We start from the raw sequence: 98631 nt of genomic DNA, 5'->3' as shown, positions 1-98631 counted from the left end.
CAGCAAACCGGCATTTCCAACGCTTTCCAGGCTTCGATGAACTGAAGCGACCCGCCTTCGAAACCTACTTAACTCATTGAATTTCAAGGAGTTTTCCGTTTCGACTGCGCCGGAAGTGGGGCGAATTATAGAGACTCAGAATCTGCCGTCAACCCCTTATTTCAACTTTACTCAGATTTCAGCGTAATCCGTGCAAAAGCTTTCTTGCCCGCCTGACAAACGTGCGTCGCACCCAGTACGTATATAAAGGAACGATCAACCACCTCGCCATCTACACGCACACCACCGGAAGCCAGCAGATCACGAGCAGCCGCCGAGTTTTTCACCAGACCCGCCTTATTAAGAACAGCAGCAATCGGCATATCCTCAACCGCAGTCAACTCGACCTCTGGCAGATCATCCGGCAGCTCGCCATCCTTCATACGGTTACCCGCACCACGGTGAGCATTGACTGCAGCCTCTTCACCATGGAAGCGCGCAACAATCTCTTCAGCCAGCTTGATCTTGATATCACGCGGATTAGCACCCGCTTCAACATCGGCGCGGAAAGCGTTTATCTCATCCATCGAACGGAAGCTGAGCAATTCGAAGTAGCGCCACATCAACGCATCGGGAATCGAAACCAGCTTGCTGTACATGACACCCGGTGCTTCCTGGATACCGACGTAGTTGCCCAGCGACTTGGACATCTTCTTCACGCCATCCAGACCTTCAAGCAATGGCATCGTCAGAATGCACTGCGCTTCCTGCCCATAACCACGCTGCAGCTCACGCCCCATCAGCAGGTTGAACTTCTGATCGGTACCACCCAGCTCAACGTCAGCGCGCAATGCTACAGAGTCATAACCCTGAACCAGCGGATAGAGGAATTCATGAATGGCGATCGGCTGGTTGGTGGTGTAGCGCTTGTCAAAGTCATCACGCTCGAGCATACGAGCGACGGTGTATTGCGAAGTCAGACGAATAAAGTCCGCAGGCCCCATCTGATCCATCCAGGTGGAGTTGAACGCGACTTCGGTTTTCGCCGGATCAAGAATCTTGAACACCTGAGTCTTGTAGGTCTCGGCGTTTTCCAGAACCTGCTCACGGGTCAACGGAGGACGCGTGGCGCTCTTGCCGCTCGGGTCACCAATCATCCCGGTGAAATCACCAATAAGGAAGATCACCTGATGCCCCAATTCCTGGAACTGGCGCAGCTTATTAATAAGCACAGTGTGACCAAGGTGCAGATCAGGCGCAGTTGGATCGAAGCCGGCCTTGATTCGCAGCGGCTGGCCACGCTTGAGCTTTTCGATAAGCTCGGACTCGACCAACAGTTCTTCCGCACCACGTTTAATCAGCGCTAGCTGCTCTTCAACCGACTTCATAACAGACCCGCAAGGCTCAGATTCAAAGGGAACCAACCATACAAGATCGCGCACCAAATACAAGTTTTGCCCGGCGCACGGACGTCAATCCACAGACAGGGCGTCCGTAGACTTGCTTCAGAGATGATTTGGTTATATTTTATACAGTTATTTCATCTTCATCATGTCATTCATCTTTTCCAATTCATCTTTTTCAAAGTCAAATTACTTATGACCACTGAACCGTCTAAAGCGCCACCGCTTTACCCGAAGACCCACCTGCTCGCCGCAAGTGGGATCGCCGCCCTTCTCAGTCTGGCGCTCCTGGTGTTTCCATCCAGTGATGTCGAAGCCAAAAAGACAACGCTGAGCCTTGAACTGGAAAGTCCTGCTGAACAACTGACACAAGATCAAGACGCTGCCGACGCAGTCCAAGCCACAAATGAGTCCGTAGCTTCCCCTTTCGCTCAGATCGAAAACAGCGCCGAAGAGACGCAGGAAACGGCTCAGGCCGCACCTGCGCCTACGCCGGCCGTCGAAGAAAAGAAGGCTCCAAATCACAGGGAAGTGCTCGTTTCCAAGGGCGATACGCTTTCTACACTGTTCGAGAAAGTCGGCCTTCCGGCCGCGACCGTTCATGAAGTGCTGGCCAGCGATAAACAAGCCAAGCAATTCAGTCAGCTCAAACATGGCCAGAAACTCGAATTCGAATTGAATCCACAGGGCCAACTGACCAACCTGCACACCAAGGTCAGCGACGTTGAAACCATCACCCTGACCAAGAACGACAAGGGTTATGTATTCAACCGCGTTACTGCCAAATCGACTGTCCGCACTGCTTATGTACACGGCGTGATCAACAGCTCGCTGTCGCAGTCCGCCGCCCGCGCAGGTCTGTCCCACAGCCTGACCATGGACATGGCCAGTGTCTTTGGTTACGACGTCGATTTCGCCCAGGATATCCGCCAGGGCGATGAGTTCGATGTGATCTATGAACAGAAAGTGGTCAACGGCAAAGCTGTTGGCAACGGTCCGATCCTGTCCGCCCGCTTCACCAACCGCGGCAAGACTTACACTGCGGTGCGTTACACCAACAAACAGGGCAACAGCAGCTACTACACGGCCGACGGCAACAGCATGCGCAAGGCGTTCATCCGCACACCGGTAGATTTCGCCCGCATCAGCTCGAAATTTTCCATGGGTCGCAAACACCCGATCCTCAACAAGATCCGCGCTCACAAAGGCGTTGACTACGCCGCGCCGCGCGGTACACCAATCAAGGCTGCCGGTGACGGCAAAGTGCTGCTGGCCGGCCGTCGCGGCGGTTACGGCAACACCGTGATCATCCAGCATGGAAACACGTACCGTACGCTGTATGGCCACATGCAGGGTTTCGCCAAGGGCGTGAAGACCGGCGGGACTGTCAAACAAGGCCAGGTGATCGGTTACATCGGCACCACTGGCCTGTCCACCGGTCCGCATCTGCACTATGAGTTCCAGGTCAACGGTGTTCACGTCGATCCATTGGGCCAGAAACTGCCGATGGCCGACCCGATCGCCAAATCCGAACGCGCTCGCTTCCTGGCGCAGAGCCAGCCATTGATGGCTCGCATGGACCAGGAAAAGGCCACCATGCTGGCTTCGAGCAAACGTTAAGTCATGGCTCTGTATATCGGCGTGATGTCCGGCACCAGTCTCGACGGGCTGGACATCGCCCTGATCGAGCAATCCTCGGCGATCAACCTGGTCGCCACACACTACATACCCATGCCTGACACCCTGCGCGCCGAGCTGCTTGGCTTGTGCGCCAGCGGCCCTGACGAAATCGCCCGCTCGGCAATTGCCCAGCAAAACTGGGTGAAGCTCGCCGCGCAAGGAATCCGTACTCTCCTTGAAAAGCAAGAGCTCAAGCCTGAAGCCATTCGCGCGATCGGCAGCCACGGCCAGACCATTCGCCACGAACCTGCACGCGGCTTCACTGTGCAGATCGGCAACCCTGCCCTGCTGACCGAGCTGACCGGCATCACCGTCGTCAGCGACTTCCGTAGCCGCGATGTAGCCGCCGGCGGCCAAGGCGCTCCGCTGGTTCCTGCCTTTCATGAAGCGTTGTTCGAAGAGCGTACCGGTAACCGCGCAGTCCTGAATGTCGGCGGTTTCAGCAATCTCAGTCTGATCGAGCCGAACAAGCCTGTAGCCGGTTTCGACTGTGGGCCGGGGAATGTGCTGATGGATGCCTGGATTCATCAGCAACGGGGTGAGAACTACGACCGCAACGGGCAGTGGGCAGCCAGCGGCAAGGTTGAACCGACCCTGCTGAAAGCCTTGCTCAGCGATCCGTTTTTCGTGACCCAAGGCCCCAAGAGTACCGGTCGTGAGGTCTTCAACTTGCCCTGGCTGGAGCAGCATCTTTCGCGCCTGCCAGCGTTTCCGGCGGAGAACGTACAAGCAACGCTGCTGGAGCTCACCGCACGGACAATCGTCGACTCACTGCAAAGCGCTCAATCCGATACTCGGGAATTGCTGGTCTGCGGTGGCGGTGCTCACAACGCCACACTGATGAATCGCCTGGCCGGGCTGCTACCGAACGCCAAGGTCGCCAGCACGTCGACCCACGGCGTCGATCCGGACTGGGTCGAGGCCATGGCCTTCGCCTGGCTGGCCCATTGCTGTCTGGAAGGGGTCGCCGGCAATCGCCCGAGCGTTACCGGCGCCAAAGGCCTTCGCGTACTCGGCGCCATCTACCCCAACTGACAAAACCCAGACAACAAAACGCCGCAGAACCGTGAGGTTCTGCGGCGTTTTGTTGTGTACGGTGAAGCGCGATCAGATCGAGAACGAGGAGCCGCAACCACAAGTAGTGGTGGCATTCGGGTTCTTGATCACGAAACGCGAACCTTCCAGACCTTCCTGGTAATCCACCTCGGCACCCGCCAGGTACTGGAAGCTCATCGGATCGACTACCAGACTGACGCCTTCGCGCTCGACAATGGTATCGTCCTCGGCCACATCTTCATCGAAGGTGAAGCCGTACTGAAACCCTGAACAACCGCCGCCCGTAACGAATACGCGCAGCTTCAAGCGATCATTCCCCTCTTCATCGACCAGGCTCTTCACCTTGTGCGCGGCACCTTGAGTGAATTGCAAAGCCGTGGGGGTGAAGGATTCGACGCTCATGCTGACTATCTCCCGGCGTTACGCCGCCATAATGCGTGATGACGCGCATTATCCGCTTGTCCTAGAAAATCGGTCAACTATTGTTACGGTATATCAATAAACCTGATCAACCGATCAGAATGCAAAAAGGCCCGTCAAACGGGCCTTTTTACCGAGCAAGAACAGCTGTTACGGCAGCATGCCCGCGTGGGACAGACCCAGACGCTCATCCAGCCCGAACAGGATGTTCATGTTCTGCACTGCCTGACCCGACGCACCCTTGACCAGATTGTCGATCACGGAAAGCACCACCACCAGATCGCCATCCTGCGGACGATGAACCGCGATACGGCAGACGTTCGCACCACGCACACTGCGCGTTTCCGGGTGGCTACCAGCCGGCATCACGTCGACGAACGGCTCATTGGCGTAACGCTTTTCGAACAACGCCTGCAGATCCACCGAGCGATCCACCACGGTCGCGTAGAGCGTGGAGTGAATGCCACGGATCATCGGAGTCAGGTGCGGCACAAAGGTCAGACCGACATCCTTGCCTGCGGCACGACGCAGTCCCTGGCGAATTTCCGGCAGGTGGCGGTGACCTTTCACCGCATAAGCCTTCATGCTTTCCGACGTCTCGGAGTACAGCGAGCCTACGGCAGCACCACGACCGGCACCGCTGACACCGGACTTGCAGTCGGCGATCAGGTGCGAAGCGTCGGCAATGCCCGCCTCAAGCAACGGCAGGAAACCCAGCTGCGTCGCGGTCGGATAGCAACCCGGCACCGCGATCAGACGTGCTTTCCTGATCTGCTCACGATTGACTTCCGGCAAGCCGTAAACCGCTTCGTCCAGCAGCTCCGGCGCGCCGTGCGGCTGACCGTACCACTTGGCCCATTCATCAGCGTCCTGCAGACGGAAGTCTGCCGACAGGTCGATGACCTTGGTGCCGGCCGCCAGCAACTCGCCGGCCAGTGCATGGGCAACGCCGTGCGGAGTGGCGAAGAACACCACGTCGCAAGCGCCCAGGGTCTTGATGTCCGGCACGCTGAATGCCAGACCGTCATAGTGACCGCGCAGGTTCGGGTACATATCAGCCACGGCCAGACCGGCCTCGGATCGGGAAGTGATTACCACCACTTCTGCCTGCGGATGCTGTGCCAACAGACGCAGCAATTCGACACCGGTGTAACCCGTGCCGCCGACGATACCGACCTTGACCATAAACCTGCCCTCAACGAACCCACTGGAAAGCCGTCGATAATAGGGGCCGCGCGCCCCTGCGACAACCGCCAAGGTGACGTGCGGACGCTCAAGCCTCTACTATCCGGCCTACCGTGAATTGGGGAATAACCAAAAATGCTCTATCTATGGATCAAAGCGCTTCATATCGTCAGCATCGTGTGCTGGTTTGCCGGCCTCTTCTATCTTCCGCGACTGTTCGTTTATCACGCGCAAAGTGAAGACACGATCAGCAAGGAACGCTTCAGCATCATGGAGCGCAAGCTGTATCGCGGCATCATGGGCCCGGCGATGATCGCCGCGCTGATCTTCGGCGGCTGGCTGATCTACCTGAACCCGGGCATCTTCAGCAGCGGTGGCTGGATCCACGCCAAACTGACCTTGGTCGTGCTGTTGATTGGTTACCACCACATGTGCGGCGCGCAGGTAAAACGTTTTGCCCGTGGCGAGAACACCCGCAGCCATGTCTTTTATCGCTGGTTCAATGAAGTGCCGGTTCTGATATTGCTGGCTATCGTAATTCTGGTCGTGGTCAAGCCGTTCTAACTTCAACAAATACAACTTTCCGGGGTACTTCCGATGTCGCTGCCCGCTCTGCTCGAACAACGTCTGCGTCTGCCTGTGGTGGCAGCGCCGATGTTCCTGATCTCCAATCCTGAACTGGTGCTGGCTTGTTGCCGCAACGGCGTGGTTGGCAGCTTCCCGGCGCTGAACCAACGCGAAAGCAGCGGGTTCAAGGCCTGGCTGGAGCAGATCGAAGCGGGACTGGCGACACTGGAGAACCCGGCGCCTTATGCCGTGAATCTGATTGTTCACAAGAGCAATCCACGCCTGGAGGCGGATCTGAACATCTGCGTCGAGCACAAGGTACCTATCGTCATCACCAGCCTCGGCGCGGTGAAGGAAGTGGTAGACGCCGTGCACAGTTACGGCGGCCTGGTCTTCCATGACGTGACGACCCGCCGCCACGCCGAGAAAGCTGCCGAGGCCGGTGCGGATGGTTTGATCGCCGTCGCAGCCGGCGCCGGTGGGCACGCCGGCACCTGGAGCCCGTTCTCGCTGATCGCCGAGATCCGCGAGTTCTTCGACAAGACCCTGTTGCTTGCAGGATGTTTGAACCATGGGCATGAGATTCTCGCCGCACAACTGCTCGGCGCGGATCTGGCCTACCTCGGCACGCGATTTATCGGCACCACTGAAAGTCATGCGCCTGACGCCTACAAGGAGATGCTGCTGACTGCCAAAGCAGCCGACATCATTCATACTCCTGCCGTGTCCGGTGTTCCGGCCAGTTTCATGCGCCAAAGCCTGGAGGCCGCCGGTTTCGACATGGCAGCCCTGCAAGGCAAGGGTGAAGTCAATTTCGGCGACAAGCTCAAGCCGATCAACGACGAAGCCAAAGCCTGGAAAACCGTGTGGTCGGCGGGCCAGGGCGTAGGGCAGATCGATGATCTGCCTAGCGTGGATCAACTGGTGTCGCGTCTCGATGCTGAATACCGCCAGGCCCTGGAGCACGCAGCGCAACTGCCGAAACGCTGGCCGCGCTGAATGAAACCCGGCCGGTCGCTGCCTGACCGGCCTCACACTGACTGCCCCCTTCAATTTATCTCGCGACAAGGATGCCTCGGCCATGAGCGAACCCCGTTACAAGATCGTTTTCGACGGCGCGCTCCAGCCTGGCGTCGACATCACCACGGCCAAGCTCAACCTGGCCAATCTGTTCAAAAGCGATGTCGCCGCCATCGAGCGCCTGTTCAATGGCCGCACCGTCGCGCTCAAGCGTGATCTTTCGCATAGCGATGCGCAGACTTATCTGCAAGCGCTGAGCAAGACCGGGATCGATGCCCGGATCGAAGCGGAAACGCCCATCGAACTGAATCTGTCGGATGTCCACGAGCAAAGCGCTGCCGTCGCGGAGCCTGATTCGCCTTATGCGCCCCCTCGCGCCGCCGTCGGCGAAAACCTGCCGGCATTTGCGCCGCTGAAGCCGTTCGGTGCTGAAGGCAGGATCGGCCGCTTGCGTTATCTGGCATGGTCGATGGTGTTGAGCCTGGTAACCCTGCCAATCGTCAGCGTGTTCGCGCTAATCGGCCTGGGCCTGGTCAGCGCCGACTCGACGACCGGCCTGATCATCGGCGGTCTCCTCGCCTTCTTCCTGTTTCTGGCCTTCGCGATCATTGGCATCCTGTTCAGCATTCAGCGCTTGCACGATATCGGCTGGTCGGGATGGCTGTGGCTGCTGACCCTGGTTCCATTCGTGGGCAGTTTCTTCCCGCTGGTGATCATGGTCGTGCCGGGCAATACCGGCGCCAACCGCTATGGCCCGCCGCCGCCGCCGAACAGCACGGCAGTCAAAGTGCTGTGTTCGCTGTGGATCGTGTTTATCGGGTTGTTCTTTGTGGGTGGCATGCTGGGCGGGATCACTGCCATCCAGCAGGAATATGAAAGCAGCCTTGAAAGCAGCTACGAGAGCGGTTCGGTGAACACCGATGAAATCGATGTCGAAGTCGAGCCCGCCGCGAATTCGGCAGACGATGCAGCCGAAGCCGCCCTCGCCCCTGTAGACTCTGCGAAAAAATGAACAACGCTCCCCGCCGTGACACCTGCGTCCACGGCGCGGCGCTGTTGCGATGGAGATTTGCATGACCCGTTACGCTCTGATCACCGGCGCCTCCAGCGGCATCGGCCTGGCCATGGCCGAAGCCCTGGCGCGCCGTGGCCGCAGCCTGATTCTGGTGGCCCGACAGCGTGATCAGCTGGAAAGCATCGCGATTGAACTGACTCAACGCTTCGGCGTGGAAGTGCTGTTCCGCGCCTGTGATCTCGGTGAGCCGCTGCGCCTGTCCGGTTTTCTGCTGGAGCTCGAAGAAGGCGACCGGCAGATCGATCTATTGGTCAACTGTGCCGGCATCGGTACTTGCGGCCCGTTCCTTGCCCAGGACTGGATGACCGAACAGGACCTGATCGAAGTGAACATCCTCGCCCTTACCCGCCTCTGCCATGCCATCGGCAACAGCATGGCGTTGCAGGGCGGCGGGCAGATTCTCAATGTCGCGTCGGTGGCGGCTTTCAACCCCGGGCCGTGGATGAGCACCTACTACGCCAGCAAGGCGTATGTCCTGCACTTCTCGGAAGCACTTCGAGTGGAACTGAAGAAATGCGCGGTCAAGGTGTCGGTTCTCTGCCCCGGCCCGACTCGCACCGCGTTCTTCAGCACGGCACAACTGAACAACGACAAGCTCAACGCCAGCAAATTGCTGATGAGTCCCGAGGAAGTCGCGCTGTATACCGTGCGCGCCCTGGAGAAAAACCGCGCGATCATCATTCCCGGACGCCGAAACCGCTGGTTCGCCTTTCTGCCACGGCTCGGTTCGCGCTGGCTCAATCGCACGATTGTCGGCATGGTCAACAAGGCTTACTGCCCGCGCTGAAGGGCCGGCAGGCAAATGACTGGGCGCGGTGTGCCCTCGTGGGTACACTCAGGCCAGCTTAAACAACGGAGAAAACAGCTGTGGATACTCTGTTCACCAAGATCATCAACCGGGAAATCCCGGCGAAGATCATCTACGAGGACGACCAGATTCTGGCGTTCCACGACATCGCCCCACAGGCACCGGTGCATTTTCTGGTGATCCCGAAGAAACCGGTGCGCACCCTCAACGACCTGACCGAAGACGACAAGGCACTGGCCGGGCACATCCTGTTTACCGCTCAGCGTCTGGCGCTGGAGCTGGGTTGCGAGGAAGGCTTCCGGGTGGTGATGAACTGCAATGAAATGGGCGGGCAGACTGTCTACCACATTCACATGCACGTACTCGGTCAACGCCAGATGAACTGGCCTCCGGGCTGATTGAACCCAAAGATCGGTGGGAGCGCCCTGCTCCCACGTGACCCAGCGCAAACCTTCCCCGGCCGATTCAGTTAAACTGGCCGCCGAGATTCCTCCCGGAGGTCAGCATGACTACCCAACGTCACTACTCGCCCATTGATCGTCTTCTGCTGCAAGCCGATGCCGCGATGCGTACCTTGCTGCCATTCAGCGGCCAGCCGTACCGTCCGTCGCCGGCAATCGTGCAGCCCGATGTGCAGATGAGCGATGAAGACACCCGCCACGTCGCCGGCCTGATGCGCATCAACCACACCGGTGAAGTCTGCGCCCAGGCGCTGTATCAGGGCCAGGCCCTGACCGCCAAGTTGCCGCAGGTGCGCGAGGCCATGGAGCATGCGGCTGAAGAAGAGATCGATCATCTGGTCTGGTGCGAACAGCGCATTCACCAGTTGGGCAGCCACACCAGCGTGCTCAATCCGCTGTTCTATGGCATGTCGTTCGGCATCGGCGCAGTCGCCGGGTTGATCAGCGACAAGGTCAGCCTCGGATTTGTCGCCGCCACCGAGCATCAAGTCTGCAAACATCTGAGCGAGCATCTTGAGCAACTGCCGGCCGAGGACGAAAAATCCCGGGCGATTCTGGAGCAGATGCGTATAGATGAAGAACATCATGCGGAGAGTGCACTGGAGGCCGGTGGTTTCCGTTTCCCGGCGCCGGTGAAGTTCGGCATGAGCCTGCTGGCCAAAGTGATGACCAAGAGCACTTACCGGATCTGAAAAACGCCCACAAAAAAGGCGACTGCCGCAAAGCAGTCGCCTTTTTTTGTGCCCGGATTTCTTAGCTCGGCATATTGCGCGCGTAGAAGATTTCCAGCATTTCGTGTTTCACACGCTCGGTCACCTGAACGCGTTGCTCGGAAGACAGGTTGCTGGTGGCATCGCCGAACAGGTAGTTGTCCAGTTCGAAGTTCTTCAGCAGCATTTTGGTGTGGAACAGGTTTTCCTGATACACGTTCACGTCGGTCATCTGGTACGCGTCGCGGGTGTCTTCGGAGAGGTAGTTCTGGATCGAGTTGATCTCGTGGTCGATGAAATGCTTGTTGCCTTCAACGTCACGGGTGAAGCCGCGCACACGGTAATCCACGGTCACGATGTCCGAATCGAACTGGTGAATGAGGAAATTGAGTGCTTTGAGCGGTGAAATGACACCACAGGTCGACACGTCGATGTCCACACGGAAAGTCGCGATACCGGCGTCCGGATGGATTTCAGGGTAGGTGTGCACCGTGATGTGGCTCTTGTCGAGGTGGGCCAGGATGATTTCGGGCAACGGGCCCGGGGACTCTTCGATCTGGCTTTCGGTCGGGGTCACCGGCTCTTCCGAGATCAGAATCGTGACGCTGGCACCCTGAGGCTCATAGTTCTGACTCGCAATGTTCAGAATGTTGGCACCAATGATTTCGACAACTTCCGTGAGGATCTGCGTCAGGCGTTCGGCGTTGTACTCTTGATTGATGTACTCGACGTAAGCCTGCTGGTCTTGCGGGGTTTCCGCGTAGCAGATGTCATAGATGTTGAAGCTCAAGGTCTTTGTCAGGTTATTGAACCCGTGGAGCTTGAGTTTGCTTTTCACCGTTAAAAACTCTCTATGTATGCGGCACGGCCGCGTGATCAAGCATGCCCGTCAAGTGCGAACAACGCACCTGCGTAGGACGGTTAACACCTCTTCGCGATGGCGATTTTGGTTATCTGTTCAGGCGGATGACCCGTCGGTTGACTGATCACTGCCCTGAAAAAAGTGGCGCATTATGCAGACGTCAGCGGGGGATCGCCAGAGTCTGCACTGCTTTTATGATAGTTGAGTGTCGGCTCAGCCGAGTTCGACGATTTCGTAGTCGTGGGTGATCGCTACACCGGCCGCGCCGAGCATGATCGAGGCCGAGCAATACTTCTCGGCAGACAGTTCGATAGCGCGCTTGACCTGGGCTTCTTTCAGACCACGCCCCTTGACCACAAAGTGCATGTGGATCTTGGTGAACACTTTCGGATCTTCGGTCGCGCGCTCGGCTTCCAGAAAGGCCTCGCAGCTTTCAACGGCCTGACGGGACTTCTTCAGAATGCTGACCACGTCGAAATTACTGCAACCGCCGACACCCAGCAGGAGCATTTCCATCGGGCGGACACCCAGGTTACGACCACCGGCGTCCGGCGGACCGTCCATGACCACGACATGACCGCTGCCGGATTCGCCGAGGAACATGGCTTCGCCAGCCCATTGGATGCGTGCCTTCATCGCCAAGACTCCACTGTAGAAAAAAGGGTCGCCAGCTTAGCACAGGGCCCTGCCCGGACAGCGAGCAGGTTCCTAGGACAAATGCACCTTTGACGTAGGTGATTTCTCGAAATTTCGACGAAGTGTCTGGTAAGCTGGCGCCAATTCGCTGGCGCCCTAGCCAGACTGTGGAGCGACCGCCTCAGCGCCTCATATAAAAACCAAATATAACCGTGCAGTCTTTTCGGGATACAACCATGGTTGGTATTACCCCCACACCCAAAATCAAGAACCTCGACAAGTTGCTGATGCATTGCCAGCGCCGACGTCATGCGGCCAAGAGCAACATCATCTGCGCCGGGGATCGCTCCGACACGCTGTACTTCATCATCCGCGGCTCGGTCACGATCCTGATCGAGGATGACGACGGCCGCGAGATGATCATCGCGTACCTGAACGCCGGGGACTTCTTCGGTGAGCTGGGCCTGTTCGAAGAAGCCGGCCAGGAACAACAGCGCAGCGCCTGGGTGCGGGCCAAGGTTGAATGCGAAGTCGCGGAAATCAGCTACGCCAAGTTCCGCGAACTGTCGCAACAGGATCCAGACATTCTTTACGTCCTCAGCGGACAAATCGCACAACGCCTGCGTAATACCACGCGCAAGGTCGGCGACCTGGCGTTCTTCGACGTCACCGGCCGTGTCGCTCGCTGTTTGCTCGAGCTGTGCAAACAACCGGACGCCATGACCCACCCCGACGGCATGCAGATCAAGGTGACCCGTCAGGAAATCGGCCGGATTGTCGGTTGCTCGCGAGAGATGGTCGGTCGCGTGCTCAAGGATCTTGAGGAGCGCAACCTGGTGGATGTGAAAGGCAAGACCATGGTGGTCTTCGGCACTCGCTGAGTTCCAAAGCTCAGCCGGCGTAGATCTGCGCCAGCATCAAACGAAAGAGTTCATCGAGACGTGCCAAGGCATGGGGCGCGGGGAATTTTTCATGCAGAGCGATGTGGCTGGCGGCACGAACCCGATGCTCCAGACCACACGCTTCGTTGAAGCGGTTGACCGCCGCGACCATCGACTCACGCTCGTCATCCACCAGCATCGCACCGTGAACCAACCCCACCGGACGCTGACCGCCCTGACTCTGACGCCAGCGCTGGGCGGTGCCGACCATCTTGCGACCGTCGAGATTGACGTTGAAGCGCCCATCGCAGAACGCCCCGTCGATTTCACCCAACGACGAAGTGCCACCCAACTCATCCAGCAACTCGCAGATCGGGTCGCACAACCGCCGATAACCCGTTTCGATGCGGTTCAGATCGCCTTCGCTGCGAGGCGGCGCATAGACCAGTGCAATGTTGATGGTGGAAGCCGATTGCGGAACAGGTTCGCCGCCGGTTTCACGCAACAGCACCGGCCAACCGGCAGCAGCGGAGACTTCGCAGGCGTGATCGAATCCGGGCAAGCGATTCAAACGGCGCGGCATGACCAAAGCACGGTCGCTGGGTTGCCAAAAAAGCAGACCAGATTCGGCATCACCAGCGCAGACCGAGGCCAGAAGATCCTGTTCGGCTTGCAGGCCGGCTTCGATGGTCAGGGAGGTGGGGATCATAAGGTTTCCATAGGACGCTGAGTCTGAGGTGAATCTTATGCCGCCTTCGCGGGCAAGCCCGCTCCATCAAGGGCCGGGCGCCTGCGAAGACTCGATCAGTCGAGGGTCGAACCGCTCACCGGGACGCCGCGCTCCGGGAAGAACAGACGCTGCAGTTCGATGCCCGGGCTTTCGGCGCGCATGAACGCTTCGCCGACCAGGAACGCGTAAACATCGCTGATTTCCATCAGTTCGACATCGGCACGATTGAGGATCCCGCTCTCGGTGACCACCAGCCGATCGCGCGGAATGCGTGGCAGCAGGTCGAGGGTGGTTTCCAGACTGACATCAAAGGTGTGCAGATTGCGGTTGTTGACCCCGACCAGTGGCGTGTCGAGGGTTTTCAACGCGCGCTCCAGCTCGTCGCCGTCGTGCACTTCCACCAACACGTCGAGGCCGACGTCTTTGGCGACTGACGCCAGTTCAGCCATTTTCACGTCATCCAGCGCAGCGACGATCAACAGCACGCAATCGGCGCCAAGGGCACGGGCTTCGACGATCTGATACGGATCGATCATGAAGTCCTTGCGGATCACCGGCAGCGAGCACGCGGCGCGGGCCTGTTGCAGGTAAACATCGGCGCCCTGGAAGTAGTCGATATCGGTCAGCACCGACAGGCAGGTCGCCCCGCCCTTCTCGTAACTTTTGGCGATGTCGGCGGGAACGAAGTCCTCGCGGATCACGCCCTTGCTCGGCGATGCCTTCTTGATTTCGGCAATCACTGCCGGTTGTTTCTTCTTGGCCTGCGCCAGCAATGCCTGGGCAAAACCACGGGGTGCATCGGCCGCCTTGGCCAGACTTTCCAGCTCGCTCAGGCTCACACGGGCGCTACGCTCGGCGACTTCCTGAACCTTGCGGGCCAGAATGTTTTCCAGAACCGTCGGTACACTCATCCCTCATTCTCCACTTTGAATACCGCGGTAAAGGCACCCAACTCCTCGAGTTTTTCCCGAGCAAGACCGGTGTGCAGAGCGTCGTGGGCCAGAGCCACGCCCTCTTTCAGACTTGTCGCCAGATCGGCTGCATACAGCGCCGCACCGGCATTGAGCACGATCATTTCGGCAGCCTTCTGACCGTTCTCGGTCTTGCGCTTGCCCAGTGCATCGCGGATCAGCGCCAGCGAGGCTTCCGGGCCTTCGACCGACAGACCGTGCAGGCTCTGGCTCTTCATGCCCAGATCTTCCGGTTCGACCCAATATTCGGTGATTTGATCGTCCTTCAACTCGGCAACAAAGGTGGGTGCCGCCAGACTGAATTCGTCCAGACCATCCTTCGAATGCACCACCAGCACGTGTTTACTGCCAAGACGCTGCAAGACTTCAGCCAACGGCCGGCACAGCGCAGGCGTGAACACGCCCACCACCTGATGTTTCACACCGGCCGGATTCGTAAGCGGGCCGAGCATGTTGAACAAGGTACGCAGGCCGAGATCGCGACGCGGGCCGGCAGCGTACTTCATGGCTTTGTGGTGAGTCTGGGCAAACATGAAACCGATGCCGACGTTGTCGATACAGCGCGCCACCTGAACCGGGGTCAGGTTGAGGTAGATGCCGGCGGCCTCCAGCAGATCGGCGCTGCCGCTCTTGCCCGACACTGCACGGTTACCGTGTTTGGCCACGGTGCAACCCGCCGCGGCGACCACAAAGGACGATGCGGTCGACACGTTGAAAATGTTCGCGCCGTCACCGCCGGTGCCGACCACGTCGACCACGCGGTCGAGAGTCTGGAGTTCGACCTTGTCCGCCAGCTCGCGCATCACCGACACAGCGCCGACGATTTCGTCGATGCTTTCGCTCTTCATGCGCATGGCCATCATGAACGCGCCGATCTGCGCGTCCGTGCATTGGCCGGTCATGATTTCGCGCATCACGTCGCGCATTTCCTCGGTGCTGAGGTCGAGGTGATCGACGATACGGCTCAGGGCTGTCTTGATATTCATGGAAAGTCCTTAGCGCGTGCCGCCAGTTTGTTTGAGGAAGTTGGCGAACAGTTCATGGCCCTGTTCGGTGAGGATCGATTCCGGGTGGAACTGTACGCCCTCGATGTTCAGGGTTTTGTGACGCAGGCCCATGATTTCGTCGACCGAGCCGTCATCGTGCTGAGTCCACGCGGTCAGCTCCAGGCAATCGGGCAACGTTTCGTGTTTGACGATCAGGGAATGATAGCGGGTGACGGTCAGCGGGCGGTTCAGACCGGCAAACACGCCCTTGTCCTCGTGAAATACCGGGCTAGTCTTACCGTGCATCACCTGTCGGGCGCGGACGACATCCCCGCCAAAGGCCTGGCCGATGGACTGGTGGCCGAGGCAGACGCCCAGGATCGGCAGTTTGCCGGCAAAGTGCTTGATGGCTTCGATGGAAATGCCGGCTTCGGTCGGCGTACACGGGCCTGGGGACACAACGATCCGCTCAGGGTTGAGCGCTTCGATTTCGGCGATGGTCAATTCGTCGTTGCGCACCACTTTGACCTCGGCTCCCAGCTCGCCGAGGTATTGCACAACGTTGTAAGTAAAGGAGTCGTAGTTGTCGATCATCAGCAACATGGCGTTTCGAACCTCTTGAATTCTGACTTGAAAACAGCCTTCGGATGACTTGCCAGAGCGCTGCACACTGGCGGACGCGCAGGTCGCATCGGCACAGCGGCATTTCAAAGGGGCAAGGAAGGCAAAGCGATACAGATCCGGCGGGGCCGGCAGAAAAGATTCAGGCGCGCCAACGCCAGCGGGCGTGTGCCTTGATGACTTGATCCAGAAGTTTGCTGGTGATCAACACGGGGAAGGTCTCGTTCATACGTTTCGGCACAGTAACTTAGCTGGGCGGAGCGTGCAATATGGCCGGGGCCGCGGGGGATAAAACAATGGGAGGGTTGACGACCGATGGCCAAACGCCGGAAGTTTTTGGTACTGTCGTTTCGTTCACTACAACAATAAATAAACGGACTGCTCATGATCAAACAGACATTGTTTGTACCGCTCGCCGGATGCCTGCTCGCGATGGCTTGCGCCCAGGCAAACGCCTCACCCAATCCTTATTCGAATTTCGTGGTTTTCGGCGACAGCCTCAGCGACGCGGGAACCTTCACCGACAGCGGCGGCCCCGCCGGATCGGGCAAACGCTTCACCAACCGCACGGGGCCGAACTATCAGGACGGCAGCGGTGAGTTCTATTCGCTCAACGCCACCCAATTGCTCGGCGGCCGCCTCGGCTTCACACCGGACCAGACCGCCGCCTCGTCGTCTACCGTACGTCCCGACCAAGGCTTGCCGGATGGCAATAACTGGGCCGTGGGCGGCTACCGCACCGACCAGATTCTCGACTCGATCACCAGCCAGTCCGCCACTGGCGAACGCACCCGCGCCGGTTACCTGCCGTCGAACGGCTTCCGTGCCGACCCGAATGCCCTGTATTACCTGACCGGGGGCGGCAACGACTTCCTTCAGGGTCGCGTCACCAGTCTTCCTCAGGCGAATGCCGCCGCCGATCGACTGGTCGACAGCGTACGCACACTGCAAGGTGCCGGCGCCCGTTACATCATGGTCTGGCTATTGCCGGACATCGGCCTGACACCGGCCATCAACGGCTCGCCGCTGCAAGCCTTCACCTCGCAACTCAGCGCCCAGTTCAATATCGAACTGGTCAGCCAGTTGCAGAGCGTCAACGCCAACGTCATTCCGCTGAACGTTCCGGTTCTGCTCAAAGAGGCATTCGCCAATCCGGCGCAGTTCGGCCTGGCCACTGACCAGAACCTGGTCGGCACCTGCTTCAGCGGCAGCGGCTGTACCGAGAACGCCCGATACGGGATCAACAGCGCCACCCCGGACCCGACCAAGCTGATCTACAACGACGCCGTCCACCCGACCGAGGCCGGGCAGCGCCTGATTGCCGATTACGCTTATTCGCTGCTGGCCGCGCCATGGGAAGCAACCCTGTTACCGCAAATGGCTCAAGGCACCTTGCGCTCGCATCAGGACGAATTGCGTAACCAGTGGCTGGCGGATTGGGAAAACTGGCAGGCCGTTGGCCAATGGCGGGCGATTGTCGCCGGTGGCGGCCAGCATCAGGATTTCGATAGCCAGCGCAGCGGCGCCAGCGCCGACGGCAACGGTTACAACCTGAACATCGGCGGCAGCTACCGTCTCAACGACGCGTGGCGCGTGGGCGTGGCGGCGGGTTTCTACAACCAGAAACTCGAGGCCGGCGACAATGATTCGGACTACAAGCTGAACACTTATCTGGGCACCGCGTTCGCCCAGTATCAGCAGAACCGCTGGTGGGGTGATGCCGCAGTGACCGCCGGGCATCTGGATTACGACAGCCTCAAACGCAAATTCCAGCTGGGGGTCAACGAGCGCGGCGAGAAAGGCGATACCGACGGTTATGTTCTGGCCTTCAGCGGACGCGTGGGTTACGACATTGCGCTGCAAGCGAGCAGCCCATGGCATCTGTCGCCGTTCGTCAGTGCCGACTTTGCCAAGGTTGAAGTCGATGGATATTCGGAAAACGGCGCCGACTCCACCGCACTGACGTTCGATGACCAGTCGCGCATTTCCCGGCGTCTCGGCCTCGGGATCCAGGGCAAGTATCAGATCACCTCGCAGACCCAGGTGTTCGGCGAATTCGCCCATGAGCGCGAGTACAACGACGACACCCAGAATGTGACGATGAACCTCAACAGCCTGCCGAACAACCGCTACACCCTGGCCGGCTACGCCCCTCAAACCAACCTGAACCGCCTGAACCTGGGCGTGAGCCACAACCTCACCAAGGACCTGGCATTGCGCGCCAGCTACGACATTCGCAAGGATGACGACTTCACCCAGCAAGGGATCAACGTCGGCGTAGCGCTCGACTTCTGATTCGCAGGCCACAAAAAAACGCGGCGCCCTCACAGGCGCCGCGTTTTTTTGTGGCTGAATCATCAATCACTCAGTCCGGGGTTTGCTCGGCCAGCGCAACAGCGCGGAACATTGCCCGGCGCTTGTTGATGGTTTCTTCCCATTCCAGCGCCGGCACCGAGTCGGCGACGATACCGCCACCGGCCTGCACGTGCAGTTCGCCGTTCTTGATCACGGCGGTACGGATCGCAATCGCAGTGTCCATGTTGCCGTTCCAGGCGAAGTAGCCGACCGCACCGCCATACACACCACGCTTGACCGGCTCCAGCTCGTCGATGATTTCCATCGCGCGGATCTTCGGTGCGCCGGACAAGGTACCCGCCGGCAGGATCGCCCGCAGCGCGTCCATCGCCGTCAGCCCGGTTTTCAACTGACCGGTCACGTTGGACACGATGTGCATCACGTTGGAATAACGCTCGATGACCATCTTCTCGGTGAGCTTCACCGAACCGATTTCCGAAACGCGACCGGTGTCGTTGCGTCCGAGGTCGATCAGCATCAGGTGCTCGGCAATCTCCTTGTCGTCCGACAGCAGGTCTTCTTCCAGCGCCGCGTCCGCCTCTTCGGTAGCCCCGCGAGGACGGGTGCCGGCAATCGGGCGTACGGTGATCAGGTTGTCTTCGACCCGCACCAGCACTTCCGGCGAACTGCCGACGACATGGAAATCGCCGAAGTTGAAGAAGTACATGTATGGGGTCGGGTTGAAGCAACGCAGCGCGCGGTACAGATCGATGGGTGCCGCCTTGAAGTCGATCGACATGCGCTGGGACGGCACGACCTGCATGCAGTCACCGGCGAGGATGTATTCCTTGATGGTGTCGACGGCTTTTTCGTAGTCGTCCTGAGTGAAACTGGAGCGGAACACCGGCTCGGCGGCCTGCTGCTTGCTGAAGTCCAGGCCACGGCGCGGGGTGATCGGCTGACGCAGTTTTTCCAGCAGTTGCTGCAATTGCGCCTGGCCCTGCTCGTAGGCATCGGCCAGCGCCGGATCGGCCAGCACGATCGCGTGCATCTTGCCGGCGAGGTTGTCGAACACCACCACCGCATCGGAAACCATCAGCAGGATGTCCGGCACGCCCAGCGGATCCGGGTTCGGGCATTTGCCGAGGCGCTTCTCTACATAGCGCACACAGTCGTAACCGAAGTAACCCACAAGGCCACCGTTGAAACGCGGCAGACCGGCGATGGTCGGCACGTTGTAGCGGGCCTTGAAGGTTTCAACGAAAGCCAACGGGTCTTCGACGTCGTGGCTTTCGGTCTCGACGCCATCGACGGTGATGCTGACGTGATGATCGTGAACCCGCAGCACGGTGCGGCACGGCAGGCCGATGATCGAGTAACGGCCCCATTTCTCGCCGCCCTGCACCGATTCGAGCAGGTAGGAGTTGGGCTGGTCGGCCAGTTTCAGGTAGATCGACAGCGGCGTGTCGAAGTCGGCCAGGGTTTCACAGGCCAGCGGGATGCGGTTGTAGCCGTCAGCGGCCAGACGCAGGAATTCTTCGCGAATCATAGGGTGCCTCGTGGTGTGAGGTGCAAATCAGTCAGGTGTGCAAACGCGCCGGCAGGCCGGCCAGGAACAAGTCAGGCGCGCCAACGCCAGCGGGCCAGGGCCTTGATGACTTTCATCCAGAGTTTGCGGGTGACCACCACGATGGCGTTTCCAGAAGGGGATTGAGAAGCGTCGGGCAACGTTATCTCAGCGGCCGTATCCAGGCAACCGGGAATTAGCTTGCGCAGATCGTCGATCACCAGCGCCGGGGATTCCTCGGCGATCGGCCGGCCATGGTTGTAGCCGTAACTCAGCGCAACACATTTGACCCCCGCCGCTTTCGCCGCCAGCACGTCGCTGCGCGAATCGCCGACGAACAGCGATTGCGAGGCCGGAATGCCGGACATCTTCATGACAAAGAACAGCGCTGCCGGGTCAGGCTTTTTCTGCGGCAGCGTATCGCCGCCGATGATCCACTTGAAGTAGCGGCCGATCTTCATCTGATCCAGCAGCGGCGCGACGAAGCGCTCCGGCTTGTTGGTGATCAGCGCCATGGCCACGCCCTGCTTGTGCAGCCATTTCAGGGTGTCGCGCACGCCGGGATAGACCACGGTCAGTTCATGGCTGGCGCCGTAGGCTTCCATGAATACCTCCAGCGCATGCTCGGCTTCGACGTCATCCACGGCGGAATGATCGATGCCGCCGGCCAAGGCGCGGCGCACCAGCACCGGCGCGCCGTTGCCGACCCACTCGCGCACCGACTCGATACCGGCAGGCTTGCGCCCGAGGGAGAGCAGCATGTTATCCACCGCCGCCGCCAGGTCGGGTACCGAATCGATCAGCGTGCCATCCAGATCGAACATCACCAACCGCGGCAGTTGCCCCGGGAACAGCTGCTCAAAACCGCTCATGGGCGAGCCAGCGCCAGTTCGGAACGCATCTTGTCGATGACTTCCTGATAGTTCGGCGCATTGAAGATCGCCGAGCCGGCCACAAAGGTGTCGGCGCCAGCGGCAGCGATTTCACGGATATTGTTGACGTTGACGCCGCCGTCGATTTCCAGGCGGATGTCACGGCCCGAGGCATCGATGATCGCGCGCGCTTCGCGCAGCTTGTCGAGGGTGCCCGGAATGAATTTCTGCCCGCCGAAGCCCGGGTTGACGCTCATCAACAGGACCATGTCGACTTTGTCGATCACGTACTTGAGCACGTCCAGCGGGGTCGCCGGGTTGAACACCAGGCCGGACTTGCAGCCGCCCTCACGGATCAGTTGCAGCGAACGATCGACGTGCAGCGTGGCTTCCGGGTGGAAGGTGATGTAAGTGGCGCCGGCTTCGATGAAGTCGCCGACGATGCGATCCACCGGGCTGACCATCAGGTGCGCGTCGATCGGCGCGGTAATGCCGTACTTGCGCAGTGCGGCGCAGACCATCGGGCCGATGGTCAGGTTCGGCACGTAGTGGTTGTCCATGACATCGAAGTGGACGAAGTCGGCACCGGCGGCCAGAACGTTGTCCACTTCCTCGCCGAGGCGGGCGAAGTCGGCGGAGAGAATCGACGGAGCAATAACGAAGGGCTGCATGACGCACCTTTTCTGAGCTAAATCACGATGGCGCGCATTGTATACCTCAAGTTTCCGCGCGCGCACCGTGACCGCGATGATTGGGTTGTGCCATGACCGGCGGCCGGGCGGTTCTCAGTACGCCGCCCGGTAGATCTTCTCGATGTCGGCGGCGCTGAGCTTGCGCGGGTTGTTGCGCATCAGGCGCTCGATCCCCGCGGCCTCTACGGCCATGGCCGGGATCGCCTCTTCGGGCACGCCGAAACTGCGCAGACCCAGCGGAATTTCTACCGCCGCGCACAGTTCGGTCATCGCCGCGACGGCGCTGTCGGCCGCTTCATTGAGACTCAGATGAGCGGTCTTTACCCCCATCGCTTCGGCAATATCCTGCATCCGTTCGACGCAGGCCATCTTGTTCCAGGTCATCACATACGGCAGCAACAGCGCATTACTGACGCCGTGGGCAATGTTGAAGCGCCCGCCCAGCGGATACGCCAGCGCATGCACCGCGCCGACCCCGGCATTGCCGAACGCCATGCCGGCCATCAGGCTGGCGGTGGCCATGTCTTCCCGGGCCTGCAGGTTGGACGGATTGGCGTAGGCCTTGGGCAAGGATCGGGCGATCAACCTGATGGCGCCGATGGCCAGCGAATCGGTAATCGGCGAGGCATTCAGCGACAGATAGGACTCGATGGCATGCACCAGCGCATCGACGCCACTGGCGGCGGTGACACTGCGCGGACAGGTCAGGGTCATTTGCGGACTGACCAGCGCCACGTCCGGCAACAGGTAGTCGCTGACAATGCCCTTCTTCAACTGAGCGACCTTGTCCGAAAGAATCGCTACGTTGGTCACCTCAGAACCTGTGCCGGCCGTGGTCGGGATGGCGATCAGCGGCGGGCCCTTGCGCGGCACCTGATCGACGCCGAACAGATCCTCCAGCGCACCGTGATAACCGGCATACGCCGCGACACTCTTGGCGATGTCGATGGCACTGCCGCCGCCGAGACCGATCAGCCCGTCATGCCCGCCTTCGCGATAGACGCGCATGCAATCCTCGACGATGGCGATTTCCGGATCCGGCAGCACCCGGTCGAAGATTTCGTACTCGCGCTCGCCGATCTGCGCCAGCGCCAGCTCCACCGTGCCGGATTTCACCAGCGCGGCATCGGTGACGATCAGCGGGTTGTCGATGTCCAGCCGCGCGAGCTCGGCCGCCAGCTGCTCGATGGCCCCGGCACCGGTGATCAGTTTGTGAGCGATCTTGAACGAGGAAAGACTCATCGTGCGCAGCCTCTTATAGATGTGGGAGCTGAGCACAAGCGTAGCTGGGGAATCGGGGTTGTCTGTCATTCAGCGCATGAATGACCAGAGCAGCACTTGTGGGAGCGAGCTTGCTCGCGAAGGCGGCGCCACATGCGCAATCTGTATCGCCTGACACATCGCTTTCGCGAGCAAGCTCGCTCCTACAGGTTTTGGTAGCGGACTCTTAGACTTGAGCAGTACGCAATTTCTCACTCCGCCCACGCAACCACTCCAGCGTCAGCAGCAGAATCACCGAGAAGGCGATCAGCAACGTAGCAGCGGCGGCGATGGTCGGGCTCAGGTTCTCGCGAATCCCGCTGAACATCTGCCGAGGCAACGTCGCCTGCTCGGGACCTGCGAGAAACAGCGTCACCACCACTTCATCGAACGAGGTCGCAAAGGCAAACAGCGCCCCGGAAATCACCCCCGGCGCAATCAGCGGCAAGGTCACCCGACGGAATGTCACCAGCGGCGAGGCTCCGAGACTGGCCGCCGCCCGCACCAGATTGTGGTTGAAGCCCTGCAAGGTCGCCGACACCGTGATGATCACGAACGGCACACCGAGCACCGCGTGCACCACGATCAGCGAGAAGAAACTGTTGCCCAGCCCCAGCGGCGCGAAGAACAGGTAACTGGCCACACCGATGATCACCACCGGCACCACCATCGGCGAAATCACCAGCGCCATCACCAACGGCTTGCCGGGGAAGTCGCCACGGGTCAGGCCGATCGCCGCCAGCGTGCCGAACACCATTGCCAGCACGGTCGCGGCCGGAGCCACGATGATGCTGTTCTTCAGCGAGCGCATCCATTCCGCCGAGGCGAAGAAGTCCTGATACCACTGCAGCGAAAAGCCCTGCAGCGGATACACCAGAAAACTGCCCGAGTTGAACGACAGCGGCACGATCACCAGCACCGGCAGGATCAGGAACAACAGGATCAAGCCGCAGAGGATCCGCAAGCTGTAGAACCACACCCGCTCGACGGGCGACATATAAGGACTCAGCATTTCAAATTCCCCTTAGCTCAGGCGCAGGCGACTGGCGCCCACCAGCCAGCTGTAGATCAGATAAAGCACCACGGTCGCCAGCAGCAACAGCCCGCCGAGCGCGGTGGCCATGCCCCAGTTGATGCTGGTGTTGGTGTAGAACGCAACGAAGTAGCTGACCATCTGATCGTTCGGGCTGCCCAGCAGCGCCGGGGTGATGTAGTAGCCGATGGCGAGGATGAACACCAGCAGGCAACCGGCGCCGACACCGGCGTAGGTCTGCGGGAAGTAGACCCGCCAGAAGCTGGCGAACGGATGACAGCCGAGAGAAATCGCGGCACGCATGTAGGTCGGCGAGATGCCTTTCATCACGCTGTAGATCGGCAAGATCATGAACGGCAGCAGGATGTGCACCATCGAGATGTAGACCCCGGTGCGGTTGAACACCAGTTCCAGCGGTTTATCGATGATGCCCATTGCCATCAGCGCGCTGTTGATCAAACCGCCGGATTGCAGCAACACGATCCACGCGGCGACTCGTACCAGGATCGAGGTCCAGAACGGCAGCAGCACCAGAATCATCAGCAGGTTGCTCTGACGCGACGGCAGGTTGGCCAGCAAGTAGGCCAGCGGATAGGCCAGCACCAGGCAGATCACGGTGATGATCAGGCCCATCCAGAACGTCCGGGCGAAGATATCGAGGTAGATCGCCTGATCCGGGGTCGCCGGGGCAATTTCACCGAGGTCGTCGATGCGATGATCCACCGCCGCCAGCAGATAGAACGGGGTGATGCTGCTGGTGTTGCGCTTCACCGCTTGCCAGTAGGCCGGATCGCCCCAACGCTCGTCGAGGCCTTCCAGCGCTTCTTTATAAGAGGCCGGTTCGCTGGCAAATGGCAGCGAGCGGGCAGTTTTGGTCAGCAGGCTGCGATAGCCGGCCAACTCCATGTTCAGGCGCTTGGACAGATCGCCCAGGGTCTGGTTTTTGCGCGCTTCGGCGAGGTCTTCGCTGGCGGCTTTGTAGACCGGTTCTGCGGGCAGGCCTCGGCCGTCCCACGCAGCAATCGCGGTCACGGTGCGCGGCATGCCGCCGACCACTTCCGGGTTGCCGACGCTTTTATAGAGCAGCGCCACGATCGGCACCAGGAACACCAGCAACAGAAACAGCACCAGCGGCGCGATCAGCGCCTGGGCCTTCCAGCGGTTGACCCGCTCGGCGTGCTTGAGCCGCTGCTTCAAGGTGGGGCTGTTGCCCTCGTTCAGGGGAACGGCGATGGCCATGACGTACTCCGCAAATCTTTGATCGTTACAGAGGCGGTAAACCGTCTCTGTTGTGTTGGAACACCGCAACCTGACTGATCGTTCCCACGCTCTGCGTGGGAATGCCGCCCGGGAGGCTCCGCGTCCCTGTGACGCAGAGCGTCACTGGATGCGTTCCCACGCAGAGCGTGGGAACGATCACAGGAGGGCGAGCCCTCTGGTTACTTCGCAGCCCAGGAATTGAAGCGCTGCTCCAGTTGCTCGCCGTTGTCAGCCCAGAAGCTGACGTCGATCTGCACCTGGTTGGCGATGTTTTCCGGGGTGGTCGGCATGTCTTTCAGGATCGCCTTGTCCAGCAACGGCACGGCCTGGGAGTTGGCCGGTCCGTAGGCGATGTTTTCCGAGTAGGTCTTCTGCTGTTGCGGCTGCACCGAGAACGCGATGAACTTCTTCGCCGCTTCGGCGCGCTTGGCGTCCAGACCTTTCGGGATGGCCCAGGCGTCAAAGTCGTAGATACCGCCGTTCCATACCACTTTCAGGTTGGATTCTTTCTGCACGGCGGCGATACGACCGTTGTAGGCCGAGCTCATGACCACGTCACCGGAGGCGAGGTACTGCGGCGGCTGGGCGCCGGCTTCCCACCACTGAATGTTCGGTTTCAGCTCGTCGAGCTTCTTGAACGCGCGATCCTGACCGCCCTTGCTGGCCAGTTCCTTGTACACGTCTTTGGGCGCAACGCCGTCGGCCATCAGTGCAAATTCGAGGGTGTATTTGGCGCCTTTGCGCAGGCCGCGCTTGCCCGGGAATTTTTTGGTGTCCCAGAAATCCGCCCAGCTGGTCGGTGCGGTTTTCAGCTTGTCGGCGTTATAGGCCAGCACGGTCGACCACACGAAGAAGCCCACGCCGCACGGCTGGATCGCGCCTTTGACGTAGTCTTCGGATTTGCCGAACAGCGCAGGATCCAGTTGTTCGAACATGTCTTCGTCGCAACCACGGGACAGCTCCGGCGATTCAACCTCTACCAGATCCCAGGACACGCTCTTGGTGTCGACCATGGCTTTGACCTTGGCCATCTCACCGTTGTACTCGCCGGCGACGATCTTGCCGTTGCCCGCCGCTTCCCACGGTGCGTAGAAGGCTTTGACTTGCGCCGCCTTGTTCGCCCCGCCAAACGACACCACGGTCAGATCCGGCCCAGCGGCCATTGCGCTTGCCGCACCCATCAGGCCCAGGGTCAGGGCTGTGAACTTCAGGGATCTCAACATTTATTGTTCTCTCCACGTGCAGGGTTGGTGTTGGTATTGCCGGGGCGCTTAATGCGCCTCTAGAAGAGGATCAAGCGCGCGAACGTGCTCGACCTGCCAGCCAAGCGGAACCACGTCACCGACCGCGAGCGCAGGATCGAGCTCGGCAATCGGTTGTTTCACGAAGAAGTCGGTCTTGCCGCAGACTTCCAGGCGCACCCGGACGTGGTCGCCCAGATAGATGAATTCGGCCACCCGCCCGGAGAAGCGGTTGACGCATTGGTCGCTCGAACCGTTGAGGCTGACGCGCTCCGGACGAATCGACAGGGTGACCGGTTCGCCGGTCTGGCCGATGTTGACCGCCAGTGCCTCGACCTTTTCCCCACGCCCCAGCTCGACCACGCAGCGCTCGCCGTTCTGGCTGAGCAGGCGACCGTTGAGGCGGTTGTTCTCGCCGATGAAGTTGGCGACGAAAGTGTTTTTCGGTTCTTCGTAGAGGGTGCGCGGCGGAGCGATCTGCTGGATCTCGCCCTGGTGGAACACGGCAACGCGGTCGGACATGGTCAGGGCTTCGCCCTGGTCGTGGGTCACGTAGACCACGGTCACGCCGAGGCGCTGGTGCAGGTGTTTGATTTCCATCTGCATGTGCTCACGCAGTTGTTTGTCGAGAGCCCCCAGGGGTTCGTCCATCAGCACCAGTTGCGGCTCGAACACCAGCGCGCGGGCCAGCGCCACACGCTGTTGCTGACCGCCGGACAGTTGCGCCGGGTAACGCGATGCGAAGGCATCGAGCTGGACCATGCTCAGGACTTTCTTGACCTTGTCGCTGACGTCGCTCTTGTTCAGGCCACGCACGGTCAGCGGGAACGCCAGGTTCTCGGCGACGGTCATGTGCGGAAACAGCGCGTAGTTCTGGAACACCATGCCAATGTCGCGCTTGTGCGGCGGCACGTTGTTGATCGCGCGCCCGGCCAGGAGAATTTCACCGGCGGTCGGTGTTTCGAAACCGGCGAGCATCATCAGGCTGGTGGTCTTGCCGGAGCCGGACGGCCCGAGCAGGGTGAGGAATTCGCCCTTGCGGATGTCCAGGTTGAGGTCTTTGACGATCAGGTTCTCGCCGTCGTAGCTCTTCTGCACTCCACGAAAGCTGACCAGCACATCGCTGGCCCCTGCGTTTGATTCGACCTGGCTCATACCCACACCTTTGTTATTGATGACTGCTGTGGGATTAAGCCTAGTGGCTGCTCACAGTCACGCAAATCGGGGCGCAGGAGAGAATCGCCTCAGCCGGATGGAAGGCCGGGGGTAGGGATTGCCCTACAAGGATGGCGTTAATGGATAAAGCAGTGACGAGCGCGGAGCTGCAAGCTTCAATAACAAGCAAAAGCGCGTGTCGCTAACAGATATGCCCAATATCGCAGGATCGATGAAGAAACTTGTGGGAGCAATCTCGCTCCCACAGTGGATAGAGGTGTGGTTCAGAGCAGCTTGTGTTCCATCGCGTACTTCACCAGCTCGGCGAGGGAGGTGATATTGAGTTTCTGCATCAGCCGCGCCTTGTGGGTGCTGATGGTCTTGCTGCTCAGGGCCAGTTGCTGGGCGATGTCGTTGACGTTGGCGCCTTGCGCCAGACGTTCGAACACCGAGAACTCGCGCTCGGACAGCAATGAGTGCAGTGGTCGCGCATCGGTCAGGCCGACTTCAAACACCATGCGGTCGGCCAGTTCGGGATCAATGTAGCGCCCACCCGCCGCGACCTTGCGGATCGCCGTCAGCAGCAGCGCCGGATCGCTGTCCTTGGTCGCATACCCGGCGGCACCGACCTTCAGCGCCCGGGCGGCCATCTGCGCTTCGTCGTGCATCGACAGCACCAGAATCGCCGGCGGACTGTTCAGTGCGCGGATCCGTGGAATCGCTTCGAGCCCGTTGACGCCGGGCATCGAGATATCCAGCAACACCACTTCGCAGGGCACATTGCGCAGGGTTTCCAGCAACTGCTCGCCATTGCTCGCCTCCCCCACCACCTGCAGATCCTTGGCCAGGCCGATCAATTGCTTGATGCCTTCGCGAACGATGGTGTGGTCTTCGGCTACCAGTACACGGATCACTTACTTCTCCTCATCCAGTGGCACCCGCACGCTCAGTGTGGTGCCCTCGCCCGGCTCGCTGTCGAGTGACAACTGTCCGCCCATGATCAACACCCGCTCGCGCATGCCCACCAGTCCAAAGGACGTCGGCCTGCCGGCAGCGGCGACAAATCCTACGCCATCATCGCTGACCGTCAGACACAATTCGTCGCCTTCCTGGGTCAGCGTCAGCTCCACAGTATGCGCCTGGGCATGGCGCATGACGTTGGTCAGCGCCTCCTGAAGAATGCGGAACAGACCGATGGCCTTGGCGTCGCTGAGCGGCGGCAGATTGTCCGGCACCTGCACCAGACAGGGAATGTGCGTGCGCGCCTCGAACCGCCGCGCCTGCCACTCGATCGCCGAAGCGATCCCGGCATCGAGGATCGGCGGGCGCAATGCCGTCGCCACATCCCGCACCAGCTGGAACAACTGGGCGATCAGGCGCTTCATGCTGTTCAGCCGTTCGTTCAGACCCGGGTCGAGTTGCGCGTAGGCCAGTTCGCACATCGACGTCTCCAGTTTCAGCACCGTCAGCATCTGTCCCAGCTCATCGTGAACCTCGCGGGCAATCCGCGCCTTTTCTTCTTCCCGCACGCTTTCCAGATGCGCCGACAACTCGCGCAGTTGCTCGCGGGAGGCCGCCAGCTCCAGTTCGATGCGTTTGCTTTCGGTGATGTCCCAGACGATGCCGTCCCAGACATAGGACCCGCCCTCAAGCTGGCGGGTGATCGCCTTGATTTCGGCCCAGCGCTGCTCGCCCTGGCGCGTAAGGATCCGGCCCTGCCACGACCAGTCGCTGTCGGTGTCCAGCGCCTGGTCCTGGGTCTGGTGATAACCGGCCCGGTCATCCGGATGCACCAGACTGCGCAGGCCCATGTCGCGATGGGCGATGGCGGCCGGCGCATAACCGACCAGACTTTCGCTGCCCTCGCTGATGTAGGCAAAGTCGATCTGCCCGGTCACCGGTGCTCGCTCGAGACGAAATACCAGCCCCGGCACGTTGGCCGCGATACCTTGCAGCCGCGCCTCGCTTTCCTGCAACGCAGCCAGGGCACGACGACGCTCGGTGACATCGGTGAGGTAAACCACCAGGTACTCGCCATCGCGAAAACGCAGGAAGCTCAGCGACACGTCGGCCGGCAGCACACTGCCATCGGCCCGAACACAATTGGTTTCAAAACTCAGCGGCCCCTCTTCGCTGGCCCGGGCGCGCTTCCACAGGTTGAGCCAGCGATCCATGTGCAGGCCCGGTTCGAAGTCGATCAACGGCCGGTCGATGATGGCGCCCTGTGGATAACCGAGCATGTTTTCTGCCGCTCGATTGGCGTAACGCACATGGCTGTCCCAGTTGACCCAGAGAATGCCGACGGTGCTCTGATCGATGGAAAACTGGGTCAGGCGCAGGGCTTCTTCGCTGGCGGCGCGCAGGGCAATGTCTTCCCGCGCATCGAGCAGGCGTTGCTCAAGACTGCGTTGCTGGCGGCGTTGCCAGAACACGATGGCCATGCAACTGAGCAACAGCACCGCGAACAACAGACTCAGGTTCTGCCAAAAGCCCGGCGACTCGGAAAGCCTTGGATACTTGGGTTGCAGCCATTGCGCATGCAGGCGCTCCAGATCCTTGGCCGGGATGGCACGCAGGGCGCTTTCGACGATTCCGGCCAGCTCTGGCCAGTCGCGGCGGGTGCCGATGCGCAGCAACTGCGGCAAACCGATGTCTCCGACTACCACCAGCCCGGCAAACTCCGGTTCCGCCGACAGCCGCCCGAGTTGCGCCTCATCGACCACCGCGTAGGACGCCTGCTGAGTCAGCAGCAGTTGCAGCGCCTGGCGCTCCATCGGTACGCCTTGCAGATTCAGGTGCGGATAATTGCCGCGCAGGTAATCGGCGGTGACGCCGGGCATGCGCACGGCGACGCGGGTCTGGCTGTCGAGTTTTTCCAGCTCCACCGTCGCGCTACCCTTCTGGTCGCTGACCACCAATTGCGGCACACGCATGTACGGGTCGGAAAACTGCCACAGACGCAGCCCGCCCGGAGTCTGGGTCAGGCCCGGGGCGATGTCGATTTCGCCGTCCCGGGCAGCGGCCTCCAGTTGTGCCAGATCCTGAAAATTGCGCCAGCTCAGCTCGATATTCAGCGCCTTGGCCAACGCTTTCATCACTTCAACGTTGGCCCCTGACAGCCGCTGCAAGCGCCGGTCGTATTGCGCGTATGGCGCCTGCAACACCAGGCCGACGCGCAATTCGTTGTGCTGTGCGAGCCACTGTTGCTCACTCGCCGACAACCGCGCGAGGTGACTCGGTGGCGCAGGCGCCGCCCAACCCATCAAGGGAAACGCCAGACAGCCGATAACCCACAGGCAGCAAAAACGCATCATTGAAGTCTCATACACTGACAAATTCTGACCAACCCATTAGGCTGCCGGGATAACTTCTGGCCTGGAATAACCGATGCCCCCTGTCTATCGCCTGGCAATGCCAGCATTGTGCCTGTCGCTGATCCTGCCTTGCGCGTTTTCCGTCGAAGCTGCAGATCCGACGCCCACTCCCGCCGCAGAAAAAGCCGCCGAAGAAAAACCGGTCGAACGCCAGCCACTGCTTGAGCGTAGTCAGGAAGAAGCCGCGGCACTCGAGCGCATGGTTCCGGCCCAGGAACAACAGCAACTGCAAGCCGGCAGCGACACCTTCCTCGCCCTGTGGAAACCGGCCAACACCGCCGAACCCAAAGGCGCGGTGATCCTCGTTCCCGGTGCCGGCGAAACCGCTGACTGGCCCCAGGCGATCGGCCCGTTGCGCCGCAAGCTGCCGGATGTCGAGTGGAGCAGCCTGAGTATCACCCTGCCCGATCTGCAAAGCGATACCATCGCACCGCGCGTAGCCGAAGCCCCCGCCGCACCGAAAACCGCCGATCCGGGCAGCAAGGATTCGACCACCGCCGAGCCGATTGAACAAGCCGCCGGCGGCGAAGCCGATGTGGCCGACAAGGTCGTTGCTGAATCCACCGAGGAACAGTCCAAGGCCGACGCCGAGCGAATCTTCGCTCGCATTGACGCCGCACTGGCCTACGCCGAGCAACAGAGCGCGCGCAGCATCGTCGTCCTCGGTCATGGCACCGGCGCTTATTGGGCCGCACGTTACTTGAGTGAGCGCCAGACCTCACAGGTCGAGAAGCTGGTGCTGGTGGCCGCGCAGACCCCGGTCAAGGCCAAACCGGAACTGGTGGAACTGACACCGACCCTGAAGCTGCCGACAGCGGATATTTTCTACATGGACAAACCGCTGGACCGCAACGCGGCACTGGAGCGCATGCAGGCGAGCAAGCGGCTGAAGACGTCTGCGTTCAGTCAGATCGCGCTCAAGGCCTTGCCGGACAACAAGGCTGAGCAGGAACAATTGTTCCGCCGAGTGCGTGGCTGGTTGAATCCGCAGAGCCCTGACTAAAAGCCCCGACTATCAAAACGCAGACAAAAAAAATCGCAGCCCAACGCTGCGATTTTTTTCGCCTAGCGAAAATCCCGCCGTTCGCGAATCAACCTGTAGGCATTGTGCAATTCGCGGGTCCTCTCGGTGGCCTCGCGCACCTGCGCCGGCGTGGCGCCGGTCCCGGCCACCTTGTCCGGGTGATGCCGGCTGAGCAAGCGTCGGTAGGCACGCTTGATCTGCGCCGGTTCGCTGGTGGCCGATACGCCGAGCAGGCGCATCGCCTCCTGATAACTCACCGCGGCGCTGACGATCGGACGCTTGTGCGGCTCATAATCCGCCGCCAACGCCTGGATCTGGTGCGTCGTCCAGCCCAGCCACTTGCCCCACTGCGCCAGCAATTCACGCTCGCTGACACCGGCCCGGCCATCAGCCCAGACCATTCGCCAGCAGGCGCGCAACACGCCTTCAGCCGCATGGGGTTGAGCGCTTAACCGACGCAGATAACCGCGCAGATTGTCGTTGCCGGACTTGCCGCGATTGAACGCGGCAATCGCCCGGCGCTGTGCCGGCTCGCTCATTTCCAGCGAGCGCATCTCCTGACGCGCCTGCTGGATGTGACCGTCCGTGACCCGCCCGTCGCTCTTGGCCAGACGCCCGAGCAACACGAACAACAGTTCGTCGTTGCGCAGCATCGGCCGACCGCCGAGTTTTTCCCGCAAATGCCCCCAGCTCTGCAAATGAAGGCGCCGATCCAGCGCCTGCCCCAACAAAGCACCCAGCATGGCCCCCGGAATGCTGGCGATAGCAAAACCCGCTCCGGCTCCAATCAGAGTCCCTGGCCACAACATATCAGCGACTCGCTTCTATCAAGGCTTCAGCTTCGGCCAGACGCTGGTGCGTTCCGACATCAACCCAGTGACCTTTCAGCCGCTCGCCGGTCACCTGCCCGCCCGCCATGGCTTTACGCAGCAGCGGCGCCAGTTTGAAGGCACCGTCGCTGCAACCGTCGAACAACTGCGGATGCAATACAGCGATGCCGCTGTAGGTCAGGGTTGCCGCATCGGCCTGGCCATCACTCACCTGGCCGTCGGTCAGGGTGAAGTCGCCTGTCGGGTGATGGTCCGGGTTGTCTACCAGCACCAGATGCGCCAGGCCGGTGATCGGCTGATGCAGCACGCTGAAGTCGTAATCGGTCCAGATGTCACCGTTGACCACCAGGAACGCGTCATCGCCCAACAGCGGCAAGGCACGGAAAATGCCGCCGCCGGTTTCCAGTGGCTCGCCCTCCGGCGAGTACTGGATCGACACGCCGAATCGCGAGCCATCGCCCAAGTGATCTTCGATCTGCTGTCCGAGCCAGGCATGGTTGATCACGATTTCATTGAAACCGGCCGCGGCCAGGGCTCGCAGGTGATATTCAATCAGCGGCACGCCCCCGGCTCGCACCAGCGGCTTGGGAGTGGTCAGGGTCAGCGGGCGCATGCGCTCGCCTTTGCCTGCCGCCAGAATCATTGCCTTCATGCCGTCACTCCACCACGCAGGCTGGCGAGCAGTGCCTGCAGATCCGCCAGCTCGGGACGGCGCGCGATGACCGCTTCTATATAAGAGAAGAAACGCGGCACATCACCCAGGTAACGCGGCTTGCCGTCGCGATGGCAGATGCGGGCGAAGATGCCGATGACTTTCAGATGGCGCTGCACGCCCATCAGATCGCTGGCGCGCAGGAACTCTTCGAAGTCCGGCTGCACCGGGATGTTCAGCGCCGACGCCTGCTGCCAGTAGCTTTCCAGCCAGCCGCGCACACGTTCTTCCGGCCAGCTGAGGAATGCGTCCTTGAACAGGCAAGTCACGTCGTAGGTCACCGGACCATACACGGCGTCCTGGAAATCCAGCACGCCGGGATTCGGTTCGCTGAGCATCAGGTTCCGCGGCATGTAGTCGCGGTGCACCAGCACTTTCGGCTGGGCCAGGGCGCTGTCGATCAGCAGCTCGCTGACCTTTTGCCACTGCTGCTGTTGGGTGGCATCGAACTCGACGCCCAGCTCGCGCTTCACGTACCACTCGGGGAACAGCTCCAGCTCGCGGCGCAACAACGCGACGTCATAGCTCGGCAGCGGCGCAACCATCGGCAACTGCTGAAAAGCCAGCAGCGCTTGCAAGGCATCGCTGAATAATGCGTCGGCATTTTCACTGTCGATCACGTCCAGATAGGTCTTGTTGCCCAGGTCATTGAGCAAAAGAAACCCGCGTTCGAGGTCTTCGGCATAAATTTTCGGCACGTTGATGCCGGATTTCGCCAGCAAAAAGGCGATATCCACGAACGGTTTGCAGTTTTCCTGCGGCGGCGGTGCGTCCATCACGACGAAGCTGCGACCCGCGCCTTCCCAGCGGAAATAGCGGCGGAAACTCGCGTCGCTGCTGGCCGCGGTCAATGTGGCCGGGGGTACGGCTCCCCAGCCCTGATCTGCGAAAAGGATTGCCAACTGTTCATCGAGCCAAACTTTCAGGTGTTGCAAGCGTACATCTTGATCAGGCATTGCAAGGGTCTCCGACGGCGCTAGCCGTCAAGCGGGTCATGCTTTATTATCCAGCATCTTTTTCAGACCATCGAGAGGCGTGCGGCCCACACCGCGGGCAGATGGCACGCAGGAAGCCCGGACTAATAAGATGGCATTGAAATCCCCCGCGTTTCGTAAAAAATTTCCGTTGTTGGTAACCGGCAGTCTGCTGGCTATGCAACCTCTGGCCAGTTCATTCGTTGTTGCCGCCGAGCAGTATGACTGCGCCGTCTCGGCAACGGGTGGCTGGGCCTGCTCGCCGAAGACGCCGGCCGCTGCCTTGCCGCCGCGTCCCGTGCATGACGGCAGTGCCGTCAGCGCCGCCGGCGAAGCACCGGCCGAGAGCGGTTCCACCGCCGAGTCCGGGCCCAAGCCGGTACTGGTTACCGAGTCCAAGGGCCGTGGCCTGAAATCCCGTAGCGAAGACTACAGTCACCTCGACTGGGTTCCGCGCGAGAAGCTCACCGCCGCCCAATTGGCCGAGACCGGTCCTTACTGCTCTGGTTCCTATATCGAACCGATTCGTCCTGGCATGAATGACAAGACGAATAAAAGTGACGCGCCGACCTTCATCGGTGCCAAGGCGTCGCGTTATCAGCAGGATTCGCAGGTCGCGAGTCTGGCCGGTGACGTGGTCATGCGTCAGGGCAGCATGCAGGTCGAAGCCGACGAGGCCAACCTGTATCAGGCCGAGAGCCGTGGCGAACTGGCCGGCAACGTGCGCATTCGCGACAACGGCGCGCTGATCGTCGGCGACCACGCCGACGTGCAGCTCGACACCGGTGAAGCCAAGGTCGACAACGCCGAATACGTGATGCACAAGTCGCGCATCCGCGGTAACGCGCTGTACGCCAAGCGTGCCGAAAACGCGATCATCCGTCTGAAGGACGGCACGTACACCACGTGCGAACCGAACAGCAACGCCTGGCAGCTCAAGGGCAACAACATCACCCTGAACCCTGCCACCGGCTTCGGTACCGCGACCAACGTGACGCTGCGGGTCAAGGACATTCCGGTTCTGTACACGCCGTACATCTACTTCCCGATCGACGACCGTCGTCAGTCGGGTTTCCTGCCGCCGACCATCGGCTCCGGCAGCGATACTGGCTTCATGCTGGTGACCCCGTACTACTTCAACCTGGCACCGAACTACGATGCCACGTTGTATCCACGCTACATGGCTAAACGCGGTCTGTTGATGGAGGGCGAATTCCGCTACCTCACCAAGTCCAGCGAAGGGCAGTTCGGTGCGGCGTTCCTCAACGACGAGGAAACCGAGCGCAGCAAACAGACCGACTACCAGAAGAATCGCTACATGTACAACTGGCAACACAAGGGTGGTCTCGACTCCCGCGTGTTCACTCAGGTGGACTACACCAAGATCAGCGATCCGTACTACTTCCAGGATCTGCAGACCGATCAGATCGGTGTGAAGAGCGCCGACTTCGTGAACCAGCAGGGCTCGGTTACCTATCGTGGCGACAGCTACACCGCCCGCTTGAACGCCCAGGCGTACCAGCTGGCGACCGTCTCGAACATCACACCGTATGACCGTCTGCCGCAGATTACCTTCAATGGTCAGCTGCCGTATCACCCGGAAGGTCTGAACTTCGATTACGAGACCGAGGTCGTTCGGTTTGATCGCGATCTGAAAACCGGCAGATTCCTTGACGAAACCGGCGGGCCGATCAATGCCGACGGCACCATTGGTACGCCGCGCCTCGATACCAACGTATTCGGTCTAGCACGCGCTAACGGCGACCGTCTGAACCTGAAACCAGGCGTCAGCCTGCCGATGAACTGGACCTATGGTTTCCTGAAGCCGTCGCTCAAGTACCAATACACGCAATACCAACTGGATCTTGATGGCCAGGGTAAGCGTGACATTGCCTCGCAAACTGCCGAGCAAAACAAACTCAACGGCACGTTCGACAGCAACCAGAACCGCGGCGTACCGATCGCCAGCGTCGACAGCGGCCTGTACTTCGACCGCAACACGTCCTACTTTGGCAAGAACTACCGCCAGACCCTGGAACCGCGCCTGTTCTACCTCTATGTGCCGAAGGTGGACCAGGAGGATATTCCGGTATTCGATACCAGTGAATACACCTTCAACTACGCCTCGCTGTTCCGCGACAACCGCTTCTCCGGCTCCGACCGCGTCGGCGACGAGAACAAGCTGTCGCTGGGTGTGACCAGCCGCTGGATCGAAGACGACGGTTTCGAGCGTCAACGCGTCAGCATCGGTCAGGCTTATTACTTCAAGGATCGTGAAGTACAACTGCCGGGCATCGCGTTCAAGGATCGCAAAGACGCCCAGTCCGACGTATCGCCTTACGCCCTGGAATACGAATACCGCTGGAACCGCGACTGGCGCACCACGGCCGATTACAACTGGGATCCGGACAGCCGCAGCCCTCGTTCGGGTAGCGCGATGTTCCACTACCAGCCTGAAGACAACCCGAACAAGGTGGTCAACGTCGGCTATCGCTATCGCAACGACCAGGTCCGTTACGACCAGAACACCGGTAAATGGTCGGTGGGTGGTGGTGACTACGGCACTCCGGGCCAGCCTGGCTACGTGAAGGACTACTACAAGATCCAGCAGCATGATTTCTCGGTCATCTGGCCGATCGTTCCGCAGTGGAGCGCGATCAGCCGCTGGCAGTACGACTACAACCGCAATCGCACGCTGGAAGCCTTCGGTGGTTTCGAATATGACAACTGCTGCTGGAAACTGCGCCTGATCAACCGTTACTGGGTCAGCTATGACGAGTTCAGTCAGAACGCCCCGGAAAACGAAAAAGGCGACCACGGCGTCTTCCTCCAAATTGTTCTGAAGGGACTCGGCGGCCTCACTGGCGCCAAGGTAGAGAGCTTCCTCGACAAAGGCATCCAAGGTTATCGTCAACGTGAAGACCAAGCTTTCTGATTGTCTGCGCCCGCTGATGCTGGGCGCGCTGTTCCTGGGTACCGCGGCCAACGCCGCGGTACAGCCCATCGACAAAGTGGTGGCCATCGTCGACAACGACGTGGTCATGCAGAGCCAGCTGGACCAGCGTGTCCACGAAGTTCAGCAAACCATCGCCAAGCGTGGCGGCGGCTTGCCGCCTCCGGGCGTACTGGATCAGCAGGTGCTCGAGCGCCTGATTATCGAAAATCTGCAACTGCAGATCGGCGAACGTTCCGGTATTCGCATCACCGATGAAGAGCTGAACCAGGCAGTCGGCACCATTGCCCAGCGCAACAACATGACCCCGGAGCAGTTCCGCGTCGCGCTGTCCCGTGATGGCCTGTCCTATGAGGATGCTCGCGAGCAGATCCGCCGCGAAATGGTCATTAGCCGTGTGCGTCAGCGCCGCGTGGCCGAGCGCATTCAGGTATCGGAACAGGAAGTGAAGAACTTCCTCGCCTCCGACCTGGGCAAGATGCAACTGTCCGAAGAGCTGCACCTGGCCAACATCCTGATTCCGACCCCGGAAAGCGCCAACTCCGAAGCGATTCAGAGTGCTGCACGCAAGGCGATGGAGGTTTACCAGCAGCTCAAGCAAGGTGCTGACTTCGGCCAGATGGCCGTGGCCAACTCCGCCAGTGACAACGCGCTGGAAGGCGGCGATATGGGCTGGCGTAAAGCCGCTCAATTGCCACCGCCGTTCGATCGCGAACTGAGCGCCATGTCGCCGGGCGACATCACTCAACCGGCACGCACTCCGGGTGGTTTCATCATCCTGAAGCTGCTGGAAAAACGCGGCGGTGGCAGCCAGATGCGCGACGAAGTGCATGTGCGCCACATTCTGGTCAAGCCAAGTCCGGTTCGCGACGAAGCCAAGACCAAGGAACTGGCTCAGTCGCTCTATAACCGCATCGAAGCTGGCGAAGACTTCGCTGAACTGGCGAAAAAATATTCGGAAGACCCGGGATCCGCTCTTAACGGCGGCGACCTGAACTGGATCGACCCGAACGCACTGGTACCGGAATTCCGCGCTGTGATGGCCAAGTCCCCGCAGGGTCAGCTGTCCAAGCCGTTCCAGACCCAGTACGGCTGGCACGTTCTGGAAGTCCTTGGCCGTCGCGCCACCGACAGCACCGAACAGGCCCGCGAGCAGCAGGCGATGACCGTATTGCGTAACCGCAAATACGACGAAGAGCTGCAAACCTGGCTGCGTCAGATCCGTGACGAAGCGTACGTAGAGATCAAACTCCCTGGTGCAGACCAGGCAGCGCAGTGAAACCCAAGCGTTTCGCGCTGACACCCGGCGAACCAGCCGGCATCGGTCCCGACCTGTGCCTGCTGCTCGCCTCGCAAGCCCAGCCACATCCCCTGATTGCCATCACCAGCCGCGACCTGCTCCAGGAGCGGGCCACGCAGCTGGGGCTGGCCGTCAGCTTGCTGGAAGTGACACCTGACAACTGGCCGGACGCTCCGGCGCCCGCCAACAGCCTGTACGTCTGGGATACTCCGCTCAGCGCCCCCGTGGTCGCCGGGCAACTGGACAAGGCCAACGCCGCATTCGTCCTCGAAACCCTGACCCGCGCCGGCAATGGTTGCCTGAACGGTGACTTCGCCGGGATGATCACCGCTCCGGTTCACAAGGGTGTAATCAACGAGTCGGGCATCGCGTTTTCCGGTCACACCGAATTTCTCGCCGACCTGACCCACACCGCCCAGGTGGTGATGATGCTCGCCACCCGCGGTTTGCGCGTGGCGCTGGTCACCACTCACCTGCCCTTGCGCGACATCGCCGATGCGATCACGCCGGAGCGGCTGGAACGGGTCACGCGGATTCTGCACGCCGATCTGCAACAAAAATTCGGCATCGCCCAACCGCACATCCTGGTCTGCGGACTCAACCCGCACGCCGGTGAAGGCGGTCACCTGGGCCATGAAGAAATCGACATCATCGAACCCACATTGGAGCGCCTGCGCGGCGAGGGCATGGACCTTCGTGGCCCGCTGCCTGCCGACACTCTGTTTACCCCCAAATATCTGGAGCACTGCGACGCGGTGCTGGCGATGTACCACGACCAGGGCCTGCCCGTGCTGAAATACAAAGGCTTCGGCGCTGCGGTCAACGTGACCCTGGGCCTGCCGATCATTCGCACGTCGGTCGACCATGGCACCGCCCTGGATCTGGCCGGCAGCGGCAAGATCGACACCGGCAGCCTGCAAGTCGCCCTGGAAACCGCCTACCAGATGGCCGAGACCCGTTTATGACCGAGCAATACCAACACAAGGCGCGCAAACGCTTTGGCCAGAACTTCCTGCACGATGCCGGCGTCATCGACCGCATCCTGCGCTCCATCAGTGCCAAGGCCGGCGACCGCATGCTGGAAATCGGACCGGGCCAGGGCGCATTGACCGCCGGCATCCTCAACTCCGGTGCCCAGCTGGACGTGGTGGAGCTGGACAAGGACCTGATCCCGATCCTCAACCAGCAGTTCGCCGGCAAGAGCAATTTCAACCTGCATCAGGGCGATGCGCTGAAGTTCGACTTCAACAGCCTGAACGCTGCGCCGAACAGCCTGCGCGTGGTCGGCAACCTGCCGTACAACATCTCCACGCCGCTGATTTTCCACCTGCTGAACAACGCCGGCATCATCCGCGACATGCACTTCATGTTGCAGAAGGAAGTGGTCGAACGTCTGGCCGCAGGTCCTGGCGGCGGCGATTGGGGCCGTCTGTCGATCATGGTTCAGTACCACTGCCGGGTCGAACACCTGTTTAACGTCGGCCCGGGCGCATTCAATCCGCCGCCGAAAGTCGACTCGGCGATCGTCCGCCTGGTACCGCACGCGGTGCTGCCGCATCCCGCCAAGGATCATCGCCTGCTCGAGCGCGTGGTACGCGAAGCCTTCAACCAGCGTCGCAAGACCTTGCGCAACACCCTCAAGCAGTTACTGAGCAACGCCGAGATCGAAGCCGCCGGCGTCGATGGCAGCCTGCGCCCCGAGCAACTCGACCTGGCCGCGTTTGTGCGTTTGGCCGACAAGCTCGCCGAACAGCCGGGGAAAACGCCTGAAGCCGACTGACCGGTAATCATCGCTATCGGGCGGAACCCCGACTCTGGTCTACTGCCCGATACTTGCCTAGACTGAACCCCAATCAGCTACGCCCCGCGTCCCGCTTCGTTTTTAAGGCCTTTTGCATGTCCGATCCTCGCTACCAGGTCGATGTCAGTGTCGTTACCCACTATCTGGCAGATCAATCGCAACCCGAGCACGAGCGCTTTGCCTTCGCCTACACCATCACCGTGCAGAACAATGGCGAGCAACCGGCCCGCCTGATGTCGCGCCATTGGGTCATCACCGATGGCGACGGGCATGTCGAAGAAGTGCGCGGCGCCGGTGTGGTCGGCCAGCAACCGCTGATCGGCGCTGGCAAAAGCCACACCTACAGCAGTGGCACGGTGATGACCACCAAGGTCGGCACCATGCAAGGCAGCTACGAAATGGTCGCCGACGACGGCAAGCATTTCGATGCGATCATCAAGCCCTTTCGCCTCGCCGTTCCCGGAGCCCTGCACTGATGGCGACGTATGCCGTCGGCGACCTCCAAGGCTGCCTCGAACCGCTCAAGTGCCTGCTCAAACAGGTCGCGTTCGACCCGGCCCTGGATCGCCTGTGGCTGGTCGGCGATCTGGTCAACCGCGGCCCGCAGTCACTGGAAACCCTGCGCTTCCTTTATGGCATGCGCGACTCCCTGGTCTGCGTCCTCGGCAATCACGATCTGCACCTGCTTGCAGCGGCGAAGAACATCGAGCGGATGAAGAAATCCGACACGCTGCGTGAAATCCTTGAAGCGCCCGACTGCGCCGACCTGATGGAATGGCTGCGCCAGCAGAAACTCATGCACTACGACGAGCAGCGCGAAGTGGCCATGGTGCACGCGGGCATTGCGCCGCAATGGTCGCTGCGCAAGGCGCTCAAGTACGCTGAAGAAGTCGAGACTGCGCTGCGTGATGACAACCTGCTTCCGCTCTTCCTCGACGGCATGTACGGCAATGAGCCGGCGAAATGGGACAGCGGCCTGAAAGGCGTGACACGCCTGCGAGTCATCACCAATTACTTCACCCGCATGCGTTTCTGCACAGCCGAAGGCAAGCTCGACCTCAAGAGCAAGGAAGGCCTCGACACCGCGCCAGCGGGCTACAAACCCTGGTTCCAGCACAAGGAGCGCAAGACCCGCGGCCTGCGGATCATCTTCGGTCACTGGGCGGCGCTGGAAGGCAACGTGCTCGAGCCAGGCATTTCAGCCCTGGACACCGGTTGCGTGTGGGGCGGCAGCCTGACCCTGATGAACGTCGACAGCGGCGAACGCCTGTCATGCAAATGCGACGACCACGGGGCCGTCCTGCCCACCGTCGCGCCACTGATCACCGAATCTTCTCCCGTCAGCGCCCCGCGCTAGACTGCGATTTCAGCCGAGCCACAGGAGCCCGCCATGAGCGAATTCAAACGTATCCCACCGGAACAGGCCCAGGCCCTGCGCGAGCAAGGCGCGGTGGTCGTCGACGTCCGTGACCCGGCAACATTTGCCGCACTGCACATCAGCGGCTCGAAGCATCTGGACAATCATTCCCTCCATGCTTTCATTCAGGGCGCCGACCTCGATGCCCCCACCGTCGTAGTCTGCTACCACGGCAACTCGAGCCAGAGTGCCGCCGCGTATCTTGTGAGCCAGGGCTTCTCCGACGTCTACAGCATGGACGGCGGCTTCGAACTGTGGCGTACGACTTTTCCGTCGGAAACCGCGCAAGGCACCTCCGAATAATTTTTTTGTAACGTGCAAGCCCCGGCTCCCGTGGGCTCGCGCGGTGGCAGACGAACGGTCTGCCACAACTAATTACGTATCTCGCCTTTACCTCCCGAATTCCCAACTATCCTTAAGCCCAGGCCATCCAAAACAGGGGAGAGCCGGTACACCGGCGCACGGGTCATCGGGAGTGACTTTCGCGATTTTCGATCGTGGAAGGGTTCTGGGGGGTAAACAACAGCTGCCATTGCAGCTGCTTGCCAGCATCGACTGAGTGATCCGGCGTCGGCTCCACGTATCGAGCGAGGTGACGTCATGAGTATCTTTAGCCACTTCCAACAACGCTTCGAGTCCACACGCCAGGAAGAATTCTCCCTGCAGGAGTACCTGGAACTGTGCAAAAAGGATCGCAGTGCCTACGTTTCCGCCGCCGAGCGTCTGTTAATGGCCATCGGCGAACCGGAATTGCTCGACACCTCGACCAATTCGAGGCTGTCGCGAATCTTTTCCAACAAGGTGATCCGTCGCTATCCGGCCTTTGAAGACTTCCACGGGATGGAAGAATGCATTGACCAGATCGTGTCGTATTTCCGCCATGCGGCCCAAGGCCTGGAAGAGAAGAAACAGATCCTCTATCTGCTCGGCCCCGTCGGCGGCGGTAAATCGTCCCTGGCCGAGAAGCTGAAACAACTGATGGAAAAAGTGCCCTTCTATGCCATCAAGGGCTCGCCGGTATTCGAATCGCCACTGGGTCTGTTCAACGCCACCGAAGATGGCGCGATCCTCGAAGAGGACTTCGGCATTCCACGGCGCTACCTGAACACCATCATGTCGCCTTGGGCCACCAAGCGTCTGGCCGAATTCGGCGGCGACATCAGCCAGTTCCGCGTGGTCAAGCTGTACCCGTCGATTCTCAACCAGATCGCCGTCGCCAAGACCGAACCGGGTGACGAAAACAACCAGGACATTTCCGCGCTGGTGGGCAAGGTCGATATCCGCAAACTCGAAGAATTCCCGCAGAACGACGCCGACGCCTACAGCTACTCCGGTGCGCTGTGCCGGGCCAACCAGGGCCTGATGGAATTCGTCGAAATGTTCAAGGCACCGATCAAGGTGCTCCATCCATTGCTGACCGCCACGCAAGAAGGCAACTACAACAGTACCGAAGGCCTCGGCGCGATTCCGTTCACCGGGATTCTGCTGGCCCACTCCAACGAATCGGAGTGGCACACCTTCCGCAACAACAAGAACAACGAAGCCTTCATCGACCGGATCTACATCGTCAAGGTGCCGTACTGCCTGCGGGTCAGTGACGAGGTGAAGATCTACGACAAGCTGCTGTTCAACAGCTCGCTGTCCAAGGCGCATTGCGCGCCGGATACCCTGAAGATGCTCGCGCAGTTCACCGTACTGTCGCGCTTGAAAGAGCCGGAAAACTCCAACATCTACTCCAAGATGCGCGTGTATGACGGCGAAAACCTCAAGGACACCGATCCGAAGGCCAAGTCGATCCAGGAATACCGCGATGCAGCGGGCGTCGATGAAGGCATGAACGGTCTGTCGACCCGGTTTGCGTTCAAGATCCTGTCCAAGGTATTCAACTTCGATCCGCATGAAATCGCTGCCAACCCGGTACACCTGCTCTATGTGCTGGAACAGCAGATCGAACAGGAACAGTTCCAGGCCGAAACCCGCGAACGCTATCTGCGCTACCTGAAAGAGTACCTGGCGCCGCGTTATATCGAATTCATCGGCAAGGAGATCCAGACCGCCTACCTCGAGTCCTACAGCGAGTACGGCCAGAACATCTTCGACCGCTACGTGCTGTATGCGGACTTCTGGATTCAGGATCAGGAATACCGCGATCCGGAAACCGGCGAGATCCTCAACCGCGTCGCCCTCAACGAGGAGCTGGAAAAAATCGAGAAACCGGCCGGTATCAGCAATCCGAAGGATTTCCGCAACGAAATCGTCAACTTCGTATTGCGCGCCCGGGCCAACAACAACGGCAAGAACCCGACCTGGCTCAGCTACGAAAAACTGCGGGTGGTCATCGAGAAGAAAATGTTCTCGAACACCGAGGACCTGCTGCCCGTCATCAGCTTCAATGCCAAGGCCAGCAAAGAGGATCAACAGAAACACAACGACTTCGTTACACGAATGGTCGAACGCGGCTACACCGACAAACAGGTACGACTGCTTTCCGAGTGGTATCTGCGGGTCAGAAAGTCACAGTAAACCGCGGCCGGTCAGACCGGTTGTCGTCAGCCCGAGGCCTGTGCCTGCATTTTCTGCTACACAGGCCTCTGGAAGGTGTTCGAAAGGCGGTAGCGAGGTTCAGGCAGCACCCAAAGCGCTTGGGGGAGCGTGTACGTCCCTTGGCATTCGGTTCAATGCTGCATGACCGCTCGCCCCTTTGCAGGACAGCTTCTAAGGAGCAGTCATGAGCTATGTGATCGACCGACGTCTCAATGGCAAGAACAAGAGCACGGTGAACCGTCAGCGGTTCCTGCGGCGTTACCGTGACCACATCAAGAAGGCTGTCGAAGAGGCGGTCAGTCGGCGTTCCATTACCGATATGGAGCACGGCGAGCAAATCAGCATTCCCGGTCGCGATATCGACGAACCGGTGCTTCACCATGGTCGCGGCGGCAAGCAGACCGTGGTTCACCCCGGCAACAAGGAATTCACCGCTGGCGAACACATCGCCCGTCCGCCCGGAGGCGGAGGTGGCCGTGGGCCGGGCAAGGCCGGTAACTCTGGCGAAGGCATGGACGAGTTCGTCTTCCAGATCACCCAGGAAGAATTCCTCGAATTCATGTTCGAGGATCTCGAACTGCCGAACCTGGTCAAGCGCAACCTGACCGGTACCGACACCTTCAAGACCGTACGCGCAGGGATCAGTAACGAAGGCAATCCGTCGCGGATCAACATTATTCGCACCCTGCGTTCTGCTCATGCACGGCGAATTGCCCTGTCGGGCAGCAGCCGCGCCAAACTGCGCGAAGTCAAAGAGGAACTGGCGCGACTCAAACGCGAAGAGCCGGATAACTTCGGCGATATTCAGGATCTCGAGGCGGAAATCGAAAAACTCAGCGCGCGCATCCACCGCGTGCCATTCCTCGATACTTTCGACCTCAAGTACAACCTGCTGATCAAACAGCCAAACCCCAGCTCGAAAGCCGTGATGTTCTGCCTGATGGACGTTTCCGGCTCCATGACCCAGGCGACCAAGGACATCGCCAAACGGTTTTTCATTCTGTTGTACCTGTTCCTCAAGCGGAACTACGACAAGATCGACGTGGTGTTCATCCGCCACCACACCAGCGCCCGTGAAGTGGATGAAGAGGAGTTTTTCTACTCCCGCGAAACCGGCGGCACCATCGTCTCCAGTGCCCTGAAACTGATGCAGGAGATCATGGCCGAGCGCTATCCGAGCAACGAGTGGAACATCTACGCCGCCCAGGCTTCCGACGGCGATAACTGGAACGATGACTCGCCGATCTGCCGCGACATCCTGATCAACCAGATCATGCCGTTCGTGCAGTACTACACTTACGTGGAGATCACCCCGCGCGAACATCAGGCCTTGTGGTACGAGTACGAACGCATCGCCGAAGCCTTTTCCGACACTTTTGCCCAGCAACAACTGGTCTCGGCCGGGGATATCTATCCGGTCTTCCGTGAACTCTTCCAGCGCAGGTTAGTGACATGACCGCCAAGACCGCCAAAGAGCAGAAGCGCCAACCCATATCCACCGGCTCGGAATGGACCTTCGAGCTGATCCAGGCGTACGACCGCGAAATCGCCCGCATCGCGGCCGGCTACGCCCTGGATACCTACCCTAACCAGATAGAAGTGATCACCGCCGAACAGATGATGGACGCCTACGCTTCGGTCGGCATGCCGCTGGGCTATCACCATTGGTCCTATGGCAAGCATTTCCTCAGCACCGAGAAATCCTACAGTCGCGGGCAGATGGGGCTGGCGTACGAGATCGTGATCAACTCGGACCCGTGCATCGCTTACCTGATGGAAGAAAACACCATCTGCATGCAGGCACTGGTGGTTGCGCATGCCTGCTACGGCCACAACAGTTTCTTCAAGGGCAACTATCTGTTCCGCACCTGGACCGATGCCAGTTCGATCATCGATTACCTGGTGTTCGCCAAGCAGTACATCATGCAGTGCGAGGAGCGCCACGGGATCGACGCCGTGGAAGATCTGCTCGACTCCTGCCACGCCCTGATGAACTACGGTGTCGACCGCTACAAACGTCCGTATCCGATTTCCGCCGAGGAAGAACGGCGTCGGCAGAAGGATCGCGAAGAGCATCTGCAGAAGCAGATCAACGACCTGTGGCGCACCATTCCCAAAGGCGCAGACAAGTACAGCGACAAGGACAACGCACGCTTCCCGGCCGAACCGCAGGAAAACATTCTGTATTTCATCGAGAAACACGCCCCGCTGCTGGAGCCCTGGCAACGCGAGATCGTGCGGATCGTGCGCAAGATCGCTCAGTATTTCTATCCACAGCGCCAGACCCAGGTGATGAACGAAGGCTGGGCGACGTTCTGGCACTACACGCTGATGAATGACCTGTATGACGAGGGCCTGGTGACGGACGGCTTCATGATGGAGTTCTTGACGTCCCACACCAGCGTGGTGTTCCAGCCTGGGTTCGACAGCCCTTATTACAACGGCATCAACCCGTATGCGCTGGGGTTTGCGATGTATCGCGACATCCGTCGCATGTGCGAAGAGCCCACGGAAGAAGACCGCCGCTGGTTCCCGGAAATCGCCGGCAGCGACTGGCTGTCGACCATCAAGTTCGCCATGAGCAGCTTCAAGGATGAGAGCTTCATCCTGCAGTACCTGTCACCCAAGGTGATCCGCGACCTTAAGCTGTTCAGCATTCTCGATGACGATCAGAAAGACGACTTGCTGGTGCCCGCCATTCATGACGAGGGCGGTTACCGGATCATTCGCGAGACCCTGGCCGCGCAATACAACCTGGGCAACCGCGAACCGAACGTGCAGATCTACAGCATCGACCGCCGCGGCGACCGCTCGCTGACCCTGCGCCACCAGCAGCACGACCGCAAACCGCTGGGTGATTCCACTGAGGAGGTCCTGAAACACCTGCATCGGCTATGGGGCTTCGACATTCATCTGGAAACCCTGCAGGGCGACCAGATCATGAAGACCCATCACGTTCCACCCCGCAGCGAACATAGCGAGGGGGATTACGGTCGCCTCGACCTGGCCGTCATTCATCTTTGATCCCGTTCAGGCCTCCGAAAGTCCGGCGCAAGGGTTATCCTGTCGGGCCAACGGAGGTTTTTTATGCAGATTTACAAGGTCGGCGGTGCGGTTCGTGATCGCCTGCTGGGCAAACCGGTCACGGATATCGATTGGGTGGTGGTCGGCGCGACGACAGAAGAAATGCTTGCCAAGGGGTTTCGCCCGGTCGGCGCGGACTTCCCGGTTTTCCTTCATCCGAAAAGCGGCGAGGAGTACGCCCTCGCCCGCACCGAGCGCAAGAGCGGTCGCGGTTATGGTGGTTTCACCTTTCACGCCAGCCCCGAAGTCACGCTTGAAGAAGACCTGATCCGCCGCGACCTGACGATCAATGCCATGGCCGAAGACGATCAGCAAAACCTGACTGATCCCTATCACGGCCAGCGCGATCTCGAAGAGCGGATTTTGCGCCACGTTTCCCCCGCATTTGCCGAAGATCCGCTCAGGGTTCTGCGCGTTGCGCGCTTTGCCGCCCGTTACGCGGCGCTCGGCTTCAAGGTCGCGCCCGAAACCCTGGAGCTGATGCGTCAGCTCAGCGAATCGGGTGAACTGGAAGCCCTTACGGCCGAACGCAGCTGGAAAGAGATTTCCCGCGCACTGATGGAAGATCAACCCCAAGTGTTCATTCAGGTGTTGCGCGATTGCGGCGCCTTGAAGGTACTGATGCCGGAGGTCGATGCCTTGTTCGGCGTACCGCAGCCGCAAGCCCATCACCCGGAAATCGACAGCGGCATTCACACCCTCAGCGTGCTTGAGCAGTCAGCCTTGCACAAACAGCCGCTGACCGTGCGCTGGGCCTGCCTGCTGCACGATCTCGGCAAAGGTCTGACCCCGCAAGAAGAATGGCCACGGCATATCGCCCATGAGCACAAAGGCCTGAAGTTGATCAAAGCGGTCAACGAGCGCTTCAAGGCACCGAAAGACTGTCAGGAACTGGCCTTGCTGGTCGGCCAATATCACACCCACGGGCATCGTGCCCTGGAGTTGAAGGCTTCGACCTTGCTTGAGTTGCTGCAAAGCTTTGACGTTTACCGTCGACCACAGCGGTTCGAGGAATTCATCAGCGCGTGCGAAATGGATGCCCGAGGCCGCAAAGGGCTTGAACAGCGTAGTTATCCACAAGCGGATTACCTGCGCGGCGCGGCCAATGTGGCGCGCGGCGTGGCAGTGCAGCCGTTGCTGGAGAAGGGATTCAAGGGCCCGGAACTGGGCGAGGCACTCAAACGCGAACGGCTCAAGGCATTGAAGGCTTACAAGGAGTCGGCGTCGTCTTGAAAACATTTGATCCGCCCTGCCGAGGGCGGATCAAAATGTTCAAGACAAGTGTGAAGGCGTGAGTTGAGTACCACGCCACTCAAATCCGACCGGCGCCAGCACCTGATCGATCTGCGCTTCGGCCCACAATGTGGCGAAGCTTTTTCCCACATCCGGATGTACCCGATCCGGCGCAATCAAAGACAGCGGCCACAGCACAAAGGCATTTTTAAGAATTTCCGCACGGGGAAGAATCAGCCCGTCGAAGTTGCCCGTCAAATCGCCGTACAGCAATACGTCAATATCCAGCGGCAAGCCCTTGCGATCCGGCGCATAGCGACCGTTGTCCGCTTCTATGAATTTCAAGCGGCGATCCAGCTCGATCAACGGCAGATCGGTGAACGCCGATACCACGAAGTTGAAGAACGGCCCGCTCTTGATTCCCACCGGCTGGCTTTCGAATACAGGCGAGCAGCGGATATCCACCAGAAACGCGGACAAGGCATCCAGACCGGCCTGCAAATGGGTTTCGCGCTCGATATTGCTACCGAGCCCGAGGTAGACCTGGGTCAGCGGCATCCGCGCTCGATCTCCACTCCCACACCACCCTTGGCGGCCGGCACGGCGCCGGGCTTGGTCAGTTTGAGGCGCACCCAGGTGATCTTGAATTCGTTCATCAGCACTTCGACCAGACGCTCGGCGAAGGTCTCGACCAGTTGATACCGGGACTGCTCGGCAAAGGCCTGGATCCGCGTAGACACACTGGCGTAATCGAGCGCCAGGTTCAGGTCGTCACCGGCAGCGGCCGGGCGATTGTCCCAGGCGCAGCTCAAATCAAGACGCAGGCACTGTCGGATGCCGCGCTCCCAGTCGTAGGCACCGATCACGGTGTCGACTTCCAGGCCCTCGATAAACACTCTGTCCAAGCACTTCTCTCCGCTGCACGACAAGGGCGCAATGCGCCGTTAGAATCAGGGCGTCCTCGCCCGGAATAGTTAGCATGTTTTGGTTACTGGCGATCCTCGCCTACCTGCTCGGCTCTCTGTCCTTCGCCATTTTGCTCAGCCGCCTGACCGGAAATCCGGATCCGCGAATGAGTGGCTCGGGTAATGCCGGCGCCACCAACATGCTGCGCCTGGCCGGACGCAAACTCGCAATCCTGACCCTGCTGGGTGACCTGTGCAAAGGCCTGTTGCCGGTGCTGATTGCCTCGGCTGTGGGCCTTTCGCTGCAGGATCAGGCGTGGATCGGCGTCTGCGCCGTGATCGGTCACCTGTTCCCGTTGTACTTCCGCTTTCGCGGTGGCAAGGGCGTTGCCACGGCAGCCGGCATGCTGCTGGCCCTGTATCCACCCGCCGCGCTGCTGGCCGTATGCACCTGGCTGCTGACGTTCTACCTGACCCGCACCAGCTCGCTGGCGGCGCTGATCGCCACTCCGCTGACCCTGCCGTTGCTGGCCTGGCAGGAACCGGCAGCGCTATTACCGATGAGCACGCTGACTCTGCTGATCGTCTGGCGCCACCGGGGCAATCTACGCGACCTGTTCGCCGGGCGCGAACGGCATTTTTAAATACCGCAAGTGAGCACCGCTCATCACAGCGCCGACAGCTGCTCCATCGGCCAGCGCGCCTGCACACTGATCGCCAGGCTTTCCTGCTGACCGGCCTGCAAACGCTGGCAACCGGCAAACGCGATCATCGCGCCGTTATCGGTGCAAAACTGGGGACGGGCATAGAACACATCGCCCTTCATGTCGCCGAGCATTTTCTCCAGCGAAACACGCAACGCCTTGTTGGCACTGACGCCGCCGGCGATCACCAGGCGCTTCATGCCGGCCTGCTTAAGGGCACGCTTGCACTTGATGGTCAAAGTCTCCACCACGGCCTGCTGGAACGCCAGCGCGATGTCGCAACGGGCTTGCTCGCTGTCGTCCCCGGCGCTGACGCACTGCTGCCAGGTGTTGAGGGCGAAGGTCTTCAGGCCGCTGAAGCTGAAATCCAGACCCGGGCGATCACACATCGGACGCGGAAAGGTGAAACGTCCTGCGACGCCCTTCTCTGCCAGCTTGGCGATTTCCGGTCCGCCCGGATAATTCAGGCCCATCATTTTTGCGGTCTTGTCGAACGCTTCGCCCGCCGCATCGTCCAGCGTCTCGCCAAGCAGGCTGTATTGGCCGATACCATCGACCTGAACCAACTGCGTATGACCACCGGAGACCAACAAAGCGACGAACGGGAACTCCGGCGGCTTTGGCTCAAGCATCGGCGCCAGCAAGTGGCCTTCCATGTGGTGCACGCCGAGCGCCGGAATGCCCCAGGCAAAAGCCAGCGCCTGGGCGCAGGAAGCCCCCACCAGCAACGCCCCGACCAGGCCGGGACCCGCGGTGTAGGCGATGGCGTCGATCTCGGTCGGTACGCAATCGGACTCGGCCAGCACCTGACGAATCAGGGGCAGCATGCGCTTGACGTGATCGCGCGAAGCCAGCTCCGGCACGACGCCGCCATAGACGCGATGCAGGTCGATCTGACTGAACAGCGCGTCGGCCAGCAGGCCGCGCTCGCTGTCGTACAAAGCGACGCCGGTTTCGTCGCAGGAAGTTTCTAATCCCAGTACTAGCATGGGTTTGCGCCTTGTTTAGGCTGAATTCGAAGGCGCGCATAATAGTCGCCGCGTGATGCCCCGACCAGCGGTTTTCGATCAGAGGCTTTGCATTCCGAGCGATGAGGGGTTAACATCCGCAACCCTTAAAAACCGACGTCTTCAAGTGCTCTTTTGCCGCGAGGATGTTGACCCCGGTAATGAATGAAGGTAGCTCTGGATGCCAGCCGTCAAAGTTAAAGAGAACGAACCCTTCGACGTAGCTCTGCGTCGTTTCAAGCGCTCCTGCGAAAAAGCCGGTGTACTGGCTGAAGTTCGTAGCCGCGAATTTTACGAGAAGCCAACTTCTGAGCGTAAGCGCAAGGCAGCTGCTGCTGTTAAGCGTCACGCCAAGAAAGTTCAGCGCGAACAGCGCCGCGCCGTTCGTCTGTACTAATACACAGACGATCGTAGCAAGCTTCTGCCAAGCCCGGCCCTCAGCCGGGCTAATGGCATTTGCGTAAAACGCTTGATGCTTCACCGTCGAAGCCGCAGATGCGACCGAGACAAACCCGCTTCACCGCGTCAGGCCTGGCTCTTTTGCCAGCGGTGCACGTCTTTTCTGACGAGCCTTTCAAGGCTACTGACGAGCACACCCACTGATTCCTCTTACGACGATCAGCCCAAGGCACCTGCTGCGTGCCCGCTTCATGAGCTATCCGAGGCCGATTACAGGCCGTCAGCGGATTCAGCGCAACATTTTCGAATAGTCGAAGACTGATGAGTACTAACGTCAGTGAATTTTCGGCAGATACACTTCCCGACAGCGATTACGCAAACGACACCGGTCGAGCCGCCCCATGTGCGCGCATCACTCAATGACCCGCGTCCGGCGCCCTTTCGCATCGGACCCTTTACAGCGCAGACGAGAACGCCATGGCCGGGCTGATTCCCCAGAGCTTCATTGACGACCTTCTGAACCGCACCGACATCGTCGATGTGGTCAGCTCGCGCGTGCAATTGAAGAAGGCCGGCAAGAACTACACCGCCTGCTGCCCGTTCCATAAAGAGAAAACCCCGTCGTTCAGCGTCAGCCCCGACAAGCAGTTCTATTACTGCTTTGGCTGCGGCGCCGGCGGCAACGCCCTCGGCTTTCTCATGGATCACGACAACCTGGACTTCCCCCAGGCCGTCGAGGATCTGGCCAAAGCCGCCGGCATGGAAGTCCCGCGTGAAGAAGGCGGCCGCTCGAACAAACCGCGCCAACCGACCGACTCTCCGCTGTACCCGCTACTCACCGCCGCGGCCGACTTTTACCGGCAGGCTCTAAAGAGCCATCCGGCACGCAAGGCGGCGGTGGATTACCTCAAGGGACGCGGCCTGACCGGCGAGATCGCCCGAGACTTCGGCCTCGGATTTGCACCGCCGGGCTGGGACAACCTGCTCAAACACTTGAGCAGCGACACCTTGCAGCAGAAGGCCATGATCGAAGCCGGCCTGCTGATCGAGAATGCCGAAACCGGCAAACGCTATGACCGCTTCCGCGATCGCGTGATGTTCCCGATACGCGACACCCGCGGGCGGATCATCGCTTTCGGCGGCCGGGTGCTCGGCGACGACAAACCCAAATACCTGAACTCGCCGGAAACTCCGGTTTTCCATAAAGGCCAGGAACTCTACGGCCTTTACGAAGCCCGAAAAAACAATCGCAACCTTGACGAAATCATCGTCGTCGAGGGCTATATGGACGTCATCGCCCTCGCCCAGCAAGGCCTGCGCAATGCTGTGGCGACACTGGGCACCGCGACCAGCGAAGAACACCTCAAACGCCTGTTTCGCGTCGTGCCGAACGTGCTGTTTTGCTTTGACGGCGACCAGGCCGGCCGCAACGCCGCCTGGCGTGCGCTGGAAGCAACACTGTCCAGCCTGCAGGACGGGCGTCGTGCACGCTTTCTGTTTCTGCCTGAAGGCGAAGACCCGGATACGTTGATTCGTGCCGAGGGCACTGATGCCTTCCGCGCCCGGATCAATCAGCATGCTCAGCCGCTGGCGGACTACTTTTTCCAACAACTGACCGAAGAAGCCGACCCGCGCTCGCTGGAGGGCAAGGCCCACATGGCCACGCTCGCAGCACCGTTGATCGACAAGATCCCCGGCGCCAACCTGCGCATCCTGATGCGCCAGCGCCTGACCGAGATCACCGGCCTGAGCAGCGAAAGCGTCAGCCAGTTGGCCCAGAGCGCTCCGCAGGAAGCGCCGCCGGCCTACGACCCCGGCATCGATTACGACGCCATGCCGGACTACAGCGACTACCATCAGCCGCAGGCACAGGACATGTATGTGCCGCAGCAGGAATGGACGCCGAAGAAACCCGGCGCCGGCGGCAAGAAATGGGACAAGAAGCCATGGGACAAAAATGGCAAGCGTGGCGGTGATCGTGATCAACCACGTGCCCCACGCGTGCCGGCCGCCGTCGAACCACCGACACTGGCCGCCCTGAGAACCTTGCTGCATCACCCGCAACTGGCGGAAAAAGTCGAGAATGCCGGGCACTTCGCGGACGAGAACCAGACCAACGCACAACTGTTGGTGGCACTGCTCGAAGCCGTACAGAAGAATCCCAAGCTAAACTCATTTCAGTTGATCGCGCGATGGCACGGAACCGAACAGGGCCGCCTGCTCAAGGCGCTGGCGGAAAAGGAATGGTTGATTGACGGAGACAACCTTGAACAACAGTTTTTCGACACCATTACTAGCTTGTCAGCCCGCCAACGCGAGCGGAATCTGGAACAACTGCTCAGGAAAGCGCGTCAAAGCGAACTGAGCACTGATGAGAAAAATCAACTGCGCGACCTTTTAAGTCGCAATGTTTCCGCATCAAACCCGACCTCAACTGGCGCGTGAGGTCATAGCTCAGGTATAATCCTCGGCTTGTTTTTTGCCCGCCAAGACCTTCAGTGGATAGGGTGTTATGTCCGGAAAAGCGCAACAGCAGTCTCGTATTATTGAGTTGATCAAACTGGGTCGTGAGCAGAAGTATCTGACTTACGCCGAGGTCAACGACCACCTGCCCGAGGATATTTCAGATCCGGAGCAGGTGGAAGACATCATCCGCATGATTAACGACATGGGGATCCCCGTACACGAGAGTGCTCCGGATGCGGACGCCCTTATGCTGGCCGACGCCGATACCGACGAGGCCGCTGCGGAAGAAGCAGCCGCTGCGTTGGCGGCGGTGGAGACCGATATCGGTCGCACCACAGACCCGGTGCGCATGTACATGCGTGAAATGGGTACGGTCGAGCTTCTGACTCGTGAAGGCGAAATCGAAATCGCCAAGCGTATCGAAGAAGGCATCCGCGAAGTGATGAGCGCCATCGCGCACTTCCCTGGCACGGTTGACCATATTCTCTCCGAGTACACTCGCGTTACCACCGAAGGTGGTCGCCTGTCCGACGTTCTGAGCGGCTACATCGACCCGGACGACGGCATTACGCCGCCTGCCGCCGAAGTACCGCCGCCGATCGACGCGAAAGCGGCGAAAGCGGAAGAGTCCGACGACGATGACGATTCCGAAGCTTCCGATGACGAAGAAGAAGCCGAAAGCGGTCCGGATCCGGTCATTGCTGCCCAGCGTTTCGGCGCCGTGGCCGACCAGATGGAAATCACCCGCAAGGCCCTGAAAAAGCACGGTCGTCACAACAAGGCGGCGATTGCTGAACTGTTGGCCCTGGCCGATCTGTTCATGCCGATCAAACTGGTGCCGAAGCAATTCGAAGCCCTGGTCGAGCGTGTTCGCAGTGCCCTGGATCGTCTGCGTCAGCAAGAGCGCGCGATCATGCAGCTGTGCGTACGTGATGCACGTATGCCGCGTGCCGACTTCCTGCGCCAGTTCCCGGGCAACGAAGTCGACGAAAGCTGGTCCGACGCCCTGGCCAAAGGCAAGAGCAAGTACGCCGAAGCCATCGCTCGCGTGCAACCGGACATCATCCGTTGCCAGCAGAAGCTGACCGCGCTGGAAACCGAGACCGGCCTGACCATCGCCGAGATCAAGGACATCAACCGCCGCATGTCGATCGGTGAGGCGAAAGCCCGCCGCGCGAAGAAAGAGATGGTTGAAGCGAACTTGCGTCTGGTGATCTCGATTGCCAAGAAGTACACCAACCGTGGCCTGCAATTCCTCGATCTGATCCAGGAAGGCAACATCGGTCTGATGAAAGCGGTGGACAAGTTCGAATACCGTCGTGGTTACAAGTTCTCGACTTATGCCACCTGGTGGATCCGTCAGGCGATCACTCGCTCGATCGCCGACCAGGCCCGCACCATCCGTATTCCGGTGCACATGATCGAGACGATCAACAAGCTCAACCGCATTTCCCGTCAGATGCTGCAGGAAATGGGTCGCGAACCGACCCCGGAAGAGCTGGGTGAACGCATGGAAATGCCTGAGGACAAGATCCGCAAGGTATTGAAGATCGCCAAAGAGCCGATCTCCATGGAAACCCCGATCGGTGATGACGAAGACTCCCATCTGGGTGACTTCATCGAAGACTCGACCATGCAGTCGCCAATCGATGTCGCCACTGTTGAGAGCCTGAAAGAAGCGACCCGCGAAGTGCTGTCCGGCCTTACTGCCCGTGAAGCCAAGGTACTGCGCATGCGTTTCGGTATCGACATGAACACCGACCATACGCTCGAAGAAGTCGGCAAACAGTTTGACGTGACCCGTGAGCGGATCCGTCAGATCGAAGCCAAGGCGCTGCGCAAGCTGCGCCACCCGACGCGAAGCGAGCATCTGCGCTCCTTCCTCGACGAGTGACACCATAACCCCCGGCCCAGGCCGGGGGTTTTGTTTATATGGCAGATTAAATACCCAGCTCCGCCCTCCCCCCGCGCACAGCCCGTCTACACTCGAAACATTCCCCCGAGCCATAACGAGACCGTTATGCCCAGACTGGCGTCCGTGCTTTTTTTGCTGTCACTGATGATCTGGACCGCAACGGCTGACGCGCTGACTCTGACCGATGAAGAACGTAGCTGGCTGGCGGCTCACCCGGACTTGCGACTGGGTGTCGATGCGTCGTGGCCGCCCTTCGAGTTTCGCGACGACCAGAACCGCTATCAGGGCCTGGCGGCGGACTATATCGATGTGATTCGCCAACGCCTGGCGGTCAAACTCACCCCCATCGAGCCGGTGAGCTGGACAGTCGTGCTCGAACAGGCAAAAAACGGCACGATCGACCTGCTGCCGGGCATCATGTCCACCCCGGAGCGCCAGAGCTACCTGTCTTTCACTCGCCCCTATCTCGACTTTCCGATCGTCATCCTCGCCCATGTCGGCGGCCCGCAACCGCGCAAGCTCGAGGAGCTTTACGGTCTGAAAATCGCCGTGGTCGAGAACTACGCGCCCCATGAGCTGCTGCGCACACATCATCCCGACCTGAATCTGGTGGCGATGCCCAACGTCAGCTCCGCGTTGCAGGCCTTGGCCACCGATGAAGTGGACGCGGTGGTCGGCGATCTGGCCTCCAGCGTCTGGAGCCTGCGTCAGCTCAAACTGGATGGTTTGTATGTCAGCGGCGAAACCCCTTACCGCTATCAACTGGCGATGGGCGTCCCGCGTGACAACAAGGTGCTGGTGGGGATTCTGGACAAGGTGCTGGCCGACATGTCCCCGGAGGAAATCAGCAGCATTCAGGAACATTGGGTCGGCAACGTCCTCGATCACCGGACATTCTGGTCGGATCTGCTGGTTTACGGTTTACCGGGGCTATTGCTTCTGGTCATCGTCCTGGCGATGGTGATCCGCATCAACCGTCGCCTGAGCTCGGAGATCGCCCGACGTATCGATCTCGAACAGGAACTGCGCAGCAGCGAATACCACTATCGCGGACTGGTTGAGAGTCTTTCGGCCATCGCCTGGGAAGCGCGGATCAGTGACTTCACCTACAGCTATGTTTCACCCCACGCCGAGGATCTGCTCGGCTATCCGCTGTCCCATTGGCTGATTCCAGGCTTCTGGCGCAACATCATTCACCCCGCCGATCTGACTCGCGCCCAGAGCTTCTGTGATCACGAAGTGCTGGCCGGGCGCGATCACAGTCTCGATTACCGGGTGATCACCGCTGACGGCCGTTGTTTGTGGGTGCGTGACATTGTCAGCCTGATCGAACATGGCCACGAACCGGTGATGCGCGGCCTGATGATCGACATCAGCGAAACCAAGCGCACCGAAGAGGCGTTGCGCCTGTCGGAACAGAAATTCGCTTCGGTATTCCAGCAATGCCCGGACATTCTGGTCATCGCCCGGCTATCCGACGGCTGCCTGCTGGAGGTCAACGAAGCCTTCGAAGAACAGATCGGGCTGAAGGCCGAAGAGGTGATTGGCCAGACCGCTACCGAACTCAACATCTGGGGCATTCCCGGAGTCGGCCCGGGCCTGCTTCAGCGGCTGCAGGCCGGCAGCATTCGCAATCTGGAGATGCCCTTTCGCCGCAACAATGGCCAGGTGTTCACCGGGCTGATTTCCGCCGAACCCTTCGAGCTCGACACCACTCCCGCGCTGGTTGTGGTGGTCCGCGACATTACCCAGCTCAAGGAAACCCAACAGCAACTGCAAACTTCCGAAGAGAAGTTCGCCAAGGCCTTCCACGCCTCGCCAGACGGTCTGCTGCTGTCGCGCCAGAGCGATGGTCTGCTGCTGGAAGTCAACGAAGGTTTCAGTCGTATCACCGGTTTCAACAGCGCCATGTCGGTGGACCGCTCGACGCTGGACCTGGGAATCTGGGTCAACCTTAACGAACGCAAGCAAATGCTCGACCTGCTACACCGCGACGGGTTCGTTCGCGACTTCAGCTGCCATATCCGCCGCAGCGACGGGCAGATCCGCCTCTGCGAGGTATCCAGCCGTCCGCTGCCGATCGGCGACGAAGATTGCATGCTGACCATCGCCCGGGACATTACCGAACGCCACCTGATGCAGGAAAAACTGCAACAGGCCGCGACCGTGTTCGAAAGCACTGCCGAGGGCGTGCTGATCACCGACACCCAGCAACACATCAGCGCGGTGAACCGGGCCTTCACCGAAATCACCGGCTACAGCGAAAGCGAAGCGCTCGGTCACACTCCGCGCCTGCTTGCATCTGGCCTGCACGACAGCGCGTTCTACGCGGCGATGTGGCATCAATTGACTGCCGAAGGTCATTGGCAGGGCGAAATCTCCAACCGGCGCAAAAACGGCGAGCTGTACCCGAGCTGGCTGACCATCAGCGCCGTGCGTAACCGCGACAAATTCATCACCCACTTCGTTGCTGTGTTCGCCGATATCTCCAGCCTCAAGCACGCCCAGGCCAAACTCGACTATCAGGCGCATCACGACCCGCTGACCGGCCTGCCGAACCGCACGCTGTTCGAAAGTCGCCTGTTGATGGCTCTCAACAGCCAGCAGGAAAACGGCGGTCAAGGTGCGGTGCTGTTTCTCGACCTCGACCGCTTCAAGCACATCAACGACAGTCTCGGTCACCCGGTCGGCGATCTGCTGCTCAAGGGGATCGCCGTGCGCCTGAAGGAGCAGCTGCGCGATATCGACACCGTCGCGCGCCTGGGGGGCGATGAATTCATCATTCTGTTGCCCGGCCTGCAACAGCCCGGCGATGCCGACAACATCGCCACCAAACTGCTGAACTGCTTTGGCGCACCCTTCCAGGCCGGCGAGCATGAGTTCTTCATCAGCGCCAGCATCGGCACCAGCCTCTATCCGCGCGACGGCTGCGATGTTGCGACCCTGATCAAGAACGCGGACGCGGCGATGTATCGCTCCAAGGCCAAGGGCCGCAACCGGGTCGAAAGCTACACCCGCGATCTCACCGCCCAAGCCAGCGAGCGTGTGGCGCTGGAGCACGAACTTCGCCGAGCCATCGAGCGCGAGGAGTTGTACCTCTATTACCAACCGAAAATCAGCCTCGACGATCACAGTCTGGTCGGCGCCGAAGCCCTGATCCGCTGGCGCCACCCGAACTTCGGCGAAGTGCCGCCAGAGCACTTCATCCCGCTGGCGGAAGAGAACGGGATGATCCTGCAAATCGGCGACTGGGTGCTGGAAACCGCCTGCCGGCAGATGTTCGAGTGGGGCCAGATCTACGAATCTCTCGGCCCGCTGTCGGTGAACCTCGCCGGCGCGCAACTGCGACAGCCAAACCTGCTGGGACGCATCGAGCAACTGCTCAAGGACAACCGCCTGCGGCCGGAATTACTGCAACTGGAAATTACCGAAAACTTCATCATGAGCCAGGCCGAAGAAGCGCTGGCGGTGCTGCACCAGCTCAAACACCTGGGCGTGCAACTGGCCATCGACGACTTCGGCACCGGTTATTCTTCACTGAGTTATCTCAAACGCCTGCCACTGGACATCCTCAAGATCGACCAGTCTTTCGTCCGCGGCCTGCCTGACGACCCGCACGACGCGGCAATCGTGCGCGCAATCATCGCCCTGGGCCGCAGCATGCAATTCACCGTGATCGCCGAAGGCGTGGAAACCCAGGCCCAGCAACAATTCCTCACCGCTGAAGGCTGCGAACAGATCCAGGGCTACATCGTCAGCCTGCCGCTGCCACCTGAAGAGTTCGCCGCGACGTTTCTTCGTATAGCCGTATCAGATTTTTCGGATAGCACAGCCGAGAAACCGTCGCTATAATCCGCGGCCTACTGAGGGCCTATAGCTCAGTTGGTTAGAGCAGAGGACTCATAATCCTTTGGTCCACGGTTCAAGTCCGTGTGGGCCCACCAAACATGAAAAAGCCGCGCTTATGTGCGGCTTTTTCGTACCTGCGTGGAGAAGTCTCTTGCCCGACATCCGCCCACCCGTGCTCGATGAAATCGACCGCCAGCTGATCGCCGCCCTGCAAATCAATGCCCGTGAGAGCGTGGCGATGCTGGCCCGGCAATTGGGGATCGCCCGTACCACCGTGACTTCGCGACTGGCGAGGCTGGAAAAGGCCAAGGTCATCACAGGTTATGGCGTGCGCCTGGGCCAACGCGTGGTGGATGGCGGTTTGCAGGCCTACGTCGGGATCAAGGTGCAGCCACGCTCCGGCAAAGAGGTACTGCGCCGCTTGAGCGCAATGGCTCAGGTACAGCAATTGTGCGCAGTGAGTGGCGAATTCGATTACGTGGCGTGGCTGCGTACTGATTCACCGGAACAGCTCGATCAGCTTCTGGATCAGATCGGCAGTGTAGACGGGGTAGAGAAGACCACGACGTCGATCATCCTCAGCAGCAAGATTGATCGCGGACATCCAGTCTGATCACTGCCTTCGTCATATTGCAGCATCAATGCTCAAAACGACGACACATTGCGTCTTATTAACGTGTTCTACGCTCCCTAGAATGGCTGGCATCTTTTCCTATACTCAGACGCGCATCCAGCGTCGGGTCGCCAGCAAGGTCAGCCATGAACAAGAACAATCGCCATCCTGCAGACGGTAAGAAACCAGTCACCATTTTTGGCCCGGACTTCCCTTTCGCCTTCGACGACTGGATTGAACACCCGGCCGGCCTCGGCAGCATTCCCGAGCACAATCACGGTGCCGAAGTGGCAATCGTCGGGGCCGGTATCGCCGGTCTGGTGGCGGCTTATGAGCTGATGAAACTCGGCTTGAAACCCGTCGTGTATGAGGCCTCGAAGCTCGGCGGCCGTCTGCGTTCGCAAGCGTTCAATGGCACTGACGGCATCGTCGCCGAACTTGGCGGCATGCGTTTTCCGGTGTCATCCACCGCGTTCTATCACTACGTCGACAAACTCGGTCTGGAAACCAAGCCCTTCCCCAACCCGCTGACGGCGGCGTCCGGCAGTACCGTGATCGACCTGGAAGGCAAAACCCACTACGCACAGAGCCTGAAGGATCTTCCTGCACTGTTCCAGGAAGTGGCTGATGCCTGGGCTGACGCTCTGGAGGCCGGCTCGCAGTTTTCGGATATCCAGCAAGCGATTCGTGACCGTGACGTGCCACGCCTGAAAGAATTGTGGAACACCCTGGTGCCGCTATGGGACGACCGCACGTTCTACGACTTCGTCGCCACCTCCAAAGCTTTCGCCAAATTGTCGTTCCATCACCGCGAAGTGTTCGGCCAGGTCGGTTTCGGCACCGGCGGCTGGGATTCGGACTTCCCCAACTCGATGCTGGAAATTTTCCGCGTGGTGATGACCAACTGCGACGATCACCAACATCTGGTGGTCGGCGGTGTGGAACAAGTGCCACAGGGCATCTGGCGTCATGCGCCGGAGCGCTGCGTCCACTGGCCACAGGGCACCAGCCTGAAATCGCTGCACCACGGCGCACCTCGCTCCGGGGTAAAGAAAATTGCTCACGCACCCGACGGGCGTTTCGCAGTCACCGACAACAACGGCGACACCCGCGAATATGCGGCCGTACTGACCACCTGCCAGAGCTGGCTGCTGACCACCCAGATCGAATGCGACGAAACCCTGTTCTCGCAAAAGATGTGGATGGCACTGGACCGCACGCGCTACATGCAATCATCGAAAACGTTCGTGATGGTCGACCGCCCGTTCTGGAAGGACAAGGACCCGGAAACCGGTCGCGATCTGATGAGCATGACCCTCACCGATCGCCTGACCCGTGGTACTTACCTGTTCGACAACGGCGACGATAAACCGGGCGTGATCTGCCTGTCGTACTCGTGGATGAGCGATGCGCTGAAGATGCTCCCGCACCCGGTGGAAAAACGCGTGAAGCTGGCGCTGGATGCGTTGAAGAAGATCTACCCGAAAGTCGACATCGCCGCGCGAATCATCGGCGATCCGATCACCGTATCGTGGGAAGCCGACCCGCACTTCCTCGGCGCGTTCAAGGGCGCCCTGCCCGGCCACTATCGCTATAACCAGCGCATGTACGCACACTTCATGCAGGACGACATGCCGCCGGAGCAGCGCGGGATTTTCATCGCCGGCGACGACGTGTCGTGGACGCCAGCGTGGGTCGAGGGCGCGGTGCAGACTTCGCTCAACGCGGTATGGGGAATCATGAAGCACTTCGGCGGGTCCACACATAAAGAGAACCCCGGCCCGGGAGATGTGTTCAACGACATCGGCCCGATCGCCCTGCCCGAGTAAGAGGAATCCCTGATGCGTGTAGCCCTTTACCAATGTCCACCGCTGCCACTGGAACCTGCTGCCAACCTCCAGCGCCTGCATCAACTGGCGATGGAGGCCAAAGGCGCCGATCTGCTGGTGGTGCCGGAAATGTTCCTGACCGGCTACAACATCGGCAAGGAGGCGGTTGCGACATTGGCCGAGGTCCACAACGGTGAATGGGCGCAGCAGATTGGACGAATCGCCAAGGCTGCCGGCCTGGCGATTCTTTACGGTTACCCGGAGCGAACCGCCGAAGGACAGATCTATAACGCCGTGCAACTGATCGACTCGAACGGCGAGCGCCTGTGCAATTACCGCAAGACGCATCTGTTCGGTGATCTGGACCGTTCGATGTTCAGCCCCGGCGATGGCGACTTTCCCATCGTCGAGCTCAACGGCTGGAAGCTCGGTTTTCTGATCTGCTACGACCTGGAATTCCCGGAAAACGCCCGGCGCCTGGCCCTCGAAGGCGCCGAGCTGATTCTGGTACCGACAGCCAACATGATTCCTTTCGACTTCATTGCCGATGTTTCCGTCCGCTCCCGCGCCTTCGAAAACCAGTGCTACGTGGCTTACGCCAACTACTGCGGCCACGAAGGCGACATCCATTACTGCGGACAAAGCAGCATTGCCGCGCCGGATGGCAGCCGCATCGCCCAGGCCGGACTGGACGAAGCACTGATCGTCGGCGAGCTGGATCGCCAGTTGATGGCCGACTCCCGTAGCGCCAACCGCTACTTCAACGACCGCCGCCCCGAACTTTACGACGCGCTCAGCAAGCGCTAATCCGCTAGCATTGGCACTTCACTGTTCTGGAAGTGCCCATGCCTGCGCCGACCCATCCCCGTCCCCACACCGAAACCCTGGCCAACGGCTTGCGCGTGACCCTGCGCCACGTGCCCGGCCTGATGCGCAGCGCCGCGGCGTTGCGGGTGGCTGCCGGCAGTCATGACGTGCCATTGGCGTGGCCGGGGCTGGCGCATTTCCTTGAGCATTTGCTGTTCCTCGGCACCGAGCGCTTTACTGCACAGCAAGGGCTGATGGCCTATGTACAAGGTCACGGCGGCCAGGTGAATGCCAGCACCCGCGAGCGCACCACCGATTTCTTCTTTGAGTTGCCGCCAGCGTCCTTCAGCGGTGGGCTGGAGCGCCTGTCAGACATGCTCGCCCATCCGCGTATGAATCCGGACGATCAGTTGCGGGAACGGGAAGTATTGCAGGCGGAGTTTATTGCGTGGTCGCAGGATGCGGCGGCTCAGGAGAAAGAGGCGCTGTTCGAGGGATTGTCGGCAGCACATCCTTTGCGCGGCTTTCATGCCGGAAACCGCGAAAGCCTGCCGGTAGAACAAGCGGATTTTCAGCAGGCGTTGAAAGACTTTCATCAGCAGTTTTACCGCACCGGGCAGATGACCCTGAGCCTGGTCGGGCCGCAGAGTGTTGAAGAACTGCGAGCGCTGGCCGACCAGTTTGCCGCCATGCTGACGCCTGGGGATAAAACTGCCCAGGCAGCGCCCGTTCGCTTGATGGACAATCCACAGGCAAGTTATCAACAGGCCGGCGAGCGGCACGGCAACCTGCTGTTTGCGTTGGAGGACTTGCCGGAGTCGTCGGCCGAAGCGCTGGCGTTTCTCTGTCTCTGGTTGAACAGCGCCAAACCCGGCGGGTTGCTCGCGCATTTGCAGCAGCTGGGCCTTGCGGAAGATTTACAGGCCTGTGTGCTGTATCAGTTTGCTGAGCAGGCGTTGCTGCATCTTCAATTCACGGCGGCATTTGGATCACTCGACGCCATCCAGGCACAGTTTCTCGACGGGCTGAGCTTCTTCGCAGCGCAGCAAGACTGGCTGGCACTTCGCGAGGAATATTCGGCACAGCATCAACGCCAGCAGCAGGTCAGCGGTGCATTGCAGCTTGCGCGACTAGACAGCGAACAACTCGAAAGAGGGCTTTCTGAAACAGCCGTTGCGGCGCTCAAAGTGATTCTCGGCAAAATCGGCACTGTGGATAACTTCAGCAGTCACTGGCACCTGCCCGCTGCCAACCCGTTTCTGCGCGCAGCCGAGCCGCTGGCCAACGCCGGCCTTATTCGCGGCCAGACCAGCGCCCACCGAGGCCTGCGCACGTTTGCTCAGGATCGCTCGCGCAACCGCCGCGAACGTTCGCCGATGCAATTCAGCCAGGCGCTGCCGGACAACAGCGACGAAGGGGCGGTGTATGTGCGCTGGCAGACAGAGGCGGCGGCCACGGCCGAGCTGCAGGCGAAACTGCAACGCAGTCTGCGGGAGGTTTCCGACGACGCACGTCTGGCCGGAGTCGAGTTGTCCTTCAGCGCCACAGGTAATCAGTGGCTGTTGAGACTCAACGGCCTGCAGGACACGCTGCCTGTTGTGCTGGAACACGCGCTGAAATCTCTGACACAAGTGGGCGTCGATTGCGCAAAAGGCGAACCGAAAACGGCGCTGATACCGATCCGCCAGCTGCTCAAAGTACTGCCCGAACTGTACCTGCCAGCGGTAGGCGAATCCGATGACGCCGCGCACCTGTGGGCAACTTCTCGCTGGGACGGTCTGGCTTTGGGGCTAAACCCACAGACCCAGTCAGCCATGGGCCTGGCCCTGAGCCGCATCCCGGGCATCCCGGACAATCAAATCCCCTCACCGTCGGCAATCCATAACGGATACCGGTGGAGTCAGATCGACAGCGCGTCCAGCGAACACGCCTTGCTGCTGTTCTGTCCGACCGCCAGCCGTGAAATCGACGACGAAGCCGCGTGGCGCCTGCTCGCCCACCTGTGCCAGACACCGTTTTACCAACGCCTGAGAGTCGAACTGCAATTGGGTTATGCGGTGTTCAGCGGCCTGCGTCAGCTACACGGCCAGACCGGATTACTGTTCGGTGTGCAATCGCCCTCGGCCACCGCCGCGCAATTGCTCGAGCACATTCAGCAGTTTCTCGAAGGACTGCCAGCCCTTGTCGAACAACTCGACGACGCCGGCCTCGCCCGGCAACGCCAGACACTTTCCGATCAATTCGATGACAGCGTCCTGTCCGGCAAAGATGCGGCCGAGATCCTGTGGCAGGCTCGACTCGCCGGCCACTCGTCGGATTATCGGGTGCAATTGCGCAGCGCCATCGCTCGACTGGATCGCCCGGCATTGCTGAACGCCGCACAACGTCTGATCCGCGCCGAAGGCGGCTGGCACGGCCTGGCCAACGGCCCTGCGCCAGGCGCGCCATGGCAATCGGCAAAATGATCATTACCGGGGCTGCAAGGAGCTTTCTCAAAGATTCACGGGCCAACCTTCTGAAATTTTGAGTAACATAGCCACCTAACTATTTGGAACATCCCTGCGCTGCCGTGGACTATACCTATGGATAGCGCTATCTCACCCACCTGAAAAAGGAGTCACCCGATGGCCTGGACCAAACCTGCTTACACCGACCTGCGCATCGGCTTCGAAGTCACCATGTACTTCGCCAGCCGCTGAGTCCTGCCTCAAGCAGAACACTGCAGTGCAACGCCTCGGCTCGCCGGGGCGTTTTATTTTCAGCGTTGAAATGATGGAGCGTTCATGTTCGTCCAGATTCTGGGTTCGGCCGCCGGTGGCGGTTTTCCGCAGTGGAACTGCAACTGCGTCAATTGCGCCGGTTTTCGCGACGGCAGCCTGAATGCCCAGGCCCGTACCCAATCGTCCATCGCGATTTCCGATGACGGCGTGAATTGGGTGCTGTGCAATGCCTCGCCGGACATCCGCGCGCAGCTCCAGAGCTTCGCCCCGATGCAACCGGGCCGGTCCCTGCGTGACACCGGCATCAGCGCGATCATCTTGATGGACAGCCAGATCGACCACACCACCGGCCTGCTCAGCCTGCGCGAAGGCTGCCCGCATCAGGTCTGGTGCACGGACATGGTTCACGAAGACCTGAGCACCGGTTTCCCGCTGTTCACCATGCTCAAGCACTGGAACGGCGGGCTCGACTGGAACCGCATCGAACTCGACCAAAGCTTCACCGTAGCCGCCTGCCCGAACCTGCGCTTCACCCCGCTGCCGCTGCGCAGCGCCGCGCCGCCCTACTCGCCGCACCGCTTCGACCCGCACCCGGGCGACAACATCGGCCTGATCGTCGAAGACCTCAACACCGGCGGCAAACTGTTCTATGCGCCAGGCCTGGGCAAGGTCGACGCGCCGCTGCTGGAAATCATGGCCGGCAGCGATTGCGTACTGGTGGACGGGACGATGTGGGACGACGATGAAATGCAGCGCCGTGGTGTCGGCACCCGCACCGGCCGCGAAATGGGCCACCTGGCGCAGAACGGCCCCGGCGGCATGCTCGAAGTGCTGGAACAGCTTCCCGAGCAGCGCAAGGTGCTTATCCACATCAACAACACCAACCCGATTCTCGACGAGGACTCCCCGGAGCGCGCGGAGCTGGTTCGGCGCAATGTTGAAGTGGCGTATGACGGCATGAGTATTGTGCTCTAGCTGAGGGCCTCATCACTGGCCAGTCGAAGGCGTCCTGACAGACACCAAAGAATCCAATGGTTGTTCCCGGAGAACAGACATGACTGACACTCCAATGTCCCCCGCCGAATTCGAAGCGGCCCTGCGCGCCAAGGGCGCCTACTACCACATACATCACCCGTATCACGTGGCGATGTATGAAGGCCGGGCCACCCGCGAGCAGATCCAGGGCTGGGTCGCCAACCGCTTCTACTATCAGGTGAACATTCCCCTGAAAGACGCAGCGATCCTCGCCAACTGCCCGGATCGCGAGATCCGCCGCGAGTGGATCCAGCGGCTGCTCGACCACGACGGCGCTCCCGGTGAAGACGGCGGCATCGAGGCCTGGCTGCGACTGGGCCAGGCCGTCGGTCTCGATCCGGCTCAATTGCGCTCCCAGGAACTGGTGCTGCCCGGCGTGCGGTTCGCCGTCGATGCCTACGTCAACTTCGCCCGCCGCGCCAGTTGGCAGGAAGCCGCCAGCAGCTCGTTGACCGAACTGTTCGCGCCGCAGATTCACCAGTCGCGGCTCGACAGCTGGCCGCAGCATTACCCGTGGATCGACCCGGCCGGCTACGAATATTTCCGCACCCGTCTCGGTCAGGCCCGACGCGATGTCGAGCATGGTCTGGCGATCACGCTGGAGCACTACAAGACTCGCGAAGGCCAGGAACGCATGCTGGAAATTCTCCAGTTCAAACTGGACATCCTTTGGAGCATGCTCGATGCCATGAGCATGGCCTACGAACTGAACCGCCCGCCGTATCACAGCGTCACCGATCAACGGGTCTGGCATAAAGGAATCGCCTTATGAGTTTCGACCGCAGCAAGACCCCGACCTGGCGTCCCGGCTACCGTTTCCAGTACGAACCGGCCCAGAAAGGCCACGTGCTGCTGTACCCGGAAGGCATGATCAAGCTCAACGAAAGTGCCGCGCTGATCGGCGGTCTGATCGACGGTGAACGGGATGTCGCGGCGATCATTGCCGAACTCGACAGACAGTTCCCCGGCGTGCCCGAGCTCGGTGACGACATCGAGCAATTCATGGAGGTTGCCCGTGCGCAGCACTGGATCACCCTTGACTGATCTGCCGCCCAAGCCTGAGGTCGGCCTGCCGCTGTGGCTGCTCGCCGAGCTGACTTACCGCTGCCCGCTGCAATGCCCGTATTGCTCCAATCCGCTGGATTTCGCCGAGCAGGGCAAAGAGCTGAGCACCGAGCAATGGATCAAGGTATTTCGCGAAGCGCGGGAGATGGGCGCGGCGCAACTGGGCTTCTCAGGTGGCGAACCGCTGGTACGCCAGGACCTTGCCGAGCTGATCCACGAAGCGCGCCAGTTGGGTTTCTACACCAACCTGATCACCTCCGGCATCGGCCTGACCGAGCAGAAGATCAGCGACTTCAAGAAGGCCGGGCTCGATCACATCCAGATCAGTTTCCAGGCCAGCGACGAGCAAGTGAACAACCTGCTCGCCGGCTCGAAAAAAGCCTTCGCGCAAAAACTGGAAATGGCCCGCGCCGTGAAAGCCCACGGCTATCCGATGGTGCTGAACTTCGTCACTCATCGGCACAACATCGACAAGATCGACCGCATCATCGAGCTATGCATCGCGCTGGAAGCGGACTTCGTCGAACTCGCCACGTGCCAGTTCTACGGCTGGGCGCAGCTCAATCGTGTCGGCCTGTTGCCGACCAGGGAACAATTGGTCCGCGCCGAACGCATCACCAACGAATACCGCGCCAAGCTGGAGGCCGAAGGGCATCCGTGCAAACTGATTTTCGTCACCCCGGACTATTACGAAGAGCGCCCGAAAGCCTGCATGAACGGCTGGGGCAGTCTGTTTCTGACGGTCACACCGGACGGCACCGCCCTGCCCTGTCATGGCGCCCGACAGCTGCCGGTGCAATTTCCCAATGTGCGCGACCACAGCATGCAGCACATCTGGTACGACTCGTTCGGCTTCAACCGTTTCCGCGGCTACGATTGGATGCCCGAGCCGTGCCGCTCCTGCGATGAAAAGGAACAGGATTTCGGCGGCTGCCGCTGCCAGGCCTTCATGCTCACCGGCGATGCCAGCAATGCCGATCCGGTGTGCAGCAAGTCCGAACATCACGGTGTGATTCTCAAGGCCCGCGAAGAGGCCGAGCACGCCACCCAGACCATCGAACAACTGGCCTTTCGCAATGAACGAAACTCGCGCCTCATCGCCAAAGGCTGAGCCTTTCAGCGCCACTGCCGCCGTTGCTGCCGGTGTGGATTTCGCCGAACTGCAGCTCGGCGCCCATGGTTTGTTCTGGAACGAATACCGGCCGGCAGACGCCGCGTGCCGGATCTGGCACTGGCGCGATGGCTCGGCGAAATGTCTGACACCCGCGGGTTTCAGCGTGCGCAGTCGGGTGTACGAATATGGCGGTGGGGCGTTTTGTCTGACGCCTGAGGGAGTGGTTTTCGTCAACGAGGCGGACCAGCAGTTGTACCGACAGGCGCCGGACGGCGAACCCGTGGCATTGACGTGCGGGGAATGCCGGTATGGCGATCTGCATTTTGCCAACGGGCAGGTGCTGGCCGTTGAAGAGAACGGTGATCGGCATCGGCTGGTGGCTATTGATCTGGCGAGTGGCGAACGCCACAGGCTGGTTGAAGGCGCGGATTTTTACGCGTCGCCCATTATCAGCCCGGACGGCCAACGCCTTGCATGGATCGAGTGGAGCCGCCCGCATCAGCCGTGGACCTCCACCCGACTGATGCTCGCCGAACGCTCGGACAACGAATTTTCCGCGCCGCGTTGTGTGGCCGGTGAAGCACTTGAAGAGTCGATCCAGCAACCGCGTTTCGATGCCAACCGCCGACTGGGCTGTCTGACCGATCGTGGTGGTTATTGGCAACCGTGGGTCGAGTCGGCAGACGGCTTGCAGCCGTTAGCCAGCGCCGAAGCCGATCACGCACCAGCCCCATGGCAACTCGGCGGCTGCACCTGGCTGCCCACCGACGACAGCTTTATGGCGAGTTGGAGCGAAGGCGGTTTCGGGCGTCTGGCACTCAACGGTGAAGACTTCACCGGCAACTACAGCCGTTTCCGTCATCTGGCTGTCGATGATCAATTCATTTACTGCATTGCCGCCTCACCGATCAGCCCTTCAGCGGTGATCGCCATTGACCGCGATTCGCGCGAAGTGAACATTCTGGCCGGCGGTGTCGCACCGCTGCCCGCCGAGCACATCAGCCGCCCGCAAACCCTGCGCTACCCCAGCGGTTCGGGTGAAGCGCACGGTTTCTTTTACCCGGCCACGAATGGTGATGTGAAACCGCCGCTGGTGGTGTTCATCCACGGCGGCCCGACGTCGGCGTGCTACCCGATGCTCGACCCGCGCATCCAGTACTGGACGCAACGCGGCTTCGCCGTCGCGGACCTCAATTACCGAGGCAGCAGCGGCTATGGCCGGGAGTATCGACAGGCGCTGCATCTGAGTTGGGGCGCGGTGGATGTCGAGGATGCCTGTGCGGTGGTGGCCTACCTGAATGATCGCGGCATGATCGATAGCGACCGTGCATTCATCCGTGGCGGCAGCGCCGGTGGTTACACGACGCTATGTGCCCTGGCGTTTCATCAGGTATTCCGCGCCGGTGCCAGCCTTTATGGCGTCAGTGACCCGGTTGCTCTCGGTCGCGCGACACACAAGTTCGAAGGCGATTACCTGGACTGGCTGATCGGCGATCCGGAGCAGGACGTCGAGCGCTATGCCGCCCGCACGCCATTGCTGCACGCAGGCAACATTCGCGTACCGATGATTTTCTTTCAGGGCGAACTGGATGCCGTCGTCGTACCGCAACAGACCCGCGACATGGTCGCGGCCCTGGAGCAAAACGGCATTGAGGTCCAAGCGCATTACTACGCCGATGAGCGCCACGGCTTCCGCCGGGCCGCCAATCAGGCCCATGCGCTGGAGCAGGAATGGCGGTTCTATCGGCGAGTAATGGGTTTGACGGACTGAGACTCAGCGCTTGGCGATGATGTACACCGCGTGCACGATCCCCGGGATATAACCGCACAGCGTCAGCAGAATGTTCAGCCAGAACGCGCCGCCGAACCCGACTTGCAGAAACACACCCAGTGGCGGCAACAGAATGGCGATGATGATGCGGATAAAGTCCATGGGGCAGCTCCTGATTGGGGGTTGGCTCGACTGAGCCATACAAGCTAATCGACCTGTGCCGTTTGTCAGGGTTCAGTGCAACCCGCGATCTCGCCATTTGAATGCCATTACCCGGCTACAAAAAAACGCCCCACGCCAAAAGAATCAGGCGTGGGGCGTGCGTTATACCGCGAGACGGTTCTTGAATTCGGGTGGGAAACTTCAGCTCAGACGGCAATCCCTTTTCGGCATTGCAGTTGCGCCGTGCGTACCCGGGAGAAGGCGCGGGCCAGGCGCAGGAGCATTTCGTCGATATTGGCCTTACTGACGGTGAGCGCCGGAGTGAAACGCAGGCAGTCGGCTTGTGGGGCGTTGAGCAGTAAGCCCTCGTGAAGCGCGGCTTTTACCACGGCTTCGGCGGAGTCTTCCGACAGGGTCAGTCCCCAGAACAACCCTTGTCCACGCAACTCGCCATGTTCATAACGATGGGCCAGACGGGCGAGCCCTTCGCGCAGGTGCTGGCCGTTGTCCCGGATTTGTTCGAGGAATGCGCGGTCCTGCACGCTGTCGAGCACCACCAGCCCTGCGGCGGTCATTAACGCGTTGCCGTGATGAGTGCCGCCCAACTCGCCGGAATCGAAACAGCAGGCCTTGCCTCGCGCCAGCAACGCCGCCAAGGGAACACCACCGCCAAGGCCTTTGCCGAGCACGACGATATCGGCGCGCACGCCGTAGGATTGTTCGGCAAGCAAGGTGCCGCAGCGGCCGATGCCGGTCTGAACCTCGTCCAGGATCAGCAAAATCCCCAGTTCACGACACAGACGCTCGACACCCTTGAGGTAATGCTCGGTGGCAGGAATCACACCGGCATCGCTCTGGATCGGTTCGAGCATGATTGCCACGGTCTGCGCATCGACCGCGGCATGCAGCGCCGGCAGATCGTTGAACGGCACCAGATCGAAACCCGGCAGCAACGGTGCGAAGCGGTTGTGCAGGTTGCAACTGTCCGACGCCGAAATCGTCGCCAGACTACGTCCGTGACAGCCTTGTCTGGCGACAATGATCCGCGAGGCGCCGCCGCGATGCAGTTGGCCCCATTTGCGCGCCAGTTTGATTGCCGCTTCACAAGCTTCACTGCCACTGTTGAGCAGATACGCTTGATCGCTGGCAGTGCTGGCACACAGGCGTTCGGCCAGGCTGAGCATGCCGCGGTTATGCAGATTGAAACCGGGATTGATTAACGCTTGAGCCTGGTTGGCGATCGCCTTGACCAGCGCCGAAGGGCTGTGGCCGAGGCTGTTGGCACCACCGGCCTGGGAAAAGTCCAGGTAGGCGCGATCATTGCTGTCCCACAGCCAGGAGCCCTGACCACGAACGAATACCTGCTGCGGGCGCTCGACACTGGGCATCAGGCGCTCGGCATTCAAGCCATCAGCGGCGTCCGATTCCCGGGTTTCAAAAGACAGGTCATCGAGGCTCGGCGTCTGGCGCCGCAAACTGAACAGATTCATTGAAAAAAACCTCGATCGAGGTTTTTTGAACTGCCTATGTAAACACTTTCAAAACAAACGCTGGTCATTGCGCTTTCCGGCCCTGCAAGCCTTGTGAATGCGGTTAGACTAGGCCCGTTTACGGCGTCGAGCCATTTCGATTTCCCAGCATTTTCAATAAGTGTTACTTATGGATTTCAAACAACTGCGTTATTTCGTCGCGGTCTACGAGGAAGGGCATGTCGGACGCGCCGCCGAGCGCCTGTCGATCTCTCAACCCGCGTTGTCCCAGCAGATTCGCCACCTGGAACAAAACCTCGACGTCACCTTGTTCGAACGCAGCAGCAAACGCCTGTTGCCAACGCTCGCCGCCCACACCTTGTACAACCACGCCCTGCCGCTGCTCGACGGCATGCAGCGGGCGCGTGAGGCGCTGGGCAACTTCAAGGGTCAGGCATTGCGGACACTGGCGATCGGCGTTCTGCAGACCGTGCACACCAGCCTGGTGCCGCAAATGCTCGAGCGCGTGCGCAAGGCCCAGCCGCATCTGGTGGTGCAGATTTATGAATTGACGGGGCTGGAGATCGAACGGCGTCTGCTCAATGGCCTGCTGGATATCGGCATCAGCTATCTGCCGCCACGGCAGCCGGGGCTGCACGGCGTAATGTTGTACGAAGATGAACTGACACTGGTCATCCCGGCGGATCATCCGCTGCGGGAATTCAAGAAAGTCTCGATGAGTCAGGCGGCCGAATTACCGATGTTGCTATTGGGTGAAGAGTTTCAGATCCGCCAGATCTGGCAGGCGCAATTGGCCAATCTCGGACGACGCCCGCAAGTGCAGGCGGAACTGAACAATATGGTGGGGATTCTCGACAGCCTGCCGCACACACGTCTGGCGACGGTGCTGCCCGGTCGTTCGCAAAAGGAGTACGACGATCAGGATCTGCTGTGGAAACCGTTGAGTGAGCCGCGTGTGCCGTTGAAGGTCGGGCTGGTGTGTCGCGATGTGCAACGCCAACAGGCACCATTGGCCTTGCTGCGAACGTTGCTGGAAGAGGTGATGCAGCGTGAGGACAAACCGCTGAAAGGTACGCCGCCACTGGATGCGCTGAACTGAAAACTTTTTTGCGGGCATAAGAAAACCCCGCCGAAGCGGGGCTTTGCAGACTGTTTCCCTGACATCCATTTCACTCCGCCACCCTGGCAGAATCCTACGTGTCCGTGTTGTTACTTTGCGCTTCCTGCGCGACGTCCATGGAAAGTAGATTAGCTCTGGATCCAATCTTCGCCTATGGGAGAACAGCAGCACGTCATGTAAGAGATCGCTTACATGACGTTACATCATCAAAACTGCGCAGCGTCCAGCAGGAACAGCGACTCGCTGCCGGCCTTGACCGACGCGTTCAGCGAGTGAATCCGCGGCAGCAGACGGGCGAAATAGAACCGCGCCGTACCGAGTTTGCTCGCGTAGAAATCGTCCTGCGCTTCTTTGCCCAGCGATGCCTTGGCCATCAGCGCCCACATGTAGGCGTAAGCGGTGTAGCCGAACACCTGCAGGTACTCGACCGACGCCGCGCCGATTTCGTTCGGGTTGGTTTTCGCCCGGTCCAGCAGCCACGAGGTCAGCTCGTCGAGGATGTCGACGGCATCATTCAGCGGTTTGGTGAACTCGCCCAGATCGGCACTGGCAGTCGCGGTGAAATGGCGGATCTCGTCGGCGAACAGCTTGTAGAACGCGCCGCCGCTGCCGACGATCTTGCGACCCACCAGATCCAGCGCCTGAATGCCGTTGGTGCCTTCGTAGATCTGGGTGATGCGCACGTCACGCACCAGTTGTTCCTGACCCCACTCGCGGATGTAGCCGTGGCCGCCGAAAATCTGCTGGCCGTGGACGGTGGTTTCCAGACCCAGATCGGTCAGGAACGCCTTGGCCACTGGCGTCAGCAAGGCCACCAGATCTTCCGCACGTTTGCGGGTGGCGGCGTCTTCGCTGAACTTGGCGGTATCGAGTTGCATCGCCACGTAGGTGGAGAACGCACGACCGCCTTCGTTCGAGGCTTTCATGGTCAGCAACATGCGACGCACGTCCGGGTGGACGATGATCGGGTCAGCAACCTTGTCTTTGTTCTGCGCGCCGGTCGGCGAACGGCTTTGCAGACGGTCGCGGGCGTATTCGATGGCGTTCTGGTACGAACGCTCGCCGGTGGCCAGGCCCTGGATGCCGACGCCCAGACGCTCGTAGTTCATCATGGTGAACATCGCGGCCAGGCCTTTGTTCGGCTCGCCGACCAGATAACCCACGGCTTCGTCGAAGTTCATCACGCAGGTGGCGGATGCCTGAATACCCATCTTGTGTTCGATCGAACCGCAGTTCGCCGGGTTGCGCGCCCCCAGGCTGCCATCGGCATTGACCATGAACTTCGGCACCAGGAACAGCGATATGCCTTTCGGCCCAGCCGGTGCGTCCGGCAGTTTGGCCAGCACCAGGTGGATGATGTTTTCGGTCAGGTCGTGCTCACCGCCGGTGATGAAGATCTTGGTGCCGCTGACCTTGTAGGAACCGTCGGCCTGAGGCTCGGCCTTGGTGCGGATAATGCCCAGGTCGGTACCGGCGTGCGGTTCGGTCAGGCACATGGAACCGGCCCAGACACCGGCGTACATGTTCGGCAAGTACGCGGCTTTCAGCTCTTCGCTGGCGTGGGCGTTGATCGACAGGCAGGCACCGGCGGTCAGCATCGGGTACAGACCGAAAGCCAGACTGGCGGAGTTGACCATTTCTTCGACCTGAGCCGACACGGCTTTTGGCATGCCCATGCCGCCGTAGGCCGGATCACCGCCCACACCGACCCAGCCACCTTCGGCATAAGTCTGATAGGCCTGTGGGAAACCGGCCGGCGTGGTGACGGCACCGTCGGCCCAGTGGCAGCCTTCTTCGTCGGCGGCACGGCTCAGGGGCGCGATGCTTTTGCTGGTGACCTTGCCGGCCTCTTCGAGAATGGCTTCAACGGTTTCCGCGTCCACGGATTCGGCCAGGGCCGGCAGTTCGGCCCAGAGTTTGGCGACTTCGAACACTTCATTGAGGACGAAGCGCATATCGCGCAGCGGCGCTTTGTAGTCAGCCATGGCAAACCTCGCAAAGATCTAAACAGGTGATTCGTGGAAGGGTGTTTTCGTTGAGCTGGAGTGTAACCCAACAACTTTTGCGACACATAGGGTCAGGCGGTGACTGTTTTGTTATTTTTAGTCATCAACAATCAACCATAAAGAAGCCCGCAATCAGCGGGCTCTTTTGTTTAACAGGGGCGTGTTACAGCGAGAACAACTGGGCCGGCAGTTTCATCAGGCAATCGCTGCCCGCCTCGATCGCCGAACGATGCGCCTCCGTACGCGGCAACAGACGCTTGAAGTAGAACTCGCACGTCGCCAGTTTGCCCTGGCAGAAATCGCCATCACCCTCGCCCGACTCCAGCTGCGCCTGGGCGACCAGGGCCATGCGCAGCCACAGGTAGCCCAGAACGATGTAACCGCTGTACATCAGGTAGTCCACCGACGCGGCGCCAACTTCATCGGGATTTTTCATCGCGGCCATGCCGACCTTCATGGTCAGTTCGCCCCACTGCTGATTGAGGCCATCGAGCTGCGCGACAAACCCGCCCAATTGCGCGTGCCCGGCGTTGGCGGCGCAGAACTTGTGGACGATTTTGGTGAAGTTGCGCAGCAGCTTGCCCTGGCTGCCCAGCACCTTGCGTCCGAGCAGATCCAGCGCCTGAATGCCGTTGGTGCCCTCGTAGATCGGCGCGATCCGGCAATCTCGAACCAGTTGCTCCATGCCCCACTCGCGGATAAATCCGTGGCCGCCGAACACCTGCATGCCGTGGTTAGTCACCTCCAGCCCGGTATCGGTCATGAAGGCTTTGCAGATCGGAGTCAGGAACGCCAGAAGGTCTTCGGCCTCCTGACGCGCCTCGGCGTCCGAGCTCAGATGCGCGACATCGAGCATTTGCGCGGTGAAATAGGTCAGCGCACGGTTGCCTTCATTAAAGGCCTTCATGGTCAGCAGCATGCGTCGCACGTCCGGGTGGACGATGATCGGGTCGGCCGGTTTGTCCGGGGCTTTGGCGCCCGTCAGGGCACGCATCTGCAGACGGTCGTTGGCGTATTTGATGGCGCCCTGGAAACTTGCCTCGCCCAGACACAGGCCCTGCATCCCGGTACCGAGACGCGCATGGTTCATCATGGTGAACATGCAGTTCAGGCCCTTGTTCGGCTCGCCGATCAGGAAGCCTTTGGCGTCGTCGAAGTTCAGCACGCAGGTGGCCGAGGCCTTGATACCCATTTTGTGTTCGATCGAACCGCAGGAAACGCCATTGCGCTCGCCGGCCTCACCGGAGGCGTCCGGAAGGAATTTCGGCACGATGAACAGCGAGATGCCTTTGGTCCCCGCCGGCGCGTCCGGCAGTTTGGCCAACACCAGATGAATGATGTTGTCGCTCATGTCGTGCTCGCCGGCGGAGATGAAAATCTTGCTGCCTGTCACTGCATAACTGCCGTCGGCCTGAGGCACGGCACGGGTCTTGATGATGCCCAGATCAGTCCCGCAATGGGCTTCGGTCAGGCACATGGTGCCGGTCCACTGGCCAGCGGTGAGTTTGCGCAGATAGGTGTTTTTCTGTTCGTCGGTGCCGTGGGCGTGGATCGCCGACATGGCACCGTGAGTCAGGCCCGGGTACATGCCCCACGAGGTGTTGCTGGAGGCGACCATTTCGCTGATCACCAGCCCCAGCGAACTCGGCAGGCCCTGGCCGCCGTAGGTCGGATCTGCCGCCAGACCGTGCCAGCCACCTTCCACATATTGTGCGAAGGCCTGCTTGAAACCTGTAGGCGTTGTCACCACGCCATTGTCGAAATGGCAGCCCTCTTCGTCACCACTGCGATTGAGCGGTGCCAGAACGTTCTCACAGAACTTCGCACCTTCGTCGAGGATCGCGTTGATCATGTCCGGGCTGGCGTCGTGGGCGCCGAGGGCCGCGTACTGAGTGTGAAAGTCAAAGACGTGGTCGATCAGAAAGCGCATGTCGCGCAGGGGAGCTTTGTACTCGGGCATGGTGGCTTCTCCTTCAGCAGATTGCTTCAACCTACTGCCGGCCACCCTGCCTCACAATCACTGTCCAGACGCTGAATGCGCCGTCATCACTCAACCTGCGGCGCTGTCCATGCGCACTGCGCCACGGCGGTTCTGACCGAACGCCATCACACAGTTTCGCCCTGCGCCCTTGGCGCTATAGAGCGCCTGGTCGGCGGATTTCAGCACTTCCTCCGGGGTGCGCTGTTCCAGACGTTCGGCTACGCCGATACTGACCGTGACCGACACGCTGGACGCGCCCGAACCCGAGCGACGCTGACGTCCCTGCTGATCATCCTGCGGGCGGCTTTCCTGATTACGTAACTGGATGTTGTAGGACGCAATCGACTCGCGGATGACCTCAAGGTGCGGCATGCACTCCTCGAGGGTCTTGCCCGCAAACACCAGAGCAAATTCCTCACCGCCATAGCGATAAGCCCTACCCCCGCCGCTGATTTTGGACAGCTTGCTGGCGACCAGGCGCAAGACCTGATCCCCCACATCGTGGCCGTGGGTGTCGTTGAATTTCTTGAAGTGATCGACGTCGCTCATCGCCAGCACATAGTTGCGCCCCAGACGCTGCATGCGCTCGTTGAGTGCGCGGCGCCCGGGCAGGCCGGTGAGCTCGTCGCGGAAAGCCATTTGATAAGCCTCGTGCGCCACCGCCGCGGCAATCATCAACATCACCTGGCTGCACATGATGTTCAGGGTGAACGGCAGGATGAAGGTTTTCGGCAGCATCCAGAACACACCGAGCAAACCCACCAGTTGCGCCGCATGCAGCGGACGCGGGTTACGCCAGTATTGCCAGGCCAGCAGCAGGAACGCCGAGATGAACACCGGATACGACAACTGGATCAGGCTCATCCACGCGCCGTGCAGCGCCGGCCAGCGGATTTCGGAAAGCCACATCAGCAACGCCTGCGGATAACTTTGCTCAAGCCCCAGCGCCACGCTGCCAAAGGCCAGCAGCACGGCGAAGCGCGCGACCATGTCCTGAAACAGGTGCGTGCGCTCTTGCCACGCGGCGAACAGACCGAACAGCAGCGGCAACAGCAGACAGACCAGATGGAACACCACGGCCGCGTCGTCGCGGACCTTGCCGTTGTCGCGGTAATAGTCGGTCTGGGTATCGAGCAGGAAGTAGGCGATGTAGACCGTGACCATCAGAAACAGCTCGCGCTGACGTCGGTAAACCGCACAGTACGAACCGCCCAACAGCAGCACCAAGGTCGGCAACACGTTGAACAGCGAAGTGAAGAACACGTTGAGGTCTTTGACGTACGCAGCCGCCAACCCCGCGAGCAACAACAGCAGTGAAGGTAGGAAATGACTGAAACGTACAGCTGAAGAACGCGGCAAGGGTAAAGCTCCGACCCGTCATGGCAAAGAGATGGCATTGTGCCTGCAATATGGCCAGTTAAGCACACACAATGTGATCCAGATCACAGGCTGTCTCTTTAACGGCCGAAATCGTCGGTAGCTGAGGGATTCAGTAAGGTTTTTTGCGGAATGGCCGCTAGACGGCCACCATGGCCATCATTCTTGATGGCCATGGTCTGTTTTTCTTTTCAGAGATCGTTGTAGAACGGCTGTAATGGCCCTTCGGACGCGGGCCTGCCTTCAGCACCGTAAGGCTTGAGATTGAGCGATGCGTCCATCGCCTGACGGGTGGTGACTTTCGGACTGGCCGGGCGCTGGGTCACGGCATTTTCATCGCCGATATGGCCTTGCGGGATCACCAGCGACGGATGATCGAACGGTGCTCGCTCCCAGGCCACGCGCGGATCGGTCAAGCCGACTTCCATGAATTTCACCAACGCATCGATTTCATCGGGCGTCAGGTTCAGTGCCGTCATGTCCGGGTCGAGGTTGGAAGTGTTGTGCTGGTTCACCGCCGGATGCTCGAAGCCGCTGGTGTTGTTGGCGTCTTCCCCGCGCCGGTCACCGCCACGGTTGTAGAACTCCATCACCTGTTTGAGCGTCGAGCGGCTGCCGTTGTGGAAGTACGGCCCGGTCAGCGCGATGTTGCGCAGAGTAGGCGTCTTGAACGCGCCGTCGACCGAATCGCGGAAACCGACATTCGGCTTGAGCGTGGCATCGCATGGAATGGCCGCGCTCAATGGTGCCTCGAACGTGCAGACATCGACGTCCAGCGGATCGACCGATTTTCCGCCCTGCAACACCGTGTTGTACTGCCGAGTGAACGACCACGGGTTACCCCACGCATCCGCGCCGCCGAGGGCCAGGTCTTCCGAGGTCGGACGCACGCCGGTGTTGTAGAAGCCGTTGTCGTAAAGGGTGGTCAGGTTGTCGGCCATCACCATCCGTTCGATGCGTTCACGCGGATGCATCAACAGGCGGCTGGCGGCGTTGGTCAGCTCCGGTCCGCCGTGGCAATTGACGCATTTGCCCTTGCCGAGAAACAGATTCATGCCCTCGACCTGTTGCGCGTTCATCGCGGTGTGATCGCCTTGCAGGTAGGCGTCGATCGGCGCCTGATCGGACACCAGCGTCGCCTCATACATCTGGATCGCCAGGCCGAAGAACAGTGGGAAGTTGGCCTCCATCTGGGTGTACGGCGCACCGCCCACCAGAACGTTTTGCGTGGCGTTCCACAGCCGGGGCTGGAAGGCGTTCTTGATCAGCTCGCGATAGGTCGGCCGTCGTGCGCCGGACACAGGACCCAGTACCGAATCGGTGGATGAGATCCGTTGCTGCTTGAGCATCAATGTGTCGAGCATCCTGCGGCCGATGTCGGCAAAGGTGCGACCGCCGCAGGACATTTCCACCGGGCTACCGGGCGGGCCGACCGCTTGCGAGGCGGCTGACGCATCGTTGAGCGCCAGCCGCACTTTGGTCGCGATTGTGCTGCGCTCGCTGGTCACGTAGATCCCGGCATCCGGATCGCGATTGCCGAACGGCGAGAAGCCGTTGAACACGTTGTTGGCCCGACCGTCCCAGAAGTTGCGCACGTTGAACGCGGCATTGATCACCGACGGCGCATTGCGCCCGGTGCTGCGGCGAACGTTGATGCCACCGACCTGGAAAATACCGTCCGGCTGCTGAGTGCATTTGTCGAAACGCGCCTGATTGGGTTTGACGAAGTTGGCGTCGAACACGCCTTGCGAGCCGACCACATCGTCCGTCGAGTACACGATGGGCGAGTTGCGCTCCAGCGGATTGCTCAGCACGTGAGTCGGGAAGTCGGTTTTCTTCAGCGTGTAGTTCGGGCCACCCTTGCCGCCGGACAACGTTGCGTAGGACGCCACGTCACCCGGAATGTCCGAGGCCACAAACGGCTTGTTGAAGATCGACGCGACGTTGGCGTTGGTCTGTGCCTGGCCGGGGTTGAGCTGGTTGGTGATGCGGTGATCGACGCCGGCGTGGTAGTGGCAGGAGGCGCAGGCGGTGGCGCCATCGCTGCCGATCTCCATGTCCCAGAACAGCGCCTTGCCCAGCAGGATCGCGGCCTGGCGATTGAGCACGTAGTCGGTCATCAGGTCGACCTTGCGTCCGCCCTCGGTCCCGGACGGATCGGGGGGCACCATTCCGCGCAACGATTGCAGCGAGGGAACCTCCGGCACGGGAGGATCGACTTCGGCGGGGTCGGCGGCCCATGCGCTGTGGACTGCCAGCGCGACGGGTAACCAAAAGGTCAAACGAGCGAGTCGACTGATGTTCATAGGCTTCACCCTGACTGTTGTTGTTAAGTGCCGGGCGTCTTGCTTCTTTGAGCAGGCAGTTCTGATAAGCACCGGTAAATCGGGCGGTGCAATTAATTGGCCACTCTTCTGGAAACATTTTGAATCAATAAGCGCAAGGGTTCGGCTGAGCAGCGCCCTTTTCCATGCTGGGGAATGAGCCCCGGGATTGGGGAAATCCGGGTACAAAAAAAACCGCTGCCCCCGAAGGAGCAGCGGTTTTTTGAAGGACTGCGTTAAGGCTTAGTAGCCCAGTGCGAAGTCTTCTTCTTTCATGTCCATCAGGTTGTTGGCGCCCGACAGCATGGTGGCCACGTGTGTACGGGTACGCGGCAGGATGCGCTGGAAGTAGAAGCGCGCGGTTTGCAGCTTGGCGGTGTAGAACGCCTCGTCGGTGGTACCGGCAGCCAGTTTTTCAGCAGCCAGACGCGCCATGTCAGCCCAGAAGTAGGCCAGGCAGGCGTAACCGGAGTACATCAGGTAGTCCACGGAGGCCGCGCCGACTTCTTCGCGATCTTTCATGGCGGCCATACCGACCTTCATGGTCAGCTCGCCCCACTCTTTGTTCAGTGCAGCCAACGGTGCGACGAATTCTTTGACGGCTTCGTTGCCTTCGTTGTTCTGGCAGAACTTGTGAACGATCTTGGTGAAGCCCTTCAAAGCCTCGCCCTGAGTCATCAGCACCTTACGGCCCAGCAGGTCGAGTGCCTGGATGCCGGTGGTGCCTTCGTACAGCATCGAAATGCGGCTGTCGCGAACGTTCTGCTCCATGCCCCACTCGGCGATGAAGCCGTGGCCGCCGTAGATTTGTACGCCGTGGTTGGCGGATTCGAAACCGACTTCGGTCATGAACGCTTTGGCGATCGGAGTCATGAAGGCCAGCAGTGCGTCGGCTTTCTTCTTCTCTTCTTCGTCCACGCCGTATTTGACGATGTCGACCTGTTTGGCGGTGAAGTACACCATCGCACGGTTGCCTTCGGCGAATGCCTTCATGGTCAACAGCATGCGGCGTACGTCCGGGTGAACGATGATCGGGTCAGCCGCTTTGTCCGGCGCTTTCGGGCCAGTCAGGGAACGCATTTGCAGACGATCGCGAGCGTATTTCAAGCCGCCCTGGAAGCCGATTTCGGCGTGGGCCAGACCTTGCAGCGCGGTACCCAGACGTGCGGTGTTCATGAAGGTGAACATGCAGTTCAGGCCTTTGTTCGCCGGGCCGATCAGGAAACCGGTCGCACCGTCGAAGTTCATCACGCAGGTCGCGTTGCCGTGGATGCCCATCTTGTGTTCGATCGAACCGCAGGTCACAGCATTGCGTGCACCGACGGTGCCGTCGGCGTTCGGCAGGAACTTGGGAACGATGAACAGCGAGATGCCTTTGGTGCCGGCCGGTGCGTCCGGCAGGCGGGCCAGCACGATGTGGACGATGTTGTCGGCCATGTCGTGTTCACCGGCCGAGATGAAGATCTTGGTACCGGAGACTTTGTAGGAACCGTCGGCCTGAGGTTCGGCCTTGGTGCGCAGCATGCCCAGGTCGGTGCCGCAGTGCGGTTCGGTCAGGCACATGGTGCCGGTCCATTCGCCGGAGACCAGTTTGGTCAGATAGGCTTCTTGCTGCTCTGGGGTGCCGTGTTCGGAGATGGTGTTCATCGCGCCATGCGACAGGCCCGGGTACATGCCCCACGACCAGTTGGCTTCGCCGACCATCTCGCTGACGGCCAGACCCAACGACTCAGGCAGGCCCTGACCGCCGTGCTCGACGTCATGCGCCAGGCTTGGCCAGCCGCCTTCCACGAATTGCTTGTAGGCCTCTTTGAAGCCGGTCGGGGTTTTCACGCCGGACTCGCTCCAGGTGCAGCCTTCGGTGTCACCCACTCGGTTCAGCGGTGCCAGCACCTGCTCACAAAACTTGGCGCCCTCTTCGAGAATGGCGTCAACCATGTCCGGCGTTGCTTCTGCGCACGCTGGAAGGCTCTGATAGTGCGCTTCGTAGCCGAGCAGTTCGTCACGAACGAAGCGAATATCACGCAAGGGGGCCTTGTAGTCAGGCATAGCGATAAACCTCTGCTGATGTAACCGGGAATGAACGACCGCGTTGATTTGTTGTGACGGTCAAACAGTTGTTTGAAACATACGTTTACGCCGAAATCTTGTCAAGCGTCGTTCTTTTGCCATTCGTCATCACATTTTCTGAACGCCGGACAGAGCAATACGACATGCGCCCGACCGAGGCATGTGCACTGAAAAAAGATTAGTTGAGGGAGAAGGACTTACAACGAAAAACGCCGCGAACAGTCGCGGCGTCTGGCAAAGCGCAGGTCAGAAAATCAGGCGAAGGTATCGATGATCGTACCGAGCACTTCGTCGGAAGCCTTGGCGACTTTCACACCCAGTTCCGCTTGAAACTTGCCTTGGGCCATCTCGACCATGTTGCTGGCCCGATCCGATTGCTGGGCGCGGTCCACAGAACGCAGACGATCGACCTGCACCTCCGAAGACTGACTGGTGACCGAACGCTCGATGGTGCTGCTGGCGATCTGGCTGGCGGCCTGGTCGACGCGGTTCTGTCCGGTCTGAATGGTGCTCAGACCTGCATAAAAAGCTGTGTTTCCAGAGATTTCCATGGGAGCTCTCATCCTTGGGAAGGATCAATGGATGCCATTGAACCAGAGGCGCCAGAAAAACACCCGTCAAAAACACTAATGGCACAGTGCCTTGCCATAGCCAAAATCAGTCGAGCAGATCCAGTTGCAAGTGATCGGCAACCGCTTCGGCGCTGACCGCCTTGAGTTTCGGCACTCGCCCCAGGCACGGCGCCGGAATTCGCTCGGCGAGTGTCGCGAGGTTTTCTTCAAGCCGCGACGTCTTCGGATCAATGATGTTCGCCACCCAACCGGCCAGTTGCAGGCCGTCCCGGGCAATCGCCTCGGCAGTCAGCAATGCATGGCTGATGCATCCCAGACGCACACCGACCACCAGAATCACCGGCAGCTTCAGCGCGATGGCCAGATCCGAGAGATTGTCCTGATCCGCCAACGGTACCCGCCAACCACCCGCGCCTTCGATCAGCGTGAAGTCGGCGTTCATGGCCAGAATCTCGCGCATCGGCGCCAGCAACGATTGCACGGTCAGCGCCACACCGGCCTCACGCGCTGCCAGATGCGGCGCGATCGCCGGCTCGAACGCCACCGGGTTGACCTGTTGATACGTCAGCGGCAACGAGCATTCGGCCTGCAACGCCAGCGCATCGGAGTTGCGCAAACCTTTGGGCGTCACTACACAACCGGACGCCACCGGTTTGCCCGCCGCCGTACTCAGCCCCGCCGACCGCGCAGCGTGCAGCAACCCGGCGGCCACGGTGGTCTTGCCAACGTCGGTGTCGGTTCCGGTGATGAAATAGGCTGCGCTCATAAGGGTTTCTCCAACACGGCGTAGACCACCTGATAGGTCGCCGGCAGTCCCGCAGGCTGGCGGAACTGCTCGTAAGCCTCGACCAAGCCCAGAATCCGCGCCCGCCCGGTCAATCCGCCCGGCCGACCGGGGTTCAGGTTATGCGCGCCCAAGGCCTTGAGTTCATGAGTCAGGCTGCGCACATCCGGGTAATGCAGCACATGCGGCCGGTTCTCCAGACAAACACTGCGCAAGCCACTGGCCGCGCACAATTGCTCATAACGTGCGAACTCGCGGAAACGGTTGACGTGCACCAGGCCGTCTACCTGACGCCAACTGTCGCGCAGTTCGTACAGCGTCCCTGCACAAAGACTAGCAAACGCGAAAATCCCCCCAGGTTTCAGCACTCGAAACGCTTCGCCGAGCACCGCTTCAAAGTCCGCGCACCATTGCACGGCGAGGCTGGAGAAGATCAGATCACACGTTGAATCCTGCAACGGCAAACGCTCGGCATCGCCAGCGATGAAGTGCGTGGCGCCGCCCAACGGCCGGGCGTGATTGAGCATGCCCTCAGCGATATCCAGCGCCAGCCCCTCACCAAATCGCTCGGCCAGCGCCCGTGTGAAATACCCTGTGCCACAGCCGAGATCCAGCCAGCGTGACGACCGAAAACCCACCGGCAAGCGATTCATCAACTGTGTACCGACATTGCGCTGCAACTCGGCGACGCTGTCATAGCTGGCTGCCGCGCGAGAAAAAGAAGCCGCGACCTGGCGCTTGTCAGGCAAGCCGCCGGGCAACGCAGCAACAGACAAATCAGTCATCACCACACTCACTTAAAAACGCCTGGATCGCACCCGCTACACCGTGGGGGTCCTCCAGAAGAAACGCATGGCTGGCCTGCTCGATCAGACCCACTTCGACATCCGCCAGCAACGCGAACAACTCGCCCGCAGACTCCGCCGGCACCAACCCGTCCAGCCCACCAAACAAATGCAGTTGCGGGCCACGAAACGCCTGCAAGGCTTCCCGCGTATCGATCTGCGCCAACAATTCCAGACCCGCCATCAAAGCGGCCGGCGAAGTATTCGGCGCGCCGCCGAGCAACAACCGCGACAAGCCGCGCGCATCTTGCGCGCCTTGGGCGCAGAGCAAAGAAAATCGCTTCAGGGTCGCCCGCGGATCAGCGCTGCAACCGGCAAGAAACGCATCGAAGGTCTCGCCGGGCATCGCACAAGGCCACTGTTCATGAGCGACAAACGAAGGATTACTCGCCAGGGTCAGCAAGCCGCAGCAATGTTCGCCACGCCGCGCCGCCAGCTCCGAAGCGAGCATGCCGCCCAGCGACCAGCCGCCGAGCCAGGCATCTTCGGGGATGCGCTCATCGAGTTCGTCGAGCCAGTCTTGCAGATCGCTGGAATCCAGCTCCGGCAACGGTTCGATGTCGACCTGCAGGTGTTCATCGAGTCCACGCAACGCAGCGGCCAGCGGCTCCAGCGGCGACACGCCGAGCCCCCAACCCGGTAGCAGAATCAGACGATCACGCATGGCTTGGCTCCGACTTGAGTTTGGCAAAGCAATCGGCCAGTCCTTCCAACAATAGCTGCACCTGCGCCTCGCTGTGGGCGGCGGTCAGCGTCACCCGCAACCGCGCACTGCCGGCGGGCACGGTCGGCGGGCGGATCGCAGTGACCATCAGCCCACACTCGCGCAGCATCTGCGATAGACGCACGGCGCGACCGGCATCGCCGATCAGGATCGGCTGGATCGGCGTGAAGCTGTCCATCAGTTCCAGACCAATCTGCTCGGCGCCGTGGCGGAACTGGCGGATCAGCGTGCGCAGATGCTCGCGACGCCAGTGTTCGCTGCGCAGCAGTTCCAGACTTTTCAATGTTGCACAGGCCAGCGCCGGCGGCTGGCTGGTGGTGTAGATGTACGGACGGGCGAACTGGATCAGGCTTTCGATCAGCTCTTCACTGCCCGCGACGAACGCACCCGCCGTGCCGAACGCTTTGCCAAGAGTCCCGACCAATACCGGCACATCCTCCTGGCTCAAACCGAAATGCTCGACGATCCCGCCACCATTCGCGCCCAAAGGACCGAAGCCGTGGGCGTCATCGACCATCAACCACGCGCCTTTGGCCTTGGTTTCCCGGGCCAGGGCCGGCAGATCGGCAAGGTCGCCGTCCATGCTGAACACGCCGTCAGTGACCACCAGGGTATTGCCGGTGGCTTTCTCCAGACGCTTGGCCAGACTGTCGGCGTCGTTGTGCAGATAACGATTGAAGCGCGCGCCGGACAACAATCCGGCATCCAGCAACGAGGCATGATTGAGCCGGTCTTCCAGCACCGTATCGCCCTGCCCGACCAATGCGGTGACCGCGCCGAGGTTGGCCATGTAACCGGTGGTGAACAACAACGCGCGAGGCCGTCCGGTGAGGTCGGCGAGAGCTTCTTCCAAAGCGTGATGCGGGCCACTGTGGCCAATCACCAGATGCGATGCGCCGCCGCCGACACCCCAGCGCTCAGCACCGGCGCGCCAGGCCTCGATCACTTGCGGGTGATTGGCCAGGCCCAGGTAATCGTTGTTGCAGAACGCCAGCAACGGCTGACCGTCGACCACCACTTGCGGCCCTTGTGGGCTTTCAAGCAATGGGCGCTGGCGATAAAGATTTTCGGCACGACGGGCAGCAAGGCGTGCGGCGAGATCGAAAGACATGCAGGCCTCGACATTCAAGTGACACAGATCCCCTTGTGGGAGCGGGCCTGCTCGCGAGGAGGCCTTCACATCCGACATCAATGTCGACTGAAGCACCGCTATCGCGAGCAAGCTCGCTCCCATAGGGGTTTGCATTCCTTCAGAGGAATCCGCGCAGGTTTTTACACCGCCGCGTTGTAGAACTGCTCGCTGCTCTTCTGCTCCACCAGCGCCTGCTCGATGGCGGCCTGATGCACTTCGTCGGCATGCTCTTCGCGGGCTTCCGGCTGAATGCCCAGACGCGCAAACAGCTGCATGTCCTTGTCGGCCTGCGGGTTGGCGGTGGTCAGCAGTTTGTCGCCGTAGAAGATCGAGTTGGCGCCGGCGAAAAACGCCAGGGCCTGCATCTGCTCGTTCATTGCTTCGCGGCCGGCGGACAGGCGCACGTGAGATTGCGGCATCAGGATGCGCGCCACGGCGAGCATGCGGATGAAATCGAACGGATCGACGTCGTCGGCGTTTTCCAGCGGCGTGCCGGCGACTTTCACCAGCATGTTGATCGGCACCGATTCCGGGTGCTCCGGCAGGTTGGCCAACTGGATCAGCAGGTTGGCGCGGTCATCGAGGGACTCGCCCATGCCGAGAATGCCGCCGGAGCAGATTTTCATCCCCGCATCGCGCACGTACGCCAGGGTTTGCAGGCGCTCGCTGTAAGTGCGGGTGGTGATGATGCTGCCGTAGAACTCCGGCGAGGTGTCGAGGTTGTGGTTGTAGTAGTCGAGCCCGGCCTTGGCCAGCGCTTCGGTCTGATCCTGATCGAGACGACCGAGGGTCATGCAGGTTTCCAGGCCCATGGCCTTCACGCCTTCGACCATCTTCAGTACGTAAGGCATGTCCTTGGCCGACGGGTGTTTCCACGCCGCGCCCATGCAGAAGCGGGTTGAGCCGATAGCTTTGGCGCGGGCAGCCTCTTCGAGGACTTTCTGCACTTCCATCAACTTTTCTTTTTCCAGCCCGGTGTTGTAGTGACCGGACTGCGGACAATATTTGCAATCTTCCGGACAGGCGCCGGTCTTGATCGACAACAGGGTGGAAACCTGGACGCGGTTGGCGTCGAAATGCGCGCGGTGCACCGTCTGCGCCAGGAACAGCAAGTCGTTGAATGGCTGAACGAAGAGTGCTTTGACTTCGGCCAAAGTCCAGTCGTGACGCAGGGTGGCAGTGGTGCTGGCGCTCATGGGCGTTTCCTTGGTTATGCTTGGCTGGCGCCTGGGGAAACGGAATACCCACAGGCACGACACGGATGTTCGGCATATTTAAGGAAGAGTCATGCGCTGTCAACCACACTACAAAAGTCCGGTTTACATCTGGTTAAAAAACAAACAACGCTGTTTGTTGTGCGACGAACCGGTAGACGGGCAAATCCCGATCTGCACTGCCTGTGAAACCGATCTGCCGTGGCTGGGCGATCAATGCGTGACCTGCGCCCTGCCCCTCGCCGCCAGCCTGACCTGTGGTGCCTGCCTGCAGGATCCACCGGCCTTTGAACAAGTCGCCGTGCCATGGACTTACAGCTTTCCCATGGACACGCTGATCACCCGCTTCAAGCACAACGGCAAATGGCCGCTTGGCCACTTGCTCGCCGACGTTCTCGGCGAGTTCCTGCAACATCGCTTCGAGGAAGACCTGCCTCGCCCGGACGCCCTGCTGCCGGTGCCGCTGGCACCGAAACGCCTGCGCCAGCGCGGCTTCAATCAAGCGGCGATGCTGGCGCAGTGGCTGGGCAAGTCACTCGACCTGCCTTGCGAGGAGCACAACCTTTTGCGCGTGCAGGATACCGACGCCCAGCAAGCCCTCAATGCCAAGGCACGTAAAAGCAATCTGCGACACGCCTTCGCCCTCAGTCCCGATGCCCAGGTGAAAGGCCGGCACTTGGCCCTGGTCGACGACGTGCTGACCACTGGCGCCACCGCCCAGGCGCTGGCCCGTTTGCTGATGAACGCCGGCGCCGCGCGGGTGGATGTGTACTGCCTGGCCCGCACGCCAAAACCCGGCGACCCGGCTTGACGGATACGCCTCGAGCCGCCAACGTCCTCCCTCAACCCTTCAGCAAAGCGTCCGCCATGTCCTTGCCCACCCTGTTGTCCCAGCACATCGTCCGCCGTCCGCAGCGCATCGCCTTGCTGCAGCACATCGCCGAACAGGGCTCGATCACCCGCGCCGCGAAAAGCGCCGGCCTGAGTTACAAGGCGGCGTGGGATGCCATCGATGAGCTGAACAACCTCGCGCAAAAGCCTCTGGTCGAGCGCGCGGTCGGCGGCAAGGGCGGCGGTGGCGCCAAACTGTCGAGCGAGGGCGAGCGAGTGCTGCGCCTCTATCAGAAGCTGCAAGCCTTGCAGGCCCAGGTACTTGAAGCCGCCGAGGATGCCAGCGATCTGGACCTGCTCGGTCGGCTGATGCTCAGGACCAGCGCGCGCAATCAACTGCACGGCAAAGTCGTGCAGATCGAAGGTCAGGGCCGCAACGATCTGATCCGCCTTGAGCTGGCCGAAGGTCTGTCGATCGACGCGCAGATCACCCACGACAGCACTGTGCACCTGGAGCTGCAACCGGGCACGGAAGTGGTGGCGCTGATCAAGGCCGGCTGGCTCGAACTGCTCGCGCCCGAGGCCACGCCTGCCGTCGGACACAACCTTTTGAACGGTCGGATCGAGGCGATTCTCGACGCCGAAGACGGCCCCAGCGAAGTACGCATCGCCCTGCCCAATGGCCAGACCCTTTGCGCGCTGGCCGAACCGCTGGACTTGCGCAGTCGTGGTCTGAAGGTCGAGCAACCGGTGCAGGTGCAGTTTTCCCCATCGAATGTGCTGCTGGGCACACCGCTCTGACAGCGCTGCAACGAAAGCGTCATCGACCCGCATTAAGGTGGCTGCCAAAACCATGCAGGGAGCCTGATGTGAGCCTATTAGAAGAAAACCAATCCACAGACCTGGAAAAAATGGTCGGCCTGAGCCGTCGCGGTTTCATCAGCGCTGGCGCGCTGTGCGGCGCGGCGATGTTCCTCGGCGGCAACCTGCTGAGTCGCAGCGTACTGGCCGCCAGTGTCAGCGCCGGCAACAGCCGTTTGCTCGGTTTCGACAGCATTCCGGCCGCCACCACCGACACTATCAGCCTGCCCAAGGGCTACAAGTCGTCGGTGCTGATCAGCTGGGGCCAGCCACTGCACAAGAACGGCCCGGCCTTCGACCCGAGCGGCAATGGCACCGCGGCTGCGCAGGAAGTGCAGTTCGGCGACAACAACGACGGCATGAGCCTGTTCGAATTCCCGGGCGAGAAAAACCGCGCGTTGATGGCGATCAACAATGAATACACCAACTACCGCTACCTCTATCCGCACGGCGGCCTGCCGCAATCGGCCGAAGACGTGCGCAAGGCCCTGGCCTGCGAAGGTGTGTCGGTAATCGAAGTCCAGCGCAAGAACGGCCAGTGGCAGTTCGTTCAGGGCTCGCGCTACAACCGGCGGATTCACGGTAACTCGCCGCTGCGGATCAGCGGCCCGGCCGCCGGCCACGAGCTGATGAAAACCAGCGCCGACAAGCATGGCAAGAAAGTCCTCGGCACCTTCCAGAACTGCGCCAACGGCAAGACGCCGTGGGGCACTTACCTGACCTGCGAAGAGAACTTCACCGACTGCTTCGGCAGCAGCAACGCCCAGCAGCAGTTCGACCCGGCGCAGAAACGCTACGGCGTGACAGCCGCCAGCCGCGAGATCAACTGGCATCCATTCGATCCGCGCTTCGACCTGGCGAAGAACCCGAACGAGCTGAACCGTCACGGCTGGGTCGTGGAAATCGACCCGTTCGACCCGCAATCGACCCCGGTCAAACGCACCGCCCTCGGTCGCTTCAAACATGAAAACGCCGCACTGGCCGAGACCGACGACGGTCGCGCCGTGGTCTACATGGGCGACGACGAACGCGGCGAGTTCATCTACAAATTCGTCAGCCGCGACAAGATCAATCATCGCAACGCCAAGGCCAACCGCGACATCCTCGATCACGGCACGCTGTATGTGGCCAGGTTCGATGCCGGCGACGGCAATCCGGATCACCCGAAAGGCCAGGGCCAGTGGATCGAGCTGACCCACGGCAAGAACGGCATCGACGCCAGCAGCGGTTTCGCCGATCAGGCCGAAGTGCTGATTCACGCGCGTCTCGCCGCCAGCGTGGTCGGCGCCACGCGCATGGACCGTCCGGAATGGATCGTGGTCAGCCCGAAAGACGGCCAGGTTTATTGCACCCTGACCAACAACGCCAAACGCGGCGAGGACGGGCAACCGGTGGGCGGGCCGAACCCGCGCGAGAAGAACGTCTACGGGCAGATCCTGCGCTGGCGCACCGACCGCGACGATCACGGTTCGAAAACCTTCGCCTGGGATCTGTTCGTGGTGGCCGGCAACCCGAGCGTGCACGCCGGTACACCGAAGGGCGGCTCGTCGAATATCACCCCGCAAAACATGTTCAACAGCCCCGACGGTCTCGGTTTCGACAAGGCTGGCCGACTGTGGATTCTTACCGACGGCGACTCGAGCAACACCGGTGATTTCGCCGGGATGGGCAACAACCAGATGCTCTGCGCCGATCCTGCGACCGGTGAGATTCGCCGGTTCATGGTCGGACCGATCGGTTGCGAAGTCACCGGGATCAGCTTCTCGCCGGATCAGAAAACCCTGTTCGTCGGGATTCAGCACCCGGGCGAAAACGGCGGTTCGACCTTCCCCGAGCATTTACCGAACGGCAAGCCGCGCTCATCGGTGATGGCAATTACCCGTGAGGATGGCGGGATCGTCGGCGCCTGATCGGGCGACGTTCTGATCGTTCCTGTGCGCTGCACGGGAACGATCCCACTCAAGACAGCCCGTCTGCGCTACCATGCCGAGCCGGACGCAGCAGCCTGCTGCGCGCAGGAGTCAGCATGGCCCACCCGTTTGAAACCCTCACCCCAGACCTCGTGCTCGATGCCGTCGAAAGCATCGGTTTCCTGAGCGACGCGCGCATTCTGGCGCTCAACAGTTACGAAAACCGCGTCTATCAGGTCGGCATCGAAGACTCCGAACCGCTGATCGCCAAGTTCTATCGCCCGCAGCGCTGGACCAACGAAGCGATTCTGGAAGAGCACCAGTTCACCTTCGAACTGGCTGACGTCGAAATTCCGGTGGTGGCGCCATTGATCCATAACGGTAAAACCCTGCACGAACACGCCGGCTTTCGTTTTACCCTGTTTCCCCGTCGCGGCGGCCGGGCGCCGGAGCCGGGCAATCTCGATCAGCTGTATCGCCTCGGCCAGTTGCTCGGGCGCATGCACGCAGTCGGCGGGACCCAACCGTTCGAGCACCGCGAAGCGTTGGCCGTGCAGAACTTCGGCCATGACTCGCTGACCACGTTGCTGGAAGGCAACTTCATCCCCAGGAGTCTGCTGCCGGCCTACGAGTCCGTCGCCCGCGACCTGCTCAAGCGTGTGGAGGACGTCTACGCCAACACCCCGCACCGGAACATCCGCATGCATGGCGACTGCCACCCCGGCAACATGATGTGCCGCGACGAGATATTCCACATCGTCGACCTTGACGACTGCCGCATGGGCCCGGCGGTGCAGGACATCTGGATGATGCTCGCCGGCGATCGTCAGGATTGTCTGGGACAGTTGTCGGAATTGATGGACGGCTACAACGAATTTCATGACTTCGACCCGCGCGAACTGGCGCTGATCGAACCGCTGCGCGCCTTGCGCCTGATGCATTACAGCGCCTGGCTGGCACGGCGCTGGGACGATCCGGCGTTCCCTCGCAGCTTTCCATGGTTCGGCAGCGAGCGGTATTGGGGCGATCAGGTATTGGCGTTGCGTGAGCAACTGTCGGCGCTGAACGAAGAGCCGTTGAAGCTTTTCTGACACGACACGTCTATACAACTGCCCGTACAATCGCTGCTTTGTTAGCTGCCTAAGCAAGGATTCTGCATGCAAGCCGCCAACCCGCGTCGCGGGTACATTCTGGGCCTCAGTGCCTACATCATCTGGGGATTGTTCCCGCTTTACTTCAAAGCCATCGCCGAAGTGCCGGCAGTGGAAATCATCATTCACCGGGTGCTGTGGTCGGCGCTGTTCGGCGCGCTGCTGTTGATGGTGTGGAAGCATCCCGGCTGGTGGCAGGAACTGCGCGACAACCCGAAACGCCTGGCGATTCTCGCGCTCAGCGGCACCTTGATCGCGGCCAACTGGCTGACCTACGTCTGGTCGGTGAACAACGGCCGGATGCTGGAAGCGAGCCTCGGTTACTACATCAACCCGCTGGTGAATGTGTTGCTGGGCATGCTGATTCTGGGCGAACGCCTGCGGCGCATGCAGTGGCTGGCGGTCGGTCTGGCAACGGTCGGCGTGGCTCAGCAGGTCTGGCAGGTGGGAAGTCTGCCGTGGGTGTCGCTGGTGCTGGCGCTGACTTTTGGTTTCTATGGGCTGATCCGCAAGCAGGCACCGGTCAAGGCGCTGCCGGGGCTGGTGGTCGAAACCTGGATGCTGGTGCCGATCGCCCTCGCGTGGCTGCTGTTCAATCCGACCGCGACCAGCGCCCAGGCCGAGTTCTGGACGACATCCGAAGCCTGGTGGCTGGTGGCGGCCGGCCCGGTGACACTGGTGCCGCTGGTGTGCTTCAACGCAGCGGCACGGCACCTGCCCTACACCACCCTCGGTTTCCTGCAATACCTGGCGCCGACGTTGGTACTGCTGCAAGCCGTATTGCTGTTCGGCGAACACCTGTCGTCCAGCACGCTGATCGCCTTCATGTTTATCTGGGCCGGCCTTGCGGTGTACAGCGTCGATGCGTGGATGAGCCTGCGCCGACGCAGCTGATCAAAAAACGTACAAACCTCCACAGGCCACGGTTCTCGTGGCCTGTATCGTTCCTTCCCAAGGTTATCCACAGCGTGATCCCCGCCGTTTGTGCGCAAGTCACTGAATGTTGGCGGTTTTTTGATCAGTCCTCGCCAAGCCACGGCTGACGTGGCCTGACGCGCGGTCTCTACAGGTTATCCACAGGCAGGTGCACGCTAAAACTGGATAACCCTTCCCGCGCTCACGGATCGGTACGCAGCACCAGTTCCACCATCAAGTCATCGGCCAGGGTTTCCAGCCGCGATTGCAGAACATCCAGCGACAGGGTCAGCGGCACCGCGAGAATCGCCTCGGCGTGGAACAGCGGTTCGCTGCTCATCGGCGCCGGGCGCACTTCAGTCACCAGGCGTTCGAGGTTGACGCCCTGCTCGCTCAGCAACCGGGTAATGTCGCGCACGATGCCCGGACGATCATTGCCCACCAGTTCCATGGCGATCGGTTTCCAGGTGCAGGCCTGCTCGATACCGCTTTCGGCCACCAGCACGCGAATGCCCTGCGCCGACAAAGCTTGTAGGGCATCGACTAATTCGTCGTAAGCCTCTGCCGGCACTCCCACCCGCAGAATCCCGGCGAACTGCCCGGCCATCCGCGACATGCGGCTTTCCAGCCAGTTACCGCCGTGTTCGGCGATGCATTGGGCGATGCGCTCGACCTGCCCGGGCTTGTCCGGTGCGAAAACGGTGAGTACGAGGTGATCCATGGCGCAGCCCTCTGTCATGACTTTTGTTATAGAAAAGCAAGTATAGGCAAGCGTTCGACAGACGCCTCAGACACTCGAAATCACAAATCGTGTACAACTTTTTATATTTAGCTGGAACAATCCATTGGTTTTTTGAGAACATCCCGTTCCGCGCCGTGACCGCAATGCGTCATGGGGTCGCAGAACGACGTAATTAGTCTGATTTTCACAACCGCAACTCATCATGTAGTATGCCGCAGCGCGCACTACATAACGCTGGATCGATGTCTGCCCAAGGCACGTTCGCAACCCTGAAAGCCCCGTCAGCAAGGCCCCCAAGCCGTTGATTGGTCCCAACCCAGCCGCCAGCGATGGCATGTACTGGTCGAGGGGTTTGTGGTTTAAATGGCCAGAGGCTTCATTGTTAAATTGAAGAGCTGAAAAGCGAAATAGCTGAGCAGAGTGAGGCAAGCAATGACTGAACACGTTCAAGTCGGTGGCCTGCAGGTCGCCAAAGTCCTGTTCGACTTCGTGAACAACGAAGCCATTCCCGGTACCGGCCTCACCGCCGAAAAATTCTGGGAAGGTGCCGACAAGGTCATTCACGACCTGGCGCCGAAGAACAAAGCCCTACTCGCCAAACGCGATGACTTCCAGGCTCGTATCGATGGCTGGCACCAGAGCCGTGCCGGTCAGCCGCACGACGCCGTGGCCTATAAAGCCTTCCTGCAAGAGATCGGTTATCTGCTGCCAGAAGCGGCTGATTTCCAGGCAACGACGCAAAACGTCGATGACGAAATCGCCCGTACCGCCGGCCCGCAACTCGTGGTCCCGGTGATGAACGCCCGCTTCGCCCTCAACGCCTCGAACGCCCGCTGGGGTTCGCTATACGACGCCTTGTATGGCACCGACGCCATCAGCGAAGCCGGCGGCGCGGAAAAAGGCAAAGGCTACAACAAGGTGCGTGGCGACAAAGTCATCGCCTTCGCCCGTGCGTTCCTCGACGAAGCCGCGCCACTGGCGACCGGCTCCCACGTCGACTCCACCGGCTACAAGATCGCTGACGGCAAACTGGTCGTCACCCTCAAGGGCGGCAGCACCAGCGGCCTGCGCAACGACGCACAGCTGATCGGCTTCCAGGGCGACGCCAATGCGCCGATCGCGATCCTGCTGAAGAACAATGGCCTGCATTTCGAAATCCAGATCGATGCCAGCACCCCGGTCGGCCAGACCGATGCCGCCGGCGTCAAAGACATCCTGATGGAAGCGGCACTGACCACCATCATGGACTGCGAAGACTCCGTGGCTGCCGTCGATGCCGACGACAAGGTGGTGATCTACCGCAACTGGCTGGGCCTGATGAAGGGCGACCTGGCGGAATCCGTCACCAAGGGCGGCCAGACCTTCACCCGCACCATGAACCCGGATCGCACCTACACCAAGGTCGACGGCAGCGAACTGACCCTGCACGGCCGCTCGCTGTTGTTCGTGCGCAACGTCGGCCACCTGATGACCATCGACGCGATCCTCGACAAGCACGGCAACGAAGTGCCGGAAGGCATCCTCGACGGTCTGGTGACTTGCCTGGCGGCGATGCACAACCTGAACGGCAACACTTCGCGCAAGAACACCCGCACCGGTTCCGTCTACATCGTTAAACCGAAGATGCACGGCCCGGAAGAAGCGGCGTTCACCAACGAGCTGTTCGGTCGCATCGAAGACGTGCTGGGCCTCAAGCGCAACACCCTGAAAGTCGGGATCATGGACGAGGAACGCCGCACCACGGTCAACCTCAAGGCCTGCATCCAGGCGGCCAGCGAGCGTGTGGTGTTCATCAATACCGGTTTCCTCGACCGCACCGGCGACGAAATCCACACCTCCATGGAAGCCGGCCCGATGGTGCGCAAGGCTGACATGAAGGCCGAGAAGTGGATCGGCGCCTACGAGAACTGGAACGTCGATATCGGTCTGAGCACCGGCCTGCAAGGTCGTGCACAAATCGGTAAAGGCATGTGGGCGATGCCCGACCTGATGGCAGCGATGCTGGAACAGAAAATCGCTCACCCGATGGCCGGCGCCAACACTGCCTGGGTTCCATCGCCGACCGCCGCTGCGCTGCACGCGCTGCACTACCACAAAGTCGACGTGTTCGCCCGTCAGGCCGAGCTGGCCAAACGTGCCCGCGCTTCGGTCGATGACATCCTGACCATTCCGCTGGCGGTCAACCCGAACTGGACTCCGGAGCAGATCAAGAACGAACTGGACAACAACGCCCAGGGCATTCTCGGTTACGTGGTGCGCTGGATCGACCAGGGCGTGGGTTGCTCGAAAGTGCCGGACATCAACGACGTCGGCCTGATGGAAGACCGTGCGACGCTGCGTATCTCCAGCCAGCACATTGCCAACTGGCTGCGCCACGGCATCGTGACCGAAGCGCAAGTGATGGAAAGCCTCAAGCGCATGGCGCCGGTGGTGGACCGTCAGAACGCCAACGATCCGCTGTACCGTCCGCTGGCCCCGAACTTCGACAGCAACATCGCCTTCCAGGCGGCGGTCGAACTGGTGATCGAGGGCACCAAACAGCCGAACGGCTACACCGAGCCGGTCCTGCACCGTCGTCGTCGCGAGTTCAAGGCTGCCAACGGCCTGTAACCTGCGCTGATGCCGGAAATGAAAAAGCCCTGATCTTTCGATCAGGGCTTTTTTGTTTGCGCCGCACTGGCTAAGGCTCGATGCCCAGCTCATGCCTGACCAGTCCAAGCAACTTGGCCGTATCGATCGGCTTGAGCAGAAAGTCCACAACGCTCAAATGCATCGCCGCAATCGCATCCTTCACGTCCGCATCGCCCGAGACGATGATGATCGGCATCGCTGCCCGTACCGATTCACGCACCTGCCGAATCAAGTCCAGCCCGCCGACATTGCCCATCCGCAGATCAGTGATTACCAGGCCAATGGAAGGTTTTTCTTCAAGCATCTTCAGTGCGGACTCGCCGCTGGCCGCAGTCAGGCAGCGAATGCCATCCAGTGCCAGGATCTCCGACAACAACTCGCGGGCATCCTTGTCGTCGTCGACGATCAGTACCCGCTGCGGCGGCAGATCGGGTTCCAGCATGACGGCGCTGAGTGCTTCGCGCTCGGCGTCGCTCAAAATATCGTGGTCGGACATGGCGTTCTCTACGTTTTCAAAATCGATCCCCTGGCACAGTGGTCAGACATCGCTGGGCAGAGCTTAAATGTGCACTTCGTCGGATTTTTTTCCAAGGGGCGAACCGAAGAATTTCCGACTGATTTTGTAGGGCATATCCGAAAACTCCCCAATGGCATGCCAAACCTAGACTTACGTCCAATGGGCACCCCGCGCGATGGGGTCGACCATGGCTGCAACGATCCGACAACAACAATTCGAAAAAGACTGCGGTAATGGTTATGAGTAAAGCGGACGCCTTCACCCAGGCAGGGAAAACCGCGGTGTTGCAGAACATTCAGGGCACTTTGCAATTTCTCCAGCGCTTCCCCCCATTCAATCAAATGGAACATGCCCACCTGGCCTACCTGGTGGAGCAATGTCAGCTGCGCTTCTACGGTCAG

85 protein-coding genes and 1 tRNA gene (1 of these 86 only partly in view) are annotated in these 98631 nt (G+C 60.5%); 46 read left to right on the top strand and 40 right to left on the bottom strand.

The window, feature by feature from the left end; translation table 11 throughout:
• Nucleotides 1-167 precede the first annotated feature (167 nt).
• Nucleotides 168-1367: a tyrosine--tRNA ligase gene (gene tyrS / locus AC1MDC_RS10460; RefSeq protein ID WP_085697692.1), complete on the bottom strand. Its 1200-nt coding sequence runs from the start codon at nucleotides 1365-1367 to the stop codon at nucleotides 168-170.
• 210 nt (nucleotides 1368-1577) lie between these two features.
• Between tyrS and AC1MDC_RS10455 the strand changes: the two genes are divergently transcribed.
• Together AC1MDC_RS10455 and AC1MDC_RS10450 are read left to right on the top strand one after the other, a co-directional pair.
• Nucleotides 1578-3002, top strand: a complete 1425-nt coding sequence (locus AC1MDC_RS10455) for a peptidoglycan DD-metalloendopeptidase family protein (RefSeq protein ID WP_480392966.1) — start codon at nucleotides 1578-1580, stop codon at nucleotides 3000-3002.
• 3 nt (nucleotides 3003-3005) lie between these two features.
• Nucleotides 3006-4097, top strand: coding sequence for an anhydro-N-acetylmuramic acid kinase (locus tag AC1MDC_RS10450; RefSeq protein WP_480392965.1), 1092 nt, complete (start codon nucleotides 3006-3008; stop codon nucleotides 4095-4097).
• A 72-nt stretch (nucleotides 4098-4169) separates the two neighbouring features.
• On the opposite strand, the gene erpA is transcribed toward AC1MDC_RS10450, so the two are convergent.
• Both erpA and argC read right to left on the bottom strand, forming a co-directional pair.
• Complete coding sequence (gene erpA / locus AC1MDC_RS10445) at nucleotides 4170-4520, bottom strand: iron-sulfur cluster insertion protein ErpA (protein WP_003228776.1); 351 nt, start codon at nucleotides 4518-4520, stop codon at nucleotides 4170-4172.
• A gap of 168 nt (nucleotides 4521-4688) precedes the next feature.
• Nucleotides 4689-5723 (bottom strand): N-acetyl-gamma-glutamyl-phosphate reductase, encoded by a 1035-nt coding sequence (argC, locus tag AC1MDC_RS10440; protein WP_011336183.1) that lies wholly within the window; start codon nucleotides 5721-5723, stop codon nucleotides 4689-4691.
• 135 nt (nucleotides 5724-5858) lie between these two features.
• Here argC and hemJ point away from each other — a divergent pair, with 135 nt between their 5' ends.
• The 6 genes from hemJ (at nucleotide 5859) to coq7 (ending at nucleotide 10346) form a co-directional block, all read left to right on the top strand.
• Nucleotides 5859-6287 carry a protoporphyrinogen oxidase HemJ gene (gene hemJ / locus AC1MDC_RS10435; protein ID WP_085688426.1) on the top strand — a complete coding sequence of 143 codons (429 nt, stop codon included), beginning with the start codon at nucleotides 5859-5861 and terminating at the stop codon, nucleotides 6285-6287.
• Between the two features lie 33 nt (nucleotides 6288-6320).
• Nucleotides 6321-7289, top strand: a complete 969-nt coding sequence (locus AC1MDC_RS10430; RefSeq protein WP_480392964.1) for an NAD(P)H-dependent flavin oxidoreductase — start codon at nucleotides 6321-6323, stop codon at nucleotides 7287-7289.
• Between the two features lie 82 nt (nucleotides 7290-7371).
• A complete protein-coding gene (locus AC1MDC_RS10425) occupies nucleotides 7372-8322 on the top strand; it encodes a DUF805 domain-containing protein (protein ID WP_480392963.1) in 951 nt (316 codons plus the stop codon).
• A 61-nt stretch (nucleotides 8323-8383) separates the two neighbouring features.
• Nucleotides 8384-9172, top strand: coding sequence for an SDR family NAD(P)-dependent oxidoreductase (locus AC1MDC_RS10420; RefSeq protein ID WP_085697697.1), 789 nt, complete (start codon nucleotides 8384-8386; stop codon nucleotides 9170-9172).
• 80 nt (nucleotides 9173-9252) lie between these two features.
• Nucleotides 9253-9591: a histidine triad nucleotide-binding protein gene (locus AC1MDC_RS10415; RefSeq protein ID WP_480392962.1), complete on the top strand. Its 339-nt coding sequence runs from the start codon at nucleotides 9253-9255 to the stop codon at nucleotides 9589-9591.
• Between the two features lie 107 nt (nucleotides 9592-9698).
• Complete coding sequence (coq7, locus tag AC1MDC_RS10410; protein WP_480392961.1) at nucleotides 9699-10346, top strand: 2-polyprenyl-3-methyl-6-methoxy-1,4-benzoquinone monooxygenase; 648 nt, start codon at nucleotides 9699-9701, stop codon at nucleotides 10344-10346.
• Between the two features lie 61 nt (nucleotides 10347-10407).
• Here coq7 and speD read toward each other — a convergent pair whose 3' ends face one another.
• Both speD and AC1MDC_RS10400 read right to left on the bottom strand, forming a co-directional pair.
• Nucleotides 10408-11202 (bottom strand): adenosylmethionine decarboxylase, encoded by a 795-nt coding sequence (gene speD / locus AC1MDC_RS10405; protein ID WP_480392960.1) that lies wholly within the window; start codon nucleotides 11200-11202, stop codon nucleotides 10408-10410.
• Between the two features lie 237 nt (nucleotides 11203-11439).
• A complete protein-coding gene (locus AC1MDC_RS10400) occupies nucleotides 11440-11862 on the bottom strand; it encodes an OsmC family protein (RefSeq protein ID WP_003228794.1) in 423 nt (140 codons plus the stop codon).
• A gap of 236 nt (nucleotides 11863-12098) precedes the next feature.
• Here AC1MDC_RS10400 and crp point away from each other — a divergent pair, with 236 nt between their 5' ends.
• The gene (crp, locus tag AC1MDC_RS10395) at nucleotides 12099-12743 is read left to right on the top strand and encodes a cAMP-activated global transcriptional regulator CRP (protein WP_011336190.1); all 645 of its coding nucleotides are present in this window, start codon (nucleotides 12099-12101) and stop codon (nucleotides 12741-12743) included.
• Between the two features lie 10 nt (nucleotides 12744-12753).
• On the opposite strand, the gene AC1MDC_RS10390 is transcribed toward crp, so the two are convergent.
• The 4 genes from AC1MDC_RS10390 to AC1MDC_RS10375 all read right to left on the bottom strand — a co-directional run bounded on the left by AC1MDC_RS10390 (nucleotide 12754) and on the right by AC1MDC_RS10375 (nucleotide 16033).
• The gene (locus AC1MDC_RS10390; protein WP_085697698.1) at nucleotides 12754-13452 is read right to left on the bottom strand and encodes a lipoate--protein ligase family protein; all 699 of its coding nucleotides are present in this window, start codon (nucleotides 13450-13452) and stop codon (nucleotides 12754-12756) included.
• Nucleotides 13453-13547: 95 nt separating this feature from the next.
• Nucleotides 13548-14384, bottom strand: a complete 837-nt coding sequence (gene trpC, locus AC1MDC_RS10385) for an indole-3-glycerol phosphate synthase TrpC (protein ID WP_085697699.1) — start codon at nucleotides 14382-14384, stop codon at nucleotides 13548-13550.
• On the bottom strand, nucleotides 14381-15430 hold the full coding sequence (gene trpD, locus AC1MDC_RS10380) for an anthranilate phosphoribosyltransferase (RefSeq protein WP_085697700.1): 1050 nt from the start codon (nucleotides 15428-15430) through the stop codon (nucleotides 14381-14383). The genes trpC and trpD overlap by 4 nt, the downstream gene beginning before the upstream one ends.
• Nucleotides 15431-15439: 9 nt before the next feature.
• On the bottom strand, nucleotides 15440-16033 hold the full coding sequence (locus AC1MDC_RS10375) for an aminodeoxychorismate/anthranilate synthase component II (RefSeq protein ID WP_007956309.1): 594 nt from the start codon (nucleotides 16031-16033) through the stop codon (nucleotides 15440-15442).
• A gap of 402 nt (nucleotides 16034-16435) precedes the next feature.
• On the opposite strand from AC1MDC_RS10375, the gene estP reads away from it, so the two are divergent.
• Nucleotides 16436-18346 carry an esterase EstP gene (estP, locus tag AC1MDC_RS10370; protein WP_480392959.1) on the top strand — a complete coding sequence of 637 codons (1911 nt, stop codon included), beginning with the start codon at nucleotides 16436-16438 and terminating at the stop codon, nucleotides 18344-18346.
• Between the two features lie 70 nt (nucleotides 18347-18416).
• Here the strand turns inward: estP and trpE are convergent, their stop codons facing one another.
• The 10 genes from trpE to AC1MDC_RS10320 form a co-directional block, all read right to left on the bottom strand.
• Entirely contained in the window at nucleotides 18417-19895 is a 1479-nt protein-coding gene (gene trpE / locus AC1MDC_RS10365) for an anthranilate synthase component I (RefSeq protein WP_480392958.1), read from the bottom strand.
• A 71-nt stretch (nucleotides 19896-19966) separates the two neighbouring features.
• Nucleotides 19967-20785 (bottom strand): phosphoglycolate phosphatase, encoded by an 819-nt coding sequence (locus tag AC1MDC_RS10360; protein WP_085688443.1) that lies wholly within the window; start codon nucleotides 20783-20785, stop codon nucleotides 19967-19969.
• Complete coding sequence (gene rpe, locus AC1MDC_RS10355) at nucleotides 20782-21456, bottom strand: ribulose-phosphate 3-epimerase (RefSeq protein WP_003228808.1); 675 nt, start codon at nucleotides 21454-21456, stop codon at nucleotides 20782-20784. The genes AC1MDC_RS10360 and rpe overlap by 4 nt, the downstream gene beginning before the upstream one ends.
• 114 nt (nucleotides 21457-21570) lie before the next feature.
• Nucleotides 21571-22719, bottom strand: coding sequence for an iron-containing alcohol dehydrogenase (locus AC1MDC_RS10350; protein ID WP_480392957.1), 1149 nt, complete (start codon nucleotides 22717-22719; stop codon nucleotides 21571-21573).
• A gap of 205 nt (nucleotides 22720-22924) precedes the next feature.
• Nucleotides 22925-23749 (bottom strand): ABC transporter permease, encoded by an 825-nt coding sequence (locus tag AC1MDC_RS10345; protein ID WP_085702826.1) that lies wholly within the window; start codon nucleotides 23747-23749, stop codon nucleotides 22925-22927.
• 12 nt (nucleotides 23750-23761) lie between these two features.
• Entirely contained in the window at nucleotides 23762-25009 is a 1248-nt protein-coding gene (locus AC1MDC_RS10340; RefSeq protein WP_007959935.1) for an ABC transporter permease, read from the bottom strand.
• Nucleotides 25010-25209: 200 nt separating this feature from the next.
• Complete coding sequence (locus tag AC1MDC_RS10335; protein ID WP_007959933.1) at nucleotides 25210-26253, bottom strand: ABC transporter substrate-binding protein; 1044 nt, start codon at nucleotides 26251-26253, stop codon at nucleotides 25210-25212.
• A 48-nt stretch (nucleotides 26254-26301) separates the two neighbouring features.
• A complete protein-coding gene (locus AC1MDC_RS10330) occupies nucleotides 26302-27426 on the bottom strand; it encodes an ABC transporter ATP-binding protein (protein WP_007959931.1) in 1125 nt (374 codons plus the stop codon).
• 284 nt (nucleotides 27427-27710) lie between these two features.
• A complete protein-coding gene (locus AC1MDC_RS10325; protein WP_480392956.1) occupies nucleotides 27711-28340 on the bottom strand; it encodes a response regulator in 630 nt (209 codons plus the stop codon).
• A complete protein-coding gene (locus AC1MDC_RS10320) occupies nucleotides 28341-30740 on the bottom strand; it encodes a PAS domain-containing sensor histidine kinase (RefSeq protein ID WP_480392955.1) in 2400 nt (799 codons plus the stop codon). It lies immediately after the preceding gene.
• 73 nt (nucleotides 30741-30813) lie between these two features.
• On the opposite strand from AC1MDC_RS10320, the gene AC1MDC_RS10315 reads away from it, so the two are divergent.
• Complete coding sequence (locus tag AC1MDC_RS10315) at nucleotides 30814-31803, top strand: alpha/beta hydrolase family protein (RefSeq protein WP_480392954.1); 990 nt, start codon at nucleotides 30814-30816, stop codon at nucleotides 31801-31803.
• Between the two features lie 62 nt (nucleotides 31804-31865).
• Here the strand turns inward: AC1MDC_RS10315 and AC1MDC_RS10310 are convergent, their stop codons facing one another.
• Genes AC1MDC_RS10310 through AC1MDC_RS10300 form a run of 3 tightly spaced genes read right to left on the bottom strand, consistent with a single transcriptional unit; the run spans nucleotide 31866 to nucleotide 34322 of the window.
• Nucleotides 31866-32633, bottom strand: a complete 768-nt coding sequence (locus tag AC1MDC_RS10310; protein ID WP_085697709.1) for a TerB family tellurite resistance protein — start codon at nucleotides 32631-32633, stop codon at nucleotides 31866-31868.
• Nucleotide 32634: 1 nt separating this feature from the next.
• A complete protein-coding gene (gene murU, locus AC1MDC_RS10305; RefSeq protein ID WP_480392953.1) occupies nucleotides 32635-33306 on the bottom strand; it encodes an N-acetylmuramate alpha-1-phosphate uridylyltransferase MurU in 672 nt (223 codons plus the stop codon).
• Nucleotides 33303-34322 carry an aminoglycoside phosphotransferase family protein gene (locus AC1MDC_RS10300; protein WP_480392952.1) on the bottom strand — a complete coding sequence of 340 codons (1020 nt, stop codon included), beginning with the start codon at nucleotides 34320-34322 and terminating at the stop codon, nucleotides 33303-33305. Before AC1MDC_RS10300 ends, murU begins: the two co-directional genes overlap by 4 nt.
• A 130-nt stretch (nucleotides 34323-34452) precedes the next feature.
• Between AC1MDC_RS10300 and AC1MDC_RS10295 the strand changes: the two genes are divergently transcribed.
• From AC1MDC_RS10295 to AC1MDC_RS10245, 11 genes are all read left to right on the top strand, one after another.
• The gene (locus AC1MDC_RS10295; RefSeq protein ID WP_480392951.1) at nucleotides 34453-37275 is read left to right on the top strand and encodes an LPS-assembly protein LptD; all 2823 of its coding nucleotides are present in this window, start codon (nucleotides 34453-34455) and stop codon (nucleotides 37273-37275) included.
• Nucleotides 37256-38572, top strand: a complete 1317-nt coding sequence (locus tag AC1MDC_RS10290) for a peptidylprolyl isomerase (protein WP_139832581.1) — start codon at nucleotides 37256-37258, stop codon at nucleotides 38570-38572. Before AC1MDC_RS10295 ends, AC1MDC_RS10290 begins: the two co-directional genes overlap by 20 nt.
• Nucleotides 38569-39558 (top strand): 4-hydroxythreonine-4-phosphate dehydrogenase PdxA, encoded by a 990-nt coding sequence (pdxA, locus tag AC1MDC_RS10285; protein ID WP_480392950.1) that lies wholly within the window; start codon nucleotides 38569-38571, stop codon nucleotides 39556-39558. Before AC1MDC_RS10290 ends, pdxA begins: the two co-directional genes overlap by 4 nt.
• A complete protein-coding gene (gene rsmA / locus AC1MDC_RS10280; RefSeq protein ID WP_085697714.1) occupies nucleotides 39555-40373 on the top strand; it encodes a 16S rRNA (adenine(1518)-N(6)/adenine(1519)-N(6))-dimethyltransferase RsmA in 819 nt (272 codons plus the stop codon). Before pdxA ends, rsmA begins: the two co-directional genes overlap by 4 nt.
• Nucleotides 40374-40489: 116 nt before the next feature.
• Nucleotides 40490-40870: a Co2+/Mg2+ efflux protein ApaG gene (gene apaG, locus AC1MDC_RS10275; protein ID WP_011336209.1), complete on the top strand. Its 381-nt coding sequence runs from the start codon at nucleotides 40490-40492 to the stop codon at nucleotides 40868-40870.
• Nucleotides 40870-41751, top strand: coding sequence for a symmetrical bis(5'-nucleosyl)-tetraphosphatase (locus AC1MDC_RS10270; protein ID WP_480392949.1), 882 nt, complete (start codon nucleotides 40870-40872; stop codon nucleotides 41749-41751). The genes apaG and AC1MDC_RS10270 overlap by 1 nt, the downstream gene beginning before the upstream one ends.
• A gap of 33 nt (nucleotides 41752-41784) precedes the next feature.
• On the top strand, nucleotides 41785-42114 hold the full coding sequence (glpE, locus tag AC1MDC_RS10265) for a thiosulfate sulfurtransferase GlpE (protein ID WP_085702833.1): 330 nt from the start codon (nucleotides 41785-41787) through the stop codon (nucleotides 42112-42114).
• Nucleotides 42115-42411: 297 nt separating this feature from the next.
• Nucleotides 42412-44334 carry a PrkA family serine protein kinase gene (locus AC1MDC_RS10260; protein ID WP_064599839.1) on the top strand — a complete coding sequence of 641 codons (1923 nt, stop codon included), beginning with the start codon at nucleotides 42412-42414 and terminating at the stop codon, nucleotides 44332-44334.
• A 205-nt stretch (nucleotides 44335-44539) separates the two neighbouring features.
• A complete protein-coding gene (locus AC1MDC_RS10255; protein ID WP_007959907.1) occupies nucleotides 44540-45811 on the top strand; it encodes a YeaH/YhbH family protein in 1272 nt (423 codons plus the stop codon).
• The gene (locus tag AC1MDC_RS10250; protein WP_085688468.1) at nucleotides 45808-47379 is read left to right on the top strand and encodes a SpoVR family protein; all 1572 of its coding nucleotides are present in this window, start codon (nucleotides 45808-45810) and stop codon (nucleotides 47377-47379) included. Before AC1MDC_RS10255 ends, AC1MDC_RS10250 begins: the two co-directional genes overlap by 4 nt.
• 63 nt (nucleotides 47380-47442) lie before the next feature.
• A complete protein-coding gene (locus AC1MDC_RS10245) occupies nucleotides 47443-48672 on the top strand; it encodes a multifunctional CCA addition/repair protein (RefSeq protein WP_085697717.1) in 1230 nt (409 codons plus the stop codon).
• Nucleotides 48673-48711: 39 nt separating this feature from the next.
• Here AC1MDC_RS10245 and folK read toward each other — a convergent pair whose 3' ends face one another.
• Entirely contained in the window at nucleotides 48712-49230 is a 519-nt protein-coding gene (folK, locus tag AC1MDC_RS10240; RefSeq protein ID WP_480392948.1) for a 2-amino-4-hydroxy-6-hydroxymethyldihydropteridine diphosphokinase, read from the bottom strand.
• Nucleotides 49221-49577 carry a dihydroneopterin aldolase gene (gene folB / locus AC1MDC_RS10235; protein ID WP_480392947.1) on the bottom strand — a complete coding sequence of 119 codons (357 nt, stop codon included), beginning with the start codon at nucleotides 49575-49577 and terminating at the stop codon, nucleotides 49221-49223. Before folB ends, folK begins: the two co-directional genes overlap by 10 nt.
• 74 nt (nucleotides 49578-49651) lie before the next feature.
• Between folB and plsY the strand changes: the two genes are divergently transcribed.
• Nucleotides 49652-50221, top strand: coding sequence for a glycerol-3-phosphate 1-O-acyltransferase PlsY (gene plsY, locus AC1MDC_RS10230; protein WP_085697720.1), 570 nt, complete (start codon nucleotides 49652-49654; stop codon nucleotides 50219-50221).
• Between the two features lie 23 nt (nucleotides 50222-50244).
• On the opposite strand, the gene tsaD is transcribed toward plsY, so the two are convergent.
• Nucleotides 50245-51270 (bottom strand): tRNA (adenosine(37)-N6)-threonylcarbamoyltransferase complex transferase subunit TsaD, encoded by a 1026-nt coding sequence (gene tsaD / locus AC1MDC_RS10225; protein ID WP_085697721.1) that lies wholly within the window; start codon nucleotides 51268-51270, stop codon nucleotides 50245-50247.
• Between the two features lie 199 nt (nucleotides 51271-51469).
• Here tsaD and rpsU point away from each other — a divergent pair, with 199 nt between their 5' ends.
• The 15 genes from rpsU to AC1MDC_RS10150 all read left to right on the top strand — a co-directional run bounded on the left by rpsU (nucleotide 51470) and on the right by AC1MDC_RS10150 (nucleotide 70871).
• Nucleotides 51470-51685 carry a 30S ribosomal protein S21 gene (gene rpsU, locus AC1MDC_RS10220; protein ID WP_002551877.1) on the top strand — a complete coding sequence of 72 codons (216 nt, stop codon included), beginning with the start codon at nucleotides 51470-51472 and terminating at the stop codon, nucleotides 51683-51685.
• A 479-nt stretch (nucleotides 51686-52164) separates the two neighbouring features.
• A complete protein-coding gene (gene dnaG, locus AC1MDC_RS10215) occupies nucleotides 52165-54132 on the top strand; it encodes a DNA primase (RefSeq protein WP_085702834.1) in 1968 nt (655 codons plus the stop codon).
• 67 nt (nucleotides 54133-54199) lie between these two features.
• Nucleotides 54200-56047, top strand: a complete 1848-nt coding sequence (gene rpoD, locus AC1MDC_RS10210; RefSeq protein WP_480392946.1) for an RNA polymerase sigma factor RpoD — start codon at nucleotides 54200-54202, stop codon at nucleotides 56045-56047.
• Nucleotides 56048-56173: 126 nt separating this feature from the next.
• Complete coding sequence (locus AC1MDC_RS10205) at nucleotides 56174-59920, top strand: bifunctional diguanylate cyclase/phosphodiesterase (protein WP_085697724.1); 3747 nt, start codon at nucleotides 56174-56176, stop codon at nucleotides 59918-59920.
• Between the two features lie 15 nt (nucleotides 59921-59935).
• A tRNA-Ile gene (locus tag AC1MDC_RS10200) sits at nucleotides 59936-60012 on the top strand.
• 56 nt (nucleotides 60013-60068) lie between these two features.
• Nucleotides 60069-60530: an Lrp/AsnC family transcriptional regulator gene (locus AC1MDC_RS10195; protein WP_007959884.1), complete on the top strand. Its 462-nt coding sequence runs from the start codon at nucleotides 60069-60071 to the stop codon at nucleotides 60528-60530.
• A gap of 146 nt (nucleotides 60531-60676) precedes the next feature.
• A complete protein-coding gene (locus tag AC1MDC_RS10190; RefSeq protein WP_085702836.1) occupies nucleotides 60677-62359 on the top strand; it encodes a flavin monoamine oxidase family protein in 1683 nt (560 codons plus the stop codon).
• 12 nt (nucleotides 62360-62371) lie between these two features.
• A complete protein-coding gene (locus AC1MDC_RS10185) occupies nucleotides 62372-63166 on the top strand; it encodes a carbon-nitrogen hydrolase family protein (protein WP_480392945.1) in 795 nt (264 codons plus the stop codon).
• Between the two features lie 38 nt (nucleotides 63167-63204).
• Nucleotides 63205-65631 carry a pyrroloquinoline quinone biosynthesis protein PqqF gene (pqqF, locus tag AC1MDC_RS10180; RefSeq protein WP_480392944.1) on the top strand — a complete coding sequence of 809 codons (2427 nt, stop codon included), beginning with the start codon at nucleotides 63205-63207 and terminating at the stop codon, nucleotides 65629-65631.
• Nucleotides 65632-65790: 159 nt separating this feature from the next.
• Nucleotides 65791-65865: a pyrroloquinoline quinone precursor peptide PqqA gene (gene pqqA / locus AC1MDC_RS10175; protein ID WP_003444522.1), complete on the top strand. Its 75-nt coding sequence runs from the start codon at nucleotides 65791-65793 to the stop codon at nucleotides 65863-65865.
• An 84-nt stretch (nucleotides 65866-65949) separates the two neighbouring features.
• Nucleotides 65950-66861: a pyrroloquinoline quinone biosynthesis protein PqqB gene (pqqB, locus tag AC1MDC_RS10170; protein ID WP_480392943.1), complete on the top strand. Its 912-nt coding sequence runs from the start codon at nucleotides 65950-65952 to the stop codon at nucleotides 66859-66861.
• Nucleotides 66862-66940: 79 nt separating this feature from the next.
• Nucleotides 66941-67693: a pyrroloquinoline-quinone synthase PqqC gene (gene pqqC, locus AC1MDC_RS10165; protein WP_085702840.1), complete on the top strand. Its 753-nt coding sequence runs from the start codon at nucleotides 66941-66943 to the stop codon at nucleotides 67691-67693.
• Complete coding sequence (gene pqqD / locus AC1MDC_RS10160) at nucleotides 67690-67965, top strand: pyrroloquinoline quinone biosynthesis peptide chaperone PqqD (protein WP_064380313.1); 276 nt, start codon at nucleotides 67690-67692, stop codon at nucleotides 67963-67965. Before pqqC ends, pqqD begins: the two co-directional genes overlap by 4 nt.
• Nucleotides 67958-69097: a pyrroloquinoline quinone biosynthesis protein PqqE gene (pqqE, locus tag AC1MDC_RS10155; protein WP_480392942.1), complete on the top strand. Its 1140-nt coding sequence runs from the start codon at nucleotides 67958-67960 to the stop codon at nucleotides 69095-69097. The genes pqqD and pqqE overlap by 8 nt, the downstream gene beginning before the upstream one ends.
• A complete protein-coding gene (locus AC1MDC_RS10150) occupies nucleotides 69063-70871 on the top strand; it encodes a S9 family peptidase (RefSeq protein ID WP_480392941.1) in 1809 nt (602 codons plus the stop codon). Before pqqE ends, AC1MDC_RS10150 begins: the two co-directional genes overlap by 35 nt.
• Before the next feature lie 3 nt (nucleotides 70872-70874).
• Here the strand turns inward: AC1MDC_RS10150 and AC1MDC_RS10145 are convergent, their stop codons facing one another.
• Nucleotides 70875-71033, bottom strand: a complete 159-nt coding sequence (locus tag AC1MDC_RS10145) for a YqaE/Pmp3 family membrane protein (protein ID WP_003228885.1) — start codon at nucleotides 71031-71033, stop codon at nucleotides 70875-70877.
• A gap of 206 nt (nucleotides 71034-71239) precedes the next feature.
• Complete coding sequence (locus AC1MDC_RS10140; RefSeq protein ID WP_480392940.1) at nucleotides 71240-72523, bottom strand: aspartate aminotransferase family protein; 1284 nt, start codon at nucleotides 72521-72523, stop codon at nucleotides 71240-71242.
• Between the two features lie 169 nt (nucleotides 72524-72692).
• On the opposite strand from AC1MDC_RS10140, the gene AC1MDC_RS10135 reads away from it, so the two are divergent.
• Nucleotides 72693-73622: a LysR family transcriptional regulator gene (locus AC1MDC_RS10135; RefSeq protein ID WP_085697732.1), complete on the top strand. Its 930-nt coding sequence runs from the start codon at nucleotides 72693-72695 to the stop codon at nucleotides 73620-73622.
• 227 nt (nucleotides 73623-73849) lie between these two features.
• On the opposite strand, the gene AC1MDC_RS10130 is transcribed toward AC1MDC_RS10135, so the two are convergent.
• From AC1MDC_RS10130 to bioB, 11 genes are all read right to left on the bottom strand, one after another.
• On the bottom strand, nucleotides 73850-75628 hold the full coding sequence (locus tag AC1MDC_RS10130) for an acyl-CoA dehydrogenase C-terminal domain-containing protein (RefSeq protein WP_085697733.1): 1779 nt from the start codon (nucleotides 75626-75628) through the stop codon (nucleotides 73850-73852).
• Nucleotides 75629-75812: 184 nt separating this feature from the next.
• A complete protein-coding gene (locus AC1MDC_RS10125) occupies nucleotides 75813-77609 on the bottom strand; it encodes an acyl-CoA dehydrogenase C-terminal domain-containing protein (RefSeq protein WP_480392939.1) in 1797 nt (598 codons plus the stop codon).
• A gap of 90 nt (nucleotides 77610-77699) precedes the next feature.
• On the bottom strand, nucleotides 77700-78989 hold the full coding sequence (locus AC1MDC_RS10120; RefSeq protein ID WP_085697735.1) for a GGDEF domain-containing protein: 1290 nt from the start codon (nucleotides 78987-78989) through the stop codon (nucleotides 77700-77702).
• Nucleotides 78990-79198: 209 nt separating this feature from the next.
• Nucleotides 79199-81313, bottom strand: a complete 2115-nt coding sequence (locus AC1MDC_RS10115; protein ID WP_480392938.1) for a cytochrome-c peroxidase — start codon at nucleotides 81311-81313, stop codon at nucleotides 79199-79201.
• 261 nt (nucleotides 81314-81574) lie between these two features.
• Complete coding sequence (locus AC1MDC_RS10110; RefSeq protein WP_074692190.1) at nucleotides 81575-83380, bottom strand: phenylacyl-CoA dehydrogenase; 1806 nt, start codon at nucleotides 83378-83380, stop codon at nucleotides 81575-81577.
• A 275-nt stretch (nucleotides 83381-83655) separates the two neighbouring features.
• A complete protein-coding gene (locus AC1MDC_RS10105; protein WP_480392937.1) occupies nucleotides 83656-83952 on the bottom strand; it encodes a pyrroloquinoline quinone biosynthesis protein PqqE in 297 nt (98 codons plus the stop codon).
• A 106-nt stretch (nucleotides 83953-84058) separates the two neighbouring features.
• Nucleotides 84059-84739 carry a dethiobiotin synthase gene (bioD, locus tag AC1MDC_RS10100; protein ID WP_085697738.1) on the bottom strand — a complete coding sequence of 227 codons (681 nt, stop codon included), beginning with the start codon at nucleotides 84737-84739 and terminating at the stop codon, nucleotides 84059-84061.
• Nucleotides 84736-85542, bottom strand: a complete 807-nt coding sequence (gene bioC / locus AC1MDC_RS10095) for a malonyl-ACP O-methyltransferase BioC (protein ID WP_480392936.1) — start codon at nucleotides 85540-85542, stop codon at nucleotides 84736-84738. The genes bioD and bioC overlap by 4 nt, the downstream gene beginning before the upstream one ends.
• The gene (locus AC1MDC_RS10090; RefSeq protein WP_085697740.1) at nucleotides 85535-86266 is read right to left on the bottom strand and encodes an alpha/beta fold hydrolase; all 732 of its coding nucleotides are present in this window, start codon (nucleotides 86264-86266) and stop codon (nucleotides 85535-85537) included. The genes bioC and AC1MDC_RS10090 overlap by 8 nt, the downstream gene beginning before the upstream one ends.
• Nucleotides 86259-87437, bottom strand: coding sequence for an 8-amino-7-oxononanoate synthase (gene bioF, locus AC1MDC_RS10085; RefSeq protein ID WP_480392935.1), 1179 nt, complete (start codon nucleotides 87435-87437; stop codon nucleotides 86259-86261). The genes AC1MDC_RS10090 and bioF overlap by 8 nt, the downstream gene beginning before the upstream one ends.
• A gap of 161 nt (nucleotides 87438-87598) precedes the next feature.
• On the bottom strand, nucleotides 87599-88654 hold the full coding sequence (gene bioB, locus AC1MDC_RS10080; RefSeq protein WP_480392934.1) for a biotin synthase BioB: 1056 nt from the start codon (nucleotides 88652-88654) through the stop codon (nucleotides 87599-87601).
• 91 nt (nucleotides 88655-88745) lie between these two features.
• On the opposite strand from bioB, the gene AC1MDC_RS10075 reads away from it, so the two are divergent.
• The 5 genes from AC1MDC_RS10075 to rarD all read left to right on the top strand — a co-directional run bounded on the left by AC1MDC_RS10075 (nucleotide 88746) and on the right by rarD (nucleotide 94319).
• On the top strand, nucleotides 88746-89483 hold the full coding sequence (locus tag AC1MDC_RS10075; protein ID WP_480392933.1) for a double zinc ribbon domain-containing protein: 738 nt from the start codon (nucleotides 88746-88748) through the stop codon (nucleotides 89481-89483).
• Nucleotides 89484-89539: 56 nt separating this feature from the next.
• Nucleotides 89540-90304 carry a TOBE domain-containing protein gene (locus tag AC1MDC_RS10070; protein ID WP_085702851.1) on the top strand — a complete coding sequence of 255 codons (765 nt, stop codon included), beginning with the start codon at nucleotides 89540-89542 and terminating at the stop codon, nucleotides 90302-90304.
• A gap of 68 nt (nucleotides 90305-90372) precedes the next feature.
• Nucleotides 90373-92274, top strand: coding sequence for a PhoX family protein (locus AC1MDC_RS10065; protein WP_085697744.1), 1902 nt, complete (start codon nucleotides 90373-90375; stop codon nucleotides 92272-92274).
• A gap of 116 nt (nucleotides 92275-92390) precedes the next feature.
• A complete protein-coding gene (locus tag AC1MDC_RS10060; RefSeq protein WP_085697745.1) occupies nucleotides 92391-93365 on the top strand; it encodes a serine/threonine protein kinase in 975 nt (324 codons plus the stop codon).
• 66 nt (nucleotides 93366-93431) lie between these two features.
• On the top strand, nucleotides 93432-94319 hold the full coding sequence (rarD, locus tag AC1MDC_RS10055) for an EamA family transporter RarD (protein WP_085697746.1): 888 nt from the start codon (nucleotides 93432-93434) through the stop codon (nucleotides 94317-94319).
• Nucleotides 94320-94542: 223 nt separating this feature from the next.
• Here rarD and AC1MDC_RS10050 read toward each other — a convergent pair whose 3' ends face one another.
• The gene (locus AC1MDC_RS10050; protein ID WP_007959830.1) at nucleotides 94543-95061 is read right to left on the bottom strand and encodes a glycine cleavage system transcriptional repressor; all 519 of its coding nucleotides are present in this window, start codon (nucleotides 95059-95061) and stop codon (nucleotides 94543-94545) included.
• A gap of 453 nt (nucleotides 95062-95514) precedes the next feature.
• Between AC1MDC_RS10050 and AC1MDC_RS10045 the strand changes: the two genes are divergently transcribed.
• On the top strand, nucleotides 95515-97692 hold the full coding sequence (locus tag AC1MDC_RS10045) for a malate synthase G (RefSeq protein WP_227233716.1): 2178 nt from the start codon (nucleotides 95515-95517) through the stop codon (nucleotides 97690-97692).
• A gap of 70 nt (nucleotides 97693-97762) precedes the next feature.
• Here the strand turns inward: AC1MDC_RS10045 and AC1MDC_RS10040 are convergent, their stop codons facing one another.
• Complete coding sequence (locus AC1MDC_RS10040) at nucleotides 97763-98209, bottom strand: response regulator (RefSeq protein ID WP_085609066.1); 447 nt, start codon at nucleotides 98207-98209, stop codon at nucleotides 97763-97765.
• 254 nt (nucleotides 98210-98463) lie between these two features.
• On the opposite strand from AC1MDC_RS10040, the gene AC1MDC_RS10035 reads away from it, so the two are divergent.
• Nucleotides 98464-98631 carry the 5' end (the start) of a putative nucleotidyltransferase substrate binding domain-containing protein gene (locus AC1MDC_RS10035; protein WP_085702853.1) on the top strand. The gene runs 1773 nt beyond the window's last position, so only the first 168 of its 1941 coding nucleotides appear in the window; the start codon lies at nucleotides 98464-98466; its stop codon lies beyond the right edge, outside the window.

Source organism: Pseudomonas sp. 1, from assembly GCF_056626735.1.
Note: the sequence above shows the minus strand (reverse complement) of the source record. Positions and strands in the feature narration are given on the sequence as shown.

What these genes read in the sequence shown, in the direction of transcription:
- AC1MDC_RS10135 (WP_085697732.1), top strand. Translation starts at nt 72,693, where the DNA reads ATGGATTTCAAACAACTGCGTTATTTCGTCGCGGTCTACGAGGAAGGG.
- folK (WP_480392948.1), bottom strand. Translation starts at nt 49,230, where the DNA reads ATGCCGCTGACCCAGGTCTACCTCGGGCTCGGTAGCAATATCGAGCGC.
- AC1MDC_RS10105 (WP_480392937.1), bottom strand. Translation starts at nt 83,952, where the DNA reads ATGGAAATCTCTGGAAACACAGCTTTTTATGCAGGTCTGAGCACCATT.
- AC1MDC_RS10050 (WP_007959830.1), bottom strand. Translation starts at nt 95,061, where the DNA reads ATGGATCACCTCGTACTCACCGTTTTCGCACCGGACAAGCCCGGGCAG.
- glpE (WP_085702833.1), top strand. Translation starts at nt 41,785, where the DNA reads ATGAGCGAATTCAAACGTATCCCACCGGAACAGGCCCAGGCCCTGCGC.
- bioD (WP_085697738.1), bottom strand. Translation starts at nt 84,739, where the DNA reads ATGAGCGCAGCCTATTTCATCACCGGAACCGACACCGACGTTGGCAAG.
- AC1MDC_RS10315 (WP_480392954.1), top strand. Translation starts at nt 30,814, where the DNA reads ATGCCCCCTGTCTATCGCCTGGCAATGCCAGCATTGTGCCTGTCGCTG.
- plsY (WP_085697720.1), top strand. Translation starts at nt 49,652, where the DNA reads ATGTTTTGGTTACTGGCGATCCTCGCCTACCTGCTCGGCTCTCTGTCC.
- AC1MDC_RS10145 (WP_003228885.1), bottom strand. Translation starts at nt 71,033, where the DNA reads ATGGACTTTATCCGCATCATCATCGCCATTCTGTTGCCGCCACTGGGT.
- pqqC (WP_085702840.1), top strand. Translation starts at nt 66,941, where the DNA reads ATGACTGACACTCCAATGTCCCCCGCCGAATTCGAAGCGGCCCTGCGC.
- AC1MDC_RS10205 (WP_085697724.1), top strand. Translation starts at nt 56,174, where the DNA reads ATGCCCAGACTGGCGTCCGTGCTTTTTTTGCTGTCACTGATGATCTGG.
- AC1MDC_RS10125 (WP_480392939.1), bottom strand. Translation starts at nt 77,609, where the DNA reads ATGCCCGAGTACAAAGCTCCCCTGCGCGACATGCGCTTTCTGATCGAC.
- AC1MDC_RS10340 (WP_007959935.1), bottom strand. Translation starts at nt 25,009, where the DNA reads ATGGCCATCGCCGTTCCCCTGAACGAGGGCAACAGCCCCACCTTGAAG.
- AC1MDC_RS10040 (WP_085609066.1), bottom strand. Translation starts at nt 98,209, where the DNA reads ATGTCCGACCACGATATTTTGAGCGACGCCGAGCGCGAAGCACTCAGC.
- AC1MDC_RS10115 (WP_480392938.1), bottom strand. Translation starts at nt 81,313, where the DNA reads ATGAACATCAGTCGACTCGCTCGTTTGACCTTTTGGTTACCCGTCGCG.
- AC1MDC_RS10060 (WP_085697745.1), top strand. Translation starts at nt 92,391, where the DNA reads ATGGCCCACCCGTTTGAAACCCTCACCCCAGACCTCGTGCTCGATGCC.
- AC1MDC_RS10190 (WP_085702836.1), top strand. Translation starts at nt 60,677, where the DNA reads ATGAACAAGAACAATCGCCATCCTGCAGACGGTAAGAAACCAGTCACC.
- AC1MDC_RS10430 (WP_480392964.1), top strand. Translation starts at nt 6,321, where the DNA reads ATGTCGCTGCCCGCTCTGCTCGAACAACGTCTGCGTCTGCCTGTGGTG.
- AC1MDC_RS10390 (WP_085697698.1), bottom strand. Translation starts at nt 13,452, where the DNA reads ATGATCCCCACCTCCCTGACCATCGAAGCCGGCCTGCAAGCCGAACAG.
- AC1MDC_RS10245 (WP_085697717.1), top strand. Translation starts at nt 47,443, where the DNA reads ATGCAGATTTACAAGGTCGGCGGTGCGGTTCGTGATCGCCTGCTGGGC.
- trpD (WP_085697700.1), bottom strand. Translation starts at nt 15,430, where the DNA reads ATGAATATCAAGACAGCCCTGAGCCGTATCGTCGATCACCTCGACCTC.
- AC1MDC_RS10450 (WP_480392965.1), top strand. Translation starts at nt 3,006, where the DNA reads ATGGCTCTGTATATCGGCGTGATGTCCGGCACCAGTCTCGACGGGCTG.
- rpsU (WP_002551877.1), top strand. Translation starts at nt 51,470, where the DNA reads ATGCCAGCCGTCAAAGTTAAAGAGAACGAACCCTTCGACGTAGCTCTG.
- AC1MDC_RS10400 (WP_003228794.1), bottom strand. Translation starts at nt 11,862, where the DNA reads ATGAAGGCACGCATCCAATGGGCTGGCGAAGCCATGTTCCTCGGCGAA.
- AC1MDC_RS10420 (WP_085697697.1), top strand. Translation starts at nt 8,384, where the DNA reads ATGACCCGTTACGCTCTGATCACCGGCGCCTCCAGCGGCATCGGCCTG.
- AC1MDC_RS10270 (WP_480392949.1), top strand. Translation starts at nt 40,870, where the DNA reads ATGGCGACGTATGCCGTCGGCGACCTCCAAGGCTGCCTCGAACCGCTC.
- AC1MDC_RS10250 (WP_085688468.1), top strand. Translation starts at nt 45,808, where the DNA reads ATGACCGCCAAGACCGCCAAAGAGCAGAAGCGCCAACCCATATCCACC.
- murU (WP_480392953.1), bottom strand. Translation starts at nt 33,306, where the DNA reads ATGAAGGCAATGATTCTGGCGGCAGGCAAAGGCGAGCGCATGCGCCCG.
- AC1MDC_RS10345 (WP_085702826.1), bottom strand. Translation starts at nt 23,749, where the DNA reads ATGCTGAGTCCTTATATGTCGCCCGTCGAGCGGGTGTGGTTCTACAGC.
- AC1MDC_RS10185 (WP_480392945.1), top strand. Translation starts at nt 62,372, where the DNA reads ATGCGTGTAGCCCTTTACCAATGTCCACCGCTGCCACTGGAACCTGCT.
- AC1MDC_RS10110 (WP_074692190.1), bottom strand. Translation starts at nt 83,380, where the DNA reads ATGCCTGACTACAAGGCCCCCTTGCGTGATATTCGCTTCGTTCGTGAC.
- bioF (WP_480392935.1), bottom strand. Translation starts at nt 87,437, where the DNA reads ATGTCTTTCGATCTCGCCGCACGCCTTGCTGCCCGTCGTGCCGAAAAT.
- trpE (WP_480392958.1), bottom strand. Translation starts at nt 19,895, where the DNA reads ATGATTCGCGAAGAATTCCTGCGTCTGGCCGCTGACGGCTACAACCGC.
- crp (WP_011336190.1), top strand. Translation starts at nt 12,099, where the DNA reads ATGGTTGGTATTACCCCCACACCCAAAATCAAGAACCTCGACAAGTTG.
- AC1MDC_RS10425 (WP_480392963.1), top strand. Translation starts at nt 7,372, where the DNA reads ATGAGCGAACCCCGTTACAAGATCGTTTTCGACGGCGCGCTCCAGCCT.
- apaG (WP_011336209.1), top strand. Translation starts at nt 40,490, where the DNA reads ATGTCCGATCCTCGCTACCAGGTCGATGTCAGTGTCGTTACCCACTAT.
- AC1MDC_RS10070 (WP_085702851.1), top strand. Translation starts at nt 89,540, where the DNA reads ATGTCCTTGCCCACCCTGTTGTCCCAGCACATCGTCCGCCGTCCGCAG.
- rpe (WP_003228808.1), bottom strand. Translation starts at nt 21,456, where the DNA reads ATGCAGCCCTTCGTTATTGCTCCGTCGATTCTCTCCGCCGACTTCGCC.
- hemJ (WP_085688426.1), top strand. Translation starts at nt 5,859, where the DNA reads ATGCTCTATCTATGGATCAAAGCGCTTCATATCGTCAGCATCGTGTGC.
- AC1MDC_RS10310 (WP_085697709.1), bottom strand. Translation starts at nt 32,633, where the DNA reads ATGTTGTGGCCAGGGACTCTGATTGGAGCCGGAGCGGGTTTTGCTATC.
- tyrS (WP_085697692.1), bottom strand. Translation starts at nt 1,367, where the DNA reads ATGAAGTCGGTTGAAGAGCAGCTAGCGCTGATTAAACGTGGTGCGGAA.
- rpoD (WP_480392946.1), top strand. Translation starts at nt 54,200, where the DNA reads ATGTCCGGAAAAGCGCAACAGCAGTCTCGTATTATTGAGTTGATCAAA.
- AC1MDC_RS10350 (WP_480392957.1), bottom strand. Translation starts at nt 22,719, where the DNA reads ATGAGTCTTTCCTCGTTCAAGATCGCTCACAAACTGATCACCGGTGCC.
- coq7 (WP_480392961.1), top strand. Translation starts at nt 9,699, where the DNA reads ATGACTACCCAACGTCACTACTCGCCCATTGATCGTCTTCTGCTGCAA.
- AC1MDC_RS10300 (WP_480392952.1), bottom strand. Translation starts at nt 34,322, where the DNA reads ATGCCTGATCAAGATGTACGCTTGCAACACCTGAAAGTTTGGCTCGAT.
- AC1MDC_RS10075 (WP_480392933.1), top strand. Translation starts at nt 88,746, where the DNA reads ATGCGCTGTCAACCACACTACAAAAGTCCGGTTTACATCTGGTTAAAA.
- dnaG (WP_085702834.1), top strand. Translation starts at nt 52,165, where the DNA reads ATGGCCGGGCTGATTCCCCAGAGCTTCATTGACGACCTTCTGAACCGC.
- trpC (WP_085697699.1), bottom strand. Translation starts at nt 14,384, where the DNA reads ATGAGTGTACCGACGGTTCTGGAAAACATTCTGGCCCGCAAGGTTCAG.
- erpA (WP_003228776.1), bottom strand. Translation starts at nt 4,520, where the DNA reads ATGAGCGTCGAATCCTTCACCCCCACGGCTTTGCAATTCACTCAAGGT.
- AC1MDC_RS10295 (WP_480392951.1), top strand. Translation starts at nt 34,453, where the DNA reads ATGGCATTGAAATCCCCCGCGTTTCGTAAAAAATTTCCGTTGTTGGTA.
- AC1MDC_RS10255 (WP_007959907.1), top strand. Translation starts at nt 44,540, where the DNA reads ATGAGCTATGTGATCGACCGACGTCTCAATGGCAAGAACAAGAGCACG.
- AC1MDC_RS10130 (WP_085697733.1), bottom strand. Translation starts at nt 75,628, where the DNA reads ATGGCTGACTACAAAGCGCCGCTGCGCGATATGCGCTTCGTCCTCAAT.
- AC1MDC_RS10150 (WP_480392941.1), top strand. Translation starts at nt 69,063, where the DNA reads ATGAACGAAACTCGCGCCTCATCGCCAAAGGCTGAGCCTTTCAGCGCC.
- AC1MDC_RS10260 (WP_064599839.1), top strand. Translation starts at nt 42,412, where the DNA reads ATGAGTATCTTTAGCCACTTCCAACAACGCTTCGAGTCCACACGCCAG.
- tsaD (WP_085697721.1), bottom strand. Translation starts at nt 51,270, where the DNA reads ATGCTAGTACTGGGATTAGAAACTTCCTGCGACGAAACCGGCGTCGCT.
- argC (WP_011336183.1), bottom strand. Translation starts at nt 5,723, where the DNA reads ATGGTCAAGGTCGGTATCGTCGGCGGCACGGGTTACACCGGTGTCGAA.
- AC1MDC_RS10045 (WP_227233716.1), top strand. Translation starts at nt 95,515, where the DNA reads ATGACTGAACACGTTCAAGTCGGTGGCCTGCAGGTCGCCAAAGTCCTG.
- AC1MDC_RS10455 (WP_480392966.1), top strand. Translation starts at nt 1,578, where the DNA reads ATGACCACTGAACCGTCTAAAGCGCCACCGCTTTACCCGAAGACCCAC.
- AC1MDC_RS10360 (WP_085688443.1), bottom strand. Translation starts at nt 20,785, where the DNA reads ATGAGCGGTTTTGAGCAGCTGTTCCCGGGGCAACTGCCGCGGTTGGTG.
- rsmA (WP_085697714.1), top strand. Translation starts at nt 39,555, where the DNA reads ATGACCGAGCAATACCAACACAAGGCGCGCAAACGCTTTGGCCAGAAC.
- AC1MDC_RS10375 (WP_007956309.1), bottom strand. Translation starts at nt 16,033, where the DNA reads ATGTTGCTGATGATCGACAACTACGACTCCTTTACTTACAACGTTGTG.
- pqqD (WP_064380313.1), top strand. Translation starts at nt 67,690, where the DNA reads ATGAGTTTCGACCGCAGCAAGACCCCGACCTGGCGTCCCGGCTACCGT.
- bioC (WP_480392936.1), bottom strand. Translation starts at nt 85,542, where the DNA reads ATGACTGATTTGTCTGTTGCTGCGTTGCCCGGCGGCTTGCCTGACAAG.
- AC1MDC_RS10090 (WP_085697740.1), bottom strand. Translation starts at nt 86,266, where the DNA reads ATGCGTGATCGTCTGATTCTGCTACCGGGTTGGGGGCTCGGCGTGTCG.
- AC1MDC_RS10330 (WP_007959931.1), bottom strand. Translation starts at nt 27,426, where the DNA reads ATGAGCCAGGTCGAATCAAACGCAGGGGCCAGCGATGTGCTGGTCAGC.
- rarD (WP_085697746.1), top strand. Translation starts at nt 93,432, where the DNA reads ATGCAAGCCGCCAACCCGCGTCGCGGGTACATTCTGGGCCTCAGTGCC.
- pqqB (WP_480392943.1), top strand. Translation starts at nt 65,950, where the DNA reads ATGTTCGTCCAGATTCTGGGTTCGGCCGCCGGTGGCGGTTTTCCGCAG.
- bioB (WP_480392934.1), bottom strand. Translation starts at nt 88,654, where the DNA reads ATGAGCGCCAGCACCACTGCCACCCTGCGTCACGACTGGACTTTGGCC.
- estP (WP_480392959.1), top strand. Translation starts at nt 16,436, where the DNA reads ATGATCAAACAGACATTGTTTGTACCGCTCGCCGGATGCCTGCTCGCG.
- AC1MDC_RS10320 (WP_480392955.1), bottom strand. Translation starts at nt 30,740, where the DNA reads ATGATGCGTTTTTGCTGCCTGTGGGTTATCGGCTGTCTGGCGTTTCCC.
- AC1MDC_RS10335 (WP_007959933.1), bottom strand. Translation starts at nt 26,253, where the DNA reads ATGTTGAGATCCCTGAAGTTCACAGCCCTGACCCTGGGCCTGATGGGT.
- AC1MDC_RS10140 (WP_480392940.1), bottom strand. Translation starts at nt 72,523, where the DNA reads ATGAATCTGTTCAGTTTGCGGCGCCAGACGCCGAGCCTCGATGACCTG.
- pqqF (WP_480392944.1), top strand. Translation starts at nt 63,205, where the DNA reads ATGCCTGCGCCGACCCATCCCCGTCCCCACACCGAAACCCTGGCCAAC.